The sequence below is a fragment of the Belnapia sp. genome (assembly GCF_059504005.1).
Genome location: NZ_JCACHU010000110.1, coordinates 1 through 107,969 on the forward strand (window position 1 = coordinate 1; position 107,969 = coordinate 107,969).

The 107,969-nt window shown below is 71.7% G+C and carries 109 protein-coding genes, 2 tRNA genes and 3 pseudogenes (1 of these 114 running past the window's edge); 59 read left to right on the plus strand and 55 right to left on the minus strand.

Annotated elements, in window-relative coordinates; translation table 11 throughout:
• Nucleotides 1-292: 292 nt before the first annotated feature.
• The 3 genes from AC5JJ1_RS14650 to AC5JJ1_RS14660 all read left to right on the plus strand — a co-directional run bounded on the left by AC5JJ1_RS14650 (nt 293) and on the right by AC5JJ1_RS14660 (nt 5,491).
• Complete coding sequence (locus AC5JJ1_RS14650) at nt 293-1,969, plus strand: peroxidase family protein (RefSeq protein ID WP_495785842.1); 1,677 nt, start codon at nt 293-295, stop codon at nt 1,967-1,969.
• Nucleotides 1,970-2,316: 347 nt separating this feature from the next.
• Nucleotides 2,317-3,723, plus strand: a complete 1,407-nt coding sequence (locus AC5JJ1_RS14655) for a Dyp-type peroxidase (protein WP_495785843.1) — start codon at nt 2,317-2,319, stop codon at nt 3,721-3,723.
• A 97-nt stretch (nt 3,724-3,820) separates the two neighbouring features.
• Nucleotides 3,821-5,491: a GMC oxidoreductase gene (locus AC5JJ1_RS14660; RefSeq protein ID WP_495785844.1), complete on the plus strand. Its 1,671-nt coding sequence runs from the start codon at nt 3,821-3,823 to the stop codon at nt 5,489-5,491.
• 194 nt (nt 5,492-5,685) lie between these two features.
• Here AC5JJ1_RS14660 and AC5JJ1_RS14665 read toward each other — a convergent pair whose 3' ends face one another.
• A complete protein-coding gene (locus AC5JJ1_RS14665; RefSeq protein WP_495785950.1) occupies nt 5,686-6,459 on the minus strand; it encodes an IS630 family transposase in 774 nt (257 codons plus the stop codon).
• 382 nt (nt 6,460-6,841) lie between these two features.
• On the opposite strand from AC5JJ1_RS14665, the gene AC5JJ1_RS14670 reads away from it, so the two are divergent.
• The 3 genes and pseudogenes from AC5JJ1_RS14670 to AC5JJ1_RS14680 all read left to right on the plus strand — a co-directional run.
• A complete protein-coding gene (locus tag AC5JJ1_RS14670) occupies nt 6,842-7,051 on the plus strand; it encodes a YjiS-like domain-containing protein (protein WP_495785845.1) in 210 nt (69 codons plus the stop codon).
• Between the two features lie 121 nt (nt 7,052-7,172).
• Nucleotides 7,173-7,838, plus strand: a complete 666-nt coding sequence (locus tag AC5JJ1_RS14675) for a GNAT family N-acetyltransferase (protein ID WP_495785846.1) — start codon at nt 7,173-7,175, stop codon at nt 7,836-7,838.
• Between the two features lie 3 nt (nt 7,839-7,841).
• A pseudogene (locus tag AC5JJ1_RS14680) lies at nt 7,842-8,090 on the plus strand (transposase); the annotation flags it as partial.
• Between the two features lie 145 nt (nt 8,091-8,235).
• On the opposite strand, the gene AC5JJ1_RS14685 reads toward AC5JJ1_RS14680, so the two are convergent.
• A complete protein-coding gene (locus AC5JJ1_RS14685) occupies nt 8,236-8,499 on the minus strand; it encodes a hypothetical protein (RefSeq protein ID WP_495785847.1) in 264 nt (87 codons plus the stop codon).
• Nucleotides 8,500-8,672: 173 nt separating this feature from the next.
• On the opposite strand from AC5JJ1_RS14685, the gene AC5JJ1_RS14690 reads away from it, so the two are divergent.
• Nucleotides 8,673-10,217 (plus strand): winged helix-turn-helix domain-containing tetratricopeptide repeat protein, encoded by a 1,545-nt coding sequence (locus tag AC5JJ1_RS14690; protein WP_495785848.1) that lies wholly within the window; start codon nt 8,673-8,675, stop codon nt 10,215-10,217.
• A 237-nt stretch (nt 10,218-10,454) separates the two neighbouring features.
• On the opposite strand, the gene AC5JJ1_RS14695 is transcribed toward AC5JJ1_RS14690, so the two are convergent.
• Entirely contained in the window at nt 10,455-11,165 is a 711-nt protein-coding gene (locus tag AC5JJ1_RS14695) for an IS5 family transposase (protein WP_495785849.1), read from the minus strand.
• Between the two features lie 349 nt (nt 11,166-11,514).
• Between AC5JJ1_RS14695 and AC5JJ1_RS14700 the strand changes: the two genes are divergently transcribed.
• The 6 genes and pseudogenes from AC5JJ1_RS14700 to AC5JJ1_RS14725 all read left to right on the plus strand — a co-directional run.
• A complete protein-coding gene (locus AC5JJ1_RS14700) occupies nt 11,515-12,162 on the plus strand; it encodes a cysteine hydrolase family protein (protein WP_495785850.1) in 648 nt (215 codons plus the stop codon).
• 363 nt (nt 12,163-12,525) lie between these two features.
• Nucleotides 12,526-13,367 (plus strand): IS5 family transposase gene (locus tag AC5JJ1_RS14705; RefSeq protein ID WP_495785851.1). Its coding sequence is split into 2 segments (ribosomal slippage): nt 12,526-12,888 and nt 12,891-13,367, totalling 840 coding nucleotides; the frame shifts between segments, so codons are not numbered across the junction.
• 41 nt (nt 13,368-13,408) lie between these two features.
• Nucleotides 13,409-14,242: a methyltransferase gene (locus AC5JJ1_RS14710; RefSeq protein ID WP_495785852.1), complete on the plus strand. Its 834-nt coding sequence runs from the start codon at nt 13,409-13,411 to the stop codon at nt 14,240-14,242.
• A gap of 234 nt (nt 14,243-14,476) precedes the next feature.
• Nucleotides 14,477-14,782, plus strand: coding sequence for a hypothetical protein (locus AC5JJ1_RS14715; protein WP_495785853.1), 306 nt, complete (start codon nt 14,477-14,479; stop codon nt 14,780-14,782).
• 23 nt (nt 14,783-14,805) lie between these two features.
• On the plus strand, nt 14,806-15,537 hold the full coding sequence (locus AC5JJ1_RS14720) for a tripartite tricarboxylate transporter substrate binding protein (protein ID WP_495785854.1): 732 nt from the start codon (nt 14,806-14,808) through the stop codon (nt 15,535-15,537).
• Nucleotides 15,538-15,641: 104 nt separating this feature from the next.
• Nucleotides 15,642-15,902, plus strand: a pseudogene (locus AC5JJ1_RS14725) (IS110 family transposase); the annotation flags it as partial.
• An 84-nt stretch (nt 15,903-15,986) separates the two neighbouring features.
• Here AC5JJ1_RS14725 and AC5JJ1_RS14730 read toward each other — a convergent pair.
• The 3 genes and pseudogenes from AC5JJ1_RS14730 to AC5JJ1_RS14740 form a co-directional block, all read right to left on the minus strand.
• A pseudogene (locus AC5JJ1_RS14730) lies at nt 15,987-16,610 on the minus strand (DDE-type integrase/transposase/recombinase).
• 177 nt (nt 16,611-16,787) lie between these two features.
• Nucleotides 16,788-19,166 (minus strand): YbcC family protein, encoded by a 2,379-nt coding sequence (locus AC5JJ1_RS14735; protein WP_495785855.1) that lies wholly within the window; start codon nt 19,164-19,166, stop codon nt 16,788-16,790.
• A 17-nt stretch (nt 19,167-19,183) separates the two neighbouring features.
• Complete coding sequence (locus tag AC5JJ1_RS14740) at nt 19,184-20,743, minus strand: proton-conducting transporter transmembrane domain-containing protein (RefSeq protein ID WP_495785856.1); 1,560 nt, start codon at nt 20,741-20,743, stop codon at nt 19,184-19,186.
• 99 nt (nt 20,744-20,842) lie between these two features.
• On the opposite strand from AC5JJ1_RS14740, the gene AC5JJ1_RS14745 reads away from it, so the two are divergent.
• A complete protein-coding gene (locus AC5JJ1_RS14745; protein WP_495785857.1) occupies nt 20,843-21,721 on the plus strand; it encodes a LysR family transcriptional regulator in 879 nt (292 codons plus the stop codon).
• A gap of 33 nt (nt 21,722-21,754) precedes the next feature.
• On the opposite strand, the gene AC5JJ1_RS14750 is transcribed toward AC5JJ1_RS14745, so the two are convergent.
• The 3 genes from AC5JJ1_RS14750 to AC5JJ1_RS14760 form a co-directional block, all read right to left on the minus strand.
• The gene (locus AC5JJ1_RS14750) at nt 21,755-22,378 is read right to left on the minus strand and encodes an FMN-binding negative transcriptional regulator (protein WP_495785858.1); all 624 of its coding nucleotides are present in this window, start codon (nt 22,376-22,378) and stop codon (nt 21,755-21,757) included.
• Between the two features lie 142 nt (nt 22,379-22,520).
• A complete protein-coding gene (locus AC5JJ1_RS14755; RefSeq protein WP_495785859.1) occupies nt 22,521-24,806 on the minus strand; it encodes an NADP-dependent malic enzyme in 2,286 nt (761 codons plus the stop codon).
• A 127-nt stretch (nt 24,807-24,933) separates the two neighbouring features.
• Nucleotides 24,934-25,019, minus strand: a tRNA-Leu gene (locus AC5JJ1_RS14760).
• Nucleotides 25,020-25,048: 29 nt separating this feature from the next.
• Between AC5JJ1_RS14760 and lipB the strand changes: the two genes are divergently transcribed.
• The gene (gene lipB / locus AC5JJ1_RS14765) at nt 25,049-25,696 is read left to right on the plus strand and encodes a lipoyl(octanoyl) transferase LipB (protein WP_495785860.1); all 648 of its coding nucleotides are present in this window, start codon (nt 25,049-25,051) and stop codon (nt 25,694-25,696) included.
• A 96-nt stretch (nt 25,697-25,792) separates the two neighbouring features.
• On the opposite strand, the gene AC5JJ1_RS14770 is transcribed toward lipB, so the two are convergent.
• From AC5JJ1_RS14770 to AC5JJ1_RS14785, 4 genes are all read right to left on the minus strand, one after another.
• Nucleotides 25,793-26,116 carry a hypothetical protein gene (locus tag AC5JJ1_RS14770; protein WP_495785861.1) on the minus strand — a complete coding sequence of 108 codons (324 nt, stop codon included), beginning with the start codon at nt 26,114-26,116 and terminating at the stop codon, nt 25,793-25,795.
• Nucleotides 26,117-26,195: 79 nt separating this feature from the next.
• Complete coding sequence (locus tag AC5JJ1_RS14775; RefSeq protein ID WP_495785951.1) at nt 26,196-26,927, minus strand: amidohydrolase family protein; 732 nt, start codon at nt 26,925-26,927, stop codon at nt 26,196-26,198.
• Nucleotides 26,928-26,959: 32 nt separating this feature from the next.
• Nucleotides 26,960-27,505 (minus strand): dihydrofolate reductase family protein, encoded by a 546-nt coding sequence (locus tag AC5JJ1_RS14780; RefSeq protein ID WP_495785862.1) that lies wholly within the window; start codon nt 27,503-27,505, stop codon nt 26,960-26,962.
• Nucleotides 27,506-27,520: 15 nt separating this feature from the next.
• Nucleotides 27,521-28,756, minus strand: coding sequence for an MFS transporter (locus AC5JJ1_RS14785; RefSeq protein WP_495785863.1), 1,236 nt, complete (start codon nt 28,754-28,756; stop codon nt 27,521-27,523).
• A gap of 172 nt (nt 28,757-28,928) precedes the next feature.
• Between AC5JJ1_RS14785 and AC5JJ1_RS14790 the strand changes: the two genes are divergently transcribed.
• The gene (locus AC5JJ1_RS14790; protein ID WP_495785952.1) at nt 28,929-29,507 is read left to right on the plus strand and encodes a YqaA family protein; all 579 of its coding nucleotides are present in this window, start codon (nt 28,929-28,931) and stop codon (nt 29,505-29,507) included.
• A 12-nt stretch (nt 29,508-29,519) separates the two neighbouring features.
• Here the strand turns inward: AC5JJ1_RS14790 and AC5JJ1_RS14795 are convergent, their stop codons facing one another.
• Entirely contained in the window at nt 29,520-30,275 is a 756-nt protein-coding gene (locus AC5JJ1_RS14795) for an SDR family oxidoreductase (protein ID WP_495785864.1), read from the minus strand.
• A 95-nt stretch (nt 30,276-30,370) separates the two neighbouring features.
• On the opposite strand from AC5JJ1_RS14795, the gene AC5JJ1_RS14800 reads away from it, so the two are divergent.
• Nucleotides 30,371-31,273, plus strand: a complete 903-nt coding sequence (locus tag AC5JJ1_RS14800) for a LysR family transcriptional regulator (RefSeq protein ID WP_495785865.1) — start codon at nt 30,371-30,373, stop codon at nt 31,271-31,273.
• Between the two features lie 10 nt (nt 31,274-31,283).
• Here AC5JJ1_RS14800 and AC5JJ1_RS14805 read toward each other — a convergent pair whose 3' ends face one another.
• From AC5JJ1_RS14805 to AC5JJ1_RS14815, 3 genes are all read right to left on the minus strand, one after another.
• Complete coding sequence (locus tag AC5JJ1_RS14805; protein ID WP_495785866.1) at nt 31,284-32,255, minus strand: Bug family tripartite tricarboxylate transporter substrate binding protein; 972 nt, start codon at nt 32,253-32,255, stop codon at nt 31,284-31,286.
• Nucleotides 32,256-32,390: 135 nt separating this feature from the next.
• Entirely contained in the window at nt 32,391-32,780 is a 390-nt protein-coding gene (locus tag AC5JJ1_RS14810; protein ID WP_495785867.1) for a GNAT family N-acetyltransferase, read from the minus strand.
• A gap of 27 nt (nt 32,781-32,807) precedes the next feature.
• Nucleotides 32,808-33,680: an SDR family oxidoreductase gene (locus tag AC5JJ1_RS14815; protein WP_495785868.1), complete on the minus strand. Its 873-nt coding sequence runs from the start codon at nt 33,678-33,680 to the stop codon at nt 32,808-32,810.
• A gap of 99 nt (nt 33,681-33,779) precedes the next feature.
• On the opposite strand from AC5JJ1_RS14815, the gene AC5JJ1_RS14820 reads away from it, so the two are divergent.
• A complete protein-coding gene (locus AC5JJ1_RS14820; protein WP_495785869.1) occupies nt 33,780-34,478 on the plus strand; it encodes a hypothetical protein in 699 nt (232 codons plus the stop codon).
• 60 nt (nt 34,479-34,538) lie between these two features.
• Here the strand turns inward: AC5JJ1_RS14820 and ppdK are convergent, their stop codons facing one another.
• The 5 genes from ppdK to AC5JJ1_RS14845 all read right to left on the minus strand — a co-directional run bounded on the left by ppdK (nt 34,539) and on the right by AC5JJ1_RS14845 (nt 41,008).
• On the minus strand, nt 34,539-37,208 hold the full coding sequence (gene ppdK, locus AC5JJ1_RS14825; protein ID WP_495785870.1) for a pyruvate, phosphate dikinase: 2,670 nt from the start codon (nt 37,206-37,208) through the stop codon (nt 34,539-34,541).
• 73 nt (nt 37,209-37,281) lie between these two features.
• On the minus strand, nt 37,282-39,435 hold the full coding sequence (gene glyS, locus AC5JJ1_RS14830; protein WP_495785871.1) for a glycine--tRNA ligase subunit beta: 2,154 nt from the start codon (nt 39,433-39,435) through the stop codon (nt 37,282-37,284).
• Between the two features lie 3 nt (nt 39,436-39,438).
• A complete protein-coding gene (locus tag AC5JJ1_RS14835; protein ID WP_495785872.1) occupies nt 39,439-39,828 on the minus strand; it encodes a type II toxin-antitoxin system VapC family toxin in 390 nt (129 codons plus the stop codon).
• The gene (locus tag AC5JJ1_RS14840) at nt 39,825-40,085 is read right to left on the minus strand and encodes a type II toxin-antitoxin system VapB family antitoxin (RefSeq protein WP_495785873.1); all 261 of its coding nucleotides are present in this window, start codon (nt 40,083-40,085) and stop codon (nt 39,825-39,827) included. The genes AC5JJ1_RS14835 and AC5JJ1_RS14840 overlap by 4 nt, the downstream gene beginning before the upstream one ends.
• Nucleotides 40,086-40,123: 38 nt before the next feature.
• The gene (locus AC5JJ1_RS14845) at nt 40,124-41,008 is read right to left on the minus strand and encodes a glycine--tRNA ligase subunit alpha (RefSeq protein ID WP_495785874.1); all 885 of its coding nucleotides are present in this window, start codon (nt 41,006-41,008) and stop codon (nt 40,124-40,126) included.
• Between the two features lie 64 nt (nt 41,009-41,072).
• Here AC5JJ1_RS14845 and AC5JJ1_RS14850 point away from each other — a divergent pair, with 64 nt between their 5' ends.
• Nucleotides 41,073-41,477 carry a ketosteroid isomerase-related protein gene (locus AC5JJ1_RS14850; protein ID WP_495785875.1) on the plus strand — a complete coding sequence of 135 codons (405 nt, stop codon included), beginning with the start codon at nt 41,073-41,075 and terminating at the stop codon, nt 41,475-41,477.
• Here AC5JJ1_RS14850 and AC5JJ1_RS14855 read toward each other — a convergent pair.
• Nucleotides 41,474-42,286 carry a S49 family peptidase gene (locus AC5JJ1_RS14855; protein WP_495785876.1) on the minus strand — a complete coding sequence of 271 codons (813 nt, stop codon included), beginning with the start codon at nt 42,284-42,286 and terminating at the stop codon, nt 41,474-41,476. The genes AC5JJ1_RS14850 and AC5JJ1_RS14855 overlap by 4 nt on opposite strands.
• A 110-nt stretch (nt 42,287-42,396) precedes the next feature.
• Between AC5JJ1_RS14855 and AC5JJ1_RS14860 the strand changes: the two genes are divergently transcribed.
• Together AC5JJ1_RS14860 and AC5JJ1_RS14865 are read left to right on the plus strand one after the other, a co-directional pair.
• Nucleotides 42,397-43,140: an SDR family NAD(P)-dependent oxidoreductase gene (locus tag AC5JJ1_RS14860; protein ID WP_495785877.1), complete on the plus strand. Its 744-nt coding sequence runs from the start codon at nt 42,397-42,399 to the stop codon at nt 43,138-43,140.
• Between the two features lie 76 nt (nt 43,141-43,216).
• On the plus strand, nt 43,217-43,867 hold the full coding sequence (locus AC5JJ1_RS14865; protein WP_495785878.1) for an aspartate/glutamate racemase family protein: 651 nt from the start codon (nt 43,217-43,219) through the stop codon (nt 43,865-43,867).
• Nucleotides 43,868-43,874: 7 nt separating this feature from the next.
• Here the strand turns inward: AC5JJ1_RS14865 and AC5JJ1_RS14870 are convergent, their stop codons facing one another.
• Nucleotides 43,875-44,384: a ferritin-like domain-containing protein gene (locus AC5JJ1_RS14870; RefSeq protein ID WP_495785879.1), complete on the minus strand. Its 510-nt coding sequence runs from the start codon at nt 44,382-44,384 to the stop codon at nt 43,875-43,877.
• A 147-nt stretch (nt 44,385-44,531) separates the two neighbouring features.
• On the opposite strand from AC5JJ1_RS14870, the gene AC5JJ1_RS14875 reads away from it, so the two are divergent.
• The 4 genes from AC5JJ1_RS14875 to AC5JJ1_RS14890 all read left to right on the plus strand — a co-directional run bounded on the left by AC5JJ1_RS14875 (nt 44,532) and on the right by AC5JJ1_RS14890 (nt 48,234).
• Nucleotides 44,532-45,005, plus strand: a complete 474-nt coding sequence (locus AC5JJ1_RS14875; protein WP_495785880.1) for a DUF983 domain-containing protein — start codon at nt 44,532-44,534, stop codon at nt 45,003-45,005.
• Entirely contained in the window at nt 44,998-45,483 is a 486-nt protein-coding gene (locus AC5JJ1_RS14880) for a UPF0262 family protein (protein ID WP_495785881.1), read from the plus strand. Before AC5JJ1_RS14875 ends, AC5JJ1_RS14880 begins: the two co-directional genes overlap by 8 nt.
• Nucleotides 45,484-45,497: 14 nt before the next feature.
• Entirely contained in the window at nt 45,498-46,586 is a 1,089-nt protein-coding gene (gene mtnA / locus AC5JJ1_RS14885; protein WP_495785882.1) for an S-methyl-5-thioribose-1-phosphate isomerase, read from the plus strand.
• 169 nt (nt 46,587-46,755) lie between these two features.
• On the plus strand, nt 46,756-48,234 hold the full coding sequence (locus AC5JJ1_RS14890) for a porin (RefSeq protein WP_495785883.1): 1,479 nt from the start codon (nt 46,756-46,758) through the stop codon (nt 48,232-48,234).
• Between the two features lie 16 nt (nt 48,235-48,250).
• Here AC5JJ1_RS14890 and AC5JJ1_RS14895 read toward each other — a convergent pair whose 3' ends face one another.
• Complete coding sequence (locus tag AC5JJ1_RS14895) at nt 48,251-48,469, minus strand: hypothetical protein (RefSeq protein WP_495785884.1); 219 nt, start codon at nt 48,467-48,469, stop codon at nt 48,251-48,253.
• Between the two features lie 171 nt (nt 48,470-48,640).
• Here AC5JJ1_RS14895 and AC5JJ1_RS14900 point away from each other — a divergent pair, with 171 nt between their 5' ends.
• The 4 genes from AC5JJ1_RS14900 to AC5JJ1_RS14915 all read left to right on the plus strand — a co-directional run bounded on the left by AC5JJ1_RS14900 (nt 48,641) and on the right by AC5JJ1_RS14915 (nt 51,688).
• Nucleotides 48,641-49,507 carry a transporter substrate-binding domain-containing protein gene (locus tag AC5JJ1_RS14900; RefSeq protein ID WP_495785885.1) on the plus strand — a complete coding sequence of 289 codons (867 nt, stop codon included), beginning with the start codon at nt 48,641-48,643 and terminating at the stop codon, nt 49,505-49,507.
• A 2-nt stretch (nt 49,508-49,509) separates the two neighbouring features.
• Nucleotides 49,510-50,259 carry an amino acid ABC transporter ATP-binding protein gene (locus tag AC5JJ1_RS14905; protein ID WP_495785886.1) on the plus strand — a complete coding sequence of 250 codons (750 nt, stop codon included), beginning with the start codon at nt 49,510-49,512 and terminating at the stop codon, nt 50,257-50,259.
• Nucleotide 50,260: 1 nt separating this feature from the next.
• Nucleotides 50,261-50,941, plus strand: a complete 681-nt coding sequence (locus AC5JJ1_RS14910) for an amino acid ABC transporter permease (protein ID WP_495785887.1) — start codon at nt 50,261-50,263, stop codon at nt 50,939-50,941.
• A gap of 66 nt (nt 50,942-51,007) precedes the next feature.
• Nucleotides 51,008-51,688 (plus strand): amino acid ABC transporter permease, encoded by a 681-nt coding sequence (locus AC5JJ1_RS14915; RefSeq protein WP_495785888.1) that lies wholly within the window; start codon nt 51,008-51,010, stop codon nt 51,686-51,688.
• Between the two features lies 1 nt (nt 51,689).
• Here the strand turns inward: AC5JJ1_RS14915 and AC5JJ1_RS14920 are convergent, their stop codons facing one another.
• A complete protein-coding gene (locus tag AC5JJ1_RS14920; RefSeq protein ID WP_495785889.1) occupies nt 51,690-52,157 on the minus strand; it encodes a DUF3237 domain-containing protein in 468 nt (155 codons plus the stop codon).
• A gap of 11 nt (nt 52,158-52,168) precedes the next feature.
• Complete coding sequence (locus AC5JJ1_RS14925; RefSeq protein WP_495785890.1) at nt 52,169-52,585, minus strand: rhodanese-like domain-containing protein; 417 nt, start codon at nt 52,583-52,585, stop codon at nt 52,169-52,171.
• A gap of 107 nt (nt 52,586-52,692) precedes the next feature.
• On the opposite strand from AC5JJ1_RS14925, the gene AC5JJ1_RS14930 reads away from it, so the two are divergent.
• The 4 genes from AC5JJ1_RS14930 (at nt 52,693) to AC5JJ1_RS14945 (ending at nt 58,599) form a co-directional block, all read left to right on the plus strand.
• Nucleotides 52,693-53,466 (plus strand): maleate cis-trans isomerase family protein, encoded by a 774-nt coding sequence (locus AC5JJ1_RS14930; RefSeq protein WP_495785891.1) that lies wholly within the window; start codon nt 52,693-52,695, stop codon nt 53,464-53,466.
• Between the two features lie 97 nt (nt 53,467-53,563).
• A complete protein-coding gene (locus tag AC5JJ1_RS14935; protein ID WP_495785892.1) occupies nt 53,564-55,648 on the plus strand; it encodes a TonB-dependent receptor in 2,085 nt (694 codons plus the stop codon).
• A 33-nt stretch (nt 55,649-55,681) separates the two neighbouring features.
• Nucleotides 55,682-56,869, plus strand: coding sequence for a multidrug effflux MFS transporter (locus AC5JJ1_RS14940; RefSeq protein WP_495785893.1), 1,188 nt, complete (start codon nt 55,682-55,684; stop codon nt 56,867-56,869).
• A gap of 161 nt (nt 56,870-57,030) precedes the next feature.
• Nucleotides 57,031-58,599, plus strand: a complete 1,569-nt coding sequence (locus tag AC5JJ1_RS14945) for an ABC transporter substrate-binding protein (protein ID WP_495785894.1) — start codon at nt 57,031-57,033, stop codon at nt 58,597-58,599.
• A 6-nt stretch (nt 58,600-58,605) separates the two neighbouring features.
• Here the strand turns inward: AC5JJ1_RS14945 and AC5JJ1_RS14950 are convergent, their stop codons facing one another.
• A complete protein-coding gene (locus tag AC5JJ1_RS14950) occupies nt 58,606-59,418 on the minus strand; it encodes an EipB family protein (RefSeq protein WP_495785895.1) in 813 nt (270 codons plus the stop codon).
• A 29-nt stretch (nt 59,419-59,447) separates the two neighbouring features.
• Nucleotides 59,448-61,250, minus strand: a complete 1,803-nt coding sequence (gene aspS / locus AC5JJ1_RS14955) for an aspartate--tRNA ligase (RefSeq protein WP_495785896.1) — start codon at nt 61,248-61,250, stop codon at nt 59,448-59,450.
• 125 nt (nt 61,251-61,375) lie between these two features.
• On the opposite strand from aspS, the gene rnd reads away from it, so the two are divergent.
• Nucleotides 61,376-62,560: a ribonuclease D gene (rnd, locus tag AC5JJ1_RS14960; protein ID WP_495785897.1), complete on the plus strand. Its 1,185-nt coding sequence runs from the start codon at nt 61,376-61,378 to the stop codon at nt 62,558-62,560.
• A gap of 3 nt (nt 62,561-62,563) precedes the next feature.
• On the opposite strand, the gene AC5JJ1_RS14965 is transcribed toward rnd, so the two are convergent.
• Genes AC5JJ1_RS14965 through AC5JJ1_RS14980 form a run of 4 tightly spaced genes read right to left on the minus strand, consistent with a single transcriptional unit; the run spans nt 62,564 to nt 64,117 of the window.
• On the minus strand, nt 62,564-62,764 hold the full coding sequence (locus tag AC5JJ1_RS14965; RefSeq protein ID WP_495785898.1) for a hypothetical protein: 201 nt from the start codon (nt 62,762-62,764) through the stop codon (nt 62,564-62,566).
• A 23-nt stretch (nt 62,765-62,787) separates the two neighbouring features.
• The gene (locus tag AC5JJ1_RS14970; RefSeq protein WP_495785899.1) at nt 62,788-63,264 is read right to left on the minus strand and encodes a hypothetical protein; all 477 of its coding nucleotides are present in this window, start codon (nt 63,262-63,264) and stop codon (nt 62,788-62,790) included.
• Nucleotides 63,265-63,268: 4 nt separating this feature from the next.
• Nucleotides 63,269-63,826, minus strand: a complete 558-nt coding sequence (locus AC5JJ1_RS14975) for a nucleoside 2-deoxyribosyltransferase (RefSeq protein ID WP_495785900.1) — start codon at nt 63,824-63,826, stop codon at nt 63,269-63,271.
• Between the two features lie 36 nt (nt 63,827-63,862).
• A complete protein-coding gene (locus tag AC5JJ1_RS14980; protein WP_495785901.1) occupies nt 63,863-64,117 on the minus strand; it encodes a hypothetical protein in 255 nt (84 codons plus the stop codon).
• Between the two features lie 149 nt (nt 64,118-64,266).
• On the opposite strand from AC5JJ1_RS14980, the gene AC5JJ1_RS14985 reads away from it, so the two are divergent.
• Genes AC5JJ1_RS14985 through AC5JJ1_RS14995 form a run of 3 tightly spaced genes read left to right on the plus strand, consistent with a single transcriptional unit; the run spans nt 64,267 to nt 66,591 of the window.
• Nucleotides 64,267-64,479: a DUF2934 domain-containing protein gene (locus AC5JJ1_RS14985; protein ID WP_495785902.1), complete on the plus strand. Its 213-nt coding sequence runs from the start codon at nt 64,267-64,269 to the stop codon at nt 64,477-64,479.
• Between the two features lie 46 nt (nt 64,480-64,525).
• A complete protein-coding gene (locus AC5JJ1_RS14990) occupies nt 64,526-65,383 on the plus strand; it encodes an MBL fold metallo-hydrolase (RefSeq protein WP_495785903.1) in 858 nt (285 codons plus the stop codon).
• Nucleotides 65,380-66,591, plus strand: coding sequence for an MFS transporter (locus AC5JJ1_RS14995; protein ID WP_495785904.1), 1,212 nt, complete (start codon nt 65,380-65,382; stop codon nt 66,589-66,591). The genes AC5JJ1_RS14990 and AC5JJ1_RS14995 overlap by 4 nt, the downstream gene beginning before the upstream one ends.
• On the opposite strand, the gene AC5JJ1_RS15000 is transcribed toward AC5JJ1_RS14995, so the two are convergent.
• Entirely contained in the window at nt 66,578-66,844 is a 267-nt protein-coding gene (locus AC5JJ1_RS15000; protein WP_495785905.1) for a hypothetical protein, read from the minus strand. The genes AC5JJ1_RS14995 and AC5JJ1_RS15000 overlap by 14 nt on opposite strands.
• A 17-nt stretch (nt 66,845-66,861) precedes the next feature.
• Nucleotides 66,862-67,344, minus strand: coding sequence for a peroxiredoxin (locus tag AC5JJ1_RS15005; RefSeq protein WP_495785906.1), 483 nt, complete (start codon nt 67,342-67,344; stop codon nt 66,862-66,864).
• 160 nt (nt 67,345-67,504) lie between these two features.
• Between AC5JJ1_RS15005 and AC5JJ1_RS15010 the strand changes: the two genes are divergently transcribed.
• Nucleotides 67,505-68,107, plus strand: a complete 603-nt coding sequence (locus AC5JJ1_RS15010) for a YqgE/AlgH family protein (protein ID WP_495785907.1) — start codon at nt 67,505-67,507, stop codon at nt 68,105-68,107.
• Nucleotides 68,108-68,212: 105 nt separating this feature from the next.
• Here the strand turns inward: AC5JJ1_RS15010 and AC5JJ1_RS15015 are convergent, their stop codons facing one another.
• Together AC5JJ1_RS15015 and pdxR are read right to left on the minus strand one after the other, a co-directional pair.
• Nucleotides 68,213-69,439, minus strand: a complete 1,227-nt coding sequence (locus AC5JJ1_RS15015) for a multidrug effflux MFS transporter (protein ID WP_495785908.1) — start codon at nt 69,437-69,439, stop codon at nt 68,213-68,215.
• 80 nt (nt 69,440-69,519) lie between these two features.
• Nucleotides 69,520-70,962 (minus strand): MocR-like pyridoxine biosynthesis transcription factor PdxR, encoded by a 1,443-nt coding sequence (gene pdxR / locus AC5JJ1_RS15020; RefSeq protein ID WP_495785909.1) that lies wholly within the window; start codon nt 70,960-70,962, stop codon nt 69,520-69,522.
• Between the two features lie 95 nt (nt 70,963-71,057).
• Here pdxR and AC5JJ1_RS15025 point away from each other — a divergent pair, with 95 nt between their 5' ends.
• The 4 genes from AC5JJ1_RS15025 (at nt 71,058) to AC5JJ1_RS15040 (ending at nt 77,578) form a co-directional block, all read left to right on the plus strand.
• The gene (locus AC5JJ1_RS15025) at nt 71,058-71,783 is read left to right on the plus strand and encodes a pyridoxamine 5'-phosphate oxidase family protein (protein ID WP_495785910.1); all 726 of its coding nucleotides are present in this window, start codon (nt 71,058-71,060) and stop codon (nt 71,781-71,783) included.
• Nucleotides 71,758-73,173 carry an amidase family protein gene (locus AC5JJ1_RS15030; protein WP_495785911.1) on the plus strand — a complete coding sequence of 472 codons (1,416 nt, stop codon included), beginning with the start codon at nt 71,758-71,760 and terminating at the stop codon, nt 73,171-73,173. The genes AC5JJ1_RS15025 and AC5JJ1_RS15030 overlap by 26 nt, the downstream gene beginning before the upstream one ends.
• A gap of 136 nt (nt 73,174-73,309) precedes the next feature.
• Entirely contained in the window at nt 73,310-74,464 is a 1,155-nt protein-coding gene (locus AC5JJ1_RS15035; RefSeq protein ID WP_495785912.1) for an efflux RND transporter periplasmic adaptor subunit, read from the plus strand.
• Between the two features lie 3 nt (nt 74,465-74,467).
• Nucleotides 74,468-77,578, plus strand: coding sequence for an efflux RND transporter permease subunit (locus AC5JJ1_RS15040; protein ID WP_495785913.1), 3,111 nt, complete (start codon nt 74,468-74,470; stop codon nt 77,576-77,578).
• 1 nt (nt 77,579) lies between these two features.
• Here AC5JJ1_RS15040 and AC5JJ1_RS15045 read toward each other — a convergent pair whose 3' ends face one another.
• Both AC5JJ1_RS15045 and AC5JJ1_RS15050 read right to left on the minus strand, forming a co-directional pair.
• Nucleotides 77,580-78,440 carry a TIGR01459 family HAD-type hydrolase gene (locus tag AC5JJ1_RS15045; RefSeq protein WP_495785914.1) on the minus strand — a complete coding sequence of 287 codons (861 nt, stop codon included), beginning with the start codon at nt 78,438-78,440 and terminating at the stop codon, nt 77,580-77,582.
• Nucleotides 78,441-78,451: 11 nt separating this feature from the next.
• Complete coding sequence (locus tag AC5JJ1_RS15050) at nt 78,452-79,495, minus strand: quinone-dependent dihydroorotate dehydrogenase (RefSeq protein WP_495785915.1); 1,044 nt, start codon at nt 79,493-79,495, stop codon at nt 78,452-78,454.
• Between the two features lie 101 nt (nt 79,496-79,596).
• Here AC5JJ1_RS15050 and AC5JJ1_RS15055 point away from each other — a divergent pair, with 101 nt between their 5' ends.
• Complete coding sequence (locus AC5JJ1_RS15055; RefSeq protein WP_495785916.1) at nt 79,597-80,544, plus strand: DMT family transporter; 948 nt, start codon at nt 79,597-79,599, stop codon at nt 80,542-80,544.
• Here the strand turns inward: AC5JJ1_RS15055 and AC5JJ1_RS15060 are convergent.
• Together AC5JJ1_RS15060 and AC5JJ1_RS15065 are read right to left on the minus strand one after the other, a co-directional pair.
• Nucleotides 80,451-80,801, minus strand: a complete 351-nt coding sequence (locus AC5JJ1_RS15060; RefSeq protein ID WP_495785917.1) for a DUF952 domain-containing protein — start codon at nt 80,799-80,801, stop codon at nt 80,451-80,453. The genes AC5JJ1_RS15055 and AC5JJ1_RS15060 overlap by 94 nt on opposite strands.
• Nucleotides 80,798-81,949 carry an aminotransferase class V-fold PLP-dependent enzyme gene (locus AC5JJ1_RS15065; RefSeq protein ID WP_495785918.1) on the minus strand — a complete coding sequence of 384 codons (1,152 nt, stop codon included), beginning with the start codon at nt 81,947-81,949 and terminating at the stop codon, nt 80,798-80,800. The genes AC5JJ1_RS15060 and AC5JJ1_RS15065 overlap by 4 nt, the downstream gene beginning before the upstream one ends.
• A 59-nt stretch (nt 81,950-82,008) precedes the next feature.
• On the opposite strand from AC5JJ1_RS15065, the gene kynA reads away from it, so the two are divergent.
• Genes kynA through AC5JJ1_RS15080 form a run of 3 tightly spaced genes read left to right on the plus strand, consistent with a single transcriptional unit; the run spans nt 82,009 to nt 83,999 of the window.
• Nucleotides 82,009-82,848 carry a tryptophan 2,3-dioxygenase gene (gene kynA / locus AC5JJ1_RS15070; RefSeq protein ID WP_495785919.1) on the plus strand — a complete coding sequence of 280 codons (840 nt, stop codon included), beginning with the start codon at nt 82,009-82,011 and terminating at the stop codon, nt 82,846-82,848.
• Nucleotides 82,849-82,887: 39 nt separating this feature from the next.
• On the plus strand, nt 82,888-83,058 hold the full coding sequence (locus AC5JJ1_RS15075; RefSeq protein ID WP_495785920.1) for a hypothetical protein: 171 nt from the start codon (nt 82,888-82,890) through the stop codon (nt 83,056-83,058).
• A gap of 23 nt (nt 83,059-83,081) precedes the next feature.
• On the plus strand, nt 83,082-83,999 hold the full coding sequence (locus tag AC5JJ1_RS15080; protein WP_495785921.1) for a hypothetical protein: 918 nt from the start codon (nt 83,082-83,084) through the stop codon (nt 83,997-83,999).
• Nucleotides 84,000-84,216: 217 nt separating this feature from the next.
• Here AC5JJ1_RS15080 and AC5JJ1_RS15085 read toward each other — a convergent pair whose 3' ends face one another.
• Nucleotides 84,217-84,405 carry a hypothetical protein gene (locus AC5JJ1_RS15085; protein WP_495785922.1) on the minus strand — a complete coding sequence of 63 codons (189 nt, stop codon included), beginning with the start codon at nt 84,403-84,405 and terminating at the stop codon, nt 84,217-84,219.
• A 373-nt stretch (nt 84,406-84,778) separates the two neighbouring features.
• On the opposite strand from AC5JJ1_RS15085, the gene AC5JJ1_RS15090 reads away from it, so the two are divergent.
• The 8 genes from AC5JJ1_RS15090 to AC5JJ1_RS15125 are packed head-to-tail and all read left to right on the plus strand — an operon-like array spanning nt 84,779 to nt 91,452.
• The gene (locus AC5JJ1_RS15090) at nt 84,779-85,549 is read left to right on the plus strand and encodes a heme ABC transporter permease (RefSeq protein ID WP_495785953.1); all 771 of its coding nucleotides are present in this window, start codon (nt 84,779-84,781) and stop codon (nt 85,547-85,549) included.
• A complete protein-coding gene (locus AC5JJ1_RS15095) occupies nt 85,546-85,704 on the plus strand; it encodes a hypothetical protein (RefSeq protein ID WP_495785923.1) in 159 nt (52 codons plus the stop codon). Before AC5JJ1_RS15090 ends, AC5JJ1_RS15095 begins: the two co-directional genes overlap by 4 nt.
• Nucleotides 85,701-86,219: a cytochrome c maturation protein CcmE gene (ccmE, locus tag AC5JJ1_RS15100; protein WP_495785924.1), complete on the plus strand. Its 519-nt coding sequence runs from the start codon at nt 85,701-85,703 to the stop codon at nt 86,217-86,219. The genes AC5JJ1_RS15095 and ccmE overlap by 4 nt, the downstream gene beginning before the upstream one ends.
• Nucleotides 86,216-88,189: a heme lyase CcmF/NrfE family subunit gene (locus tag AC5JJ1_RS15105; RefSeq protein WP_495785925.1), complete on the plus strand. Its 1,974-nt coding sequence runs from the start codon at nt 86,216-86,218 to the stop codon at nt 88,187-88,189. Before ccmE ends, AC5JJ1_RS15105 begins: the two co-directional genes overlap by 4 nt.
• Nucleotides 88,186-88,773 carry a DsbE family thiol:disulfide interchange protein gene (locus AC5JJ1_RS15110; protein WP_495785926.1) on the plus strand — a complete coding sequence of 196 codons (588 nt, stop codon included), beginning with the start codon at nt 88,186-88,188 and terminating at the stop codon, nt 88,771-88,773. Before AC5JJ1_RS15105 ends, AC5JJ1_RS15110 begins: the two co-directional genes overlap by 4 nt.
• Nucleotides 88,770-89,228, plus strand: coding sequence for a cytochrome c-type biogenesis protein (locus tag AC5JJ1_RS15115; protein WP_495785927.1), 459 nt, complete (start codon nt 88,770-88,772; stop codon nt 89,226-89,228). Before AC5JJ1_RS15110 ends, AC5JJ1_RS15115 begins: the two co-directional genes overlap by 4 nt.
• The gene (gene ccmI, locus AC5JJ1_RS15120) at nt 89,225-90,031 is read left to right on the plus strand and encodes a c-type cytochrome biogenesis protein CcmI (RefSeq protein ID WP_495785928.1); all 807 of its coding nucleotides are present in this window, start codon (nt 89,225-89,227) and stop codon (nt 90,029-90,031) included. Before AC5JJ1_RS15115 ends, ccmI begins: the two co-directional genes overlap by 4 nt.
• 38 nt (nt 90,032-90,069) lie before the next feature.
• A complete protein-coding gene (locus AC5JJ1_RS15125) occupies nt 90,070-91,452 on the plus strand; it encodes a capsular polysaccharide export protein, LipB/KpsS family (protein WP_495785929.1) in 1,383 nt (460 codons plus the stop codon).
• Between the two features lie 10 nt (nt 91,453-91,462).
• Here the strand turns inward: AC5JJ1_RS15125 and AC5JJ1_RS15130 are convergent, their stop codons facing one another.
• The 3 genes from AC5JJ1_RS15130 to AC5JJ1_RS15140 all read right to left on the minus strand — a co-directional run bounded on the left by AC5JJ1_RS15130 (nt 91,463) and on the right by AC5JJ1_RS15140 (nt 93,516).
• Nucleotides 91,463-92,434 carry a Bug family tripartite tricarboxylate transporter substrate binding protein gene (locus AC5JJ1_RS15130; RefSeq protein WP_495785930.1) on the minus strand — a complete coding sequence of 324 codons (972 nt, stop codon included), beginning with the start codon at nt 92,432-92,434 and terminating at the stop codon, nt 91,463-91,465.
• A 57-nt stretch (nt 92,435-92,491) separates the two neighbouring features.
• Nucleotides 92,492-93,112 (minus strand): hypothetical protein, encoded by a 621-nt coding sequence (locus AC5JJ1_RS15135; RefSeq protein ID WP_495785931.1) that lies wholly within the window; start codon nt 93,110-93,112, stop codon nt 92,492-92,494.
• A 329-nt stretch (nt 93,113-93,441) separates the two neighbouring features.
• Nucleotides 93,442-93,516, minus strand: a tRNA-Gly gene (locus AC5JJ1_RS15140).
• A 294-nt stretch (nt 93,517-93,810) separates the two neighbouring features.
• On the opposite strand from AC5JJ1_RS15140, the gene metZ reads away from it, so the two are divergent.
• Together metZ and apaG are read left to right on the plus strand one after the other, a co-directional pair.
• Nucleotides 93,811-95,031, plus strand: a complete 1,221-nt coding sequence (metZ, locus tag AC5JJ1_RS15145; protein ID WP_495785932.1) for an O-succinylhomoserine sulfhydrylase — start codon at nt 93,811-93,813, stop codon at nt 95,029-95,031.
• Between the two features lie 57 nt (nt 95,032-95,088).
• Nucleotides 95,089-95,526: a Co2+/Mg2+ efflux facilitator ApaG/CorD gene (gene apaG, locus AC5JJ1_RS15150; RefSeq protein WP_495785933.1), complete on the plus strand. Its 438-nt coding sequence runs from the start codon at nt 95,089-95,091 to the stop codon at nt 95,524-95,526.
• Here apaG and AC5JJ1_RS15155 read toward each other — a convergent pair.
• The 6 genes from AC5JJ1_RS15155 to pehA are packed head-to-tail and all read right to left on the minus strand — an operon-like array spanning nt 95,523 to nt 102,409.
• Entirely contained in the window at nt 95,523-96,386 is an 864-nt protein-coding gene (locus AC5JJ1_RS15155) for an ABC transporter permease (protein ID WP_495785934.1), read from the minus strand. The two genes, apaG and AC5JJ1_RS15155, sit on opposite strands and share 4 nt — an antisense overlap.
• 1 nt (nt 96,387) lies before the next feature.
• A complete protein-coding gene (locus AC5JJ1_RS15160; protein ID WP_495785935.1) occupies nt 96,388-97,311 on the minus strand; it encodes an ABC transporter permease in 924 nt (307 codons plus the stop codon).
• Nucleotides 97,311-98,294 (minus strand): ABC transporter ATP-binding protein, encoded by a 984-nt coding sequence (locus tag AC5JJ1_RS15165; protein WP_495785936.1) that lies wholly within the window; start codon nt 98,292-98,294, stop codon nt 97,311-97,313. The genes AC5JJ1_RS15160 and AC5JJ1_RS15165 overlap by 1 nt, the downstream gene beginning before the upstream one ends.
• Nucleotides 98,291-99,259: an ABC transporter ATP-binding protein gene (locus tag AC5JJ1_RS15170; RefSeq protein ID WP_495785937.1), complete on the minus strand. Its 969-nt coding sequence runs from the start codon at nt 99,257-99,259 to the stop codon at nt 98,291-98,293. Before AC5JJ1_RS15170 ends, AC5JJ1_RS15165 begins: the two co-directional genes overlap by 4 nt.
• Nucleotides 99,252-100,871: an ABC transporter substrate-binding protein gene (locus AC5JJ1_RS15175; protein ID WP_495785938.1), complete on the minus strand. Its 1,620-nt coding sequence runs from the start codon at nt 100,869-100,871 to the stop codon at nt 99,252-99,254. The genes AC5JJ1_RS15170 and AC5JJ1_RS15175 overlap by 8 nt, the downstream gene beginning before the upstream one ends.
• Entirely contained in the window at nt 100,868-102,409 is a 1,542-nt protein-coding gene (gene pehA / locus AC5JJ1_RS15180; RefSeq protein WP_495785939.1) for a phosphoric/sulfuric ester hydrolase PehA, read from the minus strand. The genes AC5JJ1_RS15175 and pehA overlap by 4 nt, the downstream gene beginning before the upstream one ends.
• 133 nt (nt 102,410-102,542) lie before the next feature.
• Here pehA and AC5JJ1_RS15185 point away from each other — a divergent pair, with 133 nt between their 5' ends.
• Nucleotides 102,543-103,625 carry a zinc-binding dehydrogenase gene (locus tag AC5JJ1_RS15185; RefSeq protein ID WP_495785940.1) on the plus strand — a complete coding sequence of 361 codons (1,083 nt, stop codon included), beginning with the start codon at nt 102,543-102,545 and terminating at the stop codon, nt 103,623-103,625.
• Here AC5JJ1_RS15185 and AC5JJ1_RS15190 read toward each other — a convergent pair.
• The 4 genes from AC5JJ1_RS15190 to AC5JJ1_RS15205 are packed head-to-tail and all read right to left on the minus strand — an operon-like array spanning nt 103,622 to nt 106,470.
• Nucleotides 103,622-104,206, minus strand: coding sequence for a hypothetical protein (locus AC5JJ1_RS15190; protein WP_495785941.1), 585 nt, complete (start codon nt 104,204-104,206; stop codon nt 103,622-103,624). The genes AC5JJ1_RS15185 and AC5JJ1_RS15190 overlap by 4 nt on opposite strands.
• A 23-nt stretch (nt 104,207-104,229) precedes the next feature.
• A complete protein-coding gene (locus AC5JJ1_RS15195; protein WP_495785942.1) occupies nt 104,230-104,715 on the minus strand; it encodes a flavodoxin family protein in 486 nt (161 codons plus the stop codon).
• Between the two features lie 4 nt (nt 104,716-104,719).
• Complete coding sequence (locus AC5JJ1_RS15200) at nt 104,720-105,004, minus strand: 2Fe-2S iron-sulfur cluster-binding protein (RefSeq protein ID WP_495785943.1); 285 nt, start codon at nt 105,002-105,004, stop codon at nt 104,720-104,722.
• Nucleotides 105,001-106,470: a coiled-coil domain-containing protein gene (locus tag AC5JJ1_RS15205; protein ID WP_495785944.1), complete on the minus strand. Its 1,470-nt coding sequence runs from the start codon at nt 106,468-106,470 to the stop codon at nt 105,001-105,003. The genes AC5JJ1_RS15200 and AC5JJ1_RS15205 overlap by 4 nt, the downstream gene beginning before the upstream one ends.
• A gap of 172 nt (nt 106,471-106,642) precedes the next feature.
• Here AC5JJ1_RS15205 and AC5JJ1_RS15210 point away from each other — a divergent pair, with 172 nt between their 5' ends.
• Nucleotides 106,643-107,539, plus strand: coding sequence for a S1C family serine protease (locus AC5JJ1_RS15210; RefSeq protein ID WP_495785945.1), 897 nt, complete (start codon nt 106,643-106,645; stop codon nt 107,537-107,539).
• A protein-coding gene (locus AC5JJ1_RS15215) for a helix-turn-helix domain-containing protein (protein WP_495785946.1) crosses the window boundary here: on the plus strand, nt 107,539-107,969 show its 5' portion. Its footprint extends 163 nt past the window's final position; the window shows 431 of its 594 coding nt (coding positions 1-431); its start codon is at nt 107,539-107,541; its stop codon lies beyond the right edge, outside the window. Before AC5JJ1_RS15210 ends, AC5JJ1_RS15215 begins: the two co-directional genes overlap by 1 nt.

Consider the following 107,969-nt stretch of genomic DNA (forward strand, 5'->3'; position numbering starts at 1 on the left):
ACCAGCGTGTCCTGGCCAATCCGACGCCGCGCCACGGAAGCCTCCGCCGCTGATCGCCCGCAGCGAATCAGAGCCAAGCCCCACCGTCCAGCGCTATCCGCGCACAGGCCTCACTAGCGCATCTACGGGTTGCTGGACCGCGGCTGGGCGGCCGCCGGCGACGACCGGAAGCGCGATGCTGCGTTGCGGCGGCACAAATGTATCGCAATGAAACGCCGAGGCTGCACATCATCTCTCCCGGAAGGGCCGGACGCCTAATCATGCGCGATGGCCCAGCTGGAGGCTTCATCCCATGGCGGGCATCGCTGACATCCTTCTGGACATAGCCAATAAGGTTGAATTTCTTCGGCCGATCGTCAACCGGATAGCGATCAACCTGGCCACCGGCCGCGAGGTGCCGCGGCCGCATCCCTACAGCCTGTGGAGTCCCGGCAGCACGATCCGCTGCTGTGACGAGGCCTATGTCACCTGGGCCGGGCTGGTGGATCGTGGCTATACGGGGCGCCACCTGCCACCCGAGCCGCCCGGCAAGGCCTATCCGCCGGCGCAGGAGGTCGTCCGAGCGCTGTTCTTGCGGCCGCACGATGCGGCCGGGCAGGACATCTCACGCGCGTCGCAGCACACGACGGCGCTGTTCTGCTTCTTCGCGCAGTGGTTCACCGACAGCTTCTTGCGCACGCATCCGACCGACTCGCGGCTCAACACCTCGAACCACGAGATCGACCTCTGCGAGATCTACGGCCTGACCGAGGCGACCGCGGACGCGCTGCGGGAGAAGCGGGGCGGGCGCATGAAGGTCGAGCAGCATGCGACGGGCGAGTATCCGCCGCGCCTCCATGCCGATGGTGCGGTCAGACCCGAATTCGCCGGGCTCGGGCTGACCGCCGGCGCGGCGGCGATGCTGGCCGCGCTGCCCGCCAGGACCCCGGAGCAGATCGCCGCCAAGGCGCAGATGCAGGCGGCGGTCGACGCGGCCATGGCCTATCCGTCGCGGCTGCCCGATTTCGTGCGGTCCGCGCTGTCCTGGTACCAGCTGCCGGAGGAGGAGATCGCCGGGCGGATCGCGCATCTCTATGCGACGGGTGTCGACCGCGGCAGCAACACCATCCTCTACGCCGCCTTCAACGCGCTGTTCCTGCGCGAGCACAACCGCATCGCCGAGCTGCTCGCCAAAGCGCATCCGGATTGGGACGATGACCGCCTGTTCCAGACCGCGCGGAACGTGAACATCGTCCAGGGGCTGAAGCTCGTGGTCGAGGAATACATCCACCACCTCGCCGGCGAGCGGGTGCCGTTCAAGCTCGACCGCAACTTCGCCGAGAAGCGCCCCTGGTACCGAACCAACCGGATCGCCATCGAGTTCGTGCTGCTCTACCGCTGGCACCCGATGATCCCGAACACGCTGAAGGTCGGCGACCGCGTGCTCGACGCGCGCGAGTACCGCTGGAACAATGCGCTGCTTGAGGAAATCGGGATCGAGACGCTGATCGCCGAAGCGTCGGCGCAGCCGGCGGGCTCTATGCGGCTGCGCAACACGCCGGGCTTCATGGAGGGGGCGGAGATCGCCGGGCTCGAATTGTCGCGCGCGCACCGCGTGCAGCCCTTCAACGCCTATCGCCGCCGCTTCGGCTTCGCGCCCTATCGCAGCCATGAGGAGCTGACCGGCGACGCCGCGCTCGCCGCGGAGCTGCAGCGGTTCTACCCCAGCGTGGACGATGTCGAGTTCTTCGTCGGGCTGATCGCCGAGGCGCATCCCGAAAGCAGCTCCTTCGGCGAGACGCTGTTCGCCACAGTCGCCGTGGACGCGTTCAGCCAGGTCTTCACCAACCCGCTCCTGGCCAGCGAAGTTTACGAGAAGGCGCTCGGCGCGGAAGGGATGCGGATCGTCGAGCAGACGGGGAGCCTCGAGCAGATCGTGCGGCGGAATGCGGTGCCGGGTGCGACGGTCCGGGCGTCGTTCAAGCTGTAAAGGCAGGCCGCTTAGTGAGAACTGCAAAGCGACTGAAGTAACATTAATCACGATTAGTCGATAAACTGGCAATCGAAGATTTTCTCACTGCACCATGAGGCGCGGAATGCAAGTCATCGAGCTTGGTTCGCGCATGAGGTCTCGGTTGCCGCTGCGGGAGTGATTTCGTAGCGGTGTCCCATACTCAACCATAATTTGTTTATCGAAATAAAACGACAATCACTTGTTGTGGGAGGAAGAGGGCGATGGGATCCGCTGACACATCACAGACCAACATGCTCTTGGAAAAGCCGATACGCTGGCATGACTGGGTTAGCTCGCCCGGATTGCATGGCTTGTTGGGCGATATGCAGGCCAACATTCTCAAGGGACATGGACGCGACCATACCGGCAACATCTTCGTCTCCTTCGCCGGCATGCAGGCCGACGGCGTTGCCAAGTTGCTGCGGCATCTGGCGCCCCTGGTGACCTCGGCGCTGCACCAGCTGCGCGAGGTGGACGGCTACAAGGCCACGAAGATGCCCGGCGGGCGCGTCGTGTGCCTGTTCCTCGCCCGCGGCGCCTACGAGAAGCTTGGCACCGAGGATGGCAAACGGCCCGCCGATGCCGCCTTCCGAGCCGGCATGCGCGCGCGCGGCCAGTTGCCGCAAATCCCCTTCGCTGGGCTGCCGCCGCTTCCCGGCCTGAACGATCCACCCGCCGGCCAATGGGGCGGCGGCGCCTGGGAGGCCAGCAAGCCGGAGCCGGACGCCATGATCCTCGTCGCCGACGATGATGCCGACCGCGTCACCATGGGGCTCGAGGCGATCGAGCAGGTGCTGAACGGCAGCGGGGCGGCGGTGCTCGGCGTCGAGCGCGGCCTGGCGCAGCGGCGCAAGCAAGCGGGCGGCAACCCGAAGGGTGAGGGGATCGAGCAGTTCGGCTATGTCGACGGGCGCAGCCAGCCGCTTTTCCTACAGGAGGACGTGGATGCAGAGTCGAAGGCGGTCTGGGACCCGGCCTTCCCGCCGAAGCAGTTCCTCGTCCGCGACCCCGGCGGGCGCAACGAACACTCCTTCGGCAGCTACTTCGTGTTCCGCAAGCTCGAGCAGAACGTGAAGCGCTTCAAGCAGCAGGAGGATGACCTCGCCGAGGCACTCGGCCTGACCGAGCCTGACGACGAACGAGCTGGGGCACTGGTGGTCGGCCGGTTCGAGGACGGCACGCCGGTGGTCTCGAGCTGCAAGCCGCTCGCCGGCCATCCGCCCAACGACTTCGATTTCAGCCAGGATAAGGACGGCGTGCAGTGTCCCCTCCGCGCGCATATCCGCAAGACCAACCCGCGCGGTGAGTCCGATCCCGGCCCTGAGAAGCGGCCGCCCGGGCTGCGCGCGGAGCGCGAGCGGCTGATGGCACGCCGCGGCATCACCTATGGCCAGCGGGCGCCACGGCCCGATGGTGCGGATTTCTCAAAGGACGACCTGCCCGAGCGCGATGTTGGCCTGCTCTTCATGGCCTACATGGCCGATATCCAGGAGCAGTTCGAATTCACCCAGGCAGCCTGGGCGGGCAGCCCGGATTTCGTGACAGGCAATACGGGCATCGATCCCGTCATCGGGCAGCGCGACAACCGTCCGAGCGGTGCCGACATCCACTGGAAGGACGGGTGTTCCGGCAAGGAGGCGGACTTCGACTTCAAGACCGCGATCACGCTCAAGGGCGGGGAGTATTTCTTCGCGCCCTCGATCTCCTTCATCTACCGCGCGCGAAGCTGAGCCGGTCCGGCGCGCCGGGGCCCGCCAGGGGTTCCGGTGCGCGAGGGCAGGATGGGGGCGGCAACGGGCCGCGCCTGCGAAGGGGACAAGGGCCGCCATGACTTTCACGCCAGGCAGCTTCGCCAACTTCATCGCCGGGCGGGACCCGGTTTATCAGCGGGTATCGCCGTCCTACACGGGCAGCGGCACCGAGTTCGATATCATCATCGTCGGCTCCGGCATGGGGGGCGGCGTACTGGCGGATGCGCTGGCAGATCGCTTCGGGACTGCCAAGCGCATCTTAGTGCTGGAGGCGGGGACCTACCTGTACCCGACCCATGTCTACAACTGCTCACGGCTGCCCAATGCCGATGTGGCGCAGCGCTTCGCCTGCTCGACCTTCTGGCAGGCCGGCGACGAGGATGCGCAGAATTACATCCACGAGCGGCCGCAGCTGAATTTCGGCGGGCGCTCGATCTTTTGGTCCGGCCTGATCCCGACGATCCAAGGCTGGGAGCTCGACTTCTTCCCACAGGCCGTCCGGCAAGATCTGGCCAGCGGCCTCCTCGTCGAGGCGGGGCAGGTGATGAACGAGTCGATCAATATGGGCGACACGGCGGTGAAGATCGTTGAGCGGCTTACGGCAACGCCGCTCGATGCCGACTTCGACATCCGGCAGACGCCGCGCGCCTTGCACCAACCCTATCTGCGGCCCGACGGCGTGCCGGCCTCGGAGTTCTTCGTCGAGCCGACGGGCGTGTTCAACACGGCGGAGTTGCTGGTCAACCAGCTCGGCCTGTCCTCCGACGGGAATTCGGGCGGGGACGGGCAGGGGCTGCGCCTGCTGCTCAACCATTTCGTGGAGGATATCCAGCGGCTGGGCGACGGCAGGCAGCAGGTTGTCGTGCGCGACACGCTCAGCGGCCAAGCGAGGCTGTTCCAGGCGGGTACCGTCGTGCTCGCCGCGGGATCGATCGAAAGCCCCAAGCTGCTCGGGCGCAGCACGCTGGGGCGCGAATTGCCGGAGGATGTGCGGGGCCTGGTCGGGCGCGGGCTGACCGACCATCCGACGACCTCCGAGGTCTTCACCACGGCGACCCATATCGCGGGCCTGCCCATCCCGCGGCAGTCGACGGCGAAGATCATCTTTTACTCACGCGGGAGGCGCGACAATGACGGCCGTATCGTCTACCCATTCAACGTCGAGATGAACGTCAATCACGAGTACTGGCACCTGCGCGATGATGACCCTTCGGCGGAGGCGCCGCCAGCCGGGGCGGAGAGCCGCGTCGACATCAAGTTCAGCTTCGGCAACTGCCTCGACCCGGCGAACGAGATCCGGCCGGCGCCACCCTTCGGCTATGTCCCGGAGATCGTGTTCCGCAACCAGAGCTGGACCAGCCATCTCTGCGGGTCGCGCTTCCCGGCGCTCGCAAAGTGGCAGTTCGACGATCGGCAGGTCTTTGCTGTGCTGAATGATGTTGCCGGTAGGATCCTCTCGGCCTTCAGCAATGCGGGACAGGCCTGCGCTCCGTCCGGCCGGTATGGCGAGGATGGCGCGGGCTTCGGCTATGGCACGGTGCACCACGCGGCGGGGTCGCTCCGCATGCCGTACCGGGCGGCGATCGACGCAGCGCAGCAAAACGGCGTGGTGGATGAGGACCTGCGCGTGCGGGGAACGCGAAACCTTTATGTCTGCGACATGTCGGTCATGCCGATGGCGACAGCGGCCAACCCGGTGCGGACGCTGACGGCGCTGGCGCTGCGGCTGTCGCGGCATCTGGCTTAGCCTCAAGGTGGTTGGAGGCCGTTGATGCCCCGTGGCTCGGCCGATAGGCCGGGCGTGGCATCCCCAGTAGGCTGCTGAAATTCGCGCTGGCTGCCTGCTTTGGGCGTGATTCGCTGCTATGGCTGGGCCTCAGGGCGGCGATGCGAGGCAAGGGCGACGTCAAGGGATTGCTGTTCAGCTAGAGCAGAGTCCGATCATTCGGGCTCATACCCTGCGGCGGTGAAGTAGCGTCGGCATTCGTCTGGGGTGAAGCGTGGCAGCGCATCTCTGATGGCATCCCAGAGGTCGTCGATGGTGCGGGCGGCGGCCTTGCGGAGGATGGCTTTGAGCTTGGCAAAGGCATTCTCGATTGGGTTGAGGTCCGGCGAGTAAGGCGGCAGGCGGAGCAGCCTGGCGCCTGCGGCTTCGATGGCGGCGCGGTCGGCAGGGCGGCGGTGTGCGGGCTGGTCATCCATGATCACGACATCGCCGCGCCATAGGCTGGGGACCAGGACCTGTTCGACATAGGCGAGGAAGGCGACGCCAGTCATCGGCCCGTCGAGCACCATCGGTGCCGTCATACCCTGGAGCCGCAGCGCTCCGGTGAAGGTGGTGGTTTTCCAGTGTCCGTGCGGGATGGGTGATCGGCAGCGCTGGCCGCGCTTCGCTCGACCACGCAGCCGGGCCATCTTAGTCGAGGCGCCGGTCTCGTCGATAAAGACCAGATGCTCGGGGTCGAGATCAGGCTGAGCGCCGAACCAGGCTTGTCGCCGTGCGGCGACGTCGGGTTGCTCCTGCTCGCTGGCATGCGCCGCTTTTTTGAGCGTCATGGCGTGCCGGTCCAGGAAGCGCCAGACTGTGCTGGGCGCGAAGGCGGCGCCGTGCTGCCAGTGCAGCATGCCGGACAGCTCCACCAGGGTGATAACCACCTGAGCCTCGACCGCCGTCAGAATGGCATCTCGATAGACCTCGATCCGCCCTGACCGCAGGTCGCCAGGCCGCCCTCGACCGCCGTAATCAGCCGGGAGCGCAGATCTTCAGACAGGGTTTTCGCCATGCAAGCTGGCCTCCGCACCCAGCCAGCAGGGTGAATCAGACTTCAAGGCCCAAGGAAATCCCCAATGACTCTGATCGTTCGGATTTTGCTCTAGCGCCGCGCTCTTTCGGCGCGCTGGAGAGGTCAAGGCGCGCTTTTGACAGTCGACTCGAACCGGTCCTTCCGCCTGGTACGGAGCGTGCGGAAGGTGGCTCACCGGAGTACCGCAACCGATTCCACGTCCGCGCGCCCGCTTCCCACGCCTGCGCCAACGCCGCCGCAAATGGTACCGCTGCATCTTTTGCCCATCGGAACATGAGCAGAGGAAGCAAACGATGCACGGCATGATCATCCCAGTGGCAACCCAGACCGCGATGTGGGCGGTCAGCGCGACCCGGTACCAATTCCAGGCGATCCGCCTGCGATGGAAGGAGCGGCGCATGGCGAGCACGCTGAGCGCTCTGGACGACGCTACCCTCAAAGACCTTGGGCTCTACCGGGGTGAAACCCCCTCTGTTGCCCGCGCGCGGGCAGCCAGCTTGTAGGGGCCGTGACATTGGCCGGATTGAAATCCGCCGGGCAAGTACCGCCTGTGCCAAGGCGGGCAGCAGCTTCCCTGTCGCGCTGCCGCACGGAAACAACGGGTTGTTAGGAAGCGCCCCCGACATGCAGCACTCCCCCATCGCCTCCGAGTTGGAAGGCCCCAAGCGCCAAGAGGAAGCGCCCGCCGGCATGCTTGCTGTGCTGACCCAGCCGTTCGATCCAGTACATGAGGCCGAGGTTCGGGACCTGTTCACGCGGTGCATCCGCGAGATCGCGCCGCTGTCGGCGCGTGCCGAGGTCGATGCTTACATCGCCAGGGCTTTGGCCGACGACTACCGCGACATCGCAACACATTACCGGCCGGGGAGAGGTCGCGGCTTCTGGCTGGCGTTGTCCCAGGATGGCGACCTGATGGGTACCTTCGCCCTGCGGCCAATCAGGGAGGATGTCGCGGAGCTTCGCCGCATGTATGTCAGCGCCGCCTTCAGGCGGCGTGGCGTGGCACGAGCCATGCTAGCCAAGGCCGAGGCGCTCTGCGCCGACTGGCGCTTCCGGAGGCTGTTCTTGACCACCTCGAGCATGAACCAGGCCGCGATCGAACTCTACCGCACGGCCGGCTTCGACCAGCGTGACTATGTGCCCGCCGGCGTCCAGGAGGAGCCACCGCCCGGCGTACGAATCTTCGCCTTTGAGAAGTCCTTGCGCGCACCAGCAGGTCACGACCGGCTCACACCCCATGGCCCGGGCGGCGCTCAAACTTCGCTTTCATCGGCAACGGTCCGCCCGTGATGTATCCATGAGGGTGCCCGGGACACGGCACGCGACATTGCCGAAACCGACGCCTACGTCCTCTCGCGGCGTGAGCGGAAGAAGGTCGAGATGCTGTTCGCCCATCTCAAGCGCATCTTGCGCCTCGACCGGCTACGCCTGCGAGGACCGCATGGAGCCCGTGACGTATTCGACCTCGCCGCAGCCGCCCAGAATCTCCGCAAGCGGGCGAAGCTGATCCCGAGCAGCAGGCCAGCGACCTCAACGGCTTGAAAGGAAGCTCCAAGGCCATCAGCCAAGGTGAACTCTGACGCCCCTCCGCCACAGCCCGAGCAGGTCTTTTTCAACGGAATCGACCCGAAGGAGACCTTCCCGCTGCCGCTGGCATCTCCGGTATCGGGGGGCGAGCGAGCATCAATCAGCGGCTGGCGAAATTGACGGCTACGCGCCCTTCGTGGCCACGCGTATCGTTGGATGCCGCTGCTACAGCCTGCCCCGATGCCACCCGCTCCGCGGGGACGGCCTTGCGCAGCGTGGCGAGGCAGGCCCAGAGGACCCGTGAGAGGATACCCCGGACCCTCCGCGGGCGCTCCTGCATCCAGCGCCGCTCGTACCAGCTACGGTCCACCTGAAACGCCTCAATACGCTGCTGGAGGCTGTCCAGTTCTTCAGGCCGGTGCATGGCATCCTCCTTGGGGTCCCGGGGCCCGCCTTTCGAACCTCGCCGGACACCCCGGAGGATGCGGGAGGCGGACCGCGCACGCTTTCAGACCGGCTCGACTTTCCTTGCCGCGGCCTTGATTCCCCCCGGTTCGGATCGTGATATCCTGTCGTTTTCCTTCGACGGATGAACCGGTGCGCTACCTGTTCGATGACCTCTGCCTCGACACCAGCCGGCGCGAGCTTCGCCGTCGCGGTGAGCTCGTGCATGTCGAGCCGCAGGTCTTCGATCTGCTGGAATACCTGGTCAGCAACCGCGAACGCTTGGTGACGCGCGACGACCTAATCGCGTCCGTTTGGGACGGACGGATCGTTTCGGAATCCGCGCTTGCTTCCCGTATCAATGCCGCGCGGACTGCCATCGGCGACAACGGCGAGCGGCAGCGGCTGATCAAGACGATCCCGCGCAAGGGCCTGCGCTTCGTTGCCGCGGTGAGTGAGGAGGCGCCGCCGGCCCCGGAGCTGCCGCGCGCGCCGATTGCGCTGCCCGACAAGCCCTCCATCGCCGTGCTGCCCTTCGCCGACCTGAGCAGCGACCCGGCGCAGGGCTACTTCGTAGACGGCATCGTGGAGGGAATTACCACCGGCCTGTGCCGCATCCGCTCGCTGTTCGTGATCGCGCGAAATTCCAGCTTTACCTACCGGGACCGGCCGGTCGACGTGAAGCAGGTGGGGCGTGAACTCGGCGTGCGCTATGTCCTGGAAGGCAGCGTGCAGAGGGCGGGCAACAGGGTTCGAGTTGGCGTACAACTCGTGGACGCGACGACAGGCGCGCACATTTCAGCTGATCGGTTCGATAATACCCTCGACGACATTTTCGCCTTGCAGGACGAAGTGGCGACGCTCGTCGTCGGCGCGCTCTCCCCGCGCCTGGAAAAAGCCGAGATTGAGCGCGTCTCGCGCAAGCCGACGGAGAGCCTCGACGCCTACGATCTGTACCTTCGCGCCCTTGCTGCAGCGCAGCAATGGACCCGAGAGACAAGCGAGCAGGCGCTCGGGCTGATCTACCGCGCGGTCGAAGCCGATCCCGGCTTCGCAGCGGCCTGGGCCATTGGCGCGCGCTTCCACAACTGGCGCTCCGGCAGCGGCATGATGGTCGACTGGGACCGCGAGACGGCGGAGGGCCTCAGGATGGCACGCCGCGCGCTGGAGCTGGACAGCGACGACCCGCTGGTCTTGAACGCTGCCGCGCATGCGATTGGGCAGCTCGGTCGGGAGTACGAGGCGGCGGAGGAGATCAACGATCGGGCGCTGGCGCTCGATCCTAGCTTTGCCGTGGCATGGATCTCGGGTGGCTGGATGAAGGTCTGGCGAGCCGAGGGCGCCGAGGCGATCTCGCGATTTGCCCGCGCCATGCGCCTGAGTCCGGTGGACCCATACATGTTCGCCATGCAGGCCGGGATCGCGGCCGCGCACCTGGTGGCGGGCCGCGACGACCAGGCGCGGCTCTGGGCCGAACGCGCGCTCCGAAGCCAGCTGATCTCGGGGCCTTTGCTGCGGGTTGCAGTGGCGAGCCTGGCCTTGAGCGGGCGGGGCGAAGCGGCGCGGAACGCCCTGGCGATTCTGCGCGCGGCGGATCCTGGCTTGCGCATCGGAACCCTGCACCGACGGTCCCCGTGGGGTCCCGCGGCGATGGCGCGCCTTGTGGAAGGCCTCCGCCGGGCAGGGCTACCGGAGTAACGCGACACCGTGTGTCCGCCTTCCTCATCAGTGGACATTCCGGCTGCGCGTCCTGCGCTTCCGCTTTCCGCCCAGGTTGGGCGTGAGGGCTTCGTCAGGGAGTACCTGCTTCGGAGAATGTTGGCCAGGCAGGCTGAACGGCCTCAACGGGCGCAAAGCTGCCCATCCCGTGTTCTTCAGCGCTGGTTGTCAGAATTTGCCGGCGACGCGCTTCGCAACCAGGAATATACGGGCGGTCTATAGCAGCGCCTGGACGACGAGGCCGAGCCGGTCATATCGGAGGACAAGGCGCTTGTTCTCCAACAGCCAAGCGTTGCTGCGCTCGACGGGCCAGCGCCGCCCACCCAGCCCAGAGCCCCGTGGCTGCCCACGCCTGTAAATGTGTGGCTCGGTGCCGAACTGGCGGCAGAGGTCGCGGTGGTGCTCGGCGTCATAGCCTTTGTCGGCGAACACCGTGCGGATGCGGGCCATCACCGCAAAAGCGGTTACGAACAGTCGCTCGAAGGCAAGCGTGTCATTGACGTTGGCTGCTGTGGCGATGCAGGCCACCGGCACGCCGTTCCCATCCACCGCGATATGATACTTGGTGCCCCGCTTGCCCCGGTCTGTCGGATTCGGGCCGGTGTGGTCACCGCCGCGCTTGGCGCGCACGGAGCAACTGTCCGGGGTCAGATCGGCGTGGCCGCGCAGCATGCCAACCAGCAGCGCATGCGCCTTCCCCAGCAGGCCCGGTTCGGCCCAGCGCGCCAGAGCGCGGCGAAGGGTTGAGCCGCTGGCCTGGTCCTCGGTGGCGGTCAGGCTGCGCCACGGCGTGCCCTCGCGCAGGAAGCGCCGTTGGGTCGCCACGACCCGCATGGTCTCGGTGGGCGGGTGGCCTGGCCCACGACCGGGCTGCGGATCGCACGTGTTGATCACGGTCGCGGCGAGATGCAAGAGCCGGAAGTCCACTTCTGGTGTCCCAGTTTGGCGCCCGAGACATATGGGAAGCCACGCAGGCTCGCGGTCAAGCCAACTCAACCCCTTGAGTTCTCTTTAGCTAGTTGCAGCAACGGGCTGGCGAATGGCACACCCAACCGGCGGGTAGGACCACTTTTTTCTCCCAGTCACCCCCTCACGCGCTTAGCCTTCGCGGGAAGCCGGAGCAGCTGATACCGCCGAGCAGACGTCCTGACTCATTGCTCTGGCGCCGATACTCGCCTCATGGCGGACCGAGCCTACCCGTCGACTGCGGCACGGGTGGCCACTGGCCAGGAGATCGCGCTGACAGCACGCATCCTTTGACAACGGGAGGTCAACCATGTCGAGGCAGATCGAAGCGATTGACCCTGCGAAGACAGCAATGATCGTCGTGGATATGCAAAACGATTTCGTCGCGGAAGGTGCTCCTTTGGGATCAGCAGCAACCCGCGCCATGGTGCCACGACTTGCTGAAGCTCTCCAACTATGCCGCGACTGCGGCATCAGAGTCATTTACACCGCGCATGTTCATCGGCGCGACGGCAGCGATCTCGGCCCGCACAGGATAAACATCGCGGGTCGGATGGCATTGGTGGATGACACGCCGGGCACCGAAATCTATCCGGACATCGCACCCCAGCCAAGTGAACACGTCATCAAGAAGCACCGTTACAGCGCATTCTTCGGAACCGATCTCGATATGATCTTACGAGAATGGGGCGTCAGGACGGTGATCATCTCCGGTACTACGACGGAGAACTGCTGCCATGCCACCGCACGGGATGCGATGTTCCGAAACTACTCTGTAGCCTTCCTTTCTGACGCGACGGCCACCCGTGACTATCCGGACTTAGGCTTCGGCGCGATGCCGAATTCTGAAGTCCACCGTGCCACTCTGGTCATTTTGGCGGCTTCCACAGCCCATGTGATGTCGGTGGCCGACATGGAGCGGCGAATTGTGCGCAGCGGAGCTCGCGCACCCGAATAGCCGGGGCGCTCGCCACGCGCGAACTATGGCGCCGCTCGGCCGTAACCCCTCGTTGCGTCGCCCCCGGAGGAAGGTCAGGATCTCGGCTCTGCGATATGAGCAAACCGAACTTGTGGCCGATAAGCGGCCGCCTGCCTCTGAGGGAAGCGAGTAGGACATGTCGGAACCAGGAACAGCAGCCGACCCCGATCGTGCCGCACTCGACCTTCTGCTACGGGGCTTCCAGGTCTCGCGCATGCTGCGTCTTGTGGCAGACCTCGGCGTCGCTGACCGAATTGCGCTCGATGGCACTATGGCCGTCGAAGAACTAGGGCGTGTCTGCAAAGGGCTGACGTTTCGGGTTCGTGACTCCATATAGGTTGAGTGAGACGAGGTGATTTGACCGACGCGCAGTGGCGGCGATTGGAGCCGCACCTGCCGCCGGAGAAGCCCTGGACGGGGCATCCGAACGCGCCGCATCGGCGCATTATCAATGGTATTCTGTGGGTTCTGCGCACCGGTGCGCCCTGGCGCGACCTGCCGGCGCGCTATGGGTTGGGTGGGACGGTCTCGAGCCGCTTCTACCGTTGGCGCGCCTCGGGCGTGTGGGACCGCATCCTGGCGGCGCTGCAGGCCGAGGCGGAGGCGGCAGGCCAGATCGACTGGGACCTGCACTTCGTGGACGCAACCGTGATCCGCGCTCATCGGCACGCCGCCGGCGCTCGCCGAGACGGCGCCGTCGGGGGATTTGGAGCACTGCTCCAAATGCGCAGGCCCGAGAGGCGCTGGGCCGCAGTCAGGGCGGGTTCTCGACCAAGCTGCACCTGCGGGCCGAGGGCAACGGCCGGCCGATCACGGCGGTGCTGACCGGCGGCGAGCGGCACGAGCAGGTCGCGCTTGAGGGGTTGCTGGATCAGGGGGCGATCCGCCGCCCTGGCGGGGGCCGGCCTCGTCTGCGGCCACGGTGCGCCGCCGGCGACAAGGGCTACAGCAGCTCGACTGCGCGCAGTCGACTGCGTCGGCGTCACATCCGGGCCGTGATCCCGAGCAAGAGCAACCAGCGCCGGCAGCCCCACTTCGACCGTACCGCGTACCGCCGTCGCAATCTGGTCGAGCGCCTGATCAACCGCCTCAAGCAGTTCCGCCGCATCGCCACACGCTACGAGAAGCGCGCGGCCAACTACCTCGGCATGGTTCACATCGGCATGCTTCTACTATGGCTGTAGCCTTTGCAGACACGCCCTAGCAGCCGCTGCCCCTCATCCGCGTGCTCCGGGCGCTCGCCGCCTTCGGTGTGTTCAGCGTGACGGTGAATGGCCGCGTCGCGCACACGTTGCGCTCCCGCCTGCTGCGCACCGACGCCCCCACCAGCATGCACCATGCTGCCCGGTTCAGGACCGAACCAGGGTCATGGAAGGCATGGGGGGAACTGGACATCGCCCTCACCGGTGGGGTGCCCTACGAGGCGGCCTGGGGCATGGCCCGGTTCGACCACCTGCGCGCAAACCCCGAAACAGCCCGCATCTTCGACGCCATGATGGCGCATTTCCCCGATGGGCGGCACGCCGCCGTGGCGGCAGCCTATGACTTCTCCAGGGCGCGGCTGATCTGCGACGTGGGTGGCGGCAACGGCGCCATGCTGCGCCACGTCCTGGCGCGCTTCCCGGGGCCGAAGGGGCTGGTGTTCGACCTGAAGGACGTGGTCGGCGCGATCCCGCCGGAGGGGCTGATGGAGGGAAGGATCGCGGTGGCGCCGGGCAGCTTTTTCGAGGGCGTTCCGGCCGGAGCAGACCCTTACATGCTGGTGCGGGGCCTGCACGACTGGTCCGACGAGGATTGCCTGCGCATCCTGCGCGCCTGCCGCGCAGAGATGCAGCCCGGCGCGCGGCTCCTGATGGGCGAGCAGATCCTCGACCCCGATCCGGCACGCGGCCGGCCGACAGACTACCTGCTCGACATCCAGATGATGGCGATCTTTGGTAGCGCGCGGTCGCGGACTGAGCAGGAGCACTGCGCCCTGCTGCGCCAATCCGGCCTCGAACTCCGGCGCATTATCCCGACGGCCTCGCCCGTCTCAATCCTGGAAGCCGAGGTGGTATAACGCGGAGGTAGTGCTCGTGGTCTGATGGCTTTCCGACGAGGGCGCGCCGATCCGGCGGCTACTCAACCTAGAGTATTTGTGGCAACCACCTCTAAGTGGAATACTGCATCACTTCCGAAGCAGGGCATTTGCGGGACAGAAGGTGAGGGTCGAAGGGGCCGGCGGCCGACGAGACCGCCTTAGTCTCACGACCTCCGGAGCTCGGTGATTTCCCTGCGCGCCGGTAGGCAACGCATGTTTCATGAGGTCCGTGAGCAGCCGCCGGAGAGCGGTCACGACACGGGAGGATTACCTATGCACCGTCGTTCTTTCGTAGGCCTTGCTGCTCAGGCGCTCGTCATTCCCGCCATCGCTAGCGCCCAGGGTTATGGCCAAGGCCAGGGCGGGTTGCGCTACCCAGACCGGCCCATCCGCTTCATCGTACCCTTCCCGCCCGGCGGCGGCACCGACGTCTGGGCACGCATGGTGGCCGAGGGCATGCAGGCCGAACTCGGCCAACCGGTCGTGATCGAGAACCGTGCGGCGCTGGCGGGATGGTAGGAGCAGAGGCCGCTTCAAAGGCCGTGCCGGACGGCTACACCTTGCTTTACAACATTACGACTCATGTGCAGGCGCCGGTGACTTTCCGCCGCTTCCCCTATGACCCGGTGCGTGACTTCTTCCCGATAGGCCGCCTCGGCACCACCGCCATCACTTTCTGCATCGGGCCGACCGTGCCGGCTTCTGTGACGACGCTTTCCGAGTTCGTGGATTGGGGCCGCGGGCGCGAGCTTGCCTTCGGCAATTATGGCCAGGGCTCGACAGGGCACGCTTATGCCCTGCTGCTGGCGCAGGAGGCACGGCTTCGCGTGACGCAGGTCGCCTATCGGGGCGAAGCGCCCATGCTGCAGGACTTGCTGGCCGGCAACTTTCACGGCGGCTTTCACAGCATGACAGCCTCGGGTGAGATGATCCGCACGCGGCGTATCCGGCCGTTGGCAACCGGTGGGGCGGATCGTGTACCGTCGCTCGCATCCGAAGTGCCGACGCTTCTCGAGCTTGGCTATTCCCGCCGTTTCGACTTCACAGGTTTCACTGGCCTCTTCGCACCGGCGCGCGTCCCTCAGCCCATCCTGGAGCAGCTGACCGCTGCTTTCCGCACGGTCGCAACTAGCGCAGAGATGATGCGAAGGCTGCGCGCCATCGACACCGTTCCCGGCTACGAGGATCCGCTAACATTCCGTGCATCGGTCGAGCGGACCCTCCGGCAATGGGAGGAACTCGCGCAGAGCCTCGATCTTTACGCCACCGGGTGACAGCAGCAGGCGCGGGTGATATTGCGCCTTGCCGTCCGGGATTGGCGGCACCGCAAATGCCCGAGCAACACTCAGTCCACCGCCATCACCACGAAATTTCCACGTCTTCCGCCGGCAAGCAGAAGCTCGGCGCAACGTCGAAGATGGGCGAGCGAACGCTGCGACGGCTGCTGATCATCGGCGCAAGCGCTGTGGTGTGCAGGGCGCTCAGGGAAGGCCCGCCCGCGGGCTCCTGGCTCGAGCGCATGCTGGCTCGCAAGCCGCGTATGCTCGTCATCGTGGCGGTCGCCAACAAGATGACCCGCACAGCTTGGGCGTTGATGGCGAAAGGCGAGGTCTACCGAGCTCCCGCCGTGGGGGCCTGACGGTCGAGCACGGTCAGGAGGCGTCGGAGGCGTAGAGCGGTCGAATGGAGGGTATGGCGCACGGTCGATGAGGGACGGGACCGGTCAGCCAGTTTTCCACACTGCGCCTCGAACGCGTGGCTGTGATGTGGACCCGGTCTGCGAACTCCCATACGGGCCCGCGGCTCTGCTTGGCCGCAACCGAGGCCGAACAGATGTCCGCACCCGACTACGCGCCCTGCAAGCCTGACGATTTCTCTTGCGCTCCGGGAGGCGTCCAGAGATGTGGAAACTGCCAAAGCCAAGCCCCGGTCTAATCAGACTTTTCACAAGCCGGTGGTCTTGTTCCAGTATGTTATTCAAAAACTTGCATTGTCGTAACCGGGTGAAGGGCCACAGCTCGTCGGCTGCTTTCATCTCCGCCGTGGCGCATGGGTAAGCTGGGTTTTTGTCCACCGTGATAGTGCGTGGGTTTACCGTATGCGGCTGCCCGAGCGCCTAGCGGAAGAACCGCTTTGCCGCAGCAGCATCCCACTTGGCCGAAAGCAGGAAGTCGATGGTTTGCCCACGGCTGTCGATCGCGCGATACAGGTACGTCCAGTCGGAGCTGCAGGGATCGTGACCGCCTGGTCCTCTGTCCTGCCGGCGAGGCTCTTCGGCCTGTCCACGGACTTCGCGGGCAGGTCCCGGACGGCAAAGGCCAGCGGCCGAAGGCGACGCCCGCAGGATGCCGGCCTCAGGACATGGGAGCCAACGACGCCGACCGGTGGGATCACCCGATCGGCGTCATCGGCTCATCCGGGACAACGGCCTGGGCCGGGGTGCCTCAGGCGGCGCGAGCGGAAACCGCTCCGGGCATCCGGCATCGGTCGTGCCGCGGCGCCCAAGGGTTTCCGCCGCCTCCGCTCACGCCGCGGCGGGCAGGCTGCGCATCCCGGCCCAGCCGCCGCCGGGCCGGTAGCGCGCCACGACTTCGCCCGCTTGCAGCACCAGGAGATGCAACCATCCATTGTCGAAGAGCGCCCGCACCGCCTCGTGCCGGGCGAGGATCACGGCGATCGCCTCGGCCGGCGCCTCGACCAGCACGGACAGCCGCAGCGGCTCATGCGCCAGCCGCTCGCCGTCATGCACCGCCTGCCAGGGCAGCCCGGCGCGCAGCCGCCCGCCATTGCCCTCCAGCACGCCGATGCCGCCGACCACGTTGTGGATCAGCTTGTTGCCGCCGCCGAACAGCGCCGGAGCGACCGCCGAGCCGTAGTATTGCAGGCTGATCCAGCTCGCCACCACGACCGGCGCGGTCAGGATTAGCTCGAGCGTGGCGAAGCCCTTGTCCTGCCGCCAGTCATAGGAATGCAGGAAGGCGCGCCCGCCGAGGTCGGCCTGCCGCGTCGCGTCGCGCGGCGCGGCGATGAAGGCGGCGCAGCCGGCGAGGCCCCATTCCGGCCGCGGCTCCGCCCAGTTCCGCGCCCGCGCCGGCATCCGCTCCGCCGTGCCGCCCGGCAGGCGCAGTGCTCGCTCGGCGCGCGTCAGTGCCCCCGCCGCGGCGAGCCACCGCCGCGCCTCGGCGATGTCCGCCGCGTGGTGCGGGGACGGGCTGTCCTCGTAGAGCGTCACCGCATCGGTCGTGGTCTCGTGCAGCCCGGCGAGGAAGCGCGTGTCCGGCGGCAGCGTGATGCCATGGGCCGCAAGCCCGATCCGCGTCTCCGGGTCGTTCAGCAGCGCGGCGAGGAGCCGGGCCGAGACCTCCCCCGTATGGCCGCCGCAGGCGCCGCAGTGATAGGCGCTCTCATGCGGGTTGTTGGCGACCCGCGCCCCGTGGCCGAGCAGCAGCACCAGCCGCGCATGGTTCGTGGTGAGCGACATGGCGCGCAGCACCGCCGCCGCCGTCGCCGCCTTGGTCGCGGCGTCGGGCGGCTCGGCCCAGGCCGGGGCGGGACCGGGCGCCTCCGCCGTCCCGCCTACCCCGACCGCGTCGCAGACCAGCTTGCCGAGATAGAGCGGCCCGGCCGCCTCGACGAAGGCGAAGGAGGAGACGGCCGCCTGGCGGAACCGGCCCCAGGCCCGCTTCGCCCGCAAGGCGATCCGCACCTCGTCCTCCTCGGCCGGCGGCACGGCGCTGCGCGTGGCGAGCGTCGGGTTGAGCAGCACCGGCAGATGCGCCTCCGCCTCAGTCGAGCCGAGCGGCCGGTGCGCGACCGGCAGGCCGAAGAAGCCGGCGAAGCCCAGCGTCTCGATGCCCGGATGGAGGCCTTCCAGCCGGCGCCGGAACACCTCGGAGCGCACGTCGATGCAGAAGGCCGCCTGCAGCCGCGGCCGCGCCGCCTCGCCTCCCGGGCCGGCGGCGAGCGTCGCGGCCAGCCGGCGCTGATGCGCGCGCTCGGCCGCCTCCTGCAGGATGGCATCCGTCACCTGCTCCGGCGTCGGCGCCAGCGGCGCGGCATGGGCGGCGACCGCCTCTCGCCAGGCGGCGCCGATCGCACCCTCCTGCGCGGCGAGCAGCGCCTCCTCCCAGACCAGGCGGATGGCGAGCAGATGCAGCAGTGTCGCATCCTGCCCGCCGGCCTGCTCGGCCTGCCAGAGCAGCCAGCGCCCATGCTGCGCCCAGCCGCCAAGATCGACGAGCAACCGGTGGAAGGCGGTCGGTGCCGCCGGCTCGGTCAGCCCGAGGCGCGTGACGGCGCGGAGGATCGCCCGCTCCGCCGTGTCGGGCGCGGTGGCGACATGGGCGCAGAAGCCCGTGAGCCCGGCCAGTTCCGGCGTCAGGTCGTGCGTCGCCCATTCGCGCCAGGCGGCATAGGCGCCAAGGCCCGGCGCCGGGGTCCAGAGCGCCTGGCCGCGGTCGAAATGCCCGGCGGCCCAGAGCCCGATGCAGCGGGCGATGACGCCCGGCCAGTCCGTCCCCATGGCCTGCCCGGCAAGCTCCGCGACGGTCGGCAGCGCGCGCGGCGCCGGCGGCTCGGCAGCGAGCGCCCGGCGCAGCGCGGCAAGGTCGCCCGGCCGCCCCGGCAGGTCGCAGGCCGCGAGCGCCGCGGCGAGGTCCTCCCCGGCGATCTGCCCGGCCTCGATCCGCGCCGCGAACTCGGCCCGCGGCGGCGTCAGCCGCAGCCCCGCCACCCGCTCGAGCCGTGCCGCGGCCATCGCCAGCCCCTCGCCCGCCTGGCCGAGGAAGGGATTTACGGCCACCGTCGCCTCCAGCGGGAAGGCGGGCGGGATGGCGCGGATCGCCGCCTCGATCGCGGGGCGCAGCGCGGCCGGCGGCATGGTGGTCTCCTGGCTCGTCAGCATGGTCGCGCTCCGTCCGGTCACAGGGGTGTCGTGGTGCGGAAGCCGCCGATCAGCCGATCGAGCACCGCATTCAGGTAGAGGCCGTTGGCGAGATGCACCCGCAGCCCTGCGGCCGCCGGATGGTGCGCCCAGTGCGGGAACAGCGCCTGCGCCACGGCGACGAGGCCGAAGGAAAGCACCGTCAGCACCAGCAGCGCCGCCTCCAGCGGCCCGGGCACCGGCGGCGCCGGCAGCGCCCCCGCGGCCAGCGCCTCGGCCAGCCGGTGAGAGGCGAAATAGGCGATGGCGGCGGCCGTCGAGGCCAGCATGGTGCGCCGGGTCAGCGCGCGCGGCGCCGCATCCGCCAGGCCCTGCGCCACGAGATAGGCGACGCCGAAGATGAGGATGGCGCCGAGCGCCAGCGCCTGGTCCGGCTTCGCCCCGAAGGCCGCCGCGAAGCCGCCCGCGACCAGCGCGTAGATCACCAACGCCAGCGCGAAGGCGCGCCCCACCGCGGCTAGGCCCGGCACTGCGACCGGCCCCGGCCGCCGCACCGCCAGCACCGCCTGCACCGCCGTGCCCGAGGCGAGGAAGGCATGCGCCTTGTAGAGCGAGTGCGCGACGATATGGAGCAGCGCGAGCGACCAGAGGCCGAGGCCGCATTGCAGCAGCATGAAGCCCATCTGCGCGATGGTGGACCAGGCGAGCGCCGTCTTCACCGCCGCCTGGGTCAGCATGACGAGGCCGGCGAAGAGCGCGGTGAAGCCGCCGAGGATGACGAGCGCCGCCATCGCGCCCGGGCTCGCCTGCATCGGCTCGGCCAGGCGGATCAGCAGCACCCCACCGGCATTGATGATGCCGGCATGCAGCAGCGCCGAGACGGGGGTCGGCGCCTCCATCACCTCGGTGAGCCAGCCATGCAGCGGCAGCGCGCCGCTCTTCAGCAGCGCCGCCAGCACCAGCAGCCCGACCGCAAGCCCCGTCCCGGCCGGCGCCGAGCCGCCCGCGGCGGCCGCGTTGATCGCCGCGAGGTCGGCCGTGCCGAAGGCGTGCCAGAGCAGGATCGCCGCCAGCACCAGGGCAACGTCGCCGGCGCCGGAGACCAGGGCGAATTTCGTCGCCGCCCGCCGCGCCTCCGGCCGGTCCGCGTAGAACATCAGCAGCCGGCGAAGCCCGAGGCCGATGGCGAGGAAGGCCAGCACCAGCGTCGCCAGGCTGCCGGCCAGCGCCAGCACCTGCACGGCGGCCAGCGTCGCCAGCAGCAGGCCGTGGAAGGCGCCCTCGCGGGCCTCGCCGTCCAGGTAGCTGCGCGCGTAGCGCACCACCACCCAGCCGATGAAGCCGATCAGCAGGCTCATCACCGCACCGACCAGGTCGAGCCGCAGCACGACCGCCAGCGGCCCCTGGCCGAGCGCCAGCGCCTGCGGCCCGGCGACCGCCGCCTGCACCGCGCCGCCAAGCGCCAGCGCGAGCCCGGCCAGCGCCCCGCCCTCGGCCAGGCGCGGCAGGGCGCCAGGGCGGCGCCCCGGCCGGGCCAGCGCGACAAGAGCCAGCAGCAGCAGCAGGGGGGGCGACAGCGCGGGCAGCGGCAAGGTCATCGGAAAGCTCCGGGTCGGTACGGACGCAACCCGGATAGCCCTTGCATCCGTTCCAGAAAACAACATTATTTAAGCAGATACGTTCGGTTTGCTAGAACGATGAGCGTCCTCAACCTGCACCACCTGCGCCTGTTCCACGCCGTCGCGCATGAGGGCAGCCTCACCGGCGCCGCCCGGCAGCTCAACCTCTCGCCCTCCGCCCTCTCGGCCCAGCTCCGCACGCTGGAGCAGTCGCTCGGGCAGGACCTGTTCGAGCGCCAGGGCCGCAGCCTGATCCTGACCGAGGCGGGGCGGCTCGCGCTCGGCCATGCCGATGCGATCTTCCGCACCGCCGCCGACCTCACCGCGACCCTGCGCGAGACCGGGCGGCCGCGCCGGGCGCTCCGCGTCGGCGCCCTCGCCACGCTGTCGCGCAACTTCCAGATGCGCTTCCTCCGCCGCCTGCTCGGCCGGCCCGACGTGGAGGTGGTGCTGCGCTCAGGCCTGCAGGGCGACCTGCTGCGCGGCCTCGAGACGCTCGCGCTCGACGTGGTGCTCACCAACATCCAGCCCGCGCGCGATGCCGGGCGGCGCTACCTCATCCAGCATCTCGACGAGCAGCCGGTCAGCCTGATCGGCACGCCGCAGCGGATCGGCGCCGGCGCCCCGCTCCCCACCCTGCTGGCGCGCGAGCCGCTGATCCTGCCGACCGCCGAGACCGCGATCCGCGCCGGCTTCGACACCCTCGTCGCGCGCCTCGGCCTGGCCGTCACCATCGCCGCCGAGGTGGACGACATGGCGATGATCCGCCTGTTGGCGCGCGAGGATGCCGGCCTCGCCGTGATCCCACCGATCGTGGTGCAGGACGAGCTGGCCAGCGGCCAGCTGGCGGAGGCGCATTGCCTCGCGGGCATCCACGAGCTGTTCCTCGCGGTGACGCTCGACCGCCGCTTCCCCAACCCGCTGCTGGCCGAGCTGATCGCGCCGCCTGCGGGCTAATTCCCGCCCCTGCGGCGAGGTGACCCGGCCGGATCAGGTCGGCACCAGCTTCGCCGCCTCCCGCTCCAGCGGCCGCTCGCTCGCGGCCAGCCCGGCGGCGACGCCGCGGCGATCGGCCTCGGGCCGGTTCTGGCTCATCTTGCGCTTGCCCTCGATGCGCGCGATCGGCAGCCGCAGGCCGACGATGCCCCTGAGCTGCGCCCGGACGAAGTCCTCCGGCGCGTCCGTCACCGCCCAGGGCTCGGCGCGCGGCCGCTCGTGCAGGTCGGTCAGCCGGGTGACGAGGTCGAGCAGGCGGTCCGTCTCCTCGAAGAACTCGGCCGCGCCATAGGCATGGACGGCGACGTAGTTCCAGGTCGGCACGACCTTCCCGTGCTCCTGCTTCGATGGGTACCAGGACGGGCTGATATAGGCGTCCGGCCCCATGAACACCGCCATGGCCTCGCCCGCCGGCGGCAGCTTCCATTGCGGGTTGGCGCGGGCCAGGTGGCCGTAGAGCGTGCCGTGCGGCCCCTCCTCCGGCGCCAGGAACAGCGGCAGCGGGGTGGCGACCAGCCCCTCGGCCGTGGCGGTGACCAGGCTCGCCAGGCGCGCCTCGCGCATCGCCTGGTGCAGGGCGGGGAGGTCCTCCATGCGGAAGGCGGGCGGGACATACATCGGCGTGGCTCCTGGTCGGCCTGGACCTTGCCCCGGGGCCGGTCCGCAGGGAATACCCGTCGGGCCGCGCGGGCGGCAGGCCGGCCCCGCGTCGGGCGACGGGATGGGCCGCGCCGCGCCCGCCCCGAGACGGAGGCCCGCCTTACCCCGCCTCCGCGCCGAGCCCGTTCGCCTGATGCACCGCGAGCGCCGTCATGTTGACGATGCCGCGGGCGGTGACGCTCGCCACCAGGACATGGACCGGCTGCCTCATCCCGAGCAGCATCGGGCCGAGCTGCAGGCCGTCGGCCGCGGCCTTCACCAGGTTGAAGCTGATATTGGCGGAATCGAGGTTGGGGAAGACCAGCAGGTTCGCCGTGTCCGAGAGGGTGGAGTCGGGGACGAGGCGGGCGCGGATGGCCGGCACCAGCGCGGCATCGGCATGCATCTCGCCATCCACCTCGAGCGCCGGCGCGCGGCCGCGGATGATGGGCAGCGCCTGGCGCATCACCCGGGCCGAGGGCGCATTGGAGGCGCCGAAGGAGGAGTGGCTGAGCAGCGCCACCTTCGGCGCGATGCCGAAGGCCTCGACCTGCTCGGCGGCGAGCAGCGTCATCTCCGCAACCTGCTCCGGCGTCGGCTCGACGAGGAGGTGGGTGTCGACGAAGAAGAGCGTGACGCCGGAGACGATGACGGCCGAGAGCGCATAGACCCGCGCCACGTCGGGCCGCTTGCCGATGATGGCGTAGGCGTCGTGCCACTGGTCCATCCAGTTGCCGCTGCTGCCGATCAGCGCGGCATCGACGGCGCCCGATTCCAGCAGCATGGCCGCGGCGACGTTGGGGTCGGTCCGGAGGCGCCGCGCGGCGGCCTCCGGGGGCATGCCGCGGCGGCCGACCTTGGCCTGGTAGCGGGCGAGGAGCGGGCCGAAGACGGCCTCGTCGGCGCCGGGATCGAGGACGCGGACGGACTCGGAGAGGTCCATCCGCAGGCCCATGGCGCGGGCCTTCTCTGCGATGACGGCACGGCGGCCGATCAGCACGGGCTCGGCGATGCCGTCGTCGAGGACGGTCTGCACGGCGCGCAGCACGCGCTCGTCCTCGCCCTCGGCATAGGCGACGCGGCGCGGGCTGCCCTTGGCCGCCTCGAACATCGGCCGCATGAGGTTGCCGGAGCGGAAGACGAAGCGCTCCAGCTCCCGCCGATAGGCGCGGAAATCGGCGATGGGGCGGCGGGCGACGCCGCTCTCCATCGCGGCGCGGGCGACGGCGGGGGCGACCTCCAGGATCAGCCGGGGGTCGAAGGGCTTCGGGATGATGTAGTCGGGGCCGAAGACGGGCGCGTGGCCGCCATAGGCCGCCGCCACGACCTCGGAGGCCTCGACGCGGGCCAGCGCCGCGATGGCGTCCGCCGCGGCGACCTTCATCGCCTCGTTGATCGTGGTCGCGCCGACATCGAGGGCGCCGCGGAAGATGAAGGGGAAGCAGAGGACGTTGTTGACCTGGTTGGGGTAGTCGGTGCGGCCGGTCGCCACGATGGCGTCGGGCCGGGCGGCGCGGACGGCCTCGGGCAGGATCTCCGGCTCCGGGTTGGCGAGCGCCAGCACCAGCGGCTTCGGGCCGAGCTTCGCCAGCCACTCGGCCTTCAGCACGCGCGGGGCGGAAAGGCCGAGGAAGATGTCGGCGCCGTCCAGGACCTCCGCCAGCGTGCGGGCGTCGGTGTGGCGGGCGTAGCGGGCCTTGAAGGGGTCCATCTGCTCCGCGCGGCCCTCATAGACCACGCCGGCGATGTCGCAGACGGTGATGTTCTCGCGCCGCAGGCCCATCGCCACCAGCAGGTCGAGGCACGCCAGGGCAGCCGCGCCGCCGCCGGTATTGACCAGCTTCACCTCCTCGATCCGCTTGCCTTGCAGCAGCAGCCCGTTGCGGATGGCGGCGGCGACGATGATGGCGGTGCCGTGCTGGTCGTCATGGAAGACGGGGATGCGCATGCGCTCGCGCAGCCGGCTCTCCACCTCGAAGCATTCGGGGGCCTTGATGTCCTCGAGGTTGATGGCGCCGAAGGAGGGCTCGAGCGCGGCGATGACCTCGATCAGCTTCCTGGGGTCGCGCTCCTCCACCTCGATGTCGATGGAATCGATGCCGGCGAATTTCTTGAAGAGGACGGCCTTGCCCTCCATCACCGGCTTCGAGGCGAGCGCGCCGATGGCGCCGAGGCCGAGGACGGCGGTGCCGTTCGAGATGACGGCGACCATGTTGCCGCGTGCCGTGTAGTCCCAGGCAGCGTCGGGGTTGGCGGCGATCTCCTCGCAGGCGGCGGCGACGCCCGGGGAATACGCGAGGCCGAGGTCGCGCTGCGTCGCCATGCGCTTGGTCGGCTCGATCGCCAGCTTCCCGGGTCGCGGGTGGCGGTGGTAGTCGAGCGCGGCCTTGCGGAAATCCTCGTCCATGCTGGGTCCCCCTGATCGCGCCCCAGTCTAGCCACCGCCGGCCGCCAGCCCAAGGCGGCGGGATGGCGGCAGGGCCAGCGGTGAGCCATATGGATCTTCGGAGAGTCGGGAGCGCCGGGTCGGATGTTGGTGCGGTCGAGAAGATTCGAACTTCCACGGGGTTTCCCCCACCAGCACCTCAAGCTGGCGCGTCTACCATTCCGCCACGACCGCAAACCGGGGCGAGGCGGGGCGTATAGACGATGAACGCGCCGGTCGCAACAGGGCTTCCGCATTGGGAGGCGGCCGAGGGGCTGACGCCCTACGAGGCCGCGCTCGCCCGGATGGAGGAACGGGTGGCGGCGATCCGCGCCGGCACGGCGGAGGAGCTGGTCTGGCTGGTCGAGCACCCGCCGACCTACACGGCCGGGACCTCCGCGACGCCGGAGGGGCTGGTCGACCCGCGCTTCCCGGTCTTCCGGGCGGGGCGCGGGGGGCAGTGGACCTATCACGGGCCGGGGCAGCGAACCGCCTATGTGATGCTCGACCTCACCCGGCGCGGGCGGGACGTGCGGGCCTATGTCCACAACCTCGAGGACTGGCTGATCCGGGCGCTCTGGCGCTTCAACATCCACGGCGAGCGGCGGGCGGGGCGCGTCGGCATCTGGGTGGAGGACCGGGCGCGGGGGACGGAGGACAAGATCGCCGCCATCGGCGTCCGCGTCACGCGCTGGGTGAGCTGGCATGGCGTCGCGGTGAATGTCGATCCGGACCTCTCCCATTTTGGCGGCATCGTGCCCTGCGGCATCAGCCAGCACGGGGTGACCAGCCTGCACCGGCTCGGCGTGCTGGCGACGATGGAAGAGGTGGATTCGGCGCTGATGGCGGCCTGGGCGGAGGTTTTCGGTTAGAGCCTCTCCGGCTCACGCGGGTTCACAGACATGTTCGAGCCTGTTGTTTGATCGCAAGTACCCCCGATCAGGTGAGCCCCCCGAGCGGAGTTCGCTCTAGTCATCGTCCGGCGCGGGCGGCGGCTGCTGCTGGTGCAGGACCTCGATCCGCCGCTGCAGCTGGGTGATGCGGCGGCGAAGATCGGCATTCTCCCGCATCGACTGGCGCAGGCGGGACTGGGCGGCATCCAGCGCGTCGTGCGAGGGCGAGGTCGGCAGGCGCGGAGCCTTCGGCGCCGGGGCCAGGATGTCCTCCCAGCGGAGGCCGAGCCGGCTGACCATGCGATGCGCCGCCTCGGCCGCGGCGGCACGCTCGCCGACCTGGTCGGAGCCGAGCAGGGCCAGGATCCGGGCCAGCCTCGCCGCATCGGTCGCCCGCATTCCTCCTCCCCTCGCCTGCCCCGGAACCAGGGAGAAGCCATAACCCCGGGCCGGGGTTGCGGGGAGGGGGTGCCGGCCTTCAGGCGATCTGCAGCAGCCGCGCCGCCGTCTCGCCGAGCACGCCCGCCTTCTGTCGGTCGTTCAGCGAGGCGCAGGCCATGATGTGGTCGACCGGCTTCGGCGCCCAGGGATAGGGGTCGTCGCTGCCGAGGACGATCTGCGAGGCGCCGACCTGCGACTGGAGGTGGCGGATGGCCTCGGGGGTGAAGACCAGCGAGTCGAAGAAGATCTGCTTCAGGTATTCGGTCGGATTCGTCTTGAGCCGGATGTTCGGGTCGCAGCCGGCGGGGCCCACCAGGCAGGCATGGTCCGAGCGGTCGGCGTAGGAGGCGAGGTAGCCGCCGCCATGCGCGGCGATGATCCTGAGGCCGGGGAAGCGGTCGAGCGTGCCTTCGAAGATCAGGTGCGAGAGGGCGATCGTCGTATCGAGCGGGTTGCCGATGGCATTCCCCAGCCAGCCATTGCCGGAGAGGCGGCGGCTCAGCTCCGGCACGCCCTGAGGGTGTACGAAGAGGACGGCGCCCAGCTCCCCCGCCTTGGCCCAGACGGGGTGGAAGCGCGGGTCGGAAAATTCCAGGTTGCCGACCGAGCCGCCGATGGCCGCGCCCTTCAGGCCCTGGCGACGCATCGCCGTCTCCAGCTCCTGCACCGCGAGCTGCGGGTCCTGCAGGGTGAGGGAGGCGAAGCCGGCGACGCGGTCGCGGTGGGCCGCGCAGAACTCCGCCATCGTCGTTGCGGCGCGCCGGTGCAGGCCGGAGGAGCGCGGATGCGGGAGGCGGTGGGCTAGGCGTCGGGACGGTCCAGGCGCTCATAGACGAGGTGCAGGGCGCCGTTTGCCTTGGTTTCGCAGCGGAGGAGCCGAAGCTTGAGCTCGCCGGTACCCGGCGGGAAGAGCGGGATGCCCTCGCCCAGGATAACCGGGATCACCGCCATCTCGAGACGGTCGAGCTTGCCGATCGCGATCATGGCGCGGATGAGCTGGCCGCCGCCTTCGATCCAGACACGGCGGCACCCGCGGGCCTCGAGCTCGGCGGCAATGGCGGCCAGGTCGCCGGCGCGGGCCTCGACGCCCGGCGGCGCCTCCCCCAGCGGGCGGCTTGTCAGGACGATGGCGGGCTTGGCGGGATAGGGCCAGTCGCCGAAGCGCCGGATGGCCTCATAGGTCCCGCGCCCCATGAGGATCGCGTCGACGCCGGCAAGGAAGGCCTCGAAGCCGAACTCCTCGGCCGGATAGTCCGCGGCCAGCCAGTCTTCGACGGAGCCGTCCGGGCGGGCGATCTTGCCGTCGAGCGAGACGGCGATGTGGCAATGCCAGATCGTGCCGGCCACGGCGCAGCTTCTCCCTCACGCCTCCGCCACCCGGCCGACCGGCCGCGCGGGCGCCATCGGGGCCGGGGCGCCGTCGCGGCAGAGGGCCGAGAAGCCGGCCCCGGCGAAGGCCGCGACGGTGGCCAGCAGCCACATCCGGTCGTAGCTGCCGTCGAGGTCGAAGACCACGCCGCCGAGCCAGGCGCCGGTGAAGCCGCCGACCTGATGGCCGAGAAAGACCAGGCCGAAGATCGTCGCCAGCCAGCGCGTGCCGTAGTTGCGGGCGCAGAGCGCCACCGTCGGCGGCACGGTGGAGAGCCAGAGCAGCCCCATGATCGCCGAGAAGACCAGCACGCTCGCCGTCGTCTTCTCCACCAGCATGAAGCCGCCGATCAATACGCCCCGCGCGGCATAGATGATGACCAGCAGCTCCCGCCGGCGCCAGCGGCCGGACAGCTCGCCCGCGGTCAGCGATCCGGCGACGTTGAACAGGCCGATCAGGCTGATGGCCGCGGCGCCGACGCCGAGCGGCAGGTGGCAGCTCGCCACGAAGCCCGGCAGGTGGACGGCCATGAAGCTCACATGCAGGCCGCAGACGAAGAAGCCGAAGGAGAGGAACCAGAAGGTCGGGTCGCGCAGCGCGCGGCGAAGGGCGACGGTGGCCTTCTCCTCCGCCGCCGCGCCGGGGGCGGGCTTCGCCGCCTGGTCGTTCAGCGGCAGGGCGAGCGGGATCATCAGCAGGGAGACGGCGGCGATGGCGAGCAGCGCCCAGTGCCAGCCGGCGGCATGCAGGCCGAAGGCGACCACCGGCACGACGAGGAACTGGCCGAAGGAGGAGCCGGCGGTGCCGAGGCCGGTGGCGCGGCCGCGCAGGTTCTCCGGCAGCAGCCGGGTCAAGCTCGCCATGATGACGGGCATGCCGGCGGCGGAGACGGCGCAGCCCATCACCACCCCGGCAAAAAAGGTGAACCAGAAGAGGCTGGTCGAGAAGGCCATGCCGGTGAGGGCCACGGCCTGCAGCACCGCGCCGATCATGATGACGCGGCGGCCCCCGATGCGGTCCGCCACCTGGCCCCAGATCGGCTGGGTGATCCCGTTGCAGAGCACCTGCAGGGCGATGGCGAAGGCGAAGCCGCTGGCGCCCCAGCCCTGGGCCGCCGTCATCGGCGCGAGGAAGAGGCCGAGGCTCTGGCGCAGCCCCATGGCCAGCGCCGCCGTGACCACGCCGCAGCCGAGCAGCAGGGTGACGGACAGCCGTGTCGATGCAGGCATGGGCTTTCCTCTCCGGTCGCCGGCATGAGAGCATCGCGGGGCCGGGCGGGGCAACTGCGCAGGGCGCATGGCTCCACTGGCCCCACATGCTGGCAGGGCAGGGCCGCATCCGTGAATTGCGCAGCGGCGCGGGAAGTGCGAAGGGCGGCCTTCCACCGTCGGGGACTGGATGATGCTACGAGCCCTCTATGATCGCGTCCTGGCGCTGGCGGGGCACCGCCGGGCGCCGGCCTATCTGGCGGGCGTCAGCTTCGCGGAGAGCAGCGTCTTCCCGATCCCGCCGGATGCGATGCTGATCCCGATGTGCATCGCCCGGCCGGAGCTTGCCTATCGCTACGCGGCGATCTGCACCGTCGCCTCGGTGCTGGGCGGCGTGCTCGGCTACGCGATCGGCTTCTGGCTGTTCGACGCGCTGGCGGTGCCGGTGCTGCGCGCCTATGGCCATGCCGATGCCATGGCGACCTTCCAGGACTGGTACGACCGCTGGGGTGCGCTCGTCATCCTCATCAAGGGGCTGACGCCGATCCCCTACAAGATCGTCACCATCGCCTCCGGGGCGGCGCAGTTCAACTTCTTCATCTTCGTGCTGGCGAGCGTGGTGACGCGCGGGGCGCGCTTCTTCCTGCTCGCCTTCCTGCTGCGGCGCTACGGGCCGCCGATCCGCGACTTCATCGAGCGGCGGCTGACGCTGGTGACGACCGGCGCCGCCGCCGGGATCGTGCTGGGGTTCGTCGCGCTCCGCTTCCTCTGAGCGCCGGCCGGCTCAGGCCTGCCGCTCGCCGCCGTCGACGAAGAGCTCGGCGCCGGTGACGAAGCTCGCATCCTCGGAGGCGAGGAACAGCGCGGCCTGGGCCACCTCCTCCGGCTCGCCGACGCGGCCGATCGGGAGCGCGGCGGCGAATTGGCTGAGCAGGGCCTCCTGCTGCGCGGCATCCGGGCCGGCCAGCCCGACCAGGCCCGGCGTGCGCGTCGGGCCGGGGCTCAGGACGTTCACCCGGATGCGGCGCTCCTTCAGGTCGAGGATCCAGTTGCGGGCGAAGGCGCGCACCGCGGCCTTCGAGGCGGCATAGACGCTGAAGGCCGGCGTCCCCCCGCTGGCCGCGGTCGAGCCGGTGAGGATGACCGAGGCGCCGTCCACCAGCAGCGGCAGCGCCTTCTGCACGGTGAAGAGCACGCCCTTCACGTTGCGGCCGAAGGTGTCGTCGAACTGCGCCTCGGTGATCGAGCCGAGCGGCAGGAAGGAGCCGCCGCCGGCATTGGCGAAGAGCACGTCGATCCGCCCGGCCTCCGCCTTCACCCGCGCATAGAGCCGGTCGAGATCGGCCATGATGGCGGAATCGGCCTGGACGCCGGTGGCGTTCGGGCCAATCGCCGCGACCGCGGCGGCGAGCTCCGCTTCGCGCCGGCCGGTAATGAAGACCTGGGCGCCCTCGGCGGCGAAGCGCCGGGCGGTGGCGAGGCCGATGCCGCTGGTGCCGCCGGTGACGACGGCGACCTTGCCTTCAAGCTTGCGAGCCATGTCTGCAACTCCTCTGGACCATCGGGGAGGAAGATGTGGCCAGGGCGATCCCGTCAAAATAGAAAGGATTGCAAACCATCCTTGCAGGATTGCAAATGCCGGGGCTGCCGGATTTCGAAGGGCTGGCGATGGTCGCGGCGCTGGCGGAGGAGGGCTCCTTCGCCGCCGCGGCACGGTCGCTCGGCGTCTCGGTGGCGACGGTCTCCCGCGCAGTGGCGCGGCTGGAGGGGCGGCTGGGCGGCCGGGTCTTCAACCGCAGCTCCCGCCGCCTGGCGCTGACCGATCTCGGCCGCATCGTCGCCGAGCGGGCGGCCCGGGCCCGCAGCGAGGCGGAGGAGGCGGAGGCCGCCGGGCGCGAGCTGGCCAGCCAGCCGCGCGGCCTGGTCCGGCTTGCGGTGCCGATGTCCTTCGGGCTGCGCCGGGTCGCGCCGATCCTGCCGGGCTTCCTGCGGCGCTACCCGGATGTCGCCCTCGACCTGCATCTCAGCGACGCCGTCACCGACCTGGTCGGCGAGGGGTTCGATGCGGCGCTCCGCATCGCGGTGCTCGAGGACTCGTCGCTGGTGGCGCGGCGGCTCTGCCCGGTGGCGCGGATGGTCGTGGCCGCGCCGGCCTATCTCGCCCGCCACGGGCGGCCGCAGCATCCGCGGGAGCTCGCGGCGCATCGCTGCCTTGGCTACGCCTACCGCGCCCGGGGTGAGGCCTGGCGCTTCCTCGGGCCCGGCGGCGAGGAGGTTGCGGTCACCCCCACCGGCCCGCTGCGGGTGACGAATGTGGATGCCCTGCTGCCGACGCTGCTGGACGGGCTCGGCATCGCCGAGCTGCCGGATTTCGTGGCGGCGGAGCACCTCGCGGCGGGGCGGGTGGAGCTGGTGCTCCCCGCCTGGCGGATGGCGGCGGGCGGCCTCTACTTCATCACGCCCACCGCGCGCCACCGGCCGGCCAAGGTCGAGGTGCTGGCCGAGTTCCTGGCCGCCCGCCTCGCCGGCCCGGGTTGAGGCGGCGCCCCTACTCCTTCCAGGGATGGGCGGCCCAGAGCTTCTCGTAGTGCCCCTGCATCGCCACCAGCTCGCCGCGATACTCGTCCGGGCCGAGCAGGCGCAGCGGCAGGGCGAGCTGGGTGGCGGTGGCGGCCCATTCCGGATCGTCGACGGCGCGGCGGGCGGCATCCACCAGCCGGTCGAGCACCGGGCGGGGCAGGCCGGCCGGGGCGGCGAGGCCGCGCATCGAGCCCTCGACCACGTCGAAGCCCTGCTCGCGGAAGGTCGGCACATCGGCCATCACCGGCCAGCGCGCGGTGCCCATCTGGCCGAGCGGGCGAAGCTGGCCCTGGCGGAAATCGCCGATCGCCTCGCCAATATTGGTCACCGCGAGGTCGATCTGCCGCGCCAAGGTGGCGGTGCGGACCGGGGCGCCGCCGGCGAAGGGGATATGCAGGAATTTCGTGCCGGTGACGCGCTCCAGCGCCAGCACCGCCAGGTGGTCGTCGGAGCCGATGCCGGAGGTGCCGTAGCTCACCTGGCCGGGACGGCGCCGGGCCTCCTCCACCAGCCCGGCGACGTCGCGCAGCGGGCTGTCGGGCCGCACCCAGATGGCGCCTGGATCGTCGACGATGTTGAGGATCGGCGCGAAGTCGTCGAGGCGGAAGCGCGCCTGCGGCCGCTCGAGCGGGATGGTGACGATGGTCGGCGTGTTGATGAAGCCGATGGTGTAGCCATCCGGCTTGCTGCGGGCGAGCTCGGTGAAGCCGATCTCGCCCGAGGCGCCGGGGCGGTTGCTGACCACCACCGGCTGGCCGAGATACTTCTCCATGATCCGGGCGAGCGGCCGCGCCGCCGCATCCGTGCCGCCGCCGGCCGGGAAGGCCAGCACCATGGCGAGCGGGCGGTCGGGGAAGCCGGACTGGGCCCAGGCGGGCCGGATGGCGGGGGCGGCGAGCGGCAGGCCGGCCAGGCCGCCGATGAGGGCGCGTCTCTGCATGGGTGATCCTCCCGGTCTCCGCTTATGGGCGCGGCTACCGCGAGGATCGGATCATGCCGGCGGCGACGTTGCAACGATGCTGACGGGGCGGGCGACCATCCCGGCCTTCTCGCCCCGGCGGAAGCCGGCCGCCTCCTAGAAGCGGAAGGTCGCTTCCTGCGTCGTGCCGGTCAGCAGCATGGCCTTGGTGCAGCCGGCCGCCCAGGCGGCGGCGAGCGCCGCATCGAGCACGGCACGGCCATGGCCCTGGCGGCGATGCGCGGCATGGGTCACGACATTCTCGATGAAGGCATAGGGCCGGGTGCCGCGCGTCAGGTTCGGCACCTGGATCAGGGTGCAGCTGGCGATGGGCTCGCCTGCCTGCTCGGCGAGGAAGACGGTGAGGCCGGGCTGCACCAGCATCGCCTGCCAAGCCGCCTCGGCCGGCCCGGGCGGCGGCGCCGGGTCGGCCGGGTTCAGATGGCGGTAGAGGGCGAGGAGGCCGGGAAGATCCGCGGCGCGGGCCGGGCGGATGCTGCGGTCCATCGCTCCTCCGCGGCCGGGCGGGGCCCCCTACCCGTTCACCACCGTGCCGCCATTCGGGTGCAGCACCTGGCCGTTGATGTAGCTGCTGTCGCTCTCGGCCGCGAGGAAGATGTAGCTCGGCGCGCATTCGTCCGGCTGGCCGGGGCGGCCCATGCCGGAGGACTGGCCGTGCTTCGCCGTGCTCTCCTCGTCGAAGCTCGCCGGGATCAGCGGCGTCCAGATCGGGCCCGGCGCCACCGCATTCACCCGGATCTGCCGCGAGGGGTAGAGCTGCTGCGACAGGCTGCGGGTGAAGGCAAGGATGGCGCCCTTGGTCGAGGCATAGTCGATCAGCCCCGGGCTGCCCTTGTAGGCGGTGACGGAGGTCGAGTTCACGATGGCGCCGCCCTTCGGCATGTGCGCCAGCGCCGCCCGCGTCACCCAGAACATGCCGAGGATGTTGGTGCGGAAGGTGCGCTCCACCTGGTCCTCGGGGATCTCGGCGAAGTCGCCGCAGATATGCTGCTCGGCGGCGTTGTTCACCAGGATGTCGATGCGGCCGCCGAGCGCCTGCGCCGCCTCGGCCACGGCGCGGTGGACGAAGCCGCGGTCGCCGATGTCGCCGGCGATGGCGGTGCAGCGGCGCCCTTCGGCCTCGATCAGCCGCCGCGTCTCCCCGGCATCCTCGTGCTCGTCCTTGTAGAGGATGGCGACGTCGGCGCCCTCCTTGGCGAAGCCGATGGCGACCGCGCGGCCGATGCCGGAATCGCCGCCCGTCACCAGCGCGGTCCTGCCGGCGAGCTTGCCGCTGGCGCGCCAGTGCTCCATCCGATCCTGCGGGCGGGGGGTCATCTCCGTGGTGAGGCCGGGCTGGCGGTCCTGGCGTTGCGGCGGCTGGGGGGTCTGCTGGTCGTCGGGCATGGGGGTTCCTCCGTGCCGCGGCCAACGGGCTGATGCCGGCAGAGGTTGCCGCCGGCGAGTGGAACGGTCCCTTAAGACCTTCCGGGCATGCTGCGCGGGATGGACCAGACCGACGGCATCATCCCGCAGGCCGCCAGGTCGGGTGGGAGGCCAGGGCGCCCGCCCAAGGCCACTGCCTTCAAGCAGGCGATGGCCCGCGCCATGGAGGGCGCAGGGCCACCGGCCCGCCTGGCCGCGGCGCCGCGGCCGGCGGAGAATGCCTTCCATGCCCGCATCGCCCTCGCCGAGAGCAGCGCCCGCGCGCCCGGCCAGGGGCTCGGCGCCCGCAACCCGAGCTCCGGCGCCCTCGGCCGCCACCAGATCACGCCTCAGGCGCTGCGCGACCTCGGCTGGCAGGATGCCAGCGGGCAATGGACGGCGCTCGCGGCCCGGAACGGCGTGCGCTCCGAGGCCGATTTCCTCGCCAGCGCCCCGGCGCAGGAAGCCGCCATGGCGGCCTATCTCCGTCGCGCGGAGCAGCAGCTCGACCGCAATGGCAGCCTGGCGCGGGCGGGCAGCGCCGTCACCGGGATGGACGGGCAGGCCGTGCCGCTGACCGAGGCGGGACTGGTCGCGGCGGCGCACCGGCGAGGGGCGGGGAGCGTCGCGCGCTACCTGGCGCATCGCAGCGGCACGCCCGATGCGCCGCTGAGCCAGGCCGACCGCCGCGCCTTCGCCGCGGTGGAGGCCAGGCTCAGGGGCTTCGCGGCGCTGCCCTATGCGCTGGCGAGCAGGCCGGGCGGCCCGCAGAACGGCTGACGGGGCGGCGATCGGACGCAGCGCATCCGATCCCCTCGATCTCCCCGCGCCGAGCCGGCTTCAGGCGGTGCGGTCGCCGCCACCCGTCAAGGCCGCCTGCGCCGCGGCCAGGCGGGCAACGGGCACGCGATAGGGCGAGCAGGAGACGTAGTCGAGCCCGGCCTCCTCGCAGAACTGGATGGAGGCCGGGTCGCCGCCATGCTCGCCGCAGATGCCGAGCTTGAGGTCGCTCTTCACCCCCCTGCCCTTCTCCTTGGCGATCTTCACCAGCGCGCCGACGCCCTCCGGGTCGATCGAGATGAAGGGATCCTTCGGCAGGATGCCCTTCTCGACATAGAGCGGCAGGAACTTGCCGGCATCGTCGCGCGAGAGGCCGAAGGTGGTCTGCGTCAGGTCGTTGGTGCCGAAGCTGAAGAAGTCCGCGACCTCGGCGATTTTGTCGGCGATCAGCGCGGCGCGCGGCAGCTCGATCATCGTCCCGACGTAGTACTCGATCGTCTGGCCGCTCTCGGCGAAGACCTCCTTCGCCACTTTGTCGACCTGGGCGCGCGTGATCTCGAGCTCGCGGCGGGTGGCGACGAGCGGGATCATAATCTCCGGCACCGGCGCCGCGCCCGTCTCCTTCGCGGTGGCGACGGCCGCCTCGAAGATGGCGCGGGCCTGCATCTCGTAGATCTCTGGGTAGGAGATGCCGAGGCGGCAGCCGCGATGCCCGAGCATCGGATTGGCCTCAGAGAGGTCGGCGGCGCGGCGCTGCATGGTCAGCGGGTCGGTGCCGAGGGAGACGGCGATCTCGGCGATTTCCGCCTCGCTATGGGGGAGGAATTCGTGCAGCGGCGGGTCGAGCAGGCGGATCGTCACCGGGAGCCCCGCCATGATGCGGAACAGCTCGATGAAGTCGGCGCGCTGGAAGGGCAGCAGGCGGGACAGCGCCTCGCGCCGCCCCCCCTCGGTCTCCGACATGATCATCTGCCGCACCGCGCCGATGCGCTCCGGGTCGAAGAACATGTGCTCCGTCCGGCACAGCCCGATGCCCTCGGCGCCGAATTTGCGCGCCGTGTCGGCATCGAGCGGCGTCTCGGCATTGGTGCGGACCTTGAGGCGGCGGACGCCGTCGGCCCATTCCATCAGCGTGGCGAAGTCGCCGGAGAGCTGCGGCTCCACCATGGCGACAGAGCCAATGAAGATCTCGCCGGTGGCGCCGTCGAGGGTGATGATCTCGCCGCCGCGGATGGTCTGGCCGCCCGCCATCAGCATCTGCGAGGAATAGTCCACCGTGACGCCGCCGGCGCCGGCGACGCAGGGCCGGCCCATGCCGCGGGCGACGACGGCCGCATGGCTGGTCATGCCGCCGCGCGTCGTCAGGATCCCCCGCGCGGCATGCATGCCGTGGATGTCCTCCGGGCTCGTCTCGATGCGGACGAGGATGACGGCCTCGCCCTTCGCCGCCCGGGCCTCCGCCTCGTCGGCCGAGAAGACGACGGCGCCGCTGGCGGCACCCGGGCTGGCCGGCAAGCCCTTGGCGAGCAGCCGGCGCGGCGCCTTCGGGTCGAGCGTCGGGTGCAGCAGCTGGTCGAGCGCCGAGGGGTTCACGCGCTTGATGGCTTCGGTCCGGTCGATCAGCCCCTCGCGCGCCATGTCGACGGCGATCTTGAGGCTGGCGGCGGCGGTGCGCTTCCCGTTGCGGGTCTGCAGCATGTAGAGCTTGTTCTGCTGGACCGTGAACTCGATGTCCTGCATGTCCGCATAGTGCTGCTCGAGCTTGGCGCGGACGGCGACGAGTTCCTCATAGGCCTTCGGCATGGCGACTTCCATGCTGCGCTCGCCCGGCTTCGCCTTGAGTTGCGCCATGGGCTGCGGCGTGCGGATGCCGGCCACCACGTCCTCGCCCTGGGCGTTGATGAGGTACTCGCCGTAGAAGATGTTCTCGCCCGTCGAGGGGTCGCGGGTGAAGCAGACGCCGGTCGCGCAATCCTCCCCCATATTGCCGAAGACCATGGCCTGGACGTTGACCGCCGTGCCCCAATTGGCGGGGATGTCGTGCAGGCGGCGATAGGTGTTGGCGCGGGCGTTCATCCAGGAGCCGAAGACCGCGCCGATCGCCGCCCAGAGCTGCGCCTCGGGGTCCTGCGGGAAGGGCTTGCCGGTGACCTGAGCCACCATCTCCTTGTAGCCGGTGACGACCGTCTTCCAGTCATCGGCGGTGAGCTGCGTGTCCTCCTGGACGTCGCGGCTGATCTTCACCTCCTCGATGATCTCCTCGAAGCGGTGATGGTCGACGCCGAGCACGACGCTGCCGAACATCTGGATGAAGCGGCGGTAGCTGTCCCAGGCGAAGCGCGGGTCGCCGGAGGCGGCGGCGAGGCCGTCGACCGTCTCGTCGTTGAGGCCGAGGTTCAGCACGGTGTCCATCATCCCCGGCATGGAGACGCGGGCGCCGGAGCGGACGGAGACGAGGAGGGGCTTGCGGTGGTCGCCGAAGCGCATGCCGACGGCCTGCTCGATGAGGCCGAGGGCGGCGCCGACCTGGTCCTTCAGCTCCTGCGGGTACTGCTTCTCGTGGTCGTAGTAGTAGGTGCAGACCTCGGTGGTGATGGTGAAGCCGGGCGGGACGGGCAGGCCGATGCTGGCCATCTCGGCCAGGTTGGCGCCCTTGCCGCCGAGCAGGTTGCGCATCTCGGCCTTGCCCTCGTTATGGCCGGCACCGAAGCTGTAGACCCACTTGCTCACGGGCGAGTTCCTTGTGTTTGGCGAGGCGACAGGGCGCCGGTCAGGGCCGAGAGTGTGCCATTCCGGCGCCAATTCAACCTTCGATTTTTGAGAAGTCCGCGACCGCCTCCATGGCGGCGCAGAGGCGGCTGAGCAAACGCAAGCGGTTGGCGCGCAGTTTCGTATCCGGGTCGTTCACAACAACGGTTTCGAAGAAGGAATCGAGCGGGGCGCGGAGGGCGGCCAACGCCCCCATGGCGGCGAGGAAATCCTCGCGGGTCAGGGCGGCCGCGACCTCGGCCGAGCGGGCCTCGACGGCCCCGGCGAGCGCGGCCTCGGCGGGGAGGGCAAGCAGGGCGGGGCCGACCGGGCCGTCATGCGGGCCGTCCTTCCGCGTCTCGATGCGGAGGATGTTGGCGGCGCGCTTGTAGGCGGCGAGGAGGTTGGCGCCGTCGGGCGTCGCCAGCATGGTCTCGAGCGCGGCGGCGCGGGCGAGGAGGCGGACGAGGTCGTCATCGGGCGTCGCGCCGAAGATGGCGGCGACCAGGTCGTGGCGGGCGCCCTCGGCGCGGAGCTGGACGCGGAGGCGGTCGGTGAGGAAATCCAGCAGGCCGGCGGCGAAGGCGGCAACCATCGGCGGGTGCGTTGAGTCGGCAGGCGGCTGGAAGCCGGCGTTCAGCTTCTCGGCGGCGACCTCCATGCCGAATTCCGGGCTGGCGGTGCTGCCGGTGGCCTGCGGGTAGCCGAAGAAGGCTTCGCCGATCAGCCCGGCGAGGCCGAGGCGCAGCCCGCCCTCGCGAATCATGCGGATGACGCCGAGCGCCGCGCGGCGCAACGCGAAGGGGTCGCCCGAGCCGGTCGGCCGCTCGCCCACCGCGAAGAAGCCGGTGAGCTGGTCCAGCTTGTCGGCGAGCGCCACGGCGACCGAGACCGGCTCCGAGGGCACCGCATCGCCGGGGCCGAGGGGGCGGTAATGCGCGCCGATCGCCTCGGCGATGCGTGGGTCCTCGCCATCGGCCAGCGCATAGGTGCGGCCCATGATGCCCTGGACCTCGGGGAATTCGCCGACCATCCCCGTCGCCAGGTCGGCCTTGGCCAGGCGGCCGGCGCGGGCCGCCAGCGCCGGATCGGTCCCGACATGGGGGGCGATGAGGGCGGCGAGGCGCTCCAACCGCCGCACCCGCTCGCCCTGGGTGCCGAGCTTGGCGTGGAAGACCACGGCCTCCAGCTTCGGCAGGAACTCCTCCAGCCGCTGCTTGCGGTCCTGGTCGCGGAAGAAGCGGGCATCGGCCAGGCGGGCGCGCAGCACCCGCTCATTGCCGGCGATGATGACGGCGCCGCTATCCTCGGGGATGATGTTGGCGACGAGGGCGAAGCGCGGCGCCGGGCTTCCGTCCGGGTGGCGGAGCGCGAAGTAGCGCTGGTTCACCCGCATGGTGGTGCGCATCACTTCCGGCGGCAGGTCCATGAAGGCCGCGTCGATGGAGCCGAGCAGCGGCACCGGCCACTCCACCAGCCCCGCGACCTCGGCGAGCAAGCCGCGGTCGGGGACGACCTCCAGCCCCTCGCGAGCGGCGAGCTCGGCGATGCCGGCCTCGATCAACCTCTCCCGCTCCGCCGCGTCGGCGATGACGAAGCGCTGGCGGAGGCCGGCCTCGTACTCGGCGAAGGAGGTGACGGCGAAGGGCTCGGTGCCGGCGAGGATGCGGTGGCCCTCGGTGAGGTCGGCGGCCAGGATGCCATGCACTTGGTCCTCGCCATGGGCGAGGGGGAAGCGCACCGGGCGGCCATCGAAGAGGCAGAGCACGCGCTGCAGGGGGCGGACCCAGGCGAAGTCGCTGCTGCCCCAGCGCATGGATTTCGGCCAGGGGAAGCCGCGCAGCACGGCGGGGACAGCGCGGGCGAGAAGCTCCTCGGCCAGCGTCACCTCGCCGGGCTTGGCGAGGACCCAGAACTCACCCTCCTCCTTCAGCTGCTCGCGCGTCGCGCCATGCTTGCGGAGGAAGCCCTCCAGCGCCTGGGGCGGGGCGTTGCGGCGGGGGCCGCGCTCCTCCTTGCCCGGCGTCTCGGCACGGGCGGCCATCTCGCCGACCACGGCGATGCGGCGGGGGCCGGAGAGCGGGCGCGGCGGCTCCGGCATCAGCGGGCGCAGCTCGGCCTGGAGCAGGCGGGCGAAGTCCTCCGCCGCCCGGGCCTGCATGCGGGCGGGAATTTCCTCGGAGAAAAGCTCGATCAGCAATTCGGGCATCGGTTACAGCGCCGCTTTCACGTCGGTCCGGGCGAAGTCCTCGCCCTTGAACAGGAGAGGCTCGTTGCGATGCCTGGCAAGGGCATAGGCGAAGCAGTCGCCGAGGTTGAGGCCGGCCGGGTGGCGGCCCTTGCCATAGCGGCGCCAGCCATCCGCAGCCAGGGCAGCATGTTCGGCCGTGAAGGGGACGACCTCGGCCTTGGATAGCGCAAGGAGGGCATCCACCTCGATGCGCGCCTCGGGCCCGCCCCTGCCCTCCGAGACGAGCGCCAGCTCCACAAGGGTCGCTGAAGAGATGGCAACCTTGTCGGCGCGGGTGAGCGCGCCGGTGAAAGCCTCCCGCTCCGGCTCGCGCTGGAGGATGGCCATGAGGGCCGAGGTATCGAGGATCACTTGGGCAGCCCGTTCTCGTCGTAGAGATCGGAATGGTCGCTGGTGCTGCCGGGCGGGAAGAGCTTCGAGGCACGGTCGGAGATCGCGATGATGGCCTCGAAGCGCCGCTGCCGCTCCTCGTCCCGCGCCGCGGTCTCGCGCAGCAGGCGCTCGTGGACGGCGCGGCGGATGGCCTCGGTGGTGGTGGTGCCGATCAGCTCGGCCAAGGCCTTGGCCTCGGCGATCAACGCCTCGTCCTTGATGTTCAGCTGGCCCATGCGAGGCTCCGGGGTAGATCAAGGAAGGGCATTCTACCCTACCCCTCCCCCTTCAGCCACGCCTCGCAGCAGCCCTTCGCCAGCGTCCGCACCCGGCCGATATAGGCGGCGCGCTCGGTCACGCTGATGGCGCCGCGGGCGTCGAGCAGGTTGAAGCGGTGGCTGGCCTTGATGCACTGGTCATAGGCGGGCATCGCCAGGCCCTGCGCCAGGAGGGCGGCGCACTCCTGCTCCGCATCCTCGAAGTGGCGGAACAGCATCGGCACGTCGGCGAATTCGAAGTTGTGGGCGCTGTACTCGCGCTCGGCGCGGAGGAAGACCTCGCCGTACTTCACGCCCTCGTCATTGAAGTCGAGGTCGTAGATGCTGTCCTTGCCCTGGAGGTACATCGCCAGCCGCTCGAGGCCGAGGGTCAGCTCGCAGCAGGGCACGGCGCAGGGGATGCCGCCGACCTGCTGGAAATAGGTGAACTGCGTCACCTCCATCCCGTCGCACCAGACCTCCCAGCCGAGGCCCCAGGCGCCGAGCGTCGGGCTCTCCCAATCGTCCTCGACGAAGCGGAAGTCATGGACCCTGGGGTCCATCCCGAGCGCGCGGTAGGCATCGAGCAGCAGGGATTGCGGGTCGCGCGGGCTCGGCTTCAGGATCACCTGGTACTGGTAGTAGTGCTGCAGCCGGTTGGGGTTGTCGCCGTAGCGGCCGTCGGAGGGGCGGCGGCTCGGCTGCACATAGGCGGCCTTCCAGGGCTTCGGGCCGAGGGCGCGGAGCGTCGTCGCCGGGTGGAAGGTGCCGGCGCCCACCTCCATGTCGTAGGGTTGCAGGATGAGGCAGCCCTGCGCCGACCAGAAGGCATGCAGGCGGAGGATGATGTCCTGGAAGCTCGGCGGCTTCGGGCGGAGGGCGGGGGAGGCCAGGCTCTGCATGCGGCGCCTTTTGCCACGGCCCCGCTCGCGAACATAGTGGGGCACCAACAGAGCGGGCGATCCCATGACCGAGACCGAAACACTGATCCGCGCCTACTACGCCGCCTTCGCCGCCGGCGACCGCGGGGCGATGCTGGCCCTGCTGGCCGAGGACGTGGCGCATGAGGTGAACCAGGGGCCGCGGCAGGTGGGGCGCGAGGCCTTCCGCGCCTTCCTCGCCCATATGGATGCCTGCTACCGCGAGAGCATCCGCGACCTGGTGGTGATGGTGGACGGCACCGGCGGCCGGGCGGCAGCGGAGTTCATCGTCGAGGGAGAGTACCTCGCCACCGATGCCGGCCTGCCGGAGGCGCGCGGCCAGCGCTACAGCCTGCCGGCCGGAGCCTTCTTCGCCCTCGAGGGCGGGCGGATTGCGCGGGTGACGGTCTACTACAACCTCGAGGACTGGATCCGGCAGGTCTCCGCCTAGAGCCCGAGGCGGGCCCAGGCGGCGCGCTCCTCGGCGGCGGCGATCACGGCCTCGGCGGAGAGGCCGGGGAGCAGGCGGCGCAGCAGCGAAGGGCGGCGGATGCCGAAGGGGACGAGCTTCGCCTTGGGGCCGAAGCGTCGCTTCACCTCCTCCGCCGCATCGCCGAGGCGGTCGGCAAGGCCAAGCTCCACCGCACGCCGGCCGGGCCAGAAGCGGCCGGTGAAGAGCTCCTCGGCCGGGGCCTTCAGCCGCTCGCCGCGGCGGGAGGCGACCCAGTCGCGGAACTCGCCATGCAGCTCGCCGAGCAGGGTGTCGAGCCGGGCGACATCCTCCGGCCGCTCCGGGGCGAAGGGGTCGAGGAAGCTCTTCTCGCTCCCGGCGGTGTGCATCCGCCGCTCGATGCCGAGGCGCTGGATCGCCCCCTCCAGGCCGAAGCCCGCGGCGATGACGCCGATCGAGCCGAGGATGGAGGCCGGGTCCGCCACGATCTCATCCGCGGCGCAGGCGATCCAGTAGCCGCCGGAGGCCGCGGCATCCTCGACGCAGGCGATGACGGGGAGCCGCTTCTCCTCCGCCAGGCGGCGGATGTGGCGGGCGATGAGGCTCGACTGCACCGGCGAGCCGCCGGGGGAGTTGATGACGAGGAAGACGGCCGCCGCCCGCTTCAGCGCGAAGGCGCGCTCGAGCGCCGGGGCGATGCCGGCGAGGCTCAGCCCGCCGCCGAAGCCGGGCCGGGGGGTGATCGTGCCCTGGAGGCGCACCAGGGCGACGCGCGGGTCGCGGGAGAGGAGGGGGAGGGTGAGGGGCATGCGCGCAAGACATGCCCGCGCCGGCGCCGGCATCAAGCCCCGGCCACGCGCTCTTGCCCTGGCGCCCGGCCTTCGCCAGCCTGCCGCCGAAGCAAGGGGAGAAGGCCAGGATGTTTGATTTCAAGGGCAAGCGGGTGGTGGTCTGCGGCGGCAGCCGGGGCATCGGCCGCTCCATCGCGCTCGGCTTCGCAGGGGCCGGCGCCGCGGTCTCCATCTGCGCGCGGAGCGCCGGGCCGCTGGAGGCCACGCGGGCGGAGCTCGCGGCGCATGGCGTCCAGGCCCATGCCGCGCCCTGCGACCTCGGCGACGGACCGGCGGTGAAGGCCTATGTCGCAGCGGCGGCCGAGGCGCTCGGCGGGATCGACGTGCTGGTGAACAATGCCAGCGGCTTCGGCTCGCAGGACACCGAGGAGCATTGGGCGCAGGGCCTCTCGGTCGATGTCATGGCGACCGTCCGGGCGACGCATGCCGCCCTGCCCTTCCTCGAGCGGGCGCGGGGCAGCATCCTCAACGTCTCCTCCATCTCGGGCTACCGGCCCTCGGTGCGGACGCCGGCCTATGCGGCGGTGAAGGCGCTGCTGATCAACTACACCGCCTCCCAGGCGGCGATGTATGCGCCGAAGGGCATCCGGGCGAATGCGGTGGCGCCGGGCTCCATCGAATTCCCCGGTGGCTCCTGGGAGCAGCGGCGGACCTCCGACCCCAAGCTCTATGGTGCCATCCTCGGCAGCATCCCCTTCGGCCGCATGGGCACGCCGGAGGAGGTGGCGAATGTCGCGCTCTTCCTGGCAAGCCCGCTGGCCGGCTGGGTGACGGGCCAGACCATCGTCGTCGACGGGGGCCAGATGCTCTGACCCTCTCCCCATGGCGTCGCTGCGCGAGGCCATGGGGGCGCCTCAGGTTGCGGACGGCCAGCCGTCTCGGAGAAGCATGATGGACACTGCCGGCCGCATCCTCGTCGTCAACCCGAACTCCTCCCTCTCCTGCACGGCGGGGATCGCGGCGGCGCTGGCGCGCTTCGGCACGCTCGCGCGGTTCGAGGTGGTGCGGTTGGAGGAGGGGCCGCCGGCGATTGCCAGCTGGCGGGACTGGCATTCGGTCGCCGAGCCGCTCTGCCGGCTGGTGGAGCGGGAGGAGGCGGCGGCCTACGTCATCGCCTGCGTCTCCGACCCCGGGCTGGAGGCGGTGCGCAGCGCGACGCGGCGGCCGGTGCTGGGGATGTTCCGCAGCGCGGTCGCGGCGGCGATGGTGCGGGCCGAGCGCTTCGGCGTCATCGGCTTCGTCGCGGCGAGCGAGGCGCGGCAGCGCCTGGCGCTGCGAGGGATGGGGGTGGAGGAGCGGCTGGCCGGCTGGACCCCGCTCGACCTGCCGATGGAGGTGCTGACCGACCCGGAGGCGCCGCGGGCGCGTATCCGCGAGGCGGCGCGGGCGCTGGCGTCTGCGGGGGCGGGCGCGATCGTGCTGGGCTGCACCGGGATGGCCGGGCATGTCGCCGCGGCGGAGGATGCCGCGGGGCTCCCGGTGATCGAGCCCTGCGCGGCGGCAGGGGCGATGGCGCTGCTGGCCACCGCCCCCGGTTGACGCGGCCTTAGATGCCGGACTTCTCGCCCTGGGTCTCGAGCTGGATGTAGCGCTGGACCGTCTGCGGCAGGTTCTGGCCGACGAACTCGGCCATCTTCACCTCCTCCTGGAGGCTCTGCTGCAGGAGGCCGAGGCCCTCCTGGTCGCCCGCCGCCTGCGCCATCTCCATGAGGCCGCGATAGGATGCGATCTCGAAATGCTCGAAGGCGTAGTTGGCGAAGGTGTTCTTCAGGATCTCGTCCTGCATCGGGGCATGCGCCATCGCGGCGAGATTGCCCATCAGCCCGGTGCCGAAATCCTTCAGCGCGGAATGGCTGGTGCCGAGCCGCTCGAGGATCTGCTCCAGGCGCTGGGCCTGGACCTGGCTCTCCTCGATATGCGACTTCAGGCGGGCCGCCATCTCCGGGTAGCTCTCGATGCGCTCGACCTGGCGCTCGAGCAGCTGCACCGCCTGCTTCTCGAGGGCATGGGCGTTCTTGAGGCCGGTGATGTAAATGTCCTGGGCGCTGCTTGCCATGAGGTGTCTCCTGTGTTTCCTGCGCAAGAACAGCGTCGGGCGGGGGGCGGTTCCCGATGGGGGGGGACCGTTCCGGTCGCATGACTCGGGACCCGGGAACGCCGGACGGGGTTATGGCGCTCTCCCGGCATGGAAGAGGACAGGCCAATGCGCTGGGATGCGACGACCTCCGGCGCCGGCAAGGCGCCCCGCTTCGTGCCGGCGCCGCTTGGCACGGCGGTCTGGCGCGGACTCCGCAACCGCTGCCCCTATTGCGGCGTCGGGCGGGTCTTCGCCGGCTACCTGTCGCTGGTGCCGGAATGCAGCAACTGCCACGCGCCGCTCGGCCGCCTGCGGGCGGATGACGCGCCGCCCTACTTCACCATCTTCCTCGTCGGCCACATCCTGGTCCCGCCCGTTTTCTGGGTGGAGAAGGCCTATGAGCCGCCGATGTGGGTGCACATGGTCGTCTGGTTGCCTCTCTTCACCATCCTCTGCATCCTGCTGCTGCGGCCCATCAAGGGCGGGGTGGTGGGGTGGATGAGCACGCTCGGGATCGTCTCGGTGGAGGATGACGAGGAGGAGGAGGCGCCGGCCCCGGCCCCGCCCCCGTTGCGCGGGCTGCCCGACCGGAATGCCTGAGCCAGCGGACGCGGCGCGGCGGATTGCCCAGCTGGAGCTGCCGGATGCCAGCCCCCTCCCTTCGGCCTATGCCGAGGCGGACCGGCGCCAGGCGGTGCAGGACCTGCTGGCCGGCAACAGCTTCGACCCGCTCGGCGTGCCGGGCGGGCCCTTCGTGCTGCATCTCTGCGTGCGGGACGGGCGGCTGGTCTTCGACATCCGCGACGAGGCGGAGGTGGCGGTGCGGGCCGTGGCGCTGGCGCTCGGCCCCTTCCGACGGCTGATCAAGGACTACCACATGATCGTCCAGAGCCATGAGCAGGCGGTCAGCGAGGGCGGGCACGAGGCGCGCATCCAGGCCATCGACATGGGCCGGCGCGGGCTGCACAACGAGGGCGCGGCATTGCTCGTGGAGCGGCTGGAAGGCCGCATCGGCCTCGACTTCGAGACGGCGCGGCGGCTCTTCACCCTGGTCTGCGCGCTGCACCAGCGGATCTAGCGGGCATCCCATCCATGAAGATCAACGGCACCCCCTATCGCAGCGTCTGGGTGGACCCGGAAGATGGCTGGTCCGTCCGCATCTTCGACCAGACCAGGCTGCCCTGGTCGGTGGACATGCTCCGCCTCGCCACCTGGGAGGAGGCGGCGCATGCCATCCGCTCCATGCAGGTGCGCGGGGCGCCGCTGATCGGGGCCGTTGCCGCCTATGGCGTGGCGCTGGCGATGCGGGCCGACCCGGCCTCGCTCGACCGGGTGCTGCCGGCGCTCAACGCGACCAGGCCGACGGCGATCAACCTGCGCTGGGCGCTCGACCGGCAGCGCGCCCGGCTGCACAACCTGCCCGTCGAGGCGCGGGCGGAGGCGGCCTATGCCGAGGCGGCCGCCATCGCCGACGACGATGCCGAGACCTGCCGGCGCATCGGCGAGAACGGGCTGCCGCTGTTGGCCGAGGTTGCGGCGCGCAAGGGCCGCGTCAACGTCCTCACCCATTGCAATGCCGGCTGGCTGGCAACCGTCGACTGGGGTACGGCGCTGGCGCCGATCTACATGGCGCATGACGCCGGGCATGCCGTGCATGTCTGGGTCGACGAGACCCGGCCGCGCAACCAGGGCGCGGCGCTGACCGCCTTCGAGCTCGGCGCGCATGGCGTTCCCCACACCGTCATCGCCGACAATGCCGGCGGGCACCTGATGCAGCACGGCGATGTCGACATCTGCATCGTCGGCACGGACCGGGTGACGCGCCAGGGCGACGTCGCCAACAAGATCGGCACCTACCTCAAGGCGCTGGCGGCGCGGGACAACGGCATCCCCTTCTGGGTGGCGCTGCCGCATTCGACGCTCGACTGGCGCGTCAGGGACGGCGTCGCCGAGATCCCGATCGAGGAGCGGTCGGGGGCCGAGGTGACGGAGCTCACCGGCCGCACCGCGGACGGGCGGATCGAGACGGTGCGGGTGGTGGCCGAGGGCAGCGCCGCCGCGAACCCGGCCTTCGACGTGACCCCGGCACGGCTGGTGACGGGGCTCATCACCGAGCGCGGCCGCTGCGAGGCGAGCGAGCCGGCGCTCGCCGCCATGTACCCGGAACTCGCCGGGCCGTAGAGGCCCGGCCACCTTGACTCGTGCGTTCCGGAAAGAATTGTATTCGATGTGAAATCCGACCGTCATCCGCCGGCTATGCTGCGGCTGCATGGTCCGCCGCCGCGTGGTTCGAGGGGGTTGACGAATGATGCGCAAGACCCGGCTTCTGGCGGCTGGCATTCTGCTTTCGATGGCGACACGGCCCGTCCAGGCGCAGGATGCGGCGCGGATGGAGGCGATCGAGCGGCAGCTGCGCAGCCTGCAATCGGAGCTGGCCCGGCTGCGGCGCGAGGCGGCGACGGCCCGGCAGGAGGCGGAGCGCAGCCGGGCGGAGACGCGGGAGACGCAGCGGCGCCTCGACACCGCGCCGCCCCCGCCCGTCGTCGCCGCGGCGCCGGCCCCGTCGCGGCTGGAGCCGGAATACGGCCGCCTCACCTTCCCCAACAACCGCCCGACCTTCACCTCCCCCGACGGGCGCTTCGCCGCCTCGCTCGGCGGCCAGTTCCAGTACGATATCGGCGGCTACCTGCGGGACGCGCCGGGCACGCCGAACAACCGCGGGGTGCGCGACCTCGACACCTTCGGCCAGAACCTCCGCCGCGCGCGGCTGCTGTTCAGCTTCAAGTACGACGACTTCGTCTTCAACATCACGCCGGATTTCGGCGGCTCGCCGGACGGGACGCCGACGCTCTACGAGGCGAATTTCAACTGGAGCCCGGTCCGGCCGCTCACCCTGACCCTCGGCTATTACAAGCCCTGGTACACGCTTCAGGACTCGATGAGCACGAACGACTTTCTCTTCCTGGAGCGGCCGAGCATCGTCGAGATCGCCCGCAACATCGCCGCCAGCGATGGCCGTTCCTCGGTGGGCGGGCGCTGGGCGGAGAACCGTTGGTTCGCTGCGGCATACCTGACGGGGAACACCTACGGCAGCAACACACAGAACCAGGGCACGCCGGACCAGACCGGCGGCACGGCGCGCATCGCCGGGCGGCCGGTCGCCAACGACGACATGGACCTGCATCTCGGCCTCTCCGGCAACATGGCCTTCGACATCCGCCGCACCTCGAGCGGGCAGACCCTGCAGCTGCGCGACCGGCCGGAGCTGCGGATCGACCAGTCGCGGCTGATCGACACCGGCGCGCTCAATGCCGACAGCGCCTATGCCTGGGGCCCGGAATTCGGCCTGCGCTGGCGGAATTTCCTGGTGCAGGGCGAGTATATCCGCATCGGCGTCGAGCAGTCCTCCGCCGGCGCCACGCCGCGGCCGGACCTGCATTTCGACGGCGGCTATGTGGAGGCGAGCTGGGTGCTGACCGGCGAGCCGCGGCGCTACAGCGCCTCCAGCGCCGCCTTCTCCCGGCCCAGGCCGCGCAACCCCTTCAGCCTGCGCGAGGGCGGCTGGGGCGCCTGGGAGGCGATGGCCCGCTACAGCGTCGCCGACCTGAACGACAAGGTGACGCGGGGCACGGCAGCCTCCGTCACCGGCGGCGTGTATGGCGGGCGCCAGGAGGTGGTGGGGCTCGGGCTGAGCTGGTACCCGAACACCCTGCTGCGCTTCATGCTGGACTGGAACATCGTCAATGTGGACCGGCTGAACGCGGCCGGCACGACGCAGGTCGGCCAGCGCTTCCACACCATCGCGCTGCGGTCCCAGTTCGCCTTCTGAGCCGCGACGGGCGGCCTCAGCGGCCGTAGAGCGCCGGGACCGGATGGCGGTCCCGGCTGGTGCGCTCCAGGATCAGCAGCCCGGCGATCAGCATGCCGCCGGCACCGCAGGCCGCCCAGAAGGCCAGCATCGGCGGCACGCGGCCGGGGGTGAAGGCATCCGACAGCAGCAGGGCGACCAGGGCGCAGACCACAGCCAGGGCGGCGCCGATCAGGCTGCAGGCGATCCGTTGCATGCTCAGTTGCTCCATTCATCGAGGGCCAGCCGGCCCGTGCGATGGTAAGAACACCTGGGGCTTGGCGGTTTCGGGCCGGTGTTGAGGCGATTTCGTGGCAAGCTCCCCGGTTGCGCGACGGCACCGAATGCCGGATCGTACCGTCCCGACGCCTGCCGGGAGCCCTCGTCCATGATCCGTGCCCTCCTTGCCGCCCTGCTCGGTGCCGGCCTGCTGGCCGCGCCGGCCCTCGCCCAAACCACCGTCGGCGCGCCGGCCGGCAGCCAGCCGCCCTTGCGCTGCGCGGTGGACGGCACCTTCGCGCCGCATGCCTTCCCGAGCCTCCAGGGCGGGGTGCAGGGCTTCCAGATCGACCTCTTCGATGCCGTGGCGAAGCGGCTGGGCCGTTCGCTCGTCATCGACAGCGCCAGCTTCTCCGGCCTCATCCCGGCAATGAATGCGGGGCGCTACGACTTCCTCTGCGCCCCCACGACGGTGACGCCGGAGCGCGCCCAGAGCCTGCTCTTCACCGAGGGCTATCTCTGGACCGAGCTGCAATTCGGCATCAGGCGCGGCAGCACGCCGATCCGCTCGGAGGAGGACCTGCGCGGCAAGACGGTGAGCGTGAACAAGGGTACGCCCTACGAGCAGTGGGTGCGCAACAATGCCGAGCGGCTGGGGCTCACGCTGCTCGCCTTCGACACCCAGCCGGATGCGGTGCAGGCGGTGCTGCAGGGCCGCGCCTATGCCAACCTTTCGGGCAACACGGTGATCAAGTACTCGGCCGCGCGCACGCCGCAATTCATCGCCGACTTCGTCCTGCCGGGCACGCGCTTCCATTGGGCGACGCCGGTGCGGCAGGACAACGCGGCGATGCGCGCCCAGCTCGAGGAGGCGATCGAGTGCCTCAAGAAGGACGGCACCATCGCCCGCCTGTCCGAGACGTGGTTCGGCGCGGCGCCGAAGGAGGACGATGCGGAGCGCGTCGCCTTCCCCGGCTACGGCCCGCCCAACCTGCCTGGCTACGATGCGACGCCGGTGCGCGCGGCCTGCGGGTAGCCATGCCGGCAACGGGGGCGCCGATCGTCGAGGCGCGCGGCATCCACAAGCATTTCGGTGCCCTGCACGTGCTGAAGGGCGTCGACCTCGTGGTACGGGAGCGCGAGCTGGTCTTCGTCATCGGGCCGAGCGGCTCCGGCAAGTCGACGCTGCTGCGCTGCCTCAACCGGCTGGAGGAGCCGAGCGGCGGCGCCATCACCGTCGACGGCATCGACATGCTCGACCGCCGCACGGACCTCAACAAGGCCCGGCAGCGGATCGGGATGGTCTTCCAGTCCTTCAACCTCTACCCGCACATGACCGCGCTCGGGAACGTGGCGCTGGCGCTGCGCCGCGTGCAGGGCCTGTCGCGGGCGGCGGCGGCGGCGCGGGCGCAGCAGGCACTCGACCGGGTGCACCTGGCGGACCGGGCGGGGCACTATCCGGGCCAGCTCTCCGGCGGGCAGCAGCAGCGCGTCGCCATCGCGCGGGCCATAGCGCTCGAGCCGCGCGTCATGCTGTTCGACGAGCCGACCTCTGCCCTCGACCCAGAGCTGGTCGGCGGCGTGCTCCAGGCGATGCGGGAGCTGCGCGAGAGCGGCATGACCATGGTGGTGGTCAGCCACGAGATGGGCTTCGCCCGCGCCGCCGCCGACCGCGTCGTCTTCATGGATGGCGGCCGGATCGTGGAAGAGGGACCGCCCGAGGCGATCTTCGGCAACCCGCGGCAGGAGCGGACGCGCGCCTTCATCGGCCAGATCACGCGCCACTAGCATGAGCAATTGGGACCGCTTCCTCGACAGCTTCTTCAATGCGCGGGTGGCGGCGGAGTACCTGCCGAAGATCATCGAGGGGTTCTGGCTCACCGTCCTGCTGGCGCTCTGCATCATCCTCACGGGCGTCGCGGCGGGGCTGGCGCTGGCGGTGCTGCGGAGCCTCGGCATCCGGGTGCTGAACTGGGCGATCATCTTCCTGGTCGACCTGTTCCGGGCGCTGCCGCCGCTCGTCGTCATCGCCCTCCTGTATTTCGGGCTGCCGGCGGCGGGGCTCTCGCTCTCCGGCTTCGCCGCGGCCTGGCTGTCGCTCTCGCTGGTGCTGATGGCCTTCACCGAGGAGATCTTCTGGGCCGGCATCACCGCCGTGCCGAAGGGGCAGTGGGAGGCGGCGCGGAGCACGGGGCTCGGCTTCCTCGACACCTTCGGCCTCGTCGTGCTGCCGCAGGCGGTGCGGATGGTGATCCCGCCGCTGACCAACCGGACCATCGCCATCACCAAGGGGACGGCGCTGGCGAGCGTGGTCGCGGTGCAGGAGATCCTGGGCGCGGCGCAGGCGGGCGTCTCCTTCAGCTTCAACCCAACCCCGCTGACGCTCGGGGCGCTGGCCTATCTGGTGCTGTTCCTGCCCGTCGTGATCCTCGGCCGCTGGGTCGAGACGCGCTTCGCCTGGAAGCGCTGAGCCATGCGACCGCGGAGGCCCGCAGCGCGGCGAGGACCGGAGCGTCAACCGCATGGCCCTTGAACCATGACCTTCGACGACTTCCTCCAGGCCTTCTTCTCGCTCGAGATCCTGCGGCAGGCCTGGCCGATCCTCTGGGCCGGGCTGCTCAACACGCTGCTGCTCTCGGTGGTCGTCGTGCCGCTCGGCTTCCTCGGCGGGATGGCCCTCGCCCTGCTCGGCACGGTGCGGAGCCGCTGGGTGCGCTGGCCCCTGATCGCCTGGGTCGACCTGTTCCGCTCGCTGCCGCCGCTGGTGCTGCTGGTCTTCGTCTATGCCGGGCTGCCCTTCGCCGGGCTCGAGGTGACGGCGCTGACGGCGGTCGCCATCGGCTTCTTTCTCAACACGGGCGCCTATTACGGCGAGATCCTCCGCGCCGGCATCGAGAGCGTGCCGCGCGGCCAGGTGGAGGCGGCGCGCTGCACCGGCCTCACCGCGGCGCAGGCGATGACCCATGTCGTGCTGCCGCAGGCGGTGCGGAACGTGCTGCCGGACCTTATCTCCAACACGCTGGAGGTGGTGAAGCTCACCTCCATCGCCTCGGTGGTGGCGTTGCCGGAGCTGCTCTTCCAGGCGCGGCAGGCGCAGAGCGTGACCTACAACGCAACGCCGATCATGGCCGCCGCGGTCGTCTACTTCATCCTGCTCTGGCCCGTGGTGCGCCTGCTGTCGCGGCTGGAGAACCGCCAGATCGCCGGGCGGCGCTGAGCTACCTCAGCGCGTAGACGTCATAGGTCGGACCGCTCGGCGGGCGCTGGCCGATGCCGACGGCGAGGATGCGGTTGAGCCAGGCCAGCGGCGCCGCGCCGGTCTCGAAGCGGATGGCGGTGCGGAAGTAGTACTCGGCCGGATCCACCGCCTCGCCCGCATTCAGCCGCGCCAGCACCTCGGGCGCCGCGGTGCGGATGCCGCTGTAGTGCATGAAGACGTGGTGGCCCTCGACGGACTTGATGGTCAGGCGCACATCCATATGCGCCGTGCCGTCCGGGTCGACGCGCAGCCAGTCGGCCGCCGTGCCGGGCAGGATCTCGCCGGTGAGGGCCGGCCCCTCGATGCGGCCGCCGGTGACGGGGACGACGCGGAGGTCGCCGCTGCGCGTGGCGCCGACGGGCTGCGGCGCGCCGACCGTGAGCGTTGCGCGGAAGAGGAATTCGGTGATGAGCGGCAAGGGGGTCATGGCCTTGCCCCTCAGCGCTGCCGCCAGGGAAGGCCCTCGGCCTTCCAGCCGGCGACCTGGCCGCGATGCCCCTCCTCGTCCGGCGGGCCCTCGAACCCGTCGGCCACGTTGAAGGCATGCGGGAAGCCGACCGTTTGCGCCGCCTGCCCGGCGGCGAGGCTGCGCACGCCGGAGCGGCAGATGAAGTGGAGCTTGTTCTCCGCCGTCAGCCCCGCCTTGCGCAGCTGCTCGGCGAAGGCGCCGTTCACCTGCATGGAGGGGTAGACCTGCCAGGGAATGAGCAGGAGCTGCTTGCCCGTCTCGGTGATGTCCGGCAGGCCGACGAAATTCCACTCGGCATCGGTGCGCACGTCGATGAGGACGGCGGCAGGGTCCTCAAGCAGCGCCTGCCAGGTGGCGCGGGGGTGGATATCGGGCACACCGGGCATGGCGGCGTCTCCTGGATTGGTCCAGGCCGGAGCATGGGCGGGTCCGGCGCGGAGGGCAATGCGGGCCGCCGGTTGACCGGCCCCGGGCCAGGCCCGACCATTCGGCGATGGACGCTCCGATCCGCCTCGGCATGCTCACCCCCTCCTCCAACACCGTGCTGGAGCCGGTGACGGCGGCGATGCTCGCCGGCCTGCCCGGGGTGACGGCGCATGTCGCCCGCATCCGGGTGGTGGCGATCGGGCTCGATGCCGGGTCCCGGGCGCAGTTCGACGCCGGGCCGATGCTGGAGGCGGCCGGGCTGCTGGCGGATGCCAGGGTGCAGGCGATCTGCTGGAACGGCACCTCCGGCGCCTGGCTCGGGCTGGAGCAGGATCGGGCGATCTGCGAGGCCATCACCCGGGCGACCGGCATCCCGGCGGTGACGGCGACGCTCGCGCTGATGGAGGCGCTGGCGCTGCTCGGTGCACGGCGCATCGGGCTCGTGACGCCCTATCTCGGCGCGGTGCAGCAGGCGATCGTCGCGCGCTGGGCTTCGGCCGGGCTCGAGGTGGTGGCGGAGCGGCACCTGGAGGATCCGGGCAATTTCAGCTTCGCCGAGCATCCGGAGGCGCTGGTCGCGCAGCTGGTGCGGGAGGTGGCCGCGGCGCGGCCGGAGGCGATCGCCATCCACTGCACCAATTTCCGCGGGGCCGGGGCGGTGGCGGCGCTGGAGGCTGAGACCGGCATCCCGGTGCTGGACAGCGTGGCCGTGGCGCTCTGGGGCAGCCTGCGCGCGGCAGGCCTGCGGACGGTGGGGCTTGCCGGATGGGGGCGGATCTTCCGTCTCGGCGACGCGGCCCGGGAAGACCGGCAGTCTCCCTCTTGGTCGCCGACGGGCTAAGGCCCGCCCGACTAGCCTGGGATCACGGCCAGCACGGATGGCATCCTGCTCGGCTGAGCAGCTTGCGGCCAAGGATGTTATAACATAACATCTCACCATGAGACGTTTCCTGGCGCTGCCCTTCGCCCTGCTCCTGCCCCTCCCCGTCCTGGCCCAGGAAGCGCCGATGGCGGAGCTGCCGGAGATGGTGGTGCAGGCCCAGCGCGCCGCCGCGGCCCGGCAGGGCATCCTCGCCCGCTTCGGCGCGCGGGAGGTGACGGTGGACCGCCAGACCATCGAGGGCCTGCCCGGCGGCGCGAACCAGCCGCTCAACCAGATCCTGCTGCAGACGCCGGGCGTGGTGCAGGACGGGCTCGGCGACATCCATGTCCGCGGCGAGCACCGCAACCTGCAATACCGGCTGAACGGCGTGCAGCTGCCGGAGGGCATCTCCGGCTTCGCCCAGGTCTTCGATGCGCGCTCGCTGCGCAGCGTGTCCGTCCTGACCGGCGCCCTGCCGGCGCAATTCGGCTTCCGCACCAATGCGGTGATCGACCTCGAGACGCGGACCGGCGCGCTCGACCCGGGCGGCAGCATCGGCGTCTATGGCGGGGCGCGCGGCACGATCCAGCCGCATGCGAGCTGGGCGGGGCTCGTCGGGCCGTGGGATGTCTTCGTCACCGGCAGCTTCCTGCGCAGCGACCAGGGCATCGACAACCCGACCAGCTCCTGGAGCGCCATCAACGGCACTACCCAGCAGACGCGCGGCTTGGCTTATGCGGCGCGGCAACTCGACGACACGACGCGTCTCTCGCTCATCGCAGGCACCTCGCTGAGCCGCTTCCGCATCCCGGTGACGCGGGGGCAGGAGCCGGCCTTCACCGCCTTCGGCGTCTCCGACTTCGACAGCGCCGACCTGCGCGCGCGGCAATGGGAGCGGAATTGGTACGGCATCGCCGCCCTGCAGAAGAGCTACGGCGATGTCGACCTGCAGATCGCGCCCTTCATCCGCTATTCCTCCATCCGCTACGTGCCGAGCACCGTCGGCGAGACGGTGTTCAACGGCAGCGCGGCGGATGTCTTCCGTGCCAGCACGGCGATGGGCGTGCAGGCGGATGCCGCCTGGCGCGTCGCGCCGGACCACACCATCCGCATCGGCCTCCAGGCGCAGGGCGAGCGGGCGCAGTTCCGCAGCACGACCACCGCCCTGCCGCTCGACGCGGATGGGGCACCGGTCGATGAGCCGCTCGGGATCGGCGACCGCTACGGGCGCACCGGCTGGCTCTATGGCGGCTACGTGCAGGACGAATGGCGGATCACGCCGCGCCTGACGCTGAATATCGGCGTCCGCTGGGACCAGATGGTGCAGTTCGTCGCCGCCGGCCAGGTCTCTCCGCGCGTCAACATGGTCTGGAGGCCGAACGAGACCACGACCATCCATGCCGGCTATGCGCGCACCTTCACCCCGCCGCAATTCGAGCTGGTTCAGGCCGGCTCCATCGCCCGATACGAGGGCACGACGGCGGCGCCCCTCAGCCTCGAGAATGGCCTCGCCCGGCCGGAGCGCGCCCATCGCTTCGATGTCGGCATCTCGCAGCGCATCGGGCCGCGGCTGACGGTCGGCGTCGATGCCTACTACAAATCCGTCCGCGACCTGCTGGATTTCGGCCAGTTCGGCGCGGCGCCGATCTTCACGCCCTTCAACTTCCGCCAGGGGCGGGTCTACGGCGTGGAGTTCTCCGGCAATTGGCGCGGCGACCGCTGGCTCGCCTATGCCAACCTGGCGTTGAGCCGCTCCGTCGGGCGCGACCTGCGCTCGGGGCAGTTCGCCATCGAGCCGGATGAGCTGGCCTATATCGCCGGCAAGTATGTGCGCACGGACCATGACCAGCTCGTCACCGGCTCGGCGGGCGCGATCTGGCATGCGTGGGAGGGCGGGCGGCTCTCCATTTCGATGCTCTATGGCAGCGGGCTGCGCCGCGGCTTCGCGGCGACGGAGAAGGTCGACCCTTACGCCACCTTCAACCTTGGCCTGAGCCAGGACTTCACCGGGCCGGATCGCGGGCGCTGGACGGCGCGGATCGACCTGATCAACGTCTTCGACTCGATCTACCAGCTGCGCGACGGCACCGGCATCGGCCTCGGCGCGCCGCAATACGGGACGCGGCGGGGCGTCTTCGCGGGGCTGAGCCGCAACTTCTAGCGGCAGCGGCGGGCGGGGGCTAGGCTTCCGCCCATGGCCGAGACCACGCAGCCGCCGCGACCGCCCCTCTGGCTGCTGGCCCTCATCACCCTCAGCGGCACGATGGCAATGCATATCTTCGTGCCCGCCCTGCCGGAGGCCGGGCGCGACCTCGGCGCGAGCGCCGGGGCGATGCAGCTCACGATCAGCCTCTACATCCTCGGCCTTGCCTTCGGGCAGCTCGCCTATGGGCCGCTGGCCGATGCGCTGGGGCGGCGGCCGGTGCTGATGGCGGGGCTCTCGCTCTATGCGCTGGCGGGGCTGGCGGCGGCGCTGGCGCCGAATGCCGGGGCGCTGGTCGTGGCGCGGCTGTTCCAGGCGCTCGGCGGCTGTGCCGGGCTGGTGCTCGGGCGGGCCATGGTACGCGACACGGCGGCGCCGGAGGAGGCGGTGCGCCGCCTCGCCCTGCTGACGCTGATGATGCTGGTCGGGCCCGGGCTGGCGCCGGTGCTGGGCGGCGCCTTGGCGGCGACGCTGGGCTGGCGGGCGATCTTCCTGCTGCTGGCGGCGATGGGGGCGCTCGGCATCGCGCTGTGCTGGCGGCTGCTGCCGGAGACGGCCGGCCAGGCCGGCCGCGTGACGCCGCGCCGGCTGGGGCGGGAATACCGGGCGCTGGCCGGCTCGCCCGCCTTCCTCGGGCTCGCCATCGGCGGGGGCTGCGCGACGACCTCCTTCTACGCCTTCGTCGCGGCGGCGCCCTTCATCCTGACCGGGGAGCTGCACCGGCCCCCGGAGGAGGTGGGGCTCTGCCTCGGCCTCATCATCCTCGGCATGGCGGGGGGCAACCTGATGACGGGGCGGCTGGCCGCGCGCTTCGGCACCGGGCGGCTGCTGCTCGGGGCGAATGCGGTGAGCGGCGCGGCGGCGCTCGGCTTCCTCGGCATGGTCCTGGCCGGGCGGCTCGGCCTCGTGCCGATGCTCGGGCTGATGCTGGTCTTCACCCTCGGCATCGGCATGGCGAGCCCGGCGGCGCTGGCGCGGGCGGTCAGCGTCAATCCGAAGGTGATCGGCTCCGCCTCCGGCCTCTACGGCTTCGCGCAGATGGGCGTGGGTGCGCTTTGCACGGCGCTGGCGGGGCTGGGTCACGACCCGGCGCTCGCCGCGTCGGCGGTGCTCGCCGGGGCGAGCCTCGTCGCGCAGCTCGCCTTCCGCCTGGCGCTGCGCCGCCTGCCGGCAGCCTAGGGCCCGCCGCAAGGCCACGCCCTGGCCGCCTGGAGCCGAATGGTCGCCCCGTTCCGTCGCGGCCGGCTTGCCGCGGCGCGGCCGGCGATCGGCATGCGCGCCGCTGCCCCCTTCCGCCGGGGGCGCCCCTGGCCTATCCGGCGGGGGCAAGGGAGGCGGCGATGCAGCGGAGGCAGGTATTGCAGGGGGCGGGGCTGGTCCTGGCGGGGCCGGCCCTGGCGCAGGGGAGCCGGGCGCGGACCTTGCGCTTCATGCCGCAGGCGGCGCCCGCCGCGCTCGACCCGATCTTCAACCCGACCACCATCGCCACGACGCATGGCTACTGCGTCTTCGACACGCTCTATGGCTGCGACAGCGCGCTCCGGCCGCGGCCGCAGATGGCGGCGGGGCATGCGGTCTCGGCCGATGGCCTCGCCTGGACCATCCGCCTGCGCGATGGCCTGCGCTTCCACGATGGCGAGCCGGTGCGGGCCAGGGACTGCATCGCCTCGCTCAGGCGCTGGGCGGTGCGCGACGGGTTCGGCCAGGTGCTGGCGGCGGCGGTGGCGGAGTGGGGCGCGCCGGATGACCGCACCCTGCTGATCCGGCTGCAGCGGCCCTTCCCGGCGCTGCTCGATGCGCTGGCCAAGCCGGCGGCGAGCCCCGCCTTCATCATGCCGGAGCGGCTGGCCTCGCTGCCGGCCGACAAGCCCATCACCGAGATGGTCGGCAGCGGGCCCTGGCGCTTCCTCGCCGAGGAGTTCAGCCAGGGCGCACGGGCGGCCTATGCGCGGAACGAGGCCTATGTCCCGCGCGACGAGCCGGCGGAAGCCGCCGCGGGCGGCAAGCGCGTCCATTTCGACCGGCTGGAGCTGGTCTGGATCCCGGATGGCGGCACGGCCGCGGCGGCGCTCCGGACGGGCGAGATCGACTGGGTCGAGTACCCGCTGCCCGACCTGGTGCCGGTGCTGGACCGGGCGGCGGGCGTTGTCACCCAAATTTACGACCCGAACGGCTTCCTCGGCTTCCTCCGCTTCAACCACCTGCATCCGCCCTTCCATGACGTGCGGGTACGGCGGGCGATCCGCGACGCGATGGCGCAGCCGGACTACATGGCCGCCGTGGCGCTGCCGGGCGACTGGCGGGCATGCCATGCCGTCTTCCCCTGCGGCCTGCCGCAGGTGCGGGAATTCGAGGCGTCGCCCGGCGGCGAGCCGGCGATGGAGCGGGCGCGGGCGGCGCTGCGCGAGGCCGGCTACCGGGGTGAGCGGCTGGTGCTCATCAACCCGAGCGACTTTCCCGCCGTCACCCAGCAGGGCCGCGTCACCGCCGACCTGATGCGGCGCCTCGGCGTCACGATCGAGCTGGTGGAGAGCGACTGGGCGACGATCATCGCCCGCCGCGCCAACAAGGCGCTGCCCGAGGCCGGCGGCTGGAGCCTGCACAACACCAATTTTCCGGCCGCCGCCATCGCCAACCCGGCGGTGAGTCCCATCATCCGCGGGCATGGCGAGCGAGCCTGGTTCGGCTGGCCGACGGATGCGACGAGCGAAGCCGCGGTGCAGCGCTGGATCGGCGCCGCCGATGCCGGGGCGCAAGCCGATGCCATGGCCGACCTCCAAAAAGCGGCCTGGGAGAGCGTGCCCTTCGCCCCGACCGGGCTGTTCCGCCTGCGCACCGCCTTCCGGCGGGAGCTGACGGGGGTGCTGCAGGGGCCGAACCCCTTCCTGTGGAACCTCAGGCGGGGGTGAGGCCGCTCAGCAGGGGTTGGGCAGCACCGCTAGCTCGCGCATCTGGCCGTTCACGCTGAAGTCGCCGAACTCCATCTTCAGCTCGTCGGCGATGCCGTTCTCGTAGTAGCGCAGCCCGACCTCGTAGTCGGGCGCGCTGGCGCCGCCGCCATTCTTGTCGGGCGTCCGGTCGAAGAAGGCGATGCGCATCCGCGCGCTGCCGAGCGGGGCCAGCGCCGGGAAGCGCTCATTCGGCTGCGGCTGCTGCCAGGCCTGGAGGACGCTGGTGGTGTCCTGCGCGCCATCGGCGCTGGTGCCGTCGAAGAGCGGGACGACCAGCAGCCGCTGCCCGGCGCGCGAGGCGGCGAGCGTGCGGATGGTGTGCAGCATTGGCAGCAGCGTCTCTGGCGGCAGCGCCACCTGCTTCGCCTCGGGGTCGACATAGCGGACCGTGCCGCCCTCCGCCGTCACCTCCGCCTCGCCCGAGACGCGCTGGGAGACGGCGCCCTGCGAGGTCTGGGTGAGGGAGAAGCGGATGCTCCGCCCATCCTTCGTCTCGTAGGTGGAGTAGTCGGAGGTCGTCTCCACCTCCGTCCCGTCCCGGTCGGTGATGGTGAGCTGGAAGCGCTGGCGCGTCGCCCAGCCGTCGCAGGCATCGACCACCTCGTAGAGCATGGCGCCCTCGGCCCGGGCGATGTCGGAATTCTCCCGCACCCGGTCAAGCGTGAGGCGATAGGCGGCGCGATGGCCAACCATCGCCTCCACCCCCGGCTCCGCGGCGACAGGCGCCACCCAGGCAGCGAGGAGAGCGGCGGCGAGCAGGGGGCGGCGCAGCGGCATCACTCTGTCCTTCAAGTCGAAGTCCCCATCTAGGACGCTTTGGGCGCGGCGGCAGCCCCCTTGGCGGGCGGCAGGTCGGGGCGGATGTGCAATTCCTTGAGCCTTGCCGGCTCCACGGCGGAAGGCGAGCCCATCATCAGCTCCTCCCCCTGCTGGTTCATGGGGAAGAGGTTGACCTCGCGCAGGTTCGGCTCCTCCGCCAGCAGCATGACGATGCGGTCGATGCCGGCCGCCATGCCGCCATGCGGCGGGGCGCCGTAGCGGAAGGCGTTCAGCATGCCGCCGAACCGTTCCTCCACCGCCTCGGGCGGATAGCCGGCGAGGCCGAAGGCGCGCACCATGATCTCCGCCTTGTGGTTGCGGATGGCGCCGGAGGCCATCTCGTAGCCGTTGCAGACGACGTCGTACTGGTAGGCCGGGATGGTTAGCGGGTCCTGGCTCTCGAGCGCCTGGATCTCGCCCTGCGGCATGGAGAAGGGGTTGTGGCTGAAGTCGACCTGGCCGGTCTCCTCGTTCAGCTCGTAGAAGGGGAAGTCGGTGATCCAGCAGAAGCGGAAGCCGGTCTTCTCGGAAAGGCCGAGGTCGTGGCCGAGCTTGAGCCGCGCCTGGCCGGCGAGCTTCGCGGCATCGGCCGGCTTGCCGGCGGCGAAGAAGACGGCATCGCCCGCCTTCAGGCCGCAGGCGGCGCGGATGGCCTCGGCGCGCTCCGCCTCCAGATTGCGGGCGATCGGGCCCTTCGCGCCATCGGCTTCGAAGGTGATGTAGCCGAGGCCGCCGGCGCCCTGCTCGCGGGCCCACGCGTTCATCCTGTCGAAGAAGCTGCGCGGGTTGGCGGCCGCCCCCGGCGCCGGGATGGCGCGGACCACGCCACCCGAGGCCGCGATCTTGGCGAAAAGGCCGAAGCCGGAGCCGGCGAACTGCTCCGTCACGTCGCGGATGACGAGCGGGTTGCGCAGGTCGGGCTTGTCGGAGCCGTAGTCGAGCATCGCCTGGGCGTAGGGGATGCGGATCCAGGGCCCGGCATCGACGTGGCGGCCCTCGGCGAAGCGCTCGAAGGTGCCGCGGATCACCGGCTCCATCGTGGTGAACACGTCCTCCTGCGTGACGAAGCTCATCTCGACGTCGAGCTGGTAGAACATGAGGGTTCTGTCGGCGCGGCCGGCCTCGTCGCGGAAGCAGGGGGCGATCTGGAAGTAGCGGTCGAAGCCGGCGACCATCGTCAGCTGCTTGTACTGCTGCGGCGCCTGCGGCAGGGCGTAGAACTTGCCGGGATGGAGCCGCGCCGGGACGAGGAAGTCGCGCGCGCCCTCGGGCGAGCTCACCGTCAGGATCGGCGTCTGGAATTCGTTGAAGCCGGCGGCGATCATCCGCTCGCGGATGTCTTGGATGATATGCGCGCGGAGGATCATGTTCCGCTGCAGCCGCTCCCGCCGCAGGTCGAGGAAGCGGTAGCGCAGCCGCATCTCCTCCGGATAGTCCTGCTCGGCCGCGATCTGGAAGGGCAGCACCTCGGCCGTCGACTGCACCGTGAGCTCGCGGACGCGCAGCTCGATCTCGCCGGTCGGCAGCTTGGCGTTGACCGTGCCGGGCTCACGGTTCACCACCTCGCCGGTGACGGTGACGACGCTCTCCGGCCGCAGCCGGTCCGCCGCCTCGAAGACGGGCGAGCCTTGGGCGACCACGCATTGGGTGAGGCCGTAATGGTCGCGCAGGTCGATGAAGAGCAGGCCGCCATGGTCGCGCTTGCGGTGCACCCAGCCGGAGAGGCGAGCCGTGTTGCCGGCATCGGTGGCGCGCAGGGCGCCGCAGCTATGGGTGCGGTAGGCGTGCATGGGGGGTCTGGACCTGCGCTGGCAATCGGAGCGCCCGTAAGAGGGGGCCGGGGCGGGTCCTGTCAAGCGCGCATGGCTTTCCCCCATCCCTTCCCCGGGGGCCCGGGCAGGGCTAGAAGCCTGGGATGAGCCGCCGTTCCGCCGAAACCGAGACCGTTCCCGCCCTCGTCACCACCTCCGAGGCCGTCGCCGCCCTGTGCGAACGGCTGCGGCAGGAAAGCTTCGTCACGGTCGATACGGAGTTCATGCGGGAACGCACCTATTGGCCGGAGCTCTGCGTCGTGCAGCTCGGCGGGGCGCGGGAGACGGCGGTGGTCGACGCCCTCGCCCCCGACCTCGACCTGGCGCCGCTCGGCGCGCTGCTGTCGGATCCCGCCGTGGTCAAGGTCTTCCACGCCGCCCGGCAGGACGTCGAGATCTTCCTGCTGAAATTCGATGCGGTGCCGGCCCCGCTCTTCGACACCCAGGTAGCGGCCATGGTGGCCGGCTTCGGCGACCAGGTGAGCTACGACCAGCTCTGCCGCTCGCTCGCCAATGCGCAGATCGACAAGGCGCACCGCTTCAGCGACTGGTCGGTGCGGCCGCTCTCGCCGGCCCAGGTCGCCTATGCCGCGGCCGACGTCACCCATCTCCGCCGCATCTATGTCGCCCTCCGGGACCGGCTGGAGCGCGAGGGGCGGCTCGACTGGGTGGGCGAGGAGATGGCGGTGCTGACCCGGCCGGAGACCTATCGCGTCGATCCTGAGACGGCCTGGGAGCGGCTCCGCCCCCGCACCGGCAACCGGCGCTATCTCGGCCTGCTGCAGGCCGCCGCCGCCTGGCGGGAGCGCGAGGCGCAGCGCATCAACATCCCCCGCCAACGCCTGGTGAAGGACGAGACGCTGCTGGAGCTCGCGGCGACCGCGCCGGAGACGGCGGCCGACCTCACCCGGGCGCGCGGCATCTCGGAGGGTTTCGCCAAGGGGCGGAGCGGCGCCGGGCTGCTGGCCGCGATCAAGGCGGCGAAGGGCCTGCCCGATTCGGCCATGCCCGAGGCGCCGCGCGACCGCGGCGGCCCCTCACCCTCCCCGGCACTGGTCGCGCTGCTGAAGGTGCTGCTGGCCGCCAAGGCGGAGGAGCACCATGTCGCGCCGCGGCTGCTGGCCAATAGCGAGGATCTCGACCGGCTGGCGACCGAGGCGGAGCCGGACCTCCCGGCGCTGCATGGCTGGCGGCGGGAGGTCTTCGGCGAGGCGGCCCTCGCCCTGAAGGCGGGCAGGCTGGCCGTCGGCGTCGAGGGGCGCCGGATCAAGCTGATCGCGGCCGGCTGACGCTCAGGCGCCGCCGCGGTTCACCCCGCCGCTCGGCGCGCCGGTGCCGAGGCTGCCGAGCCCGGCGCCCGGCCGGGGGCCGCCTGAATCGTCGCCGGAAGCGATGCCATGACCGCCGCTGCCGACGCCGGAGGGCTGGGGGAATTGCGGCTCCATCGGTGCCGCCGGCTTCGGCCGGTCGCCGGCCTTCTCCTTGGCCATCATCCGTCTCCTCGATGGGAGGCTGCTCAACGCGCCAGGCCTTCCTCGGTGCCCTCGAAGCCGAGCGCGCGGAGCTGCGCGACGCTCTCCTCCGCCGAGACATGGTGGATGAAGCGCCCGCCCTTCCGCTCCCACCCGTCCCGCGCCGAGGCGCGGTCGTCCACCAGCACATGGCCGGGGCCGGACCAGTGCGGCTTCTCATGGCTCATGCAGGTGATGACGGGAACATGCGCGCCGAGCACCCGCGCCACCCAGCGCCGCTTCTGCTCCGGCGCCCAGGCGCCGCGCGGCAGGCCGGTGAGGATGGTGGGCCGCAGCGGGGCGCAGAAGCGCCACAGCGCCTCGGCATCCTGCATCATCTCCAGCGTCTCGAAGAAGCGCGGCGCCTTGGCGAGGGCGGCCCACATGGTCTTGAGCGGCAGCGCCTCCGGCCGCTGGCCGGTCACCGCCTGCACGCCGCGGTCGAAATCGGCCAGCACGCCATCAAGGTCGAGATAGAGCACGGCGCTACCGGCGGCAGGCCCCGGCGGCGAGGCGGACGCAATCGGCGAAGACCTCGAGCTCATCGAAGGCGCGGTCCACCCCATCCGCCGGCAGCACGATCGGGTGGCCGCCGCCCTGCAGCACGGCGCCGGGGACCATCAGGTTGTCGGGCAGGCCGAAGCCCTCGACCATCAGCCCGGGCATCGGGTCCGGCACGGCGGCGAGCTGGTGGCGGCTGCGCTCGGCGAAGGGCGTCGCCGTGTTGGAATAGGCGAAGATCGGCTTGCCCCGGCCGAGGAACCAGCCGAGCTCCACCAGCGTCCCCGCATCGGCCGAGGGCCCGCGGAAGGGCGTGAGGTTGGCGATGACGATGTCGCATTCCTCCATCATCGCCACGTCCTTCTCGTAGATGACGCGCCAGAGCCGGTCCTCCGGCAGGGTCCGCAGCGTCTCGACATCCTCGTTCAGCGGCGGCCGGCCGGTGATTCCGTGCTGCGCGCAGATCGCGACCTTGCGGGCGGCATGGGCGATGGCGTCGGGGAGGAAGACGTCCGGACCGGCGAGATAGGCGGTGATGCTCATGCGCCGGCAGTCAACAGGAGCCGGCGGCGCCTGTCATCAGGGGATGATCTCCAGCAGCCAGGCGACGCCGACCAGGGCCAGCGCCCAGGCCAGCACGGCGCTGCCGAACAGCATCCGCGCGTTGCGGGCGGCGCCCTGCTCCAGCAGGCGCTGCAGGACCTCGCCCAGGCTCACCCGGGCAGGACGCACGGGTCGCAGCGCCGCCCGGGGTCGGGCCAGTTGCCAGGCATTGGGATTGGGGCGGAGCGCCTGGCGGGGCCCCGTCCTCCGTTGCTCGAGAATGTCCTGCACGGATCGACCATGACGTCGTTGCGCCACAGAGTTTGTGCGGCGCAAACGTTCCGTTCCAATCACTGGCCCGTGCATCGCGGATCGGTGCAATGGCGTGGCGAACCCGGCGCCCGAAGCGGGGTTGAGGCGGCAAGGCCAGGGAACCCATCATGAGCGACGACGACCGCGATCACCGCATCCGCCAGCGCGCCTACCTCCTTTGGCTCGGCGACGGCCGGCCGGATGGCAAGGCGGAGGAGCACTGGCGCCAGGCCGTCGCCGCCGAGCAGGACCGTGCGGCCGACGAGGCGGGCCGGGAGAGCTTCCCCGCCAGCGACCCGCCGGCGCAGGGCGGCATCACCGGGGCCGGCGGCCCGGCTTGACGCCGCGTCCCTCCCGCCGCTGCAATGGCAGCGGGGAGGACCTTCCATGCGCTGGACCATCGGCCAGGCCACCGTCACCAAGCTGGTCGAGCTTGAGTCGACCGGCGGCAGCCGTTTCCTGCTGCCCCAGGCGACGCCGGAGGAGGTCCGCCGGATTCCCTGGCTGGTGCCCGACTTCGCCGACGAGGCGGGGCGGTTGCGCCTCAGCATCCATGCGCTGGTGGTGGAGGCGCCGGGGCGGCGCATCCTGGTCGATACCTGCCTCGGCAATGACAAGCAGGGGCGGAAGATCCCGCACTGGAACGCCAGGCAAGGCCGCTTTCTCGAGGAGATGGCGGAGGCCGGCTTCCCGCCGGAGAGCATCGACACGGTCCTTTGCACCCATCTCCATGTCGACCATGTCGGCTGGAACACGCGGCTCGTGGACGGGCGCTGGGTGCCGAGCTTCCCGAACGCGCGCTACCTCTTCGGCCGGCGGGAGTTCGAGCACTGGTCGGGCGGCGCCGGCGACGAGGCCCAGGCCGCGGTCTTCGCCGATTCCGTCCGGCCGATCGTCGAGGCGGGGCTGCACGAGCTGGTGGAGGCCGACCACCGGCTCTGCCCCGAGGTGCGGCTGGTGCCGAGCTTCGGCCATACGCCGGGGCATGTGAGCGTCGCCATCGAGTCCGAGGGCGAGCGGGGCTTCATCACCGGCGACATCGCCCACCACCCCTGCCAGCTCGCCCATCCGCACTGGAACTCGACCGCCGATGCCGACCCGGAAGCGGCGGAGGCGACGCGGCGGGCGGTCTTCGACGGCCTCGCCGGCACGCCGGTGCTGGTCATCGGCACGCATTTCGCCGGGCGCACGGCCGGGCGGGTTGTCCGCGAGGCGGAGGGGCTCCGGATGCTGATGTGCTGGTGAGCGTCGAAAGCCGCGCCTCCTGGGTCATCGCCGTCACGGCGGTCGTCATCCTCTCCATCTCCTTCGGGGCGCCGCTGCTGGTGGTGGTGGCGCTGCGGCCGATCGCCGCCGATCTCGGCGATGCGCGGTCGATCCCGGCGCTGGCCTCCTCGCTTGCCTATTTGGGCGCGGGGGCGGGCGGCATCCTGATGGGGTGGGTCGCCGGGCGGACCTCGACGCGGCTGATCACCATGGTCGGCGGGGCGATGGTCTTTGCCGGGCTGGCGCTGGCCTCGGGCGGGGCGGCCTGGCAGCTGGTGCTCGGCTTCGGGCTGCTGGTCGGGCTGCTCGGCAACGGCGCGCTCTTCCCGCCGATGATGACCTATGTCTCGCTCTGGTTCGACCGGCGGCGGGGGACGGCGCTGGCGCTGGTCGCCTCCGGGCAATATGTGGCGGGCGCCCTCTGGCCGGCGCTGCTCGAGCGGCTGATCGCCGCCCATGGCTGGCAGCGGGTGATGCTGGGCTACGGGGTCTTCGCCGCCGCCACCATCCTGCCGCTGGCGGCGCTGGTGCTGCGGCCGGCGCCGCAGCCGCTGCCCGGGACCGCGGCGGAGGCCGGGCCGGTCGCCGGGGCGAGGGTGCTCGGCCTGCCGCCGAACCTGGCGCTCGGGCTGCTGGCCCTGGCCTCCTTTCTCTGCTGCATCCCGATGGCGATGCCGGCGGCGCATCTCGTCGCCTTCTGCGGCGACCTCGGCATCAGCGCGCAGCAGGGGGCGTGGATGCTCTCCGTGCTGCTGACGGCGGCCTTCCTGGCGCGGCAATTCTGGGGCTGGGTCGCCGACCGGATCGGCGGGCTGAACACGCTGCTCGCCGGCAACCTCTGCCAGACGCTGGGGATGGCAGCCTTCCTCACCACCCAGGACGAGGCCGGGCTGTTCCTCGTCGCCGCCGGCTACGGCCTCGGCTTCAGCGGGATCGTGCCGGCCTATGTGCTGGCGGTGCGGGAGCTCTTCCCGGTGAGCGAGGCGGCCTGGCGGGTGCCGGTACTGCTCTTCCTCAGCCTCTCCGGCATGGCGGCGGGGGCCTGGCTGGCAGGGGCGCTCTATGACGGCTTCGGCTTCTACGCCATCGCCTGGGAGGTCGGGATCGCCTGCAACCTGGCGGCGCTCGCCCTGCTCGGCGGGCTGGCGCTGCGGCGGCGGCGGGCGCCCCTCCTCAGCCCCGGATGATCTTCCGCAGATTGGCCCGCACCCGGCGATGCGAGGGGGCGATGGCGGCGGCCATCACCGCCTCGGCCCCGGCGCCAGAGAGCACGGCCTGGCCGGCGGCGAAGGCGCCGGTGGTGAAGGCCTTCTGCTTCTCCAGCACATAGCCGGTGAGGCGGGCCTGCGCCTCGGCCGGCTCGGCCCAGAGCTGGGCGCTGCGGAGCGTGAAGACGAAGGCGGTCTGCCAGGCGAAGGCCGCGGCGGTGAAGGGGTTCATGGCCGCGGCCCGCCCGCTCAAAGCGCGGCCAGGACGGCGTCGGCCGTGCTCACCTCGAAGGCGCCCGGCGCCTCGACGGCAACATGCGTCACCTTGCCGTCCCTGGCGATGAGGGCGAAGCGCTGGCTGCGGACGCCCAGGCCCCGCGCGGTCAGGTCCAGCTCCAGCCCGAGCTTCTTGGTGAAGTCGGCGCTGCCGTCGGCGATCATCACCACCTTGTCGCCGACGCCCTGGTCCTTGCCCCAGGCGGCCATGACGAAGGCGTCGTTCACCGCCATGCAGGCGACGACGTCGGCGCCCTTGGCGCGCAGAGCGTCATACTGGGTGACGAAGCCGGGCAGGTGCTTGGCCGAGCAGGTGGGCGTGAAGGCGCCGGGGACGCCGAACAGCACCACGGTCTTGCCGCCGAACAGCTCCTCCGTCGAGGTCTCCTTCGGGCCCTCGGCCGTGCCCTGCATCAGCTTCGCCGCGGGGATGCTGTCGCCAACCTGGATGGTCATGGGGGGTCCTCATATCCGTTCGCCCATCCTCTAATCGCTTCGCTGGCCGCTGTCACCGCATGGCATGGCCGAGCGGCAGCGGCTTCACCATTGCGCAGGGCCGGGGCGCGGGGCGGCGGCCCGGCTTGCGTGGCCCGGCAGGGCTCGCCATCTTGAGCGCATGGCCAAACGCCCACGCACCCGACCGACCGCCCAGGCCAGCCACGAGGAAGGCTATCTGAGCGGCCAGATCCTGGTCGCCATGCCGAACATGCAGGACCCGCGCTTCGCCGGCACCGTCATCTGCCTCTGCGCCCACTCGCCCGAGGGCGCGATGGGCATCATCGTCAACAAGCCGATTGAGGGTATGTCCTTCGACGAGCTGCTGAAGCAATTGGAGCTGGAGCCGGTGCCGCCGCAGCGGCGCATCGCCCTGATCCAGGGCGGGCCGGTCGAGGGCGGCCGCGGCTTCGTGCTGCACACCAAGGACTGGACCAGCGACGCCTCCCTCCCCGTCGCCGAGGACCTGGCGCTGACCGCCAGCGTCGACATCCTGAAGGCGATCGCCGGCGGCGGCGGGCCGCGCAGCGGCATCCTGGCGCTCGGCTATGCCGGCTGGGGGCCGGGGCAGCTGGAGGACGAGATCCAGGCCAATTCCTGGCTCTCGGTCGACCCGGACGAGGCGCTGCTCTTCGGCGAGGGGCATGACGGCAAGTGGCGGCAGGCGATGGCCAAGCTGCGGGTCGATCCGCTGCTGCTCTCGGGCGCCGCGGGCCATGCGTGATTTCCTCACGACGCCGCTGCGCGGCGCCGCGGGGGCCCCGGGTTCGCCTTTCGTCTGAGGCTTCGGCACGCCCGCCGCGGCAGAGCCGCGCCAGGGCACGGGATCTCAGCCCTTCAGCCGCCGCGCCGCCCGCAGCGCCCAGAGCGTCGCCAGGGCCGAGACCAGCATCCAGAAGCCGGTGGCGAGGCCGTGGCCCGTCTCGGTCAGGCCGCAGAGCACCGTCATCAGTGCCCCGCACCCCATCTGCGCCGCGCCGATGAAGCCTGAGGCGGTGCCGGCCAGGTTGGGCCGCACGCTGATGGCCGAGGCGATGGCATTCGGCTGGGTCATGCCGTTGCCGAAGGCGGCGACGGCCATCGGCAGGAAGACCAGCGCGATATGCCCCGGCGCCAGCAGCGGCAGCGCCACCGCGAGCGCCCCGCCCGCCAGCATCACCGCCGTGCCGAGCGCCATCATCCGCCCCATGCCGACCCGCCCCGTCAGCCGCGCCGCGGTGAAGGTGCCGGAGCTCCAGGCGAAGGGCGTCGTCATCATCGCCACCGCATAGGCCGTCGAGCTGTAGCCGAGCCCTTTGATGACGGTCAGCGGCGCCCCGCCGGCGAAGGCGAAGAACATCCCCGTAGCGAAGGCGGTGAGGCCGCAATAGGCGCGGAAGGCCGGCAGCCGCAGCAGCGCCGCATAAGCGCCGAGCATCCCGGCCAGGCCCGGCAGCGGCGCCGGCTCGGCCAGCGTTTCCGGCAGGCGGAGGCGGATGGCGGCCAGCAGCGGCAGGCCGAAGACCAGGCAGGCGAGCATGCTGGCCCGCCAGCCGAACTGGGTCTCGAGCAGGCTGCCGAGCAACGGGCCGATCATCGGCGCGATCGCCATGGCGGAGCTGACGATGCCGAGGCGGCTCGCCGCCTCCTCGCGCGGATAGGCGTCGCGGATCATGGCGCGGCCGAGGACGAGCCCGGCGCAGCCGCCGACGGCCTGCACCACGCGGGCCAGGATCAGCGCATGGATGGAGGGCGCCAGCGCCGCGCCGAGGCTGCCGAGGCAGTAGAGCACCAGCCCGGCCAGCAGCAGTGGCTTCCGCCCATAACGGTCCGACAGCGGGCCATAGACGAGCTGCGCCCCCGCCACCCCGGCCAGGTAAAGCGTCAGGGTGAGCTGGGCGAGGCCGTAGCTGGAGGCCAGCGCCTCGGCCAGGGCCGGCAGGCTCGGGATGAGGATCTGCATGGTGAAAGGGCCGAGGCCCGTCATCGCCACCAGCAGCACCATGGACGGGACCGGCCGCCGGGGCGGGGCTATGGCGGCGGAGAGGTCGCCCTCTGGGATGTCACGCGGGCTCACCCGTTTCTTCTAGGCCCGGCCGGTGCCGCTGCCCAGGGCGATGGACGGTCAATTACAGGCCGGCAACTGGTCTGCACGCTTCAGCCTTCGCCCGGCCCGGCCTCCGGCGATGGCGCCAGCGCCCGGGCCAGCTCCCGCGCCGCCCAGCGGAGGCTGCCCGGCTCATGCCCGGAGAAGCCGAGCATCAGCGCCTGGATCGGCGGCGCGGCGAGGAACATCGGGCTCACCGGCCGGGCGATGATGCCGCGGCGGGCGGCGGCCTCGGCCACCGCCTGGTCGGCGAGGCCGGGGCGGAGGCGGGCGAGGAGCTTCATCCCCTGGTCCGGCACCTCGACCTCGAGCGTGCCGGCCAGGTGCTCGCGCAGCGCCGCCACCAGCGCATCCCGCGCGCCGCGATAGTGCTGGCGCATCCGCCGCAGATGCTGGGCGAAATGCCCCTCCTCGATGAAGTCGGTGACGACGCCTTCCTGCAGCGCCGCCGGGTGCCAGTCGCTCAGCAGCCGGGCGGAGCGCACGCCCTCCAGCAGCGCCGGCGGCAGCACGGCATAGCCGAGCCGCAGCCCGGGGAAGAGCACCTTGCTGAAGGTGCCGACATAGATGACGCGCCCCGCCGCATCGATGCCCTGGAGCGAGGCCAGCGGCCGGCCGGCATAGCGGAACTCGCTGTCGTAGTCGTCCTCCAGCAGCCAGGCGCCGGCGCGGTGCGCCCAGGCCAGCAGCTCCATCCGCCGCGCCATGGAGAGCACCACGCCGAGCGGGTATTGCGAGGAGGGCGTGACATAGGCGAGCCGCGCCTCGGGCGCCGCGGCGATCCCGGCCGCGACGTCCATCCCCTGCGCATCGACCGGCACCGGGACGATCCGCGCCCCGGCCGCGGCGAGCGCCGCGCGCACCGCCGGATAGCCCGGATCCTCGAACCAGGCGGCATCGCCCGGGCGGAGCAGCACGCGGAGCACCAGGTCGATCGCCTGCTGCGCACCGGCCGTCACCACCACCTGCTCCGGCTCGCAGCGCACCGCCCGCGCCGCGCGGAGGTAGCGGGTGATGGCGCCGCGCAGGGCCACCGAGCCGCTCGGGTCGGCATAGCCGAGCAGGGCCGGGTCGGGCCGCGCGAGGCGCCGGGCGGTCAGGCTGCGCCAAACCTGGAGCGTGCGGTCGTCCAGCGTGCAGCGGCCGGTGTTGAAGGGTGCGGCGCCATAGAGCCCGGCATGGGGCACGACCGGCGGCGACGGAGGCGCGGCCGGGGGCGGCAGGTCCAGCGGCTCCGGCAGGTCGCGGGAGACGAAGCTGCCAGCGCCGACCCTGCCCTCGATGAAGCCCTCGGCCAGCAGCTGCTCATAAGCCGCCACCACCGAGTTGCGGGCAATGCCGAGCCGTGCCGCCAGCGCCCGGGTCGGCGGCAGCCGCCCGCCCGCCGGGATAGCGCCGGAGAGGATCGCCCGGCGCAGCCCGAGATAGACCTGGCGCAGCACCGGCACCGGGCCCGTTCGGTCGATCGGGAGCAGCAGCAAATCGGCTTCCATGGCAATTGGACCAGCCCTACGGGTCGATATTGGTCCTCACGGGGGACCAATCAGACCTGTCATATGCATCCATCGACCCGTGCGAAAGAAGCCCGATGCCCGACACCGCCTATCCCGTCACGCCCCGCAACCGGGTGAAGCGCCTGCATGAGCGCGGCCGCTACGACCACGAGACGGTGCATGCCATCCTCGACGCCGCGATGCTCTGCCACATCGCCTACATCATCGACGGCCAGCCCTATTGCACGCCGACCGCCTTCTGGCGCGAGGGTACGCATCTCTACTGGCACGGCTCCTCGGCCAGCCGGATGCTGCGCACCCAGAAGCCGGGCATCCCGGTCTGCCTGACGGTCACCCACCTCGACAGCCTCGTCCTCGCCCGCTGCGGCTTCAACCATTCGGTCGACTACCGCTCGGCCATGTGCTTCGGCACGGCGCATATTGTGGACGACCTCGACGAGAAGGCGAAGGCGCTCGATGTCATGATCGACCGCTTCTATCCCGGCCGGAATGCCGAGCTTCGCCCCAGCACCACGCAGGAGCTGAAGGCCACCATGGTCATCGGCATGGAGATCGAGGAGGCGAGCGGGAAGATCCGCGCCAAGGGCGTCGGTGACGAGGAGGAGGACTATGCCCTTCCGATCTATGCCGCCCGCTTCCCGGTGACGCAGGTGATCGGCGCCGCGGAGCCCTGCCCGCGGATGCCGGCGGGCGTCCCCTACCCGCCCGGTTTGGCAGGTTTCACCTCCGGTCGTAGGCTCGACGAGATCATGACCGAGAGCTACCGGACGACCTATGGCGCAGGACAGCAAACCGACTGATCTGGCAACCGCCTCGGCGGTGGCGATGGCGGCGATGGTGCGCGAGCGGCGCGCCTCACCGGTCGAGATCACCGAGGCGGTGCTCAGTCGGATTGCGGCCAAGGAGCCCGCGCTCAACGCCTTCGTGGCCCTCGATGCCGAGGGCGCTCGCGCCGCGGCCCGGGAGGCGGAGGCGGCCGTCATGCGCGGCGGGGTGCTCGGGCCGCTGCATGGCGTGCCGGTCAGCATCAAGGACGTCCAGGCGGTGGCCGGCCTGCCGACGCGGCGCGGCTCCCGCCTCTCCGACCCCGCCCCCGCCGCGGCCGATGCGCCGCTGGTGGCGCGGCTGCGGGCGGCGGGCGCCATCATCCTCGGCAAGACGGCGACGACCGAGCAGGGCTGGACCGCGGTCAGCCACAACCCGCTGAGCGGGGCGACGCACAACCCCTGGCAGCACGGGATGACGGCCGGCGGCTCCTCCTCCGGCGCCGCGGCGCTGGCGGGCGCCGGCTGCGGGCCGCTGCATCTCGGGACGGATGGGGCAGGCTCCATTCGCCTGCCGGCGCATTTCTGCGGCGTGGTGGGGTTCAAGCCGAGCTATGGCCGCGTGCCCTATGTGCCGGTGCCGAACAACGGCGCCCTCTCCCATGCCGGGCCGCTGGCCCGCAGCGTCGCGGATGCGGCGCTGATGTTCTCCGTCATGGCCGGGCCGCATGCGCTCGACCACACGACGCTGCCGGACCGCTTCCCGCCCGAGCCGGAGCCGGGCGGGCTGCAGGGGCTGCGCATCGCCTGGAGCCCCGATCTCGGCCATGCCCGGGTCGACCCGGAGGTCGCGGCGCTGGCCGCCGAGGCGGCGCGGGCGCTGGAGGCCGGCGGCGCCCTGGTCGAGGAGGTGACGCCGCCCTGGGGCCCGGAGGGGCCGGCGCTGGAGCGCGACATCTGGGGCGCGGCGATGCGGCCCTTCCTCGCCGCCGACAGCAAGGCCGCCGGCGCGATGGACCCGGGCCTCGTCGCCTGCACCGAGGCCTATCGGGGCCTCTCCTTCGCCGAGGCGCATGCGGCACAGACCCGGCGCTTCGCCTATGCCGGCCGGGTCAATGCCTGGTTCGAGGAGGCGGGCTTCGACCTGCTGGCGACGCCGGCCGCCTCGGTCGCCGCCTTCCCGGTCGGGCTGCAGCGGCCGCCGCACTGGCCGGCGCATGACTGGGACTGGCTGGTCTGGGCGGAATTCTCCTATCCCTTCGACCTGTCGCACGGGCCGGCCATCTCCCTTCCCTGCGGCGTGACCGAGGCCGGGCTGCCGGTCGGGCTGCAGCTCGCCGGGCCGCGGCTCAGGGATGCGCTGGTGCTGCGGGCGGGGGCGGGCTTCCTGGCCACACGGCCCTTCGACATCCGGCCGGCCCGGTAGCTCACGCGAACGCGCGCGGGTCTGGCCCCGAATTCATCCAGCCGCGAATACCTGCAACGCCGGCGGTGGTTAGCTGGCCGCCTGGATCAGCAAGACACCGCGCGCCGACGCGGAGCCTCGCCGGGAGGTACTGACCATGTCCGACGCCACGCCCAAGCGCCGTCGCGCCCTGCTGGCCACCGCCATCCTCGGGGCGCTCGCCCTGGCCGGCGGCGGTGCCCTCCTCCTCACCGGGCGGGAGACGGCACAGGCCCAAGGGCAAGCCGCGTCGCCGGCCGCGCCGCCGCCCGGCGTGCCCGTGCAGCTCGCGGGCGTCACCCCGGCCGACCTGCCGGTGACGCTGGAGGGGCTCGGCAACGTGCAGGCCTTCAACACCGTCACCCTCCGCGCCCGGGTCGACGGGCAGCTCGAGCAGGTGCTCTTCACCGAGGGGCAGGCGGTGCGCGTCGGCGACGTGCTGGCCCGCATCGACCCACGGCCCTACCAGGCGGCGCTCGACCAGGCGATCGCCAAGAAGGCGACCGACCAGGCGCTGCTGGACAACGCCCTGCTCGACCTCAAGCGCTACAGCGACCTGGCGCAGAGCAGCTTCGCCTCGCGCCAGCAGGTGGACACGGCGCGGGCGCAGGTGGCGCAGTACCAGGCGCAGGTGCAGGGCGACCAGGCCCAGATCGACAGCGCCCGGACCCAGCTCGGCTACACCACCATCACCTCGCCGATCGACGGCGTCACCGGCATCCGCCTCATCGACCAGGGCAACATCGTCCATGCGAGCGATGCGGGCGGCATCGTGGTGCTGACCCAGGTGCAGCCGATCAACGTCATCTTCACCCTCCCCGCCGCCCAGCTGCCCGACATCCGGGAGGCGATGCGGGGCGGGGCGCTCACCGTCCGCGCCCTCGACCGCGACCGGCCGCAGCCGCTCGCCGAGGGCAAGCTCGCCCTCATCGACAACCAGATCGACCAGGCGACCGGTTCGGTGAAGTTGAAGGCGGTGTTCGACAACAAGGACGCCGCGCTCTGGCCCGGCCAGTTCGTCACCGCCCAGCTGCTGCTGCGCGTGGAGCAGGGCGTCCCCACCCTGCCCTCCTCCGCCATCCAGCGCGGGCCGGAGGGCTCCTTCGTCTATGTGGTGAAGCCGGACCGGACCGTCGCCGCCCAGCCGGTGGAGGTGCGGCGCTACGCGCAAGGGCGCGCCGTGCTGGCCGTGCCCCTGCCCGAGGGCACGCAGGTGGTGGCCACCGGCCAGTCGCGCCTCGCCCCCGGCACGCGCATCGCGGCGGGGAGCTGAGCGATGGCCCTCTCGACCCCCTTCATCCAGCGGCCGGTCGCCACGACCCTGCTGATGGCGGCGCTGCTCTTCGCCGGCCTCGTCGCCTATCCGCTGCTGCCCGTGGCGCCGCTGCCGCAGGTCGACTTCCCCACCATCCAGGTGACGACCCAGCAGCCCGGCGCGAGCCCCGAGACCATCGCCGCCACCGTCACCGCGCCGCTCGAGCGGCAATTCGCGCAAATCCCCGGCGTCTCGCTGCTGAGCTCGGTCAGCACCCTCGGCGTCAGCTCGGTGACGGTGCAGTTCGACCTCTCGCGCAACATCGACGCGGCGGCGCAGGACATCCAGACGGCGGTCAATGCCGCGGGCGGCCAGCTGCCGAGGACGCTGCCGGCGCCGCCCAACATCCGCAAGGTGAACCCGGCGGACTCGCCGATCATGGTGATCGCCGTGCGGTCCGACACGCTGCCGCTGACCGAGGTGGACGACCAGGCGGAGAACATCCTCGCCCAGCATATCAGCCAGATCCGCGGCGTGGCCCAGGTCTCGATCAGCGGGCAGCAGAAGCCGGCCGTGCGCATCCAGATCGACCCCGAGAAGGTGGCCTCGCTCGGCCTCTCGCTCGAGGACCTGCGCAGCGCCATCGTCAACCTCTCGACCCAGAGCCCGAAGGGCACGGTGGACGGGCCGCAGCGCTCCTTCACCCTCTACGACAACGACCAGCTGACCGAGGCGGCGCCCTGGAACGACGCCATCCTCGCCTATCACGACGGCGCGCCGGTGCGGGTGCGCGACATCGGCCGCGCCGTCGACGGGCCGGAGAACATGCGCCTCCATGCCTGGGCGAACGGCAAGCCGGCCATCCTGCTCGTCGTCTTCAAGCAACCGGGCGCCAATGTCATCGAGACGGTGGACAGCATCAGCCGGGAGCTGCCGAACCTGCGCGCCGCCCTGCCGCGCGGCATCGAGGTCTCGGTCCTGCAGGACCGGACGCAGACCATCCGCGCCTCGGTCGCCGACGTGCAGTTCACCCTGCTGCTGACCATATGCCTGGTCGTCGCGGTGATCTTCGTCTTCCTCCGCAACCTCTGGGCGACCGTGATCTCGGCGGTGACGGTGCCGCTCTCGCTGCTGGCGACGCTCGGCGGGATGTACCTGCTGGGCTACAGCCTCGACAACCTCTCGCTCATGGCGCTCTCCATCGCGGTCGGCTTCGTCGTCGACGATGCGATCGTGATGCTGGAGAACGTCATCCGCCACCTCGAGATGGGTAAGTCGCCGATGCGCGCGGCGATCGACGGCGCCGGGGAGATCGGCTTCACCATCCTCTCCATCAGCTTCTCGCTCATCGCGGTCTTCATCCCGCTCTTCCTGATGTCGGGCCTCGTCGGGCGGCTGTTCCGGGAGTTCGCCGTCACCATCAGCCTGACCATCCTCGTCTCGGCCTTCGTCTCGCTGACCCTGACGCCGATGATGGCGGCGCGGGTGCTGCGGAGCGAGGAGCAGCAGCGGCACGGCCGGCTGTACCGCTTGGTCGAGGGCGGCTTCGAGGCGCTGGTCGCCGGCTACCGGCGCACCCTCGACGTCGCGCTGCGCTTCCACCGCGTCACCTTCCTCGTCTTCCTCGGCACGCTGGCGCTGACCGGCTGGCTCGTCGTCACCATCCCGAAGGGCTTCTTCCCGCAGCAGGATACCGGCCTCCTCATCGGCACGGTGCAGACGGGGCCGGACGTCTCCTATGACGAGATGGCGAAGCGGACGCAGGATGCGGCCGCCGTCATCCTGCGCGACCCGGATGTGGAGAGCCTCGGCGTCTCGGTCGGCGCCGTCGGCGGGCTGACGCAGAACCAGGCGCGCATGTTCGTCACGCTGAAGCCGCGCGACCAGCGGCAGGCGGGCGCCGGCGAGGTCATCGCGCGCCTCAGGCCGCAGCTCGGCCGGCTCGAGGGCACGGTGACGCTGCTGCAGGCGGCGCAGGACATCAATATCGGCGGCCGGCCGACCTCGACCCAGTACCAGTACACGCTGCAGGATGCCGACCTCGCCGAGCTCAACACCTGGGCGCCCAAGATCTACGAGCGCATGCGCCAGCTGCCGGAGCTGCGCGACGTGGCGACCGACCGGCAGGATGGCGGCACCACCGTCACCCTCGAGATCAACCGCGACGAGGCGGCGCGCTACGGCATCCAGCCGCAGCTGATCGACGACACGCTCTACGACGCCTTCGGCCAGCGCCAGGTGGCGCAGTATTTCACCCAGGTGAATGCCTACCACGTGATCCTCGAGGTGCTGCCGGAGCGGCAGATGAGCCCAGCGGCGCTCGACCAGATCCGCATCCGCTCGCCGCTGACCGGGCAGCCGGTGGCGCTCTCGGCCTTCGCCCGCTGGTCGACGGTGCCGGTCTCGCCGCTCTCGGTCGCGCATCAGGGGCAGTTCCCCGCCGTGACGATCAGCTTCAACCTGCCGGCGGGGACGGCGCTCGGCCAGGCGACGGCCGCCGTCGAGGCGGCGCAGCGGGAGATGGGCGCGCCGCCGACGCTGACCGGCGCCTTCCAGGGCAGCGCCCAGGCCTTCCAGGACTCGCTCGCCAGCGAGCCCTGGCTGATCGCCGCGGCGCTGGTCGTCATCTACATCATCCTTGGCATGCTCTATGAGAGCTTCATCCACCCCGTCACCATCCTCTCGACCCTGCCCTCGGCCGGGCTCGGCGCGCTGCTGACGCTGCGGCTGGCGGGGATGGATTTCAGCATCGTCGCGCTGATCGGGCTGATCCTGCTGATTGGCATCGTGAAGAAGAACGGCATCCTGCTCGTCGACTTCGCCGTGCATGCCGAGCGCAACGAGGGCCGCTCCCCGCATGACGCCATCCGCGAGGCCTGCCTGCTGCGCTTCCGCCCGATCCTGATGACGACCATGGCGGCGCTGCTCGGCGGCCTGCCGCTGATGCTGGGCTCGGGGACGGGCTCCGAGATCCGCCAGCCGCTCGGCTACGCCATGGTGGGCGGGCTCGCGGTCAGCCAGGTGCTGACGCTCTACACCACGCCGGTCGTCTACCTCACCATGGGCCGGCTCGGCGGGATGTTCCGGCGGCGGGGAGGGCGGCCGGTGCCGGAGGGGGCACCGGCGGAGTAGCCTACCAGCGCAGCGCCCGGATGGCGGCGATCGGGTCGACGCCCTCGGCCAGCGCCACCTGGCGCAGCCGCTCCGGGTCCGGGTTGTCGCCATGGGCATGGGCGGCAAGCCCGGTCATCGCCCAGAGCGCATCCATCCCCGCCGCCGCGGCGCCGGCGAGGTCGGTATGCGGCGTGTCGCCGATGGCGAGCACCCGGCGCCGGTCGGTGAGGCCGAGCAGCTCCATCACCGGGTCGTAGACCGCCGGGTCCGGCTTGCCGACCTCGAAGACCGACCCGCCGAGCTCGAGATAGATGTCGGCGAGCGCGCCGGCGCAGATCAGCCGGTCCTCGCCGACCATGACGAAGCGGTCCGGGTTCACGCAGACCATGGGCAGGCCATGGGCCGCCGCCGCTTCGAGCGCCGGGCGGTAGGGCGCCGGGTCGGCCGAGCCGCGCTCCGGGTCGGGGCCGGTGTTCAGCAGGAAATCCGCCCCGGCCGGATCGGCGACCCGCTCGGCGACGCCCTCCTCGATCACCGAGAGGTCCTTCTCCGGCCCGATATGGAAGGCGCGGCGGCCGAGCGGGGCGAAGAAGGGGTGGCTGCGCTCCTTCAGCATCCGCCAGGCGATCTCGCCCGAGGACATGATGCCGTCATAGAGCGCGCGGTCGAGCGCCATGCCGTCCAGCAGCTCGGCGACGAACCAGGCGCGGCGCGGCGCATTGGTCAGGAAGACGATGCGCTTGCCGCGGGCCTTGAGCTCGGCCAGCGCCTCGGCCACGCCGGGATAGAGGCGGCGGCCGTTGTGGACGACGCCCCAGAGGTCGAGGACGTAGCCGTCATAGCGCTCCGCCAGCGGGGCGATGCCGTCGAGGATATCCATCCCAGTCTCCCTCAGGCCGCGGTGCCGACCGCTTCGGCGACGCTCGAGAAGCCCTCCCGCCGCAGCAGCGCGGCCAGGTCGCGGAGGATCGCCGGGACCAGGGCCGGGCCGGCATAGGCGAAGGCGGTGTAGAGCTGCACCAGGCTGGCCCCGGCCCTGATGCGCGCCAGCGCATCGGCGCCGCTGGCGATGCCGCCGGCGCCGACCAGCGTCAGCCGGCCGCGCGCGATGCCGTGGCATCGCCGCAGCATCGCCTCCGCCCGCCCGCGCAGCGGGACGCCGGACAGGCCGCCCGCCTCCGCGCGATGGGGCGAGCGCAGCCCCTCCGGCCGGGCGATCGTGGTGTTGGAGACGATGAGGCCGGCCGCGCCATGGGCGATGCAGGTCTCGATGACCGGGCCGAGGGCGGCATCGGCGAGGTCCGGGGCGATCTTCACCAGCACCGGCGGCCCCTCGATGGCGGCGATGCCGGCGAGGATCTGCGCCAGCCGCTCCTCCCCCTGCAGGTCCCGGAGGCCGGGGGTGTTGGGCGAGGAGACGTTGACGGTGACGTAGTCGGCGAGGCCGGCCAGCGCGGCGTAGAGGGCCGGGTAGTCCCGGGCCGGGTCGGCGCCCTCCTTGTTCACCCCGATATTGGCGCCGAAGACCGCCGGCAACGGGCGCGGCAGGGCGCGGAGCCGGCCGAGATAGGCCTCCACCCCGCCATTGTTGAAGCCCATGCGGTTGATGACGGCGCCATCCTCCGTCAGCCGGAACAGCCGCGGGCGCGGGTTGCCGGGCTGCGGACGCGGGGTGACCGTGCCGGCCTCGACGAAGCCGAAGCCGAGGTGCATCAGCGGCAGCACCGCGACGGCATCCTTGTCGAAGCCCGCCGCCAGGCCGAGCGGGTTGGCGAAGCGGAGGCCGAGCGCCCCGGTCGCCAGGATCGGGTCGGCCGCGGCCTCGGCACGGCCGGCGAGGCCCGCCCCCAGGGCCCTCAGCGCCAGGCCATGCGCCGTCTCCGCGTCGAGGCGGCGCAGCAGCGGCGTGGCGAGGGAGGCGAGGCGCGGGGTCATGGCGCCGCTGTGTGCCCCAGCCGGGCCGGGATGGGAAGCGGTTGACGCCCCCGCCGCCGCCCGCGACAAGCGTCGCGGGCAAGGGCCGGGAGGAAAGCCGAGTGAGGGGACCCGCGCTGCTGCTGGCCGGCGTCGTGCTGTTCAGTATCAACGACGCGAACAGCAAGCTGCTCTCCGGCCAGTACGGCCTCGGCGAGGTGCTCTTCCTCCGCTATGCCATGCTGCTGCCGGCCTTCCTGCTGGCGCGGGCGGCCTGGCCGGGCTTCGGCGGGCCGCTCTCGACGCGGCATCCCGGGCTGCAGGCGCTCCGGGCCTGCTCGATGATGGTCTCGGCGGGCGGCTTCTTCCTCGGCTTCCGGCATGTGCCGCTGGCGGAGGGCTACCTGTTCTTCTTCACCGCGCCGCTGCTCACCCTCGGCCTCGCCGCGCTGATGCTGGGCGAGGCGGTGGTGCGGGCGGCCTGGGGATGGTGCCTGCTCGGCTTCACCGGCGTGCTGCTGGCGGTGGCGCCGAAGCTCGGCGGGCTCGACGCGCCACTTGGCGGCTACCTGGCGTTGCTGGCGGCGACATTCGCCTTCGCCCTGAATCAGACGCTCAACCGGAAGCTGCGGACGGAGCCGGGGTTGGTGGGCGTCATCCTCTGGCCGAGCCTGCTCGGCCTGCCGCTCTTCGCGCCGCTGGCGCTCATCGACTGGGTGTCGCCGCCGCCGCTCGACCTGGCGCGGATGCTGGGGAACGGGCTGCTGGCCGGCGCGGCGGTGGTCTGCACCGCGGCAGCCTTCCGCCATTCGGATGCCGCCCGGCTCGCGCCCTGGGGCTTCGCGGCGCTGCCGGTCTCGGTCGGGCTCGACCTCGCCATCTGGGGGCATTGGCCGGATGCGGGGATGCTGGCGGGCGGGGCCGTCGTCGTCTTCGCCTGCCTGATGAGCGAGCGGGCGCGGCGGCGTGGGCTCGTTCAGTCGATCCCGGCGGGGAAGGCATGGGTGCCGTCCGGGCCGAGCGGCAGCGGCGTCACCGCCCGCACGGCGGAGAGCGGCAAGGCGCCGTAGAGATGCGGGAAGAGGCCCGGGCGGCTGCCGGCCGGCTCCCAGCGCAGCGCCTCGCCGAGCGCGGCGGCATCGACCTCGACCAGCAGCAAGTCGCGCTCGCCGGCGCGGTGCTTGGCGGCGCTGGCGCGGAGCTGGGCGCCGGTCGAGAAATGCAGGAAGCCGTCGCGCCGGTCGTCCGCGCTGCCCCGATAGGCGCCGGCGGCCTCGGCCTCGCGCCAGTCGGCGGCGCGGACCATGGTGTAGATGAGGGGGCTCATCGGCCGAGCGTCTGGAGCCGGTCGAGCAGCCGGTCCACCTCCTCCGCCGTCTGGTAGAGGCCGAAGCCGAAGCGCAGCCGCCGCCCCCGCCGGTCGGTGACGATGCCGGAAGCGGCGAGGCGGGCCTGCCAGCCCTCGGCATCCTCGAGGTCGAAGGCGAGGAAATTGCCCCGCGCCGGGTCGTCCGGCGGCACCACGAGCCGGGCGGGGTCGAGCCCGGCGCGCGGCAGGCCGGCGAGGAAGCGGGCCTGCAGCGCCAGCGCATGCGCATGGATGGCCGCCGCGTCGAGGCCGAGCCCGGCCAGCCAGTCCATCACCGCATTCAGCCGGTAGAGGCCGCTGGTCTCGAAGGTGGAGCCCATGAAGCGCCAGCCATCCCCGGCATAGGGTACGCCGGCCTGCCCCTCGGCCAGCGCCCCGAATCCGGCATACCAGCCGGTGGAGCGCGGCCGCGGCAGCCAGCCGGGCGGACAATGGAGGCAGCAGGCCCCCTCTCCCGCCATGGCGTATTTGTAGCCGCCGGAGAGGTAGAAGGCGCGGTCGGCAATGGCCGCGAGGTCGACCGGGCGGGCCATGAAGGCGTGGTAGCCGTCGATGACGAGGGCGGCCTCGCCGGCGGCCTCGGCGAGCGCGGGCAGGTCCGTCACCGCGGCGCCGGAGGTGAAGAAGACCTCGCTCGTCCAGACCAGGTCGAAGCCTTGCCGGGCAGCCTCCGCCAGGCGGGGGATGCAGTCGCGCGCCGGCTCGCTCGGGATGCGGGTGACGGCAACCAGCCCCTCCTCCTCCAGCCGCGCGAGCTGGCGGGCGAGGCTGTGGAACTCGCCATCCGTCGTCAGGATGCGCGGCGGCCGGTGGGTGGGCAGCGCCGAGAGGATCCGCACGACGAATTCCTGGGTGTTCGGCGCGAAGACGATGGTCGACGGGTCCGGCAGGCCGCAATGCCGGGCGACATGGCGCTGCGCCGCCTGCCAGACCGGGCCCAGCACATGCCCCCATTTCGTATCCAGCAGCCGGGCCGCGTCGTCCCAGGCGGCGAGCTGGGCCGCCCGCGTCACGTCGGGCCGCGGATGGTGGCTGTGGGCTGCGAAATGCAGCCGCTCCGGCGCGGCGCCGAGGCTCAGGGAGAAGTGCGGGCGAAGGTCCAGCATGGGCTTGCTCCGGCTGATTGCTTTAAGCTTAAAGTAACCTCTTCAAGGAGACCACTACCATGGTCGAGGGCGTGGAGACCGATTTCGCCAGGCGCATGAGCTATGGCGACTACCTGCATCTCGACCAGGTGCTCTCCGCCCAGCAGCCGCTCTCCGGCCAGCATGACGAGCTGCTCTTCATCACCATCCACCAGGTGCAGGAGCTCTGGATGAAGCTCCTCACGCACGAGCTGGACCTGGCGATGGCGAATATCCGCGCCGATGCGCTGCGCCCGGCCTTCAAGGCGCTGTCCCGGGTCGCACGCATCCAGAAGCAGCTGATCGAGGCCTGGGACGTGCTCTCGACCATGACGCCACACGACTACCTCGCCTTCCGCGACAGCCTCGGCAGTTCCTCCGGCTTCCAGTCCTGGCAGTACCGGCTGATCGAGTTCAAGCTCGGCGCGCGGGACGGCTTCATGATGAAGCCGCATGCCCACCGGCCGGACATCATGGCGGCGCTGGAGGCGGCCTTCCACGGCCCCTCGCTCTATGACGAGGCGCTCAGGCTGCTGGCGCGGCGGGGGCTGCCAGTGCCGGAGGCGGTGCTCGGGCGCGACCTCAGCCAGCCGCACCGGGCCGATGAGGGCGTCACCGCCGCCTGGGCCATCGTCTACGAGCAGGCCGAGGCGCATTTCGACCTCTACGAGCTGGCCGAGGAGCTGGTCGACCTCGAGGACGCCGTGCAGACCTGGCGCTTCCGGCACGTGCGGACGGTGGAGCGCATCATCGGCCACCGGATGGGCACGGGCGGCTCGGCCGGCGTCTCCTATCTCAAGGGCGTGCTCGAGAAGGGGTTCTTTCCCGAGCTCTGGACGGTCCGGACGCAGCTGCGGCCCGCCCCGCGGCGTGAGCGGTAGCCTCATTTATGGTTCCGTAAATCGGTTGCCGCATGGTCGGTGCCGTCCCATGAGACGGGGCGGGAGACCATGCCGGCGATCCAGGTTTTCGGGACCATTCCCAGCACGCTGCGGGAGAACACCAGACCGGGGGAGTGGGTCGCCGGGCTGATGCTGACCGGCGACACCGGCAACCTGATCGGCATCGAGGTCACGGGGCCAATGCGCTGAACTTCGTCGCGGCCTGGAACCCGTTGCTCGGCCTCGGCACCCTCGGCCTCGCCGCCCCGGTCGACTACGAGTACTTCGCCGCGGCCCGCCTGCCGCCGCAGCTCTCCTTCTCGCTCAGCTTCCTCTTCGACGATGGCAGCCGGCAGAGCCCGGGCACCGTCTACCGCGTCGCCGTCCTCGACCAGGACGACACGCCGCCGAGCGACCTGCGCCTCGTCACCGGCGGCAGCGTGGCGGCCGGGGCGATCGGCAGCGTCATCGGCACGCTCGCGGTCACCGACCCGGATTCGGCCGGGCCCTTCACCTTCACCTTCGCCGAGGAGGATGCCTGGCGCTTCGAGGTGGTCGGCAACACGCTGAAGCTGAAGGACGGCATCAGCCTCGGCCTCGACGAGATGCCGGTCCATCCGCTGTTCGTCCAGGTCTCGGACGGGCGGCAAAGCGCGGGCTTCACCCTCACCATCGCGGTGACGGATGCCGGCACGCAGCCGGGCCCGGTGGAGGTGCTGACGCCGTCGACGCCGCAATCCGGCTTCGTCCTCCACACGCCGAGCCAGGCGGTGACGCTGCACGAGGCGCGGGAGGTGACGGCGGCCACCAGCCATGGGGAGGGGCTGCGGCAGGTGCTGCTCGCCGAGGGGAAGGAGGTCTGGATGCCGGCGGTGCAGGCGCTGCGCCTCGCCGATGGCTGGCTCGACTTCGACCCGGCCGGCCAGGCGGTGCGCGCCGCCGCCCTGCAGGGCGCGGCGACAGGGCAGGCCGCGAGCGGGACGGACCTTGCCGGGCTCGTCGAGCGGACCAGCGCGGGCCAGGGCTGGGTCGACCTCGCGGCCGGGCTGTTGCCGGGGGCGCTGGCCGGGCTCGACGATGCGGCGCTGGTGACGACGCTCTACCACTCGGCCCTGCACCGCGACCCGGATGCGGCGGAGCTGGCCCTGTAGCTCGGCCGCCTCGCCTCCGGGGTCAGCCGGGCGCAGCTCGCCGCGGACCTGGCCGGCTCGGAGGCCGCGCTGGCGGCGGCGGCCGATCCGGATGGGGTCTGGGTCGGGCAGGCGCTCGGCGGCAGCGCGGCCTGGCACATGGATAGGGGCGGGCTGGGCAGCGGCGTGCTGGTGGTGGCGAGCTATCCGGCCGGGTCGGCCTGGATGCTGTGACGCGTCAGAATTTCAGCCGCTGGACCTCGCAGGTGCCGGCGAGGCTGCCGGCGGCGACGGGCAGGTCGCAGGGGGCGGGCGGCGTCGGCGGCTGGTCGCCGGGCCCGGCCAGGGCCGGCGCGGCGGCACGGCAGGCCTCCACCCGGGCCACGTCGGGCCGGCGGGAGAAGAGCAGCCGGGCCTCGCCGGTCATGCGGCGGCACGCCGCGCCTGCCCTCGCCGGGCAGGGGGGCGCCGAAGCCGGCGACCAGCGGGTCGCGCCGCGCGCCGATCCCCTCCGAGTCCAGCCAGGCGGTCTGGCCGGGCAGCTCGATGGCGAAGCCGCGCTCCTCCACCACCACCCGGAGCTGCCCGCCCTGGGGGAAGCGGCAGGGGAGGAAGGTCTCCGCCGCGGCCGGGCGCGCCAGGGCCAAGGTTGCGAAGGCGAGGGCGGCCGTCCGGGCCGGGCCGTACCGCATGGTCGTTCCTTCCGGTTATCGATGCCGGCACGTTACCCCGCTCCGCGAAAGCTTCAACTCGTCGCGCGCAGGGCCTAGGTTAGCGCCGTGGAAACCGCCGACACGAGCCTGGGCGCCAGGCCCCTCTCTCCCACCCCGCGGGGTGGGCTGCATCGATTCGCCAATCCGGGCCGCTTCCTGCGGCTGTCCGGGCGGGTGCTGCCCTGGCTGACCGCCGCGGCGGTGCTCACCCTCGGCATCGGCCTGCCCTGGGGGCTGTTCTTCTCGCCGCCCGACTGGCAGCAGGGCGAGACCGTCCGCATCCTCTACATCCATGTGCCGATGGCCTGGCTGGCGATGGGCGGCTATGCCGGGCTCGCCATCGGCTCGATCCTGTCGCTGATCTGGCGGCACCCGCTGGCCGACCTCGCCTGCCGTGAGCTGTCGCCGGTGGGCGCGCTGGCGACGGCGCTCTGCCTCGCCACCGGCAGCCTCTGGGGCAAGCCGATGTGGGGGACCTGGTGGGTCTGGGATGCGCGGCTCACCTCGGTGCTGGTGCTCTTCTTCCTCTGGCTCGGCCATGCGGCCCTCGTCCGCGCCTTCGACGACGCCGAGCGCGGGGCGCGGATGGGCGCGATCCTGGCGCTGGTCGGGGCGGTGAACGTGCCGATCGTGAAATTCTCGGTGGACTGGTGGAACACGCTGCACCAGCCGGCGAGCGTGACGCGGATCGGCGCGCCGGGCCTGCATGTCGACATCCTCTACCCGCTGCTGGTCTGCGCCCTCGGCTTCACCCTCGCCTTCATGGCGCTGGTGCTGGCGCGGACGCGGGCGGCGGTGATGGAGCGGCGCATCCGGGCGCTGGAGCTCGCGGCGGCGCGTCGCGCGGAGGCCGCATGAGCCTGCACTGGATCCACATCACGGCCAGCTACGCGCTGGTGCTCGGTGGCTTCCTGATCCTCAGCCTCGCCACCATCTTCCGTCATGCCGCGGCGAAGCGCCGGCTGGCCCAGCTCGACCCGCGCGCCCACCGGCGCGCACAGGATACCGCATGACCCGCAAGTCCCGCCGGCTGTCGCTACTGCTGCTCTGTGCCCTCGGGCTCGGCAGCGCGACGGCCCTGACCCTCTCCGCCTTCCAGGACAACCTGGTCTTCTTCCGCTCGCCGAGCGACATCGCCCGCGAGGCGCCGAAGCCGGACCGCGCCTTCCGCCTCGGCGGCCTGGTCGAGACCGGCAGCGTGGTGCGGGAGACGGCGCCGGACGGCAAGCCGGAGGCGCGCTTCCGCGTGACGGACGGCGCGAACGGGGTGCCGGTGACCTATGCCGGCGTGCTGCCGGACCTGTTCCGCGAGGGGCAGGGCGTGGTGACCCTCGGCAAGCTCGGGCCCGACGGCACCTTCCGCGCGAGCGAGGTGCTGGCGCGGCACGACGAGAGCTACATGCCGCCCGAAGTCGCCGATGCGCTGAAGAAGAGCGGCCACTGGAACCCGAACCAGGGCGCCCCGCCCCCGGCCGCCACCTGGAACACGCTGGAACCGGCGCCAGTGCAGCCGAGGCGCGGCTCATGATCCCCGAGATCGGGCATTTCGCCCTCGCCCTCGCGCTGGCCCTGTCGCTGGCGCAGGCGGTGGTCGGGCTGGTCGGCGCGCAGCGGGCCGATGCGCGGCTGATGGGCGCCGCCGCGCCGATCGCCGCCGGCGTGCTGGTGACGATCGCGGCGGCCTTCGCCTGCCTCGTCTGGGCCTATGTCGCCAACGACACCACGGTGCTGAACGTGGTGCAGAACAGCCATTCGGCGAAGCCGCTGCTCTACAAGATCAGCGGGGCCTGGGGGAACCATGAGGGGTCGATGCTCCTCTGGGTGCTCATCCTGGCGCTCTGCGGCGGGGCGGTCGCGGGTTTCGGCGGCAACCTGCCCTCGGCGCTCCAGGCGCGGGTGCTGGGCGTGCTGGCGCTGGTGGCGCTCGGCTTCATCGGCTTCATCCTCGCCACCTCGAACCCCTTCGAGCGCATCTGGCCGCCGCCGCTGGACGGCCAGGGGCTGAACCCGATCCTGCAGGACCCGGGCCTCGCCTTCCATCCGCCGCTGCTCTATCTCGGCTATGTCGGCTTCGCGGTGACCTATGCCTTCGCCGTCGCCGCCCTGATCGAGGGGCGCGTCGATGCCGCCTGGGGGCGCTGGGTGCGCCCTTGGGCGCTGGCGGCCTGGAGCTTCCTGACCCTCGGCATCGCGCTCGGCTCCTGGTGGGCCTATTACGAGCTGGGCTGGGGCGGCTACTGGTTCTGGGACCCGGTCGAGAATGCCTCGCTGATGCCCTGGCTCGCGGGCTGCGCGCTGCTGCACTCCGCCATCGTCGTCGAGAAGCGCGAGGCGCTGAAGACCTGGACGGTGTTCCTCGCCCTCCTCGCCTTCGGGATGAGCCTGCTCGGCACCTTCCTCGTCCGCTCCGGCGTGCTGAACAGCGTGCACGCCTTCGCCAACGACCCGGCGCGCGGCACCGTCATCCTCATCCTGCTCGCCATCTATATCGGCGGCGGGTTCCTGCTCTTCGCCTGGCGGGCGCAGGCGATGCTGCCGACGGGCATCTTCACCCCCATCTCGCGGGAGGGGGCGCTGGTGCTGAACAACCTGCTGCTCTGCTCGATCGCGGCGGTGGTGCTGGCCGGCACGCTCTACCCGATGTTCGCCGACCTCGTGCTGGGCGAGAAATTCTCGGTCGGCCCCCCGTTCTTCAACACGGCGATCTTCCCACTGGCGGTGCCGCTGATCGGCGCCATGACGCTCGGCCCGGTGATGCCCTGGAAGCGGGCGCGGCTCTTCCCCGCCCTGCAGCGGCTGTGGTGGGCGGCGTTGGCCGGGCTGGCGGCGCTCGTCCTCTGCTTCGCCATCGAGGGCTATCGCGTCGGGCCGGCGCTCGGCTTCGGCGCGGCGGCGTGGGTGATCCTCGCCGCCGTCGCCGACATCGCCGACCGCATCGCGCTGTTCAGCCGGCCGCGGGCGGCCTGGGCGCGGGCCAAGGGGCTGCCGCGCGCGGCCTGGGGCGGGGCGCTGGCCCATGCGGGGATGGGGGTGATGATCCTCGGCCTCGCCGGCATGGGCCTCGCCACCGACACGCTGCGCCTGGTGAAGCCCGGCGAGAGCGTGGCGCTGGCCGGGCTCGACTACCGGCTGGTCGGCGTCGTCGATGCGCCGGGGCCCAATTTCGCCGCGCGGCGCGCCACCGTCGAGGTGCGCAACGGCAGCCGGCTTGTCGCGGTGATGACGCCGGAGCGCCGCAGCTTCCCCGTGGCGCGGATGACGACGACGGAGGCAGCGATCCACACCACCTGGCTCTCCGACCTCTACGTCGTCCTCGGCGAGGAGCGGGATGGCGGCGCGGTGCTGCGCATCCACCACAACCCGCTGGCGCCCTGGATCTGGCTCGGCGGCGCGCTGATGGCGCTCGGCGGCGGCATCTCGCTCAGCGACCGGCGGGTCCGCGTCTCGGCGCCGGCGGCCAAGCTGGCCAAGCCGGTGAAGGCCGGGGCACGGGCATGAGCGAGGCGGCTCCCAACCCCGAAGCGGCCGCGTGGCGCCGGCGGGCGCTGCTGCTGGCGCCGCTGGCCGCCGCAGGGCTCGGCGGCGCCGGCTTCTTCGCCATGCTGCGCGGCCTCGGTACCGGCGAGTACGACCCGCGCGGCGTGCCCTCGGCCCTGATCGGCAAGGCGCCGCCCGAGTTCAGCCTGCCGCCGCTCGAGGGCGCGGGCCTGCCGGGGCTCTCGGCCGCCGACCTGAAGGCGGGCAAGCTGCTGCTGGTGAATTTCTTCGCCTCCTGGTGCGTGCCCTGCGTGATCGAGCACCCGCAGCTCATGCGCCTCGCGCGCGGGGGCGTCGTCATCATGGGCATCGCCTACAAGGACAAGCCGGCGGACAGCCTCGGCTTCCTGAAGCAGCGCGGCACGCCCTATGTGCGGCTCGGCGTGGACCAGCCGGGGCGGGCCGCGATCGACTGGGGGCTGTATGGCGTGCCGGAGACCTATTTCATCGACAAGTCCGGGATCGTCCGCTGGCGGATGGCCGGGCCGGTAACGGAAGAGATCCTGGACCGGCAAGTCACCCCGCTGCTGCGGCGATACGCATGATCCGCTGGCTGTTCCTGCTGATGCTGGCCGCGGGCCCGGCCCTCGCCGTGGGCGACCCGGCCGACCAGCTCCCCGACCCGGCGCAGGAGGAGCGCGCCCGGGTCATCGGGCGCGAGCTGCGCTGCATGGTCTGCCAGAACCAGTCGATCGAGGACAGCGATGCCGACCTTGCCCGCGACCTCCGGCGGATCGTCCGCGAGCAGGTGGCGCAGGGCAAGCCGGACGAGGTCGTCCTCACCTTCGTGCATGAGCGCTATGGCGACTTCGTCCTGCTGAAGCCGCCCCTCAAGCCGGAGACGGCGCTGCTCTGGGGGATGCCGGCCATCGCCCTGCTCGCCGGCGCGTTGCTGATCCGCGGCATGCGGCGGCGGCAGGCGGCGGCCTCCGGGCCGCCCGAACTCACCCAGGCGGAGCGCGACCGGCTCGCCCAACTGTCCGGCAGGCCGCGCGAGTGAGCTGGTTCCCGTTCTGGCCGCTGCTCGGCCTGCTGGCCGTGGCGGCGATCCTGCCGCTCGCCGCCAGCCTGTTCCGCCCGCCGGCGGCGCGGGGGCGGCGCGAGGCCGACCTCGCCCTCTACCGGGCGCAGATGGAGGAGCTGGACCGCGAGCGCGAGGCCGGCCGGCTGGACGAGCCAGGGCACAGGGCCGCCGTGCTCGAGGTGCAGCGCCGGCTGCTGGCGGCACCGGCCGAGGCGGGCACGCGCGCCGGCCGCGGGGCGAAGCTCGCCCTCTGGGCCACGGTCGCCGCCGTGCCGCTGCTGGCGCTTGCCCTCTACTGGCCGAGCGCGCTGCCGGACATGCCCTCCGCGCCCTTCTCGCTCCGCCAGCAGGTGGCGGCGCGGGACGAGGAGATGCTGGACCTGCTGCGCAGCCGCCTCGCCACGCTCAACCCGGCCAGCCCGCAGGCGCAGGACGGCTACCGGCTGCTCGGCAATGCCGAGCGCAGCCGCGGCGCGCTCGGCCCGGCGGCGGAGGCCTTCAAGCGGGCGCTCGCCGCCAAGTTCGACCCGGAGCTGACCAGCCAGCTTGCCCAGATCCTGATCGAGGACGACAAGCTGGACGAGGCCCGGCGCACCCTCGCCATCGCCCTGCCCCAGGCGCCGCAGCATGTCGGGCTGCGCTTCCTCACCGGCCTGGTCGAGGCGCGGGCGGGGAATGCGGCGCGGGCGCGGGAGCTCTGGCAGGCGCTGGTGGCCGAGGCGCCGGCCGAGGCGCCCTGGCGGACCATGGTCGAGCGACGGATGCAGGATCTGCCCTGAGCGCCACCGCGCATCTGGCTGCCTTCTTCCCGGAAGGCGTGCCGGAGGGGGTGCGGCTGGCCGAAGGTCCCTGGGCAGCGCCCGCTTTCGGCCCGCAGCGGCGGGCGGTGGGGCTGCTGGCCGCCATCGGCGAGGACCCGGTCGCGGCGGCGCTCGCCCGGACGGCCTCGGCCGAGGCGGAGGCCCTGGCGGCGGCGCTGCAGCCGCTCTGGCCTGAGCCCCTCGACCCGCGCCTGCTGGCGGCGACGCGCTGGGCGGACCCGTTCCGCGACCGCGCCTGCCCGGCGGCGGAGGGGCTCGCCTTGCTCGCCCTCTGGCGGCGCGAGGCGGCGGCCAACCGGGGCATCGCCGCCTTCCTCGGCATGGCGGGGTGGAAGCAGGCGGCCATCGCCGCCGCCTTCGCCCATGACGGGCCGCCGGCCGTCTTCGCCCGGGACGAGGCGGGGGCACTGGCGGCGGCGCGGGCGCGGGCGGGCGGCATCGCCGTCTGGGCGACGCGCGCCGCGCCGGGGCTGGCGGAGCGGTGCCGGGCGGCCGGCGTGCCGTTGCATTGGGTGGAGGATGGCTTCCTGCGCTCGGTCGGGCTCGGCGTCGATTTCATCCCCTCCGCCTCGCTCGCCGTCGACCCGCTGGTGCCGCATTACGATGCGGGCGGGGCCTCGGCACTTGAGCGCATCCTGGTCGGGACGGAGTTCACCCCGGCGCTGCTGGCGCGGGCGGCGGCGCTGCGGCAGGCGATCGTCGCCCGGGGGGTGACCAAGTACAACCTCCGTCGCCCGGCAGCGCCCCTGCCGGCAACGCCGGGGCGGCGGCGCATCCTCGTCGTCGGGCAGGTGGAGGACGATGCCTCCATCCGGCTCGGCGCCGGGCGCGTGCGGACCAACCTCGCCCTGCTGGAGGCGGTCAGGCGGGAGGAGCCGGAGGCCTTCATCGTCTTCCGCCCGCACCCGGATGTGGAGACCGGCTACCGGCGCGGCTACCTCCCCCGCCGGGCGGCGCTGCGGCTCGCCGATGCGGTGGCGGCGGGGGGCGATATCGGCACGCTCTTCGCCCAGGTCGATGCGCTGCACGGTATCACCAGCCTGGCCGGCTTCGAGGCGCTGCTGCGCGGGCTGGAGGTCACGGTCTGGGGCCGGCCCTTCTATGCCGGCTGGGGGCTGACCCGGGACCGGGAGGCGATGCCGCGGCGGGGCCGCGCCCTCCCCCTCGATGCGCTGGTGGCCGGGGCGCTGATCCTCTATCCGCGCTACCTCGACCCGGTGACCCTGCTGCCCTGCGGGCCGGAGCTGCTGCTGGAGAGGCTGGCCGACCCCTCCGGCTGGGCGCCGGCCTCGGCGGCGCGGCGGGCCTTCCTGCCCTGGTGGCGGCAGCAGGGCTGGTGGCTGAAGCAGGCGCGCCGCTTCGGCCTCTGGCAGCGCTGACCGCGGCGACTCAGTCGAGCGAGATGCGCGCATCCCTGGCGATCGCCTGCCAGCGCAGGGCGCTCGCGCGGATATACCCGTCCACCTCGGGCTGCGGGACGTAGAGCGGGTCGACGAAGGCCGATTGCAGCCGCTGCTCCGTCTGCGGCGTGCGGGTGCGCTCGAGCGCCGCGGCGAGGGTCCGGGCGATGGCGGGCGGCGTCTTCCGCGGTACGAAGAGGCCGAACCAGATGCCGAGGTCCACATCCGGCATCCCGCTCTCCTTCAGCGTCGGCACCTGCGGCAGGGCGCCCGCGCGGCGGGCCGTGGTGACGGCGAGCGGGCGGAAGGCGCCGGACTGGATATGCGCGGTGGAGGTGGCGGTGGTGTCGAAGCCGAAGTCCACCTCCCCCGCCAGCATCGCGGCGACCAGCGGGGAGGAGCCACGATAGGGCACATGCGTCGCGTCGATCCCCGCCTCCTTCAGGAAGACCGCCGCCGAGAGGTGCGAGGAACTGCCGTTGCCGACCGAGCCGTAGATGAGCGGCCGCGCCTTGGCCTCGGCGATGAAGGCGGCGACGTCCCCCGCCTTGATGCGGGCGGGGATGACGGAGAGGATGTTCGCCACCTCCCCGATCGTGCCGAGGCAGAGGAAGTCGCGCACCCCGTCGACGCCGCTGCTGGCGTAGAGGATGGGGTTCACGCCGAACAGGGCGGTGGTGCCGAAGAGGATGGTGAAGCCGTCCGCCTCCGCCTGGGCGGCGGCCGCCGTCCCGATATTGCCGCCGGCGCCGGCGCGGTTCTCCACCACCACGGGCTGGCCGAGCTCCCGCCCCAGCGGCTCGGCGACGATGCGGCCGACGATGTCGGTCACCCCGCCGGGCGGATAGGTGACGATGAGGCGGAGCGGCCGGTCGGGCTTCCACTCGGCCGGCTGGGCGCGGAGCGCCGGCGCGGCGAGCAGGGTGCCGAGACCGGCCAGGGTGGTGCGGCGAAGCGGCATGGAGGCTCCTCGATCCAGGCGCGTAAGGAAGCCGAGCCGTGGCCCGCTGTCCAGCCTTCAGGAGGTGGGCTTGAGGCGGCCGCGGCGGGCGAGGCCTGCAGTCTTCCAGCGCGGCTCCGCCGACTTGGCCCGGCGGCGGAGCGGGGTGGCTTCGGCCGATGGAGCGGTCTCAGGCAGGGTCTCGGGCAGCACCTCTGGCGGAGCTTCGGCTGGGGGGGCGGCCTCGGGTGGGGCCTCCGGCGGCGCCTTGGGCGTCGCAGCGGCTTTCGGGGGGCGGCTGCGCCGGCGCACAGGCGGCGGGGCGGCCTCGGGCGGCGACGGCGTGGCGGGCTCGGGCAGTGCCGGCTCCGCTGCCGCCGGCTCCGGCTCCGGCTCCGGCTCCGGCTCCGGCTCAGGCTCCGGCTCCGGCTCCGCCACAGGTTCCGGCTCCGCCACAGGTTCCGGCTCCGCTGAGCGCGGCGGCTCCACCGGGCGGACGGGCTCCGCCCGGTCCAACAGCGCGCGCAAGGTGCCAGCCGTCTCGAAATAGGAGCCGTCGCGGCTGACCAGGTAGCGCTTGCCCTCGATGGTGAAAATGCGCCGCTGCATGGTGAGGCGCTGGACCTGCAGCTCGGTCGCGGGGAAGAAGGCGCAGCCGATGGCGCGGGCCGCGGCGACCTCGTCGGGGGTAAGGATCAAATGGTTCTCTCGGTCGGAATGGTGGGGCGGACTGTCCCGCGTCTTGCCCGGGGAGCCAAGTGAAACCCCGTTGAGGCCAGGCCGGAACGCGCATGGAAGATGGTGCGGGCAAGACTGACCGCCACATGCTTCGGCACATCACCGACCCGCGTCCGGAAGGCCTGCCGGTTGCCTCGCCGCACATCGGTCAAGCAACTGCCAGAAGACTTTCCGCCATCCCATGAATTGGGACATCATTTCGGCCAGAATGGCCGGACATTCAGAACGGAGCCCCGGCACAGGCCTCGGCGCGCGCTCGACAACGGAATGATGCAGGCGGAACCGGGGTCTGGAGCGGGCGATGGGAATCGAACCCACGACATTCAGCTTGGGAAGCTGACGTTCTACCTCTGAACTACGCCCGCAGCGCTGGAGACCATAGCCGCAGCGGGCGCCGGGCTCAAGCCCGCCTCTTGCACCGGCACCATGGAGAAGGGTTGACCGCGCCGCCCCAGGGCCGCTAACTGCGCCCGGGCCGCAATGCCCCCTCGCGATTTGTCCGGCCAGCTTGCGGCGAGGTCCTCACGGGTTCCCATCGGCGACATGACGGCGATGGGTTCAAAACAAGCGCGCTAAATCGGCCGTCGAGGGCGCCTCCGGGACCCTCGCGCACCGCATGGGTGCCGGACACCATTGGCCTGCCAGGGTGTTCCAATCCGATGTCCAAGTCCCTGCCCGAGCGTCCCCTCCGCCCCGCGACCTTGCTCGTCCGCGGCGGCACCACCCGCACCAACCATGACGAGACGGCGGAGGCGCTCTTCCTTACCTCGGGCTTCGTCTACGAGAGCGCCGAGCAGGCGGAGGCGACCTTCGCCGGCACCGCCTCGCACTACCAGTATTCCCGCTTCGGCAACCCGACCGTCTCGATGCTCGAGGGGCGGCTGGCGGCGCTGGAAGGGGCGGAGGCCTGCCGCTGCACCGCGACCGGCATGGCGGCGGTGCATGCGGCGATGCTCTCGCACCTGAAGGCGGGGGACCGCGTCGTCGCCTCGCGGGCGCTGTTCGGCTCCTGCCACTGGATCGTCTCGACCCTGCTGCCGCGCTACGGCATCACCGGCGAGTTCGTCGACGGCGCCGACCTCCGGCAATGGGAGGCGGCGCTGTCGCGGCCGGCGGCCCTCGTCCTGCTCGAGACGCCCTCCAACCCGATGCTGGAGCTGGTCGACCTGCCGGCCGTCGCGGCGCTCGCGCACCAGGCCGGCGCCATCGTCGTCGTCGACAATGTCTTCGCCACGCCCCTGCTGCAGAAGCCGCTCGCGCTCGGCGCCGATGTCGTCGTCTATTCCTGCACCAAGCATATGGACGGCCAGGGCCGCGTGCTCGGCGGCGCCGTGCTGGGCAGCAAGGCGTGGGTGGACGGGGTGCTGCAGCCCTTCATCCGCAACACCGGCCCCTCGATCAGCCCGTTCAATGCCTGGGTGATCCTGAAGGGGCTGGAGACGCTGCATCTCCGCGTCCATGCGATGTGCCGCAGCGCCGCCGCCCTCGCCGACTTCCTGGCCGAGCGGGTGGAGGTGCGGCGCGTGCTCTACCCCTTCTCCGCCAGCCACCCGCAATACGCGCTGGCGCAAAGGCTGATGACGGGCGGCGGCACCGTCGTCACCTTCGACCTCGCGGGGGGCAAGGAGGCGGCATTCCGCTTTTGCAACGCGCTGCGGCTGATCGACGTCTCCAACAATCTCGGCGATGCGAAGAGCCTGGTGACGCATCCGGCCACCACCACCCATATGCGCATCGGCGCGGAGGAGCGGGCGCGTCTCGGCATCGCGGACGGCACCATCCGGCTCTCGGTCGGGCTCGAGGATGTGGCGGACCTGGTCGAGGACCTGGCGGAGGCGCTGGATGCGGCGGGGGGCGCCGTGGCGCGCGCAGCCGAGTAGTAGCGCGAGGGGCCGCGGCCGTGGCAGGCTGCGGCCCCATACGGGGGGAAACAATTGATGCAGCGCCCGCCTACCGATGCCGATCCGGCCCGGCAGCCCGGCTATACCGAAGTGACGCGGGGCGTGCGGGTCTCCGTCCGCACCTTCTTCCTCGCCGACCAGTCGGAGCCGGAACGGGGCCATTACGTCTGGGCCTATCGCGTCACCATCACCAACGAGGGCCGGCAGACGGTGCAGCTGCTGAAGCGCACCTGGCTCATCACCGACGCCCAAGGGCGCACCCAGCAGGTGCATGGCGACGGGGTGGTGGGGGAGCGGCCGGTGCTCGATCCCGGCGAAAGCTTCGAGTACACCTCCGGCACGCCGCTGGCGACGCCGTCGGGCTTCATGCGCGGCACCTACCACATGGTGCTGAGCGACACCGGCGAGGGCTTCGACGTGGCCATCCCGACCTTCAGCCTCGACAGCCCGCACCAGCCGGGGCGGCTGCACTAGCTCAGGGTCGGGTCCAGTCGGTCGCGCAGCCAGTCGCCGAGCACCGAGACGGAGAAGGTCGTCAGAACGATCACCGCCGCCGGCGAGAGCAGGATCCAGGGCGCACGGGTGAGGTACTCCCGCCCATAGCCCACCATGGAGCCGAGCGAGGTCTCCGGCGGCTGCACCCCAAGGCCGAGGAAGGAGAGGCCGCTCTCCAGCAGGATGATCTCGGGGAAGGCGAGCGTCATCGAGACGATCAGCGTGGAGGCGATGTTCGGCAGCACGTGCCGGCCGTAGACGCGCCAGGGCGAGGCGCCGAGCTGCCGCACCGCCGCCGCATAGCCCTGCGCCCCGGCGCTGATGACGAGACCGCGCGCGATCCGCGCATAGCGCTCCCAGGCATGCAGGCCGAGCAGGCAGACGAAGAGCGTCAGCGAATTGCCGAAGAAGGCGAGCACCGCGAGCGCCAGGATCAGGAAGGGCAGGCTCGCCGAGAAGTCGACCAGGGCGAGGACCACCTGCTCGACGGCGCCGCGGAAATGCGCCGCCAGCACGCCGAGCGAGGTGCCGACCAGCGCGCCGATGACCGTCGCCCCGAAGGCGATCAGCAGGCTCATGCGGATGGAGAAGATCAGCCGCGACAGCACGTCCCGCCCCAGCTCGTCGGTGCCGAGCGGGTGCAGCCATGTCGCCCCGGGCGGCGCCAGCCGGTTGCGGAGGTCGAGCGCGGTATAGGCATAAGGCGCGATCGCATCGGCCAGCAGCGCGACGCCGAGCATCAGCGAGAGCCAGGCGATGGCGAAGAGCACCAGCGCCGGCCAGCGCCGCCGCCGCCTGCCCTCTTCCACCAGCCGGACGGGAAGCGCGATCCCCGACATCTCAGGCCGCCCTCTGCCGCAGCCGCGGGTCGAGCGCGCCATAGAGCAGGTCGACCACGAAATTGGCGGTCACCATGGTCGCCGCCACCAGCAGCAGGATGCATTGCACCACCGCGAGGTCGCGGTTGGCGACGGCCACCACCAGCAGCCGCCCGACGCCGGGCCAGGAGAAGACGCTCTCCACCACCACGGCGCCGGCGATCAGCGAGCCCACCATGAAGCCGATGATGGTGACGGTCGGGATGGCCGCATTCGGCAGCGCATGGCCCCAGACCACCGCCCGCCAGGGCACGCCCTTGGCGGAGGCCGTGCGGATATAGGGCTGGCCCAGCACCTCCAGCATCGCGCTCCGGGTGAAGCGCGCCAGCACCGCCGCGCCGCCGACGCCCATGGTGACGATGGGGAGGATGGCGTGGCGCCAGCTCTCCTGCCCGCCCGAGGGCAGCCAGCCGAGCTGCACCGCGAAGACCAGCACCAGCAGCAGCCCGAGCACGAAGGAGGGCACGGTGAAGCCGGCGACGGCCAGCATCATCACCGCCCGGTCGATCAGCGAATTGCGGTGCAGCGCCGCGGTGATTCCGGCCGGGATGCCGAGGCCGAGCTTGATCAGCAGCGCCGGCACCGTCAGCGCCAGCGTCGCCGGGATGCGCTCCGCGACCAGGGCGATGGCGTCGCGCCCGTCGCGCATGGAGCGGCCGAGGTCGCCGCTGAGGATCGCCCCGAAATAGTGGAGGTACTGCACCCAGAGCGGCTCCTCGAGCCCCCAGGCGCGGCGGAAGGCGGCGATGGCCTCGGGCGGGGCATCGGCGCCCATGATGATCTGCGCCGGGTCGCCTGAGAGGCGCAGCACGACGAAGGCGAAGCTCACCACCATGACGATGGTGATGGCGGCGCGCAGCAGGCGGAAGCCGAGGAAACGGAGCATCAGGCGGCCTTTCGCGCCGGAACATCGCCCTGCGCCACATGGCAGGCGACGCGGCGGCCGTCGCCGGCGCGGGGCTTCAGCACTGGGTCCTCGCGCGTGCAGACCGCGACGGCCGCCGGGCAGCGCGGATGGAAGGCGCAGCCGCCCGGCCGGTCGGCCGGGTTGGGCGGGTCGCCCTGCAGCAGGATGCGCCGCTGCCGGCGGCCGGGATGCGGGATGGCGGAGACCAGCGCCTGGGCATAGGGGTGCGCCGGGTCGTGCAGCACCGCATCCGGCTCGCCCTCCTCGACGATGCGGCCGAGATACATCACCGCGACCCGGTGGCTCACCTGCCGCACCGCCCGCAGGTCGTGGCTGACGAAGAGGATGGCGGTGCCGAGCCGCGCCTGCAGCTCCACCAGCAGGTTCATCACCTGCGCCTGGATGGAGACGTCGAGGGCGCTGATCGGCTCGTCGCAGACCAGCAGCGCCGGGTCGGTCGCCAGCGCGCGGGCCAGCACCGCGCGCTGGCGCTGGCCGCCGGAGAGCTCGTGCGGGTAGCGCCCGGCCTGGTCGGGGCGCAGGCCGACATCGCGGAGCAGCACCGCGACCCGGTCCGGCCGGTCGCCGATGCCGTGGATCTCCAGCGGCTCGGCGATCTGCGCACCGATGGTCATGCGCCGGTCCAGCGCGCCGAGCGGGTCCTGGAAGACCATCTGCATCCGCGCCCTGAGCGCGCGCCAAGCCAGCGTGCCGGGGCCGGGCATCGGCTTGCCCTCGAAGGCGACGCTGCCGGCATCGGGCCGCTCCAGCCCCAGCACCAGGCGGCCTGTGGTCGACTTGCCGCAGCCGCTCTCGCCGACCAAGCCGAGGGTGCGGCCGCGCTCCAGCGTGAGCGAGACGCCATCCACCGCCCGCACCTCGACCGGGCGGCCCAGCAGGCCGCGGCGCATGGCGTAGCGGCGGGCGAGGCCCGTGGCCTCGAGCAGGGGTGCGCCCCTCATGCCGGCACCAATTCCCGCGCCGCGCGCAGGCAGGCGGCGGCATGGCCGGGCTCGACGGCGACGGCCTCCGGCACGCCCGCGGCGCAGGCGGCGGCGGCATGCGGGCAGCGCGGGGCGAAGGCGCAGCCGGGCGGCATGGCATTCGGCTCCGGCACGCCGCCGGGGATGGCGGCGAGCGGCCGGCGCGGGCCGTCCAGCGGCGGCAGGGCGCCGAGCAGGCCCTGCGTGTAGGGATGGGTTGGCCGGGCGAAGAGGCGGCCGACCGGCGCCTCCTCGACGATCCGCCCGGCATACATCACCGCGACGCGCTCGCAGGTCTCCGCCACCACGCCGAGATCGTGGGAGATGAGCACGAGCGCCATCCCCGTCTCCCGCCTGATCGCCGCCAGCAGCTCCAGGATCTGCGCCTGGATGGTGACGTCGAGCGCCGTCGTCGGCTCGTCCGCCACCAGCAGCTCCGGCTGGCCGGCCAGCGCCATGGCGATCATTACCCGCTGGTTTTGCCCGCCGGACAGTTCATGCGGATAGGCATCCATCCGCCGCCCGGCATCGGGGATGCCGACCTGGTCGAGCAGCCGCCGCGCCTCGGCCCGCGCCGCTGCGCCATGCAGCCCGCGATGCAGGCCGAGCGCCTCCGCCACCTGGCGGCCGATGCGGTGCACCGGGTTGAGGCTGCTCGCCGGGTCCTGGAAGATCATGGCGACGCGGCCGCCGCGCACCCGGTCGAGCAGCGCGGGCGGCGCCCCCAGCAGCTCCTCGTCGCCGAGGCGGACGCTGCCGGCGACCCGCGCCTGGCCCGGCAGCAGGCCGAGCGCTGCGAGCCAGGTGACCGACTTGCCGCAGCCGCTCTCGCCGACCAGGCCGAGCGCCTCGCCGCGGCCGATGGCGAGGTCGATGCCGCGCAGCGCCGGCGCGCCGCCGAAATCGACGGTGAGGCCGCGCAGCGCGATCAACGGCTCAGACACCCCAATTCGCCGCGCGGAAGTCCATGGCGAAGGCCGGCGCCGCGCGCCAGCGGATGTCGCGGCGCTTCGCGGTGAAGGTGGCGTTCTGGTGCAGCACCGTAAAGGCCGGGTCCTCGCGCTCGGCGATCTCCAGCATGCGGCGGAAGACCGTCTTGCGCCGGGCGCGGTCGGTGCTGGTCTCGAGCTCGACCGAGAGGCGGTTGAACTCCTCGTTCGTCCACTCGCCGACCTGCTGCTGCTGGCCGTTCGGCCCGTGCTGGTTGGTGAGCGAGGAGACGGGGTCGCTGAACAGGCCCGAGTTGGACCAGTCGCGCACCGCCCGCGTCGGCGTCTGCTCCAGGATCTGCGACCAGTTCTCCTTCATCTCGATCTGCACGTTGAGGCCGGCGGCGCGCCACATCTCCACCAGCACCTGGGCCGTCGCCACCTGGTTGGTGTAGTAGTTGTTCAGCAGGCGATAGGGGATCGGCTCGCCCTTGTAGCCAGCCTCGCGCAGCAGGCGACGGGCCTCGGCTGGGTCGTATTTCGGCACCTCCCAGTCGGCCTGGAACATCTCGCCGTAGAACTCCCATTGCAGCCCGCGCGGGATGGCGGTGCGGCCGGCCCAGAGGCTGTCGACGATCGCCTGCCGGTCGATCGCATGGGTGAAGGCGCGGCGCACGCGCGGGTCCCGCAGCACCGGGTAGTTCCTGTCGAACACCGTCAGCCGGTGGTTCGGGATGGTGCCGCCCAGCACCTCGAAGGCGCGGTTGCGTTCGATGCCGGCGATCTGGTCGGGCGGGATGTCGCAGGCGAAGTGGTACTCGCCGGAGAGCAGGCCGTTCACCCGCGACGAGACCTCCGGCACCTCGACGAAGCGCAGCTGCTTCAGCGGCGGGCGGCCGCCCCAGTACTCGTCATGCGCGGCGAGCGTGAGCGAGTTGTCGGCGCGGAACTCCACCACCTTGTAGGGGCTGGTGGTGATGGGCTGGCGCGCCCAGTCGAGCCAGGTGGCGGCCTCGGCGAAGCCCCGCCGGCTGCCGATCTCGGAGCCGGAGCGGGCGAGGCGCCCCTCCAGCGTCACGTCCGGCGTGCGGTTGACCCAGCGGAGCGTGTACTTGTCGACGATCTCGATGCGCTCGAAGCCGGGGAAGCTGCGGTTGGCGACGGCGGGCACCTCCTGCGGCAGCTCGCGGCCGGCGCGGCCCGGATTGACCTCGGTGATGCGGATGGTGCTGCCGCTGTTCGGGCCGCCCGGGCCGAACATGCGCTCGTTGCCGAAGGAGAAGGCGACGTCCTCGGCCGTCAGCTCCTCGCCGTTATGGAATTTCACGCCCTGGCGAAGCTTGAGCTCGACCACGCTGTCGCTGATGCGGCGCGTCTCGGTGGCCAGCACCGGGACGGTTTCCAGCCGGCTCGCATAGTTGCGGCCGAGCAGGCCCTCCCAGAGCGAGGTCAGCATCACCCGCTCGCCGACATTGCTCTGCTCGCGCAGCGGCTCCAGCGTGTTGGAGTTGCTGATCTTCTGCACCGCGACGGTGATGCTCGGCCGCTGGTCGGACTGGCCGATGGCGAAGCGTGGCAGGCCGGCGGCGAGCGCGGTGCCGGCGATGAGGCTGCGACGGTCGATCATGCTGGGGTCCCCCGGTCTTCGAGCCCATCGGGCGTGGCGCGGAAGGCGGTCAGCGTGCGTTCCGCATGGCGCAGCCGCCAGGACAGGGCGCGCTGCGCATACTCCTTGACGAGGCCCGCATGCGCTGTGCTCTCGGCGAGGTTGCTGAACTGGTGCGGGTCTCGCTCGAGGTCGAAGAAGAGCGGCGGCAGGGCGGCGAAGTGGACATACTTGTACCGCCCGTCCTGGATGACGCAGAGGCTGCACTCGTCCATGTGCAGGCCGAGATCGGTCTCCGGCTGCGAGTAGAAGACGTCGCGGAAGTCGAACTCGTAGTGCAGCGCGTCGCGCCAGCCCTGGGGCGCGCCGCCGGCCAGCAAGGATGCGAGCGAGCTGCCGTCGCAGGCGCGGGGAATCTCGCCGCCGAGCGCCTCGAGGATGGTCGGCATCAGGTCGATGCTCTCGGTCGGCGCGCCTTCCACAGCGCCGGGGCGAGCGGGGCGGCCAGCCTCCTTCACCACCAGCGGGATGCGGAAGCTCTCGTCGAAATAGCCGATCTTGCCGAGCAGCCAGTGGTCGCCGAGCTGCTCGCCATGGTCGGAGGTGAACACCACCATGGTGTCCTCCCACTGCCCGGTCTCCTCGAGATAGGCGAAGACGCGGCCGAGATTGTCGTCGATCTCGCTGATCAGCCCGGCATAGGTGGCGCGCATCAGCCGCACCGAAGCCTCCTCCAGCCCCGTCGCCGCGCCGCCCGCGCCGTGGAAGAAGGAGCCCTGGCCGATGCCGCGCAGGTAGAAGTCGAGCAGCGGGTGCTGCTTCGCCTCCTCGCGCCAATCGGCCGAGCGCACCGGGCCCGGCATGGCGGCGGGCGCGTACATCGCATTGTAGGGCGCCGGCGCGATGAAGGGCGGGTGCGGCCGGTAGTAGCCGAGATGCAGGAACCAGGGCTTGCCGTTGACGCCCTTCAGATAGGTCAGCGCCCGCTCGGTGAAGTAGGCGGTGTCGGAGAGCTCGGCCGGGATGCGGCAGGGCCGGTCGGTGGCGCCGGGCACGGCATCCTCGCCGGCGGGCAGCCAGATATCCTCGCGCCGCTCCGGCAACCTGTAGCCCTTATGGGCGAGCCAGCCGAAATAGCCGTCCATCGTCGGCTCGAAGGCGCCGACGCTGCGGAAGCCTTCCATCAGGTCGCCGAGATAGGTGAAGCGCTGGTCGCGCGGGCCGGTGGTGCGCGGATCGGGCGTCGTCGTCGTGTAGCCGATCAGCGCCGGGTCGTAGCCGATGCGGCGCAGGGCCTTGCCAAGGTTCATGTGCCGTGCGTCGAGCGGCACGGTGTTCTGCACCGCCCGGTGGTTCATCAGGTAGAGGCCGGTCAGCAGGCTGGCCCGCGCCGGGCCGCAGGGCACCGTTGTCGTCACGTGGTTGCGGAACGTGACCCCTTCGCGGCACAGGCGGTCGAGATTGGGCGTCTTCAGGAAATTGGCGCCCAGCCATGGCACGAAATCCGCCCGCCACTGATCCACCACGATGAGAAGCACGTTCCGCGGCCGGTGCATCATCCATCCCTCTCCGAGCGCCGCCGATAGCGCATGCGGCTTGACAGGCGTATGGCGGTTCGACGTCCATTCGATGACAGCTTGCAGGTTGCGCGCTTCGGGCGGTTGAATGCATCAATAATCGGAGGAAACGTCGATGCGCGCAGCCATCTTCCGCGGGGGCGATCTGGTGGTGGACACCATCCCCGACCCGTTGCTCGGCAAGGGCCAGGTGCTGGTCCGCACGCGCGCCTGCGGCATCTGCGGCTCCGACCTCCACGCCGCCAAGCACGCGCAGGAATTCGCCGAGCTTTCCGCCCGCAGCGGCGGGCGCTTCGGCATGCCGGCCGATCGCGATGTGGTGTTCGGCCATGAATTCGTCGGCGAGGTGGTGGCGAACGGGCCGGGCACCGAAGGTCGTTTCATGCCCGGCACCCTCGTCACCTCCATGCCGCTGACCATCCGCGGCAGCACCGTGCAGGGCATCGGCTACAACCCGGAGGTGCCAGGCGCCTTCGCCGAATACATGCCGCTCGCCGAGCGCATGCTGCTGCCGCTGCCGGAGGGGATGGAGCCGGACCATGCGGCAATGGTGGAGCCGATGGCGGTCGGGCTGCATGCCGTCAATTTCGGACATATAACGGAGGCGGACGTGCCGCTCGTCATCGGCTGCGGGCCGGTCGGCCTAGCGGTGATCGCGGCACTGCGGCTGCGCGGCGCGGGGCCGATCATCGCCTCCGACTACTCGCCCGCGCGGCGGGCGCTGGCCGAGCGGATGGGGGCGACGACGGTGGTCGACCCCGCAAAGGACTCGCCCTATGCGGCGCTCGAGGCGGCGGTGACGCCGGCGGGCTTCGATGCGAGCCGCTATGCGCAGCTCTTCGGCCAGGGGCCGCGGCGGCGCCCGGCGATCGTCTTCGAATGCGTCGGCATCCCCGGCGTCCTGCAGCAGATCATGGAGGGCGCGCCGGCGGGTGCGCGCGTCGTCGTCGTCGGCGTCTGCATGCAGCCGGACCGCATCGAGCCCTTCTTCGGCATCGTCAAGCAGATCAGCCTGCAATTCGTGCTGGCCTACACGCCGGAGGAGTTCCGCGAGACGCTCGGCCACATCGCCGCCGGGCGGATGGATGTGGCGCCGCTGGTCACCGGGCGGACGGGGCTCGACGGCGTGCGCCAGGCCTTCCAGGACCTCGCCAACCCGGAGCGGCACGCGAAGATCCTGGTGGAGCCCTGGCGCTAGCCGCGGCGCAGCAGCCGCATCGCCGCGGCGAGGCGGAGGCGGAGGCCCGGGCCGCTGCCGCCCCGCAGGGCGCGCCATCCGGTGGCGAGCAGCGCCCGCCCCGCAGCGCCGAGGCGATGGACGAGCGCCCGCGCCGCCACCCAGGCCGGGATGCCCTCCAGCAGCGCATGCCCATAGGCCAGCAGCCGCACCGTCCGGTCATAGGCCCAGGCGAAGGCGGGTACCTGCAGCATCTTCGGCCGGGCGATGGCGAAGAGCCGGGCGGAGAAGGCGACCCCCACCACCTTCGCCCCCAGCAGCAGCGCCACGCCGAGCACGAAATGCCCGTGCAGGAAGAGCCAGAGCTCGCCGAACTTCAGCAAGGGAATGACGGCGAGGAAGGGCAGCACGAAAACCACCACCACCATCCGCGGGCTGAGCCGCGCCACCAGCCGCTCCGCCAGGGCGAAGACGGGCAGCTGCGACAGCGCCCGGCCGAGCGCCATCAGCCAGCGCCACAGCGTCGCCTCCAGCAGCACCGCGACGAGGGCAAGCAGGATGATGGGAATATGCGCGATGCGGCGAAGGGCGGGCCGGGTCATCGCCCCAGCCTAGCACGGAAGGCTCAGTAGATCCCCATGGCCAGGCCCGCGCCGAGCGCCGCGCCCAGCTCCTCGCAGCGCCGCAGCTCCTCGGGCGGGATGGTCTTGGGGGCGAGGATCGCCTCCGCCGTCTGCGCCCGGGTGCAGAGGATCAGCGGCTCCGCCACCGGCCGCAGCCGCCAGCCGGTGGCGATGCGGGCGAGCTGCCGCGCGGCGTTGCTGCCGTCGCTGCCGGCGCAGATCATCGCCGCATAGGGGCGGCCGTTCACCCGGTCCAGCACGGGGTAGTAGCTGCGGTCGAAGAAGTCCTTCATCAGCCCGGCCATGGCGGCGAGGTTCTCCGGGGTGGCGAAGAGGTAGCCATCGGCCGCGAGCACGTCGCCGGGCCCGGCCTCGGCGGCCGGCAACAGGCGCACCTCGACCTCGCCGGCGGCGCCGCGGGCGGCGGCCTCGGCCATCTGCCGGGTGCCGCCGGTCGTGCTGTGCCAGACGAGGAGGAGCGACCTCACCGCCTCAGGCCGGCGGCCAGGACACCGCGACATCGCCGGTGACGACGGCCTGGCAGGCCATCCGCCAGCCCTCGGCGAGTTCCGCCTCGCCCAGGTGCCGCCGCTCCCGCAGCGTCACCGGGTCGAGGTGGTCGCGCCCCTTCTCGATGCGGCAGCGGCAGGTGCCGCAGACGCCGCCGGCGCATTTGAAGGGGATGCCGCCCGCCTCGCGGATGGAAAGGCGCAGCAGGGTGATCGCCCCATCCGCCTCGGCCTGCCGCCCGCTGGTCAGGAAGCGGACGGTGATCATGGCTGGCGCGGCGGGGCGCCGCCGCCTTCGGCCGGGCCGCCCGGGGCGGGGGACTGGCCGCTCGCGGGCGTCATGCGTTCGCCGAGGGCCTGCATCTCGCGCCGCTGCTGCGCGAGGCGGGCCTCGGCCTCGGCGATCTCGCCGACGAGCTCCTGGCGGCGCTGCTCCATCTGCGCCACCTGCTCCCGCAGCGCGGCCGCCTGGTCGAGCAGCTGGGCGGCGTCGCGGCGGGCGGCCTCGGTGGCGCGCGCCTGGGTCTCCGCCTCGGCCAGCGCGGCGCGCCGGGCGGCGAGCTGCGTGCCGGCCGCCTCGGCCTCGGCCCGCACGGAGGCGAGGCGCCTCTCCTCGGCCGCGGTGCCGTCGCGCAATTCGGCCAGCCGGCGCTCGGCGGCGCCGACCTCCTGGCGCAGCGCGGCGCTGCGCTGCTCGAGGCCGCGCAGCGCCGCCTGGGCCTCGTCCCGGGCAGTGGCGAGCCGTGCCAGCTCGGCCTGGGCCTGCTCCACCGCGCCGCGCCGCTGGGCGAGGGCGGCCTCGGCCTGGCTCAGCTCCCCGCGCAGGCCGGCGAGGCGACGGTCGGCCTCGCCGGCCTGCTGCTCGCTGGCGCGGGCGCGGCCGGCGGCCTCCTCGGCGCTGCGGTTGGTGCCCGCGAGGCGCGTCTCCGCCTCGGCCAGCGCGGTGCGGCGGGCGGCCAGCTCGCGCTCCGCCGTCGCGGTATCGGCGCGGAGGGCGGCGATGCGGCGCTCCGCCTCGCTGCCGGCCTGCTGCCGCTCCGTCAGCGCCTGCTGCGCCTCGGCGATGGTGCTGCGGAGGCTCTGCAGCCGCGCCTCCTCCTGCGTCGCCCGCTCGCGCTGGCCGACCAGGCGGCGATCCTCGTTCGCCGCCTGGTCGCGGAGGCTGGCGAGGCGGCGCTCGGTCGTCGCCGCCATCTCGCGCAGGCCGGCGAGGCGGCGCTCCTCCGCCACGGCGCGCTCGCCGAGGGAGGACAGGCGGCCATCCTGCGCCGAGGCCTGGTCGCGCAGCTCGGCGAGGCGGCGCTCGGCGGCGGCGGCCTGGTCGCGCAGGGTGCCGATCCGCGCCTCGGTCTCGCCGAGGCTGCCGCGGCGGGCGGTGCTGGTCTGCTCCAGCTCGGCGAGCTGGCGCTCCTCCTCGGCCAGGCGCTCGCGCAGGCGCCGCGCCTCGGCCTCGGCGCCGCCGCGCGCGCGCTGCGCATTGGCCAGCGCCCCGCGCGCGGCATTCAGCCGCTGCTCGAGCGCGGCGAGCTCGCCGGCGGCTTGGCGTCCGGCGGCGAGGGCGGCCTCCAGCTCGGCGACGCGGCCGCGGAGCGCGGTGCCCTGGGCTTGCGATTCCTGCAGGTTGCGCTGCATGGAGGCGATGCGCTCGCCGCGCTCGACGGTCAGGCCGCAGCCGGCCAGCGGCACCAGCAGGGCGGCAAGCGCCGGCCCGCGCCAAGACAGCAGATAAGACATCCAACCCCCCAAGCCCACGCCGCCTATGGCGCCCGTTCCGGCCGCCCGGGTCAACCACCGGTCCGTTGCATCGCCGCATCCAGAATTCACGAAAGGGTTGAGGCCGCTCCGCCATCCGGCGCCCGCCATTCGGGCCATGGCGGCGCGGCGGAAGCATGCACAGATAGTCGACATGAGCGACACCCCCTCCCCCGGCCTTCCTTCCGGTCTTTCCACCTTCTCCGACCGGCTCGCCAGCCTCGGCGCGCTGGGCGCCGCCCGCACCGTCGCCGTTCATGGCCGGGACGGCCGGGCGCGATCCGGCCTGCTCTGGGCCGAGGGGCTGGTCGTCACCGCGGAGGAGGCGCTGGAGCGCGACGACGAGCTCGCCCTGACCCTGCCGGACGGGCGGGAGGTGGCGGCGGGCCTCGCCGGGCGGGATCCTGGCACGGATGTCGCCCTGCTGCGCGCCGAGACCGGGCCGCTGCCGGCCTTCGAGCTGGCGCCGGCCGAGGCGCTGGCGGCGGGGCATCTCGTGCTGGCCATCGGGCGGGACGAGCATGGGCCGCTGGTCGCCTTCGGCGCCGCGACGCAGGTGGCGGGGCCCTGGCGCTCCATGCGCGGCGGGCGGCTGGAGCGGCGGATCCAGCTCGGCCTCAGGCTCGACCCCGCCTGCGAGGGCGGGGCGGTGCTCGACCATGCCGGGCGGCTGGTCGGCATGGCCGTGCCCGGGCCGCGGCGGCGGGCGCTCGCCATCCCGGCCGAGACCATCGCCCGGTCGGTCGAGCATATCCGCCGGCACGGGCGGGTCGCCCGCGGCTATCTCGGCCTCGCCCTGCAGCCGGTGCGGGCGGAGGGGATGCGCGGCCTCATCGTCGTCGGCATCGACCCGAAGAGCCCCGCGGGCGAGGCCGGGCTGCTGCTCGGCGACGTGCTGGCGGCCTGGGACGGGGCGCCGCTCGGCTCGGTGCGCGAGATGCTGGCGCGGCTCGACCCGGAGAGCATCGGCACCGAGGTGGCGCTCGACCTCATCCGCGGCGGCGAGCAGCGGCGGGTGACGGTGCGGATCGGCGAAAGGGCGGCCGCCTGATGGCCGCCGCGCTGCTCGACCGCCCGCCTCACGGGCCACCGCCGCGCCGGCCGGCGAGCCTGGCGGCCGTCGCGGTGCATGCCGCCGATTCGGAGATCGCCGCGCGCCTCGCGGACCTGCCGGGCATCCGCCTGGTGGAGGAGCCGGCGGCGGCCGAGGTGACCGTGACGGATACTTCAACGGTGGAGGCGGGCGGCCCGCCGACGCTGGTGCTGGCCGACGGGGCGGCGGCGCTGGCCGCGCTCCGGGCCGGCGCGCGGGCCGTGCTGCCGCCGGACGCCGCCCCGGCCCTGCTGGCCGCCGCCTTGCCGGCCATCGCCCGGGGCCTGGCGGTCCTGCCGCCGGCGCAGCTCGCCGGCCTGGCAGGGCGGGCGCCGGCCCCGGCGGCGGTGGAGGCCGGGCTGACGCGGCGCGAGCGGGAGGTGCTGGA

Excerpts from the sequence above, each read along its gene's own strand:
- pehA (WP_495785939.1), bottom strand. The coding sequence starts at position 102,409 with ATGATGCACCGGCCGCGGAACGTGCTTCTCATCGTGGTGGATCAGTGG.
- AC5JJ1_RS14815 (WP_495785868.1), bottom strand. The coding sequence starts at position 33,680 with ATGCCCGACGACCAGCAGACCCCCCAGCCGCCGCAACGCCAGGACCGC.
- glyS (WP_495785871.1), bottom strand. The coding sequence starts at position 39,435 with ATGCCCGAATTGCTGATCGAGCTTTTCTCCGAGGAAATTCCCGCCCGC.
- lipB (WP_495785860.1), top strand. The coding sequence starts at position 25,049 with ATGAACGCGCCGGTCGCAACAGGGCTTCCGCATTGGGAGGCGGCCGAG.
- AC5JJ1_RS15050 (WP_495785915.1), bottom strand. The coding sequence starts at position 79,495 with ATGACCCCGCGCCTCGCCTCCCTCGCCACGCCGCTGCTGCGCCGCCTC.
- AC5JJ1_RS15155 (WP_495785934.1), bottom strand. The coding sequence starts at position 96,386 with ATGTCGGGGATCGCGCTTCCCGTCCGGCTGGTGGAAGAGGGCAGGCGG.
- AC5JJ1_RS14855 (WP_495785876.1), bottom strand. The coding sequence starts at position 42,286 with ATGCCCCTCACCCTCCCCCTCCTCTCCCGCGACCCGCGCGTCGCCCTG.
- AC5JJ1_RS14945 (WP_495785894.1), top strand. The coding sequence starts at position 57,031 with ATGCAGCGGAGGCAGGTATTGCAGGGGGCGGGGCTGGTCCTGGCGGGG.
- ccmE (WP_495785924.1), top strand. The coding sequence starts at position 85,701 with ATGACCCGCAAGTCCCGCCGGCTGTCGCTACTGCTGCTCTGTGCCCTC.
- kynA (WP_495785919.1), top strand. The coding sequence starts at position 82,009 with ATGGTCGAGGGCGTGGAGACCGATTTCGCCAGGCGCATGAGCTATGGC.
- AC5JJ1_RS14990 (WP_495785903.1), top strand. The coding sequence starts at position 64,526 with ATGCGCTGGACCATCGGCCAGGCCACCGTCACCAAGCTGGTCGAGCTT.
- AC5JJ1_RS14905 (WP_495785886.1), top strand. The coding sequence starts at position 49,510 with ATGCCGGCAACGGGGGCGCCGATCGTCGAGGCGCGCGGCATCCACAAG.
- AC5JJ1_RS14860 (WP_495785877.1), top strand. The coding sequence starts at position 42,397 with ATGTTTGATTTCAAGGGCAAGCGGGTGGTGGTCTGCGGCGGCAGCCGG.
- AC5JJ1_RS15130 (WP_495785930.1), bottom strand. The coding sequence starts at position 92,434 with ATGCCGCTTCGCCGCACCACCCTGGCCGGTCTCGGCACCCTGCTCGCC.
- AC5JJ1_RS14935 (WP_495785892.1), top strand. The coding sequence starts at position 53,564 with ATGAGACGTTTCCTGGCGCTGCCCTTCGCCCTGCTCCTGCCCCTCCCC.
- AC5JJ1_RS14965 (WP_495785898.1), bottom strand. The coding sequence starts at position 62,764 with ATGATGGCCAAGGAGAAGGCCGGCGACCGGCCGAAGCCGGCGGCACCG.
- AC5JJ1_RS14655 (WP_495785843.1), top strand. The coding sequence starts at position 2,317 with ATGCAGGCCAACATTCTCAAGGGACATGGACGCGACCATACCGGCAAC.
- aspS (WP_495785896.1), bottom strand. The coding sequence starts at position 61,250 with ATGCACGCCTACCGCACCCATAGCTGCGGCGCCCTGCGCGCCACCGAT.
- AC5JJ1_RS15190 (WP_495785941.1), bottom strand. The coding sequence starts at position 104,206 with ATGACCCGGCCCGCCCTTCGCCGCATCGCGCATATTCCCATCATCCTG.
- AC5JJ1_RS14850 (WP_495785875.1), top strand. The coding sequence starts at position 41,073 with ATGACCGAGACCGAAACACTGATCCGCGCCTACTACGCCGCCTTCGCC.
- AC5JJ1_RS14910 (WP_495785887.1), top strand. The coding sequence starts at position 50,261 with ATGAGCAATTGGGACCGCTTCCTCGACAGCTTCTTCAATGCGCGGGTG.
- AC5JJ1_RS15030 (WP_495785911.1), top strand. The coding sequence starts at position 71,758 with ATGGCGCAGGACAGCAAACCGACTGATCTGGCAACCGCCTCGGCGGTG.
- AC5JJ1_RS15205 (WP_495785944.1), bottom strand. The coding sequence starts at position 106,470 with ATGTCTTATCTGCTGTCTTGGCGCGGGCCGGCGCTTGCCGCCCTGCTG.
- AC5JJ1_RS15175 (WP_495785938.1), bottom strand. The coding sequence starts at position 100,871 with ATGATCGACCGTCGCAGCCTCATCGCCGGCACCGCGCTCGCCGCCGGC.
- AC5JJ1_RS14890 (WP_495785883.1), top strand. The coding sequence starts at position 46,756 with ATGGCGACACGGCCCGTCCAGGCGCAGGATGCGGCGCGGATGGAGGCG.
- AC5JJ1_RS14675 (WP_495785846.1), top strand. The coding sequence starts at position 7,173 with ATGCAGCACTCCCCCATCGCCTCCGAGTTGGAAGGCCCCAAGCGCCAA.
- AC5JJ1_RS15210 (WP_495785945.1), top strand. The coding sequence starts at position 106,643 with ATGAGCGACACCCCCTCCCCCGGCCTTCCTTCCGGTCTTTCCACCTTC.
- AC5JJ1_RS15095 (WP_495785923.1), top strand. The coding sequence starts at position 85,546 with ATGAGCCTGCACTGGATCCACATCACGGCCAGCTACGCGCTGGTGCTC.
- AC5JJ1_RS15160 (WP_495785935.1), bottom strand. The coding sequence starts at position 97,311 with ATGCTCCGTTTCCTCGGCTTCCGCCTGCTGCGCGCCGCCATCACCATC.
- AC5JJ1_RS14985 (WP_495785902.1), top strand. The coding sequence starts at position 64,267 with ATGAGCGACGACGACCGCGATCACCGCATCCGCCAGCGCGCCTACCTC.
- AC5JJ1_RS14650 (WP_495785842.1), top strand. The coding sequence starts at position 293 with ATGGCGGGCATCGCTGACATCCTTCTGGACATAGCCAATAAGGTTGAA.
- AC5JJ1_RS14915 (WP_495785888.1), top strand. The coding sequence starts at position 51,008 with ATGACCTTCGACGACTTCCTCCAGGCCTTCTTCTCGCTCGAGATCCTG.
- AC5JJ1_RS14670 (WP_495785845.1), top strand. The coding sequence starts at position 6,842 with ATGCACGGCATGATCATCCCAGTGGCAACCCAGACCGCGATGTGGGCG.
- AC5JJ1_RS14940 (WP_495785893.1), top strand. The coding sequence starts at position 55,682 with ATGGCCGAGACCACGCAGCCGCCGCGACCGCCCCTCTGGCTGCTGGCC.
- AC5JJ1_RS15115 (WP_495785927.1), top strand. The coding sequence starts at position 88,770 with ATGATCCGCTGGCTGTTCCTGCTGATGCTGGCCGCGGGCCCGGCCCTC.
- AC5JJ1_RS14975 (WP_495785900.1), bottom strand. The coding sequence starts at position 63,826 with ATGAGCATCACCGCCTATCTCGCCGGTCCGGACGTCTTCCTCCCCGAC.
- apaG (WP_495785933.1), top strand. The coding sequence starts at position 95,089 with ATGCAGCGCCCGCCTACCGATGCCGATCCGGCCCGGCAGCCCGGCTAT.
- metZ (WP_495785932.1), top strand. The coding sequence starts at position 93,811 with ATGTCCAAGTCCCTGCCCGAGCGTCCCCTCCGCCCCGCGACCTTGCTC.
- AC5JJ1_RS14810 (WP_495785867.1), bottom strand. The coding sequence starts at position 32,780 with ATGGACCGCAGCATCCGCCCGGCCCGCGCCGCGGATCTTCCCGGCCTC.
- AC5JJ1_RS14790 (WP_495785952.1), top strand. The coding sequence starts at position 28,929 with ATGCTACGAGCCCTCTATGATCGCGTCCTGGCGCTGGCGGGGCACCGC.
- pdxR (WP_495785909.1), bottom strand. The coding sequence starts at position 70,962 with ATGGAAGCCGATTTGCTGCTGCTCCCGATCGACCGAACGGGCCCGGTG.
- AC5JJ1_RS14875 (WP_495785880.1), top strand. The coding sequence starts at position 44,532 with ATGCGCTGGGATGCGACGACCTCCGGCGCCGGCAAGGCGCCCCGCTTC.
- AC5JJ1_RS14950 (WP_495785895.1), bottom strand. The coding sequence starts at position 59,418 with ATGCCGCTGCGCCGCCCCCTGCTCGCCGCCGCTCTCCTCGCTGCCTGG.
- AC5JJ1_RS15105 (WP_495785925.1), top strand. The coding sequence starts at position 86,216 with ATGATCCCCGAGATCGGGCATTTCGCCCTCGCCCTCGCGCTGGCCCTG.
- AC5JJ1_RS14700 (WP_495785850.1), top strand. The coding sequence starts at position 11,515 with ATGTCGAGGCAGATCGAAGCGATTGACCCTGCGAAGACAGCAATGATC.
- AC5JJ1_RS15185 (WP_495785940.1), top strand. The coding sequence starts at position 102,543 with ATGCGCGCAGCCATCTTCCGCGGGGGCGATCTGGTGGTGGACACCATC.
- AC5JJ1_RS14900 (WP_495785885.1), top strand. The coding sequence starts at position 48,641 with ATGATCCGTGCCCTCCTTGCCGCCCTGCTCGGTGCCGGCCTGCTGGCC.
- AC5JJ1_RS14715 (WP_495785853.1), top strand. The coding sequence starts at position 14,477 with ATGTTTCATGAGGTCCGTGAGCAGCCGCCGGAGAGCGGTCACGACACG.
- AC5JJ1_RS15085 (WP_495785922.1), bottom strand. The coding sequence starts at position 84,405 with ATGACCGGCGAGGCCCGGCTGCTCTTCTCCCGCCGGCCCGACGTGGCC.
- mtnA (WP_495785882.1), top strand. The coding sequence starts at position 45,498 with ATGAAGATCAACGGCACCCCCTATCGCAGCGTCTGGGTGGACCCGGAA.
- AC5JJ1_RS15010 (WP_495785907.1), top strand. The coding sequence starts at position 67,505 with ATGGCCAAACGCCCACGCACCCGACCGACCGCCCAGGCCAGCCACGAG.
- AC5JJ1_RS15065 (WP_495785918.1), bottom strand. The coding sequence starts at position 81,949 with ATGCTGGACCTTCGCCCGCACTTCTCCCTGAGCCTCGGCGCCGCGCCG.
- AC5JJ1_RS14800 (WP_495785865.1), top strand. The coding sequence starts at position 30,371 with ATGCCGGGGCTGCCGGATTTCGAAGGGCTGGCGATGGTCGCGGCGCTG.
- AC5JJ1_RS15060 (WP_495785917.1), bottom strand. The coding sequence starts at position 80,801 with ATGAGCCCCCTCATCTACACCATGGTCCGCGCCGCCGACTGGCGCGAG.
- AC5JJ1_RS14745 (WP_495785857.1), top strand. The coding sequence starts at position 20,843 with ATGAGCGTCCTCAACCTGCACCACCTGCGCCTGTTCCACGCCGTCGCG.
- AC5JJ1_RS14770 (WP_495785861.1), bottom strand. The coding sequence starts at position 26,116 with ATGCGGGCGACCGATGCGGCGAGGCTGGCCCGGATCCTGGCCCTGCTC.
- AC5JJ1_RS15000 (WP_495785905.1), bottom strand. The coding sequence starts at position 66,844 with ATGAACCCCTTCACCGCCGCGGCCTTCGCCTGGCAGACCGCCTTCGTC.
- AC5JJ1_RS14920 (WP_495785889.1), bottom strand. The coding sequence starts at position 52,157 with ATGACCCCCTTGCCGCTCATCACCGAATTCCTCTTCCGCGCAACGCTC.
- AC5JJ1_RS14685 (WP_495785847.1), bottom strand. The coding sequence starts at position 8,499 with ATGCACCGGCCTGAAGAACTGGACAGCCTCCAGCAGCGTATTGAGGCG.
- AC5JJ1_RS15025 (WP_495785910.1), top strand. The coding sequence starts at position 71,058 with ATGCCCGACACCGCCTATCCCGTCACGCCCCGCAACCGGGTGAAGCGC.
- AC5JJ1_RS14785 (WP_495785863.1), bottom strand. The coding sequence starts at position 28,756 with ATGCCTGCATCGACACGGCTGTCCGTCACCCTGCTGCTCGGCTGCGGC.
- AC5JJ1_RS14755 (WP_495785859.1), bottom strand. The coding sequence starts at position 24,806 with ATGGACGAGGATTTCCGCAAGGCCGCGCTCGACTACCACCGCCACCCG.
- AC5JJ1_RS14805 (WP_495785866.1), bottom strand. The coding sequence starts at position 32,255 with ATGCAGAGACGCGCCCTCATCGGCGGCCTGGCCGGCCTGCCGCTCGCC.
- AC5JJ1_RS14870 (WP_495785879.1), bottom strand. The coding sequence starts at position 44,384 with ATGGCAAGCAGCGCCCAGGACATTTACATCACCGGCCTCAAGAACGCC.
- AC5JJ1_RS14795 (WP_495785864.1), bottom strand. The coding sequence starts at position 30,275 with ATGGCTCGCAAGCTTGAAGGCAAGGTCGCCGTCGTCACCGGCGGCACC.
- AC5JJ1_RS14735 (WP_495785855.1), bottom strand. The coding sequence starts at position 19,166 with ATGCTGACGAGCCAGGAGACCACCATGCCGCCGGCCGCGCTGCGCCCC.
- AC5JJ1_RS14660 (WP_495785844.1), top strand. The coding sequence starts at position 3,821 with ATGACTTTCACGCCAGGCAGCTTCGCCAACTTCATCGCCGGGCGGGAC.
- AC5JJ1_RS14840 (WP_495785873.1), bottom strand. The coding sequence starts at position 40,085 with ATGGGCCAGCTGAACATCAAGGACGAGGCGTTGATCGCCGAGGCCAAG.
- AC5JJ1_RS14930 (WP_495785891.1), top strand. The coding sequence starts at position 52,693 with ATGGACGCTCCGATCCGCCTCGGCATGCTCACCCCCTCCTCCAACACC.
- AC5JJ1_RS15200 (WP_495785943.1), bottom strand. The coding sequence starts at position 105,004 with ATGATCACCGTCCGCTTCCTGACCAGCGGGCGGCAGGCCGAGGCGGAT.
- rnd (WP_495785897.1), top strand. The coding sequence starts at position 61,376 with ATGAGCCGCCGTTCCGCCGAAACCGAGACCGTTCCCGCCCTCGTCACC.
- AC5JJ1_RS14925 (WP_495785890.1), bottom strand. The coding sequence starts at position 52,585 with ATGCCCGGTGTGCCCGATATCCACCCCCGCGCCACCTGGCAGGCGCTG.
- AC5JJ1_RS15040 (WP_495785913.1), top strand. The coding sequence starts at position 74,468 with ATGGCCCTCTCGACCCCCTTCATCCAGCGGCCGGTCGCCACGACCCTG.
- AC5JJ1_RS15035 (WP_495785912.1), top strand. The coding sequence starts at position 73,310 with ATGTCCGACGCCACGCCCAAGCGCCGTCGCGCCCTGCTGGCCACCGCC.
- AC5JJ1_RS14865 (WP_495785878.1), top strand. The coding sequence starts at position 43,217 with ATGATGGACACTGCCGGCCGCATCCTCGTCGTCAACCCGAACTCCTCC.
- AC5JJ1_RS14740 (WP_495785856.1), bottom strand. The coding sequence starts at position 20,743 with ATGACCTTGCCGCTGCCCGCGCTGTCGCCCCCCCTGCTGCTGCTGCTG.
- AC5JJ1_RS14895 (WP_495785884.1), bottom strand. The coding sequence starts at position 48,469 with ATGCAACGGATCGCCTGCAGCCTGATCGGCGCCGCCCTGGCTGTGGTC.
- AC5JJ1_RS15165 (WP_495785936.1), bottom strand. The coding sequence starts at position 98,294 with ATGAGGGGCGCACCCCTGCTCGAGGCCACGGGCCTCGCCCGCCGCTAC.
- AC5JJ1_RS14820 (WP_495785869.1), top strand. The coding sequence starts at position 33,780 with ATGGACCAGACCGACGGCATCATCCCGCAGGCCGCCAGGTCGGGTGGG.
- AC5JJ1_RS15110 (WP_495785926.1), top strand. The coding sequence starts at position 88,186 with ATGAGCGAGGCGGCTCCCAACCCCGAAGCGGCCGCGTGGCGCCGGCGG.
- AC5JJ1_RS15045 (WP_495785914.1), bottom strand. The coding sequence starts at position 78,440 with ATGGATATCCTCGACGGCATCGCCCCGCTGGCGGAGCGCTATGACGGC.
- AC5JJ1_RS14845 (WP_495785874.1), bottom strand. The coding sequence starts at position 41,008 with ATGCAGAGCCTGGCCTCCCCCGCCCTCCGCCCGAAGCCGCCGAGCTTC.
- AC5JJ1_RS14880 (WP_495785881.1), top strand. The coding sequence starts at position 44,998 with ATGCCTGAGCCAGCGGACGCGGCGCGGCGGATTGCCCAGCTGGAGCTG.
- AC5JJ1_RS15005 (WP_495785906.1), bottom strand. The coding sequence starts at position 67,344 with ATGACCATCCAGGTTGGCGACAGCATCCCCGCGGCGAAGCTGATGCAG.
- AC5JJ1_RS14750 (WP_495785858.1), bottom strand. The coding sequence starts at position 22,378 with ATGTATGTCCCGCCCGCCTTCCGCATGGAGGACCTCCCCGCCCTGCAC.